We start from the raw sequence: 111,047 nt of genomic DNA, 5'->3' as shown, positions 1-111,047 counted from the left end.
GCCCGGCGGCCGGCAGGCCGATCAGCGGCAGGGCGGCCAGCAGCGGAATCCCTATCACCACTACGGTAAGCAGCCCGCCGACCGCGATCACGACCAGTGCGGTCACCAGCAGTGCCGGCGGCCCGCCCGGCACCCGGCCGGTGGCCAACGCGGCCAGGTCGGCGGCGAGCAGCCCGGCCACGGCGAGCGCGAGCAGGCTGACCGGCACACCCGGCAGCACCGAACGGACGAACCGGCGCAGGATGGCGCGTGCCGACGGCCAACCGCCGGTGCGCGTCCAGTAGTGCACCGCCGCGCTTGCGGTGCCGGCAGCCGCCGCCGCGGTGAGCAGCGGGGCTGCCGCCAGGGTCAACAGGATGCCGAGCAACGCCAGGTCGGCGGCGTCGCGGGTGACGTCGCGCCAGTCCCGCCGGCCGGTGGGGTCGGTCGTCGGTTCAGCCCTTGATGCCACTTGTGTTGATCCCCTCGACGAGCATCCGCTGGAACGCGACGAAGAACAGGAAGACCGGCAGCAGCGACAGCACCGACATGGCGAACATCGGCCCGACCGCGCTCTGGCTTGTCGAGTCGATGAACAGGGTCAGCGCGACCGGGACCGTGTAGTCCTGCAGTTGGGACAGGAAGACCAGTTGCCGGAAGAAGTCGTTCCAGGTCCAGATGAACGAGAAGATCGCCGTGGTGACCAGCGCGGGGCGGCTCAGCGGCAGGATGATGTGCCGGAAGATGCCGTACGGGCCGGCGCCGTCGATCCGCGCCGCCTCGTCCAGCTCGCGCGGGATGCCCCGCATGAACTGCACCATCAGGAAGACGAAGAACGCCTCGGTGGCCAGGAACTGCGGGACGAGCAGCGGCAGGTACGGCCATTCGCCGCCGACCAGCCCGAGCGTCCGGAACAGGATGTACTGCGGCACGATCAGGACGTGTTGCGGCAGCAGCAGCGTGCCGATCATGACGGCGAACCACACTCCGCGCAGCCGGAACCGCAGCCGGGCGAAGGCGTACGCGGCCAGTAGGCAGGAGAGCCCGTTGCCGACGACGGTGAGCAGGCTGACCATCGCGCTGTTGAGGAAGAACCGGCCGAAGCTGACGTCGAAGTTGGACCACCCTGCTGTGTAGTTGCCCGGGGTGAACCGCTCGGGCAGCAGCCCGAGGTTGTTGACGATCTCCTCCTGGGACTTCACCGAGGTGCCGACCATCCAGATCAGCGGGTAGAGCACCACGGCGACGATCGCGACCAGGATGAGCAGTCGCAGCAGCGGCCGGCCGCCAGGGCGTCGGCGTGGGCTCGGTAGCGCTACGGCCGTCGGGGTCAGCGTCACCGGTCCTCCTCGTCGGAGTAGTGCACCCAGAACCGTCCGGTGCTGAAGAAGATCGCGGTGATGACCGCGATGGCGAGCAGGAACACCCAGGCCATCGCCGAGGCGTAGCCCATGTCGAGTTCGGTGAAGCCGGTGATGTAGAGGTTCAGCGTGTACATCAGGGTGGAGTCGACCGGGCCGCCGGTGCCGTTGCTGAGCACGAACGCGGCGGTGAAGCCCTGGAACCCGTTGATCGTCTCCAGCACCAGGTTGAAGAAGATCACCGGGGAGAGCATCGGCAGTGTGACGTTGCGGAACTGGCGGAACCGGCCGGCGCCGTCGACGGCGGCGGCCTCGTACAGCTCGGTGGGCACCTGCTTGAGCCCGGCCAGGAAGATCACCATCGGTGCGCCGAACTGCCAGATGGCGAGCACCATAAGCGTTTCCAGGGCCCAGTCGGGGTCGTTGACCCACGGTTTGCCGGTGATGCCGAAGAGGCTCAGCAGCGAGTTGAACGCGCCGTCGCGGTTGAACATGTTGACCCAGACGATGGCCAGCGCGACGCTGCCGCCGAGCAGCGACGGCAGGTAGAACAGCCCACGGAACAACCCGACGCCGCGCCAGGCGCGGTTGAGCAGCAGTGCCACGCCGAGCGCCGCGACCAGCTTCAGCGGTACGGCGACAAGCGCGAAGGTCACTGTCACCCGCACCGCGTGCCAGTACGACGGGTCGGCGGTGAACATCCGTTCGTAGTTGGCGAGCCCCACCCACCGCACCTCGGAGAAGGGGGTGAGCACGTCGTAGTCGGTGAAGCTCAGGTAGAGCGACAGCAGCATGGGGATCGCCGTGACACCCATCAGGCCGATGAGCCACGGCGACAGGAAGACGTACCCCGCCAGACCTTCGGTGTGCCGGATGCGTCCGGGCCCACGCCGCTTGGGGTGGGCCCGGACGGATCCGGGGCCGCGTCGGGTCGGGTCGGGCGCCGTGGTCAACGCCACCTGCGGCTCCTCTCCTCGCCTGCTACGGCGGTCAGGCGATGGCGGACTTGCACGCCTCGACGAACTGGGTGGCGGCCTCGGCGGGGGTGGCCCGCCCGTACTGAGCGTTCTCGGCGGATTTGATCAGCTCGGACTTGACCTTGCTGTGTCCCTTGATCGGCACCTGCGGTGACGGGCCGAACTTCTGGGTCAGCTCGGCCTCGACGGCGATCGACTGCTTCATCGCCGGGTCTGTGGTGTCGTCGCTCACCACCCGGCGCAGGTCCAGGTTGGAGGGCAGGCCCCGGTCGGTGCCGAGCAGCTTGACCGCCGCCAGGTCGTTGTTCAGGAAGTTGATCACGTCGACTGCGACGTCCCTGTTCTTGCTGCCCTTGAACACCGACCAGTACATCGAGGCGCGGGCCCACTGCGCGCTGGGGTCACCGGGGTAGGCGATCACGCCCAGCTCGTCCTTCGTGTTCTTCTTCAGGTCGGGCATCTGGTTGGCCCACACCCACGAGGTCGCCGACTTGCCGGTGACCACCAGTTGCTTGGTGACGTCGCTGGAGTTGCCCTCGTGGATGACGTCCGCGGTCGGGGTGGCCCTGCGGTCGCGGGCGCCCTTCCACAGCTCGAACCACGTGGTGACGTCCTCGGCGGTGAAGCCCAACTCGGAGCCCTTGTAGAGATCCTTGCCCTGCTGGCGCAGCCAGACCCAGAGCGCCTTGTAGTCGGCGCTGGGGTCCTGGGTGCCGGGTACGCCGGTCTTCTTCGACACCTCCTCGGCCCAGGCGATGTGTTGCTCCCAGGTCATTCCGGTGGTGGGCTCGGGCAGGTTGTTCTTGGTCAGCAGCGTCTTGTTGTAGACCAGACCCTGGGTGTTCTCCCCGGCGGCCAGCCCGGCGAGTTTGCCGTCGACCACGCCGTACTGCCAGAGGCTCTCGGGGAACTTGAAGGTGTCCAGCTTGCCGGACTTCTGGTACGAGGTCAGGTCGAGCGTGGTGTTGCGGGCCGCGTACTCGGCCAGGTAGTTGTCGTCGATCTGGAACAGGTCCGGCGGGTTGCCGCCGGCCGTGAGCGTGGCCAGCTTGTCGAAGTAGCCCTGGTTGGCCTGCCAGGTCTTCTCGAATGTCACGTTCGGGTGCTTTTGGGTGTAGAGCGCCAGGGCGTCCTCGGTCAGTTTGGCGCGGGCGTCGCCGCCCCACCAGAAGATGGAGAGTTTGACCGGGGCGTTCGGGCCGGCGGCGCCGTCGTCGTCGCCGCAGGCGGCGGCCCCGAGCAGCAGCGGCGCGGCCACCGTCATGGCGAGCAGGCCGCGCAGCAGGCGCCGCCGAGGCAGCCGGGTACGGTCACTGCGCCCGACGGGCGCGTCAACTGTGGGAGGCGTTGCGGGGTGCATGTGCGCTCACTCCTCGGCATTAGGAGGCGACGGCGTCACCGGTGGCCGTGGTCGGGATGCCCGGGACCGCAGGGCGATGCGGGTCCGGGCCCTGCGGTGCGGCCAGGGGACGTGCCGGCCGGGCGTGCGGGCCCGGTCCGGTCGAGTCGCGGATGACCAGGTCGGTCTGCAGCATTACCTGTGCGGTGGTACGACGGACGCCGAGCGCCGTGCCGGCACCGGTTCCCCGCGCGCCGCGCGGTGACTCGATGTCCTGTTGCAGCAGCATGTCGACGGCCGTCCGGCCGGCGGCCCCGGTGGGGGTGGCCACCGTCGTCAGTTTGGGTCGGGTCAGTCGGCTGAGGGTGATGTCGTCGACCCCGACGACGCTCACCTCCTGCGGCACCCGGACCCCGAGCGCGTCCAGCCCTTCGATGAGGCCGATCGCCATCAGGTCGTTGTAGGCGAGCACTGCGGACACGCCGCTGCGGCGCACCTGCTCGGCGGCGGCGGCGCCGCCGCTCACGGTGGGCGCGTTCGGACCGAGCACTGTCAGCTCCGCGCCGCCGGCTCGGGCCGCCGTGCCGGCGGCGCGGCGCATCTCGCGGTTGGTCCACGAGCTGCGTGGGCCACCGAGCAGCGCGATGCCGCGGTGGCCCAGGCCGATGAGGTGCTCGACCGCCGAGCGGGCGCCCTGCCCGACGTCCATCAGCACGCAGGGCAGACCGGTCACCTGGCGGTTCACCACCACCAGCGGCACCTCGCGGCTGAGCTGCTCGATCAGGCTGTTGCTCATCCGCGGGCTGCACAGCAGCACCCCGTCGACCTGCTTGGCCAGCGCGTGGACCAGCTCCTCCTCGGCGGTGGGGTCCTCGTTGGTGTCGGCCACGAAGACGTGGTAGTCGCGGTGTCGGGCCTGGCTCTCCGCCGCCTTGATCAGCGGCGGGAAGAACGGGTTCGCGATGTCGGCGATGATCAGCCCGATGTTGTGCGTCCGCCCGGTGATCAGGGCCCGGGCGGCGCGGTTGGGGCGATAACCCAGATCCTCCGCGCAGGCCAGCACCCGGACCCGGGTGTCCGGGTTGACCAGGTGCGGGGCGGAGAAGGTGCGGGACACGGTGGAGATGTGCACACCGGACGCCCGGGCGACGTCCCGGATGGTGACTGGCACGGCTGACCCTTCGTCCGATGTGGCGGCGATCACGTGGGTGTGGCCCATTAATGCAAACGGTTGTGCCAGTGTCAACGGTCAATGGTTATGGCTGTGTTGCGTCCACCCTCCTCTCGGTGACATACAACCGCACAAAGACCAATAAATACCACCGCCTGCACCGCCATCGTTGACGTGATCGCATTGATCGTGATTACTTCATTGCAAACCTTTGCAGGATCACCCGGGAGGCGACCGCATGTCACCGAGAGCCGGCGGCCGGGTCCGGTACGCCGTGGTGGGCGCCGGCGCACGGGCGGAGATGTTCGTCCGGGCCCTGGTGCTCGACCACGCCGACACCGCCGAGCTGGTCGCCTTCGCCGACGTCAACCAGACCCGGATGGACACGCACAACCGCTGGCTGGCCGAGCTGGGCCACCGCCCGGTGCCGACCTACCGCGCCGCTGACTTCGCGGCCATGCTGGACTCCGAGCACGTCGACGTCGTGCTTGTCACAAGCGTGGACGTCAGCCATGACGCGTACGTGGTGGCCGCGCTGCACGCCGGCCGCGAGGTGGTCACCGAGAAACCGATGACAGTCGACGCGCCGCGCTGCCGGCGCATCCTGGACGCGGTCACCGAGACCGGCGGTCGGGTGACAGTCGCGTTCAACTACCGCTACAACCCCCTGCACGAGCAGGTCCGCCAACTACTCGCCGACGGCGCGGTCGGCGAGATCGGCTCGGTGCACTTCGAGTGGCTGCTCGACGTCCGCCACGGCGCCGACTACTTCCGCCGCTGGCACCGCGACAAGGCCACCTCCGGCGGGCTGATGGTGCACAAGGCCAGCCACCACTTCGACCTGGTCAACTGGTGGCTGGCCGCCACCCCCGTCGAGGTGTACGCCGCCGGCCGGCTCTTCTTCTACGGCGAGCAGGGCCGCCGGCACGGCTACGCCCGTGACTACGACCGGGCGTACGGCTCCCCCGCCGCCGCCGACGACCCGTTCGCGCTGCGACTCGACGCGCATCCCCGGTTACGCGAGCTGTACCTCGACGCCGAGGCCGAGGACGGCTACCAGCGTGACCGCAACGTCTTCGCCCCCGGGGTGAGCATCGAGGACGACATGGCGGTCCTCGCCCGCTACTCGACCGGTGCCACCATGACGTACCACCTCACCGCGTACGCGCCCTGGGAGGGCTACCGGGTGATGGTCAACGGCAGCCGCGGTCGGTTGGAGCTGGAGGTGACCGAGAACGACTTCGTCGACCGGGGCACCGCCGGCGCGGTCAAGGGCGCCGCCCTGCACGGCGCCGAGGCGCCGGCCGAGGGCGGTGGTGCGATGCTGACCCTGCGCCCGTTCTGGGCCCCGCCCCGGCAGATCCCGGTGCGGGGTCGCACCCGGCACGGTCACGGTGGCGCGGACGCCCGGATGACCGCCGTGCTCCTCGGTGGTCAACCCGACCCGATGGTCCGCGCCGCGACCGCCGAGGACGGCGCGTTGGCCCTGCTCACCGGCCTGGCCGCGAACCGGTCCTTCGAGACCGGCCAACCGGTCCGGGTCGCCGACCTGCTCACCCCCCACTGACCAGGAGACGAGGAGCCCATCCCCGTGCCGACGCTCGACCACACCGACCTGCTCCTGCCGCCCGAACCGGGCCAGCGCGCGCTGGCCCGGGAGCTGTACGCCCTCGCGGCGGAGCAACCGATCATCTCGCCGCACGGGCACGTCGACCCCGCCCTGCTCGCCGAGGACCAGCCCTTTCCGGACCCGGCGCGGCTGCTCATCGTGCCCGACCACTACCTGACCCGGATGCTGCTCAGCCAGGGCGTTCCCCCGGCGGAGCTGGGCGTGCCCACCCGCGACGGCAGCCCGGTGCAGACCGACGGCCGGGCGATCTGGCGACGCTTCGCCGCGCACTGGCACCTGTTCCGGGGCACCCCGTCACGGCTCTGGCTGGAACAGACCTTCCGCACCGTGTTCGGCGTGCACACCCCGCTCGGCCCGGCCACCGCCGACGCCCTCTACGACGAGATCGCGGCCCGGCTCGCCGAACCGGACTTCCGGCCCCGGGCGCTGTTCGAACGGTTCCACATCGAGGTTCTCGCGACCACCGAATCCCCCCTCGACGACCTGAGCCAGCACGCCAAGCTGGCCGCCGACGGTTGGGGCGGGCCGGGCGGCCGGGTGGTCACCACGTTCCGCCCGGACGACGTGGTGGACATGGAGTTCGACGGCTGGTCGACGAACGTGGCACGGCTCGGCGAACTGGCCGGCGAGGACACCGGCACCTACGCCGGCTACCTGGCCGCCCTGCGGGCCCGACGGGCCGCGTTCATCGCCGCCGGGGCGACCTCCAGCGACCACGGCCACCCCACCGCACGCACCCTGGACCTGAGCCCGGCCGAGGCCGAACGGCTCTACGACCGGGGCCTTCGTGGCGCTGCCGACGCCGCCGACGCGGAGGCGTTCCGGGCGCACATGCTCATGGAGTTCGCCCGGATGTCGCTCGACGACGGCCTGGTCATGCAGCTGCACCCCGGCGCGGTCCGCAACCACAACCGGTGGCTGCACGCCCGGCACGGCCGCGACGTCGGCGGCGACATCCCGCAGGCCACCGAGTACGTGCACGCCCTCGCCCCGCTGCTGGAGCGCCACGGCAACGACCCCCGGCTGCGGGTGGTGCTCTACACCCTCGACGAGGACACCTTCACCCGCGAGCTGGCACCCCTGGCCGGCGGGTACGCCGCGCTGCTGCTCGGCGCTCCCTGGTGGTTCCTGGACTCTCCCGAGGGGCTGCGCCGGTTCCGGGAGACGGTCACCGAGACCGCCGGCTTCTACAACACCACCGGGTTCGTCGACGACACCCGGGCGTTCTGCTCCATCCCGGTACGCCACGACGTGGCCCGCCGGGTGGACGCCGGCTTCCTGGCCCGGCTGGTCGCCGAGCACCGGCTGCCCATGGACGAGGCCGCCGAGACCATCGTCGACCTGGCGTACCGGCTGCCCAAACGGGCCTTCAACTTCGGGAAGGTGGACCGGTGACGGTGACCATCACCTCCGTCGAGGTGCACGACGTGCGGTTCCCGACCGCCGCGCGGGGCGACGGCTCCGACGCGGTCAACCGCGGCGACTACTCGGCGACGTACGTCGAGTTGGGCACCGACGCCGGGCCGAGCGGCGCGGGGTTCACCTTCACCAACGGCCGGGGCAACGAGATCACCTGCGCCGCGGTCCGCGCGCTGGCCCACCACGTCCACGGGCGCACGGTCGAGGAGATCGCTGCCGAGCCGGTGGCGTTCTGGCGTTCGCTGAGCGCCGACGTGCAGCTGCGCTGGCTGGGCCCCGAGAAGGGCGTCATCCACATGGCGACCGGGGCGCTCGTCAACGCGGTGTGGGACCTGCGGGCCACCCTCGCCGGCAAGCCGATGTGGCGGTTCCTCACCGAACTGTCCACCGACGACCTCGTCGCCAGCATCGACTTCAAGCACATCAGCGACGCGCTCACCCCCGACGAGGCGGCCACCATCCTCGACAAGGGACGGGACGGGCTGCCCGACCGGCTGGCGACGCTGCACCGCGACGGTTTTCCTTCGTACACCACCTCGGTGGGGTGGCTCGGCTACCCCGACGACAAGGTGCGGGCGCTGACCCGGCAGGCGTACGCCGACGGTTGGCGGGCGATGAAGATGAAGGTCGGCGGCCCGCTCGCCGACGACCTGCGCCGGGCCCGGATCATCCGGTCCGAGATCGGCCCGGACGCGCTGCTGATGATGGACGCCAACCAGGTCTGGGACGTCGACGAGGCGATCACCGCGATGGCCACGCTCGCCGAGGTCGACCCGTACTGGATCGAGGAACCGACCCACGCCGACGACATCCTGGGCCACGCCCGGATCGCGCGGGCGGTCGACGAGCTGACCGGCGGGCGGTGCCGGGTCGCCACCGGTGAGGTGGCGGCCAACCGGGTGATCTTCAAGCAGTTGTTGCAGGCCGAGGCGATCGGGGTGATGCAGGTCGACGCCTGCCGGGTCGGCGGCGTCAACGAGGTGCTCGCCGAACTGCTGCTGGCGGCGAAGTTCGGGGTGCCGGTCTGCCCGCACGCCGGTGGGGTCGGCCTCTGCGAGTACGTCCAACACCTGGCGATCTTCGACTACCTGCGGGTGGGCACCGCCCTCGACGGGCGGATGATCGAGTACGTCGACCACCTGCACGAACACTTCGTCGACCCGGTCCGCACCCGCGGCGGCCGCTACCTGCTTCCCGAACGACCCGGCTACAGCGCCACCCTGAAGCCGGCGTCGATCGCCGAGTTCCGCTTCCCGGACGGCCCGGCATGGCGGTGACCGTCGGCGCCTCCCGGCTCGGCCTGGGCGTGCTGCGCCGGCTACCCGCCGAGGCCCGTCCCCTCATCCGGCCGGGCACGGTGCCGACCGGCATCGTCCACCTGGGGCTCGGCGCGTTCCACCGGGCGCACCAGGCCGTCTTCACCGAGGCGGCGGTCGGCGCGGCCGGCGGCGACTGGGGCATCGTCGGCGTCGCCCCGCGCAGCACCGCGATCGTCGAGGCGCTCGCCGCCCAGGACAACCTGTTCAGTGTCAGCACCCTCTCCGCCGCCGGCAGCGGCACCCGGGTGGTGGGCGCCCTCAGCGGTGTGCGGCACGCGCCCCACGACCCGGACGCGGTGGTCGCGCTGCTCGCCGACCCGGCGGTGCGGGTGGTGACCCTGACCGTCACCGAGAAGGCGTACCAGCTCGACCCGGTGACCGGGCACCTGTCCCCGGACTCGGCGCTCGCCGCCGACCTGGCCGGCGGCCGGCCACCGACCACAGTGCCGGGGCTGCTGCTGCGCGGGCTGGCCGCGCGCGCCGCCGCGGACGCCGGACCGGTGGCCCTGGTCAGCTGCGACAACCTGCCCGCCAACGGCCGACGACTACGCGGCATGCTCGACCAGACGGTCGGGCGTGCCGCCGGGGTGCCCGCCGGGCTCGTCGACTGGGTGGCCGGCAACGTCACCTGCCCGGGCACCATGGTGGACCGGATCGTGCCGGCCAGCACCCCGGCGACGATCGAGGCGGCCCGCCGGGCGCTCGGCGTGACCGACCTGGCCGCGGTCGCCGCCGAACCGTACGCGCAGTGGGTGATCGAGGACGACTTCCCCGGCGGCCGGCCGGGCTGGGAGCACGCCGGCGCGGTGCTCACCGGCGACGCCGGCCCGTGGGAGCGGTTGAAGCTGCGTGCCCTCAACGGCGTGCACTCGGCAGTGGCGTACCTGGGCGCGCTGGCCGGGCGGGAGACGATCGCCGACGCGCTGGAGATCCCGCACCTGGCCGACGTGCTGCGCCGGCTGATCGCCGAGGATGTCGCGGCCAGCTTCACCCCGCCGGACGGGGTCCGGGTGGTCGACTACGGCGAGCAGGTCCTCGCCCGGTTCAGCAATCCGGCGATCCACCACCGCACCCTCCAGGTCGCGCTGGACGGCTCGCAGAAGCTGCCGCAACGCGTCCTGCACACCATCGTCGACCTGCGCGCGGCCGGCCGGTCCGCGCGCTGGGGCGCGCTGGTCGTGGCGTCCTGGTTGCGCTTCGCGCTGGGGTACGCCGACGACGGCCGGCCGCTGCCGTTGCAGGACCCCCTGGCCGGGCCGATCCGGGCCGCCCTGGACGCCGGCGGGCAGACCCCGACCGGCGCGGTGGACGCCGTCTTCGCGCTCCGCGAGATCATCCCGGCGGAGGTGGCCGCCGACGACGAGGTCCGCGCCGAGGTGATCGGCTGGCTGACCGCGCTGGGACGACACGGCGTCGAGGCCACCGTGGCGGGTGCCCGGTGAGCCGCCCGGCCGGTGACCGGTGAGCGGCGGGGCGACAGCGACGCCGCCCCGGGTGGCGGTGGTCGGGGCGAACGGGCACGGCCGCTGGCACCGGCGCGTGCTCGCGCCGCTGCACGCCGCCGGCCGGTTGCGGCTGGTCGCCCTTGTCGACGTCCAGCCGGTGCAGGACGATCCGGCGGCACCGGTGCCACCCGGGGTCGAGGTGTTCACCGGGCACCGGGCGATGCTCACCGCCACCCGACCGGAGGTGGTGGTGATCTGCACCCCGCCGCACACCCACCTGGCGATCGCCCGGGACGCCCTGGCCGCCGGTGCGGACCTGCTGCTGGAGAAGCCGCCGGTGCTGTCGCTCGCCGAGCACGAGGAGCTGACCTGGGCGCTCGCCGCCGCCGGCCGGGTGGCGCAGGTCGGCTTCCAGGCGCTCGGCTCGGCGGCGCTCACCGCGCTCACCGACGCGCTCGCCGCGGGCCGGCTGGGCACCGTCACCGGCATCTCCACGGTCGCCGCCTGGCAACGGCCGGACGCCTACTTCGTCCGCTCCCCGTGGGCCGGTCGACGCAGCCTGGACGGCCGGCCGGTGCTGGACGGCGCGCTTGTCAACCCGCTCGCGCACGCGGTGATGCAGTGCCTGGCGGTCGCCGAGGCGCTGGGCGGGGCGCCGCCCTGGCCGGTGGCGATCGAGGTGGAGCGCTACCGGGTCCGGCCGATCGAGGTGGAGGACACCGCGGTGCTGCGGATCCTGTTGCGCGCCGGCCCACCCGTGCTGGTGGCGGTGACCCTGGCCGCTGAGGAGTTCGTGCCGGGCGAGGTGACGGTGACCGGTACGGCGGGACAGGCGGTGCTTGAGTACCCGACGGACCGGCTGCGGCTGCCCGGGGACGTGGTGACCCGCCGGATCCCGGGGCGGCAGGGCTTGCTGGAGAACCTGCTCGCGCACCGGGACGACCCGTCGGGGGTGCCGCTCATCGCCCCGCTGGCACGTACCGCGCCGTTCACCGCCCTGCTGGACGCGTTGCGGGCCGCCCCCGAACCGCGACTGCTCGACGGCGACCTGGTGACGGACGTCGGGTCGGGCGCGCAGCGGGTCCGCCAACTGCGGGGCGTGATCGACGTGTTGCGTCGGGCGGCCGAGCGGGGGGCGCTGCCGAGCGAGCTGGCGGTGCCGTGGGCGACCGCCGGATACCGCGCGGACGTGACGAGATAGGCGGCCCGCCCCGACTCCGGCGGGCCTCATCGGACAGTTCGTCAGCACGTGAAGGGACAACAGCGATGCGTAGACCCCTCCTCGGCCTGCTGGTGCTCGCCCTCCTGCTCGTCGCCGCACCGGGCCCCGCCCGTGCCGACGTCCGGTCCACCGAGCGGCTCTCCTGGCTGGCCCGTCACCTCGGCCGACAGTCCCTGCCCGAACGCGACGGCTGGGCGGCCGAGGGTGCCGGCACCACCGGCGGCTCGGCGGCCAGCCCCGAACGGACCCGGGTGGTGCGTACCCGGGCCGAGCTGGTCGCCGCGCTTGGCGGTGACAACGCCAGCAACGCCACAGATGCCACAGCGAAACTCATCTACGTCGACGGCGCCATCGACGGCTTCGAGGGACCGGACGGTACGCCGCTGAGCTGCGCCGATCTGGCCGATCCGGGGTACCGGCTGGACACCTACCTGGCCACGTACGACCCGGCGGCGTGGGGTCGGGTGGCGCCGGCCGGGCCGGTGGAGGAGGCCCGGGTGCGCTCGGTGGCGAACCAGACCCGCCAGACCCAGATCAACGTCGGCCCCAACACGACGATCATCGGGCTGCGTGGCGCCCGGCTGACCGGGCTCACTCTCATGATCGACCGGGCGTCGAACGTCATCGTCCGGAACCTGACCTTCGTCGACGCCCGGGACTGCTTCCCCGCCTGGTCCCCGACCGACGGTGAGGCCGGCAACTGGAACAGCCAGTACGACCAGATCTCGGTCCGCCGCAGCGAGCACGTCTGGGTCGACCACAACAGCTTCACCGACGGTGCCAACCCGGACAGCGCCCAGCCGGTCTACTTCGGGCGGCCCTACCAGGTGCACGACGGGTCGTTGGACGTCACCCACACCGCCAGCCTGGTCACCGCGTCCTGGAACCGCTTCACCGGGCGGGACAAGCTGATGCTGATCGGCTCGTCGAACACCGTCGGCCCGGACGTGGACCGGCTGAAGGTCACAGTGCACCACAACCTCTTCGACGGTGTGCTGCAACGGCTGCCCCGGGTGCGCTTCGGTCAGGTCGACGTCTACAACAACCACTACCGGCTCGGCGGGGAGGGTTTCCAGTACGCCCTCGGCGTCGGGGTCCAGTCGGCGATCCACGCGGAGCACAACTTCTTCACACTGGACCCGACTGTCGACCCGGCGGACCTGCTCTACGACTGGGGTGGCACCGGGCTCACCGAGCGAGGGTCCTGGGTGCGCCAGGGCGCCGGACCGGCCCGGCCTGTCGACCTGCTGGCCGCGTACAACGCGAGCCACGATCCGGACCTGGCCGCCGACGCGGGCTGGACGCCCACCCTGCGCCACGATCCCGCGCTACCGGCGCCGCTGGTCCCACTCCTGGTGAATCCCCTCGCCGGGGCCGACCGGCTGCCGACCTGACCGCGCGACCGGGTCGGGCCCGCGGTCGGGTCGGCGACGTTTGGGCTCATCGATGTGGTGAAGATCGGCTATAAGTGACGCATGGACTTCCCGCCGCACCTGGGCAGCATGCCGATGCACGCGATCACCGAGATCCACGGCGAACCGGGCCTGCTGGAACGCTTCCGGTTGGAGGTCCAGCAGTTCGACGAGGCCGCCCGTGCGCGGCTGACCGCCGCGCTCGACCTCGCCGCCGAGTTGCACCGCGACGACCGGCGCGTCCGCGAGCCGTACCTCAACCACCTGCTGCGGGTGGCGATCCGGTTGATGCACCACTACCAGGTGCGCGACGTGGACGTGATCGTCGCCGGCCTGCTGCACGACGCGGTCGAGGACCACCCGGTCGAGCTGGCCGACGGTGCCGCCGGCACCGACCCGACCGCTGCCGCGCTGGCCGCGCTCGCCGCGCGGTTCGGCACGCGCGTCGCGACGCTCGTCGCCGCCGTCACCAACCCGGTGTACGACCCCGAGCGGGACCGCAACACGCAGTACCGCGAGCACCTGGCGGTCAGCCTGGACCGCGAGCCCTGGGCCCGGGTGATCAAGGTGTCGGACTTCACCGACAACGGCGTCGGGGTGATCCACACGGTTGGGCCGAAGGTCGTCTCGTCGGCCCGGAAGTACCGGCCGCTGGTGCCACTCTTCCGGGACCTGATCGGCCGGCCGGACACCCCGTTGTCGGCGGTGGTGAAGCGGCACATCTTCGGCCAGCTCGACCTCGCCGAGGAGCGGTTCAGCGCCATCCTGGACCAGCCCGCCCACCCCAACTGACCTGCGCAATCATCACTCGACCGGGTTTTGTGACAAGCTCTCGGATCTTTGCCCCCTGCTGCGGCATTACGGTGATTTTGCGTCAGTTGGGAGGCAGGAGTCCTCTCGATCGAAGTTCCGACGCGCCCCCGATCGAGAGGACTCGGACCATGCGCGACCTTTCTCGTCGCGACCTGCTCAAGGCAACGGCCGTCGGTGCCGGAGCGGTCGCCCTCCCGGGCATGATTGCCGGCAGTTCGGCGTTGGCCGCGGACGGCCCGTCCTTCGGTGACAAGTACCCGCCGGCCACGTTGACCGGCCGGATCGTTCATCCGCAGAGCCCCGACTACGCGCAGGCGAGCCTCGGCTGGGACGAACTGTTCGTGCGCTACCCGCTGGTGATCGTCTTCGCCCAGGAGACGCAGGACGTCGTCAACGCCCTCACCTGGGCCCGGCAGCACGACGTCGCGCTGCGGGTGCGCAGCGGCCGGCACAGCCTGGAGGGCTGGTCGAACGTCGACAACGGCCTCGTGATCGACGTCAGTGAGCTGAAGGACGTCCACATCGACACCGCCACGCGCACGGCGAAGCTCGGCGCCGGGCTCAACCAGTCCGAAGCGGTCACCGCACTCGGGGAGTACGACCTCGCGGCCACGACCGGAACGGAGGGGACCGTCGGCCTGTCCGGCGCGACCCTCGGTGGCGGCTTCGGGTTCCTCACCCGCTACCTCGGCATGGCCTGCGACAACCTGATCGGGGCGGAGATCGTCGTCGCGGCCGGGGCCGACGGCGCCAAGGTGCTCGAGGTGGACCCGTGGCAGCACGCGGACCTGCTCTGGGCGCTGCGCGGCGCCGGAAACGGCAACTTCGGCATCGTCACGTCACTCACCTACCAGGTGGCTCCCCTGGCGAGCGTCGCCTACCTGCAGGTGACCTGGCCGGGCCTCGACAATCTGCGCGAGGTCTTCGACACCTGGCAGCACACCGCACCGTTCAGCGATCCTCGGCTCGGCACTCAGGTCGAGGTCCACCCGGACTCGATCCTGCTGTTCGCGGTGCTCGCCGAGGGCTCGGAGGCGGAGGCGCGCAGGCTGCTGGAGCCGCTGCTCTCGATCGGCAATCCCAAGGTCAGCGTGCAGATCGGCGGCTGGAGCGAGACGTACGCCGGATTCCAGATCCCGAACGACGAAGAGCCGGCGAAGTGGAAGTTCTACTCACAGTTCACCAGGCAGCCCTTCCCGGCAGAGGCGATCAGCATCGTCCGCCAGTTCATGGAAAAGGCCCCGTCACCGGACAGCAACTTCTTCACCCAGGCCTTCGGCCGGGGCGCCCAACGGCAGGAGCCCTTCGGCGGGGCGGCGTTCCCGCACCGCGACGCGCTCTTCTACTCGGAGCCCGGCGTCGGCTGGGGCACGCGCGGCGAACCGGACAGCGACGACGCCATCACCCCGCTCGCCCAGGCCTGGATCGCCGAGTTCAGCCTGGCGCTGCGGCCCTACGTGGACGGCGCCTACGTCAACGTGCCGAACATCGGCATGGCGGAGTGGGAGGAGGCCTACTGGGGTCGCAACTTCCCGCGGCTGCGCAAGATCAAGGCGAAGTACGACCCGCACAACGTCTTCCAGTACGAGCAGAGCATCCCGCCCGCGACCCACTGACCTCGGTGGCCGGCGGCGCGGGTGACCCCACTCGCGCCGCCGGCCAGCGCCCGGCACGACACGGGCGGGCCGGCTTGCTCACGAGCGACACACCTCAGCGTCACATCTATGCCCATCGGACCGTGCGCCTCCGGACGCCGCAAGCAGCCGTGCGACGTCATCGGCCCCGGGGCTGGCGTACCGTCGTGGCGCGCGGGAGCGGTCAGCAGGGCGGGGCCTCCCGCAGGACCACGCGCAGCGGGTGGGGTGCGGAGCTGGCGAGGTCGCCGAGCACTGTGCACAGCAGGGCGTACTGATCGGCCGGCTCGTCGACAAACAGCTGACCGGCGTCGCTGACCAACAGGGTGAGCGGCCCGGCGGCCAACCGGTCCCGGAGCGCGTCGGCGAGGGCGTCCCAGGTGTGTCCGAGGTGGGTTGGCAGGGCCAGCGCGTCGGCCAGCGCGGCGAAGAGCGCGGGCCGGGTGCGGGTCGCCGCGCCGGCCAGCACCACCGCGCCCGGCGCTTCCTGCGCGTCGTCACGGCACACGGTCAACCAGTTCGGCGATCGTCCGTCGTCCTCGTCGGCCAGCACGTCTCTCCTGATCCGTCGGGCACCGAAACCACAGGGCCGGCCGGCGGCGAGACCGCTACCGACCGGCCCGGGACCGGTCAGAGCCGGTAGAAGTCGGTGTAGTGGTTGGGCGAGAACCAGGTGACCCCGGTGCTGCGGTTCACCACGATCCGGTACGCGTCCCGGGCGGCGCCCTGGGTGCGCGGGTAGACGTCGTACTCGTAGTAGGTGGCGTTGGTCGGCAGTTGACCCTCGTAGTTGTAGAAACGACCGCCGGCGAAATTGGACAGGCCGCCGCTCCACGAGTACCAGGCGCGGCTGGTCGGGAACCCCTTGGCGGCCCACCCGGAGCGGGCGGTGCGGGCGTCCGCGCAGCGACTGACAGTGCAGGAGCTGTAGACCGCCGCCGAGGCGGAGTCCGCCAACCGCGGGGCCACCACGGACGGGCCGACCAGCGCGGCGGCGACCATGGTGAGGAGCAGGGCGAGAGAGGTGGTACGCCGGCGGATCGCGCCGAGCGTGGCCAGCGGGGAAACGACTGTGGACACAGGCTGCCTCCAGACTCCGAGCCATCGATCCGCGCCACTGTCGGATCGGATCCCAGTCTCGCCGCTGCCTGTCGACATCGACAGCCCTCGTTGCCGCAACCCGGCCAGAATGCTCGGTGAATCCTCGGTGATCCGCCCTCCCCCGCGCAGCCGCCGCACCCACGCACTCATCATCAGCAAGCGACAGCGCGGTGTCGGACAGGTCCGACTCGTCCCCCATCGGCGTGGCGGCGGGCATACCGGTCACCGGTTGTTAGCGTGGATCGCGGATCCGTGACCGTGGAGGGGTACCCATGACGGATGCCCCCGATGGGAGGCCGAGGCCCGCGGACCAGTGGCGACATCGGGCCATCCGCGGGTTGACCGTGGCCCGCGACGTGAGTGTCCGCGGGTGGCGGTGGTGGGCGCGGACCTGGGATCGGCTCGTCGCCGCCCTCCAGGACGAGGCCCCCGTCGGCTCCGCTGCCGACCCGTCCCCCGCCGGCCCGCTCGTCGAACAACGCGACGCGCCCCGGCTGATCGCGGTGCCCGCGCGCGGCTACGTGTACTCCTTCCACATCCGCGCCACGTTCGCCTGGTCGTCGCCGGTGAGCCTCCGCGCCGAGGTGCTGAGCTGGTACGTGCGGTACTTCCAGCCCACCGCCGTGCAGCGACTGACCCGGATCGCCGCCGACGCCGCCCGGGACCTACCGCCGCATCGGGCCGCTGACCTGGAGGTGGCGCTGCAACAGGCGCTGGCCGACGAACCAGAGTGGACCTACCAGCGGGGTGACCTCGTCATCACCTGCCGCCCCGACGCCGCCGTCCGCCTCGACGAGCGGATCATGCCGGCCCTCCAACCGCACGTCGACCGGATGCTGAAGCTGGAATACCAGTTCGACGAGCAGCTACGCAAGGCCCGCTACGCCGAGGAACTCAGCCGCCAGTGGACCACGATCCTGAACGCCCACGCCGATGACCAGGACATCGCCGACGCCCGCGACCACCTGCTCAGCACCCAGCAGGCAGCCGCAAGATGGATCACCGATCTCCTCCACCACCACGCCGACCCCCCAACCACCCCACCCCCACCCCCACCCCCCACCCCGACCCCTACCGCGCCCCCCACCCCCACCTAACCCCACCCCACTCCGCCACCCTCCCTCCCCCCTTCCCCTCTCGCTCCCACCCACCGCATCTCATGATCAGATGATGAAAAGTAGGTCTGGAGCGCGTCTGGGACCTACTTTTCATCAACTGATCACAGGAAGCAGGAGCGTGCGGCGAGGATGGCGAGGGTCTCCCGGCGGACCTGGACCGGATCCGCGGTGAGCCGACGATGCGTGAATCGGACCACGAGGATGCCGATGGTCGCCAGAAGAGCGTCGCGGCGGAGGTCGATCTCCCGCTCGGCCGGATCGCCGTGGCTGGTGGCGCCGTCCAACTCGATGTCGACCCGCTCCGCTTCGGCGAACATGTCGAGATAGATGGTTCGGCCCCCGACCCGCACCCGCGCCTGCCGGGTGAACGTCGGCATACCAGGGCCGATGAAGACGTGATCGTGCCCCCAGATCTCCAGTGGGCTGCGGCAACCAGCGGCGAGCCGATCGAGCAAACGCCGCAACGTCACGCGGTCGTTCATCCTCGGCACCTCGGCAACAGCGGCGAAAAGGCGCTGCGGGGTGGTCAACCGGTCATTGACCGCACGGATGAGCGAGCCCGGTCGGTCAACCGGCTCGAGCAGCGGCCAACAGTCCACCAGAGTCCGGTCGAGCCGGGTAACCGGCACTCCCGCCCGGGTCACCACCTGCGGTGGCGCAATCGCGAAGTCGGAGCGATGGCGTACCACGAGATGTGGCTTCGTTCGCAGGCCTGACCCGTTGGGCAGGTCGAGATGAACCGGCTCCCCAGGTGGTTGGCGACGTAAGCCCCACACGTCGAGGGCGGTGAGGCGACTGAGCGCCGCCCGCCCACCGGCGTACGCCAGAGCCGCCCGACGGGCCAACGCGGGCTCAACACGGGCCAGGATTGCCAGGTCGGCGTCCCGGTCGCGAATCAGCGCGGGGTCGACGTAGACCCCGGGCAGCACCGGAACCAGTCGACCCGCGCGCCAGGCAGTCTGGATCGTCCAGGCCGGCGCTACACGCAGCACGTCCTGTCGGGTGACCAGGCCGTTCTGGCGTACGAGCAGAGCGTGCAGCCTCGGGTCCACGCGCCCACCCTGCCGTCGAGCCGTGTCCCGTTGGGGGTTGCTGTGGACAGGGAATGCGCCTGTGGACAGCCCTCCGAGCTGGCACCCACTGTGCTATAAGGCCGCCAGGACACGTGGCGCGGGGTCCGAGTCGCCTACCGGCACCGGGGTCCGCAGTCAGTTGCTGGGGAGGTATGTCACTCGAGCAGGTTCGGCGAGCACTGCCTGCGCTCCCGGGATGTCCGCCAGCCGAGCAGCCAATGTGGCGACGGCGAGGCGTTCCGGCAGCGCCGCACTGAACTTGAGGCCGGCGAGCGCCTTGTCCGAGACCTCCGGTAGACAGACTCGGTCAACCGCCTCTGCTATAGCCGCTCGGACCGTCCGGCCGTCAACATCCGTCCGCAGTCGTATCGACGCGTCGTCGTATCGCTGAGTCGGGTCGGCCAGCTCGCTCAGGGTGGCGATGAGGGTGGCGTTCGCCCGAAAACCAGCCCAGGTCCACCATCTCACCTCGTCATCGCCGGATCTGACGATCATGGTCCCCGCAGGGTGAACCAGAGGTGTCGCGTCGTCTCGTAGCTCGGCCAGCCTGGTCTTTGCTCGGCTGGTGAGGGTGCCGGGCGGTTCAGCACCGAGCAACACGTCACGCATTGCACGGACCACCTGGTATGACAATCCCTGCGGCGACCCGTCTGTCATCCACAGGGCTTTTCCGCCACCCTCGGCCGGCTCGACGAAGCATCGGCGACGTTTCCAGTCAATGTAGGTGACGCGCCAGCTTCGACCGCCGAGCAGCAGCAGACGGGGGCCGATCACCTTCGCCGTCAGCAGCGCGGGATCGGTTCGTCCGATCTCGGTTCGGCCGGATAGCACGGTGAACTGCGGTGGCGCCGTGAACACCGCCAACATGTCCATGAAGTGCCGGCGGCCGAAGCGCAGTTCCGCCTCCGGCCCAATGAAGAACATTCCGGAGTCAACATCAAGGTACCCATGCTCGACGAGGTGTCGCACAATCACTGCCGCGCTCTCGTCGAAAGGCGACAGCCCGTTCCACTCCTGCGACCAGAGGTTGTCGCCGACACGATGGTGCTGCAGGGAGAGCGCCAGCATCTGCTGCGCCACGATGTGCCGTGGTTCGGGCGGAGGTACGACTGCTTCGACCCAACCTTGTCCCCACAGGTTCAGCAGGCCGGCGGCGTGCAGAAGACCTTCCCCGTCCAACGCGAGGAAGAGACAGTTGCGGCTGCTGCCGGGACGCCGGCCCGTCCGGCCGATGCGTTGCAGGAACGCGGCGACGCTACGCGGGGCGTTGATCTGGATGACCCGGTCAAGGTCGCCTACGTCGATACCGAGCTCCAAAGTGCTGGTGGCGACGATGACGCAGTCGCCCTCCTGCGCAAATGCCTCCTCAGCCCGCCGTCGCTCGTCGACCGACAGAGACGCGTGGGACAGGAACGTCGTCACGTTGAGCGCCCGCAGACGTTGACCCAGATCTTCGACCAACGCTCGTGAGTCGCAGAACACCAACCGCTTCTGTCCCTGATGAAGGGCCGCGATGACCTTGGCCGCGTTGTGCACCGACCCGACGTAGTCCAGCTCGACGTCACTGGCGGGACGGGACGGGGGCGTCGCAGTTGCCGTTGTTGAAGGACGATCAGGCGCCACTACCCGTGCCTGCCGCTGGCCACGACCCGAGCCTTGCAGCCATGCCATCAGTTCGTCCGGGTTTCCGACCGTCGCCGAGAGGCCGATTCGCTGCACCGAGCGCCCGGCGACCCGACTGAGGCGTTCCAGAACGGCCAGCAGATGCCAGCCCCGATCGTCGCCAGCGAAAGCGTGCACCTCGTCGACGACGATCGTCTGAAGGTGGCCGAAGAACACATCGTGATCGACGGCGGTGCTGACCAGCATCGACTCCAGGGATTCCGGCGTGGTCAGCAGTATGTCCGGCTTCTCGCGGAGAATCGCACGACGTCGCCCCATCGTCACATCGCCGTGCCAGAGGGCCGTTCGACGCCCCAGCCACGCGGTATAGGTCTCCAGTCGGGGCAGGAGGTTGTTGAGCAGCGCCTTCAGCGGACAGACGTACAGAACCGAGGTGCCCGACCAGTTTTCCTGCGCCATGCGGGACAGCAGTGGGAACACCGCCGCCTCGGTCTTGCCACCGGCGGTGGGCGCGAGCAGGAGTGCGTCCTCGCCGGCCAGCAGCGGCTGGACGGCAGCTTCCTGCAACGGTCGCAGTGTTGGCCACTGCAACGAGTTGACGACGTGATGCAGTACAACTGGATGCAGCAGTTCGGCACCGCTCGTCATGATCCGGGCATCCCTCAGAGTTCGAGCGAGATCTCGTCGGCACTCGTAGCGTTCCGTTCCACGTCCGTCATCTCGGTCGCTGAAAGGGTGAGTGCATAGTGTCGCCGAGGGTCGAAATCTGGGAACTGGTCCACCCGATCGAGCACCTCTCCTACCAGCTTCTTCAGGAAGAGGCGAGGTGCCACCCCGACCTTGCCGCCAAGACCGCCGGCGACAGCCCGTGCCAGCTCACCGAGGTATCCGTTGTCGACCAGCGCGGACACCCGCCCCGGATCGGCAGACCCGTCGGCGTAGAGGTCCCGGACCCGTCCGCCGAGCTCGACAAGGGACTCGGCGGTGAAACCCGGCAGTCGAATCTGCACGGCACGCGGGTTGTCGAATCGTGGATCGGTGCTGAAGTCCACAGCTAGTCGCTGCGCCAACGGGGCGAGCCGCTGGACGCCCTGCGGGCCGTCGTAGAACGCTGGCGTGCCGGTAATGACCAGGTAGAGACCGGGGAACCGCCCGGAGTGCACCTCGTCGATGAGTTGCCGGAGGGCGTTGAGCGCCTTGTCCCGGGCATCCGACCTGACCCGTTGCAGGGTCTCCACCTCGTCGAGCACCAGAAGCAGACCCGGATGCCCACTGTCTCTCAACACCGCTAGCAGACCCTGCAGGAAACTGAGCGCCGCGAAATGATCCAGGTCGCCGCGTACACCGGCTGCCCGGCGAGCGGCGGCCGCGACGTGCGGCTGCCCACCGAGCCAGGCGAGCACCGCGTCCGCAGTTGCCGCGTCTCCGCTTGCCGCAGCCGCCCGATAGCCGCGCAAGGCCGCAGCGAAGGCAGGAGCGCTACGGCTCACCGTCGCCAGCCGCTGGTCGAGCAAACTCTCGACAGCACGGTCAAGACCGTCGGCGTCATCGCCGGCGACCAGTCCGGCCGCCAAAACGTCCTCCTCAAGGGCGTAGAACCAGCCGTCCACGATGGGGCGCAGAGCGCTGGGCGGGAACGTCGAGGTGGTGAGCCGTTCGGTGAGCCGGCGATAAACTGTCTCGAGCTTGTGCAGCGGTGTCTCGTTCTCCGACACCTGCACCTCGGCGACGGCGAGGTTCGCCTGCTTGGCCCGCTCAGCGATCCACCGAGCAAAAAAGGTCTTGCCGGAACCGTACTCACCGCGGACCGCCTTGAAGACGGACCCGCCCGAGGCGACGCCGTCCAGGTCGTCACCGATCGCGGCGCCGAAGCGGTCCAGTCCCACCGCGAACAGGTCCAGGCCCGCCGATGGCACCGCACCGCGCCGTAGCGCGTCGATGACCTCGCGGCGGCGGGCCGGGCTGACGGCCGTCACGCCAACCGCCCGGGCAGGCGGAACTGCTCCTGAAGCAGACGAAGGTCCAGCCGGACGGTCCGAGTGTTGTCCGTCAGCGACAACACCGGATAGTTGTCCACGTTGAAGATCCGTTGAAGGGTGGTGGCGAAGCCGACTGCCCGTACCGGCGCCTCGCCGGCTCGTTGAGCCAGGACCGCCACAGGTAGCACGCCTTTGGCATCGATAAGTGCGCTCATCGCTGCCTGGATCTTCTTCAGCTCAACCCGGCGCGGCGTCAGGCTGTGCTGCGCCTTGAACAGGTCAGTGGCCAACAGCGCGGTCACCAGGTCGCCTTCGCCTGCGGACGGCACAGTTTTCGCTTCCGGTACGTCGAAGAGCGCATCCTCGGCGATGGCGGGTGTCTTGCGGCGCGACTTCGGCGCGGACGTCGACTGCGCCGAAGGCAGCTGCTCCGGTTCGACTGCGCTCTTCTGCCACCACTCCGGTGCGCGCGCCTCGACGGGCGTCCAGCCACTCGGCGGGTCGATCACGTTGGGTAGCAGGTAGGCCAACAGTGGAATGGTCACCTCAGCCAGGGATGCGCCGCCATGGTAGCCCGCCCGGCTCGGACGGTGACGCAGCAGCGGATCCCACAGTGCGATGATGCGATTCCCGTCGGACACGACTCGCGGGCCGGCCAGTTCCACCTCCCCGGGTCCGGCCGGGCCGGCGCCGGTCCGGTGCCGAGCGGACGCGGCATCCGGGGTCTTGAGGTGCTGGCCGCCGCGCTCAAGCACGTGTCCGTGATCGCTGGTGATGATGACGGCTCGACCGGTGGACCGCGCCTGGTCGAGCAGGCTCCGCAGAAAGCCCAGATCGCCGAGCTGCCACCCGGCTTCGTCGCCCTCCCGACCGTGGGCCAACGAGTCGTCCACCGTGTTGATGACGACGGCGACCACAGGAGACCGGCTTGCCACCGCCTCGGTCAACTCGGCGGCGACCACCTCGCCCGCACCGCCACGCGCCGGACCCTTGTGGAAAATCCGTGAGTCTCGACCCCACCGCCCGTCGGCGAAAAGCCTCCGCTCAAGATCCTGATTGCCGGAACGTAGCGCCCCGGCGAACAGCGACGTGCGGGAGACCGCGGTGAGCGTAGGCAGCGCGGCGACAACTCCCCGGCGCCGGGCTGCGCCCGACCCTGCCAAGGGGTCGTACTCCACCCAGTGTGGGGCCAACTGGTCGGCGAGCTGCACCGCGACCGCCGCGCTCATACCGTCGAGCACGGCGAGCAGTACGGGGCGCCCGGCGCGAATCAGCGGATCGATCACGCGCGGCAGGAGGTTCTCGACAGTGAGCAGCTCGCCGTCGCCTCCTGGTCCGGCGGTGGCCCACGCCGCGAGCCGCCCCGCGAATGCGCCGTCGAGTTCACGTCGCCGCTGCTGCGCCAGTTCGTGGATGTCTCGGTACGCACGCTGCAGCTGAGGATGCGTTTCCTCCCCGGCCCAGACATGGTTGAGCGCCTGGTCCACCCATCCCCACTCGGCGATGTGGCGGTCCACGCCGTCCGCGACGCTCTGCGGGGGCACCACCGTCGTACCGAGCCAGCGCACGAGCCGTTGGGCCATCCGGGCTCGGCGTACCCGTTCTGCCTCGGCCTCCGCGAGCCGGTGCCCCGCAAGGTGTTCGACCGCCAGGTCCAGTGCCGGGTCCGTTGGGTTCCGCAGCCCAGCCAGTAGTGCTTCCGCAGCGGCACCGAGACGGTGGGTGAAACCGGTCCGCAGGATTGGGCTGTGGCCCGCGCTGTCGGCTGCGGAGAATTGGATGAGCAGCTGCTCTGCGCGGTCGAGGATGGCGTGCCCGTCTCGTCGAACCGCTGCGGCCGGCGCGTCCAGGAGCGCGGTGACCACCTGTACGGCCGCCGCCGCGAAGCCGCGCACTGTCGCATCGTCGTTGAGGTTGCCGAAGTACTGGTCGATGCGGCCCTGAGCGCGCACCGCGGCTGCACCGTCGGCGCTCCAGAGCGCGTCGCAGACCAGCCCCAGCGGCAGTGCCTCCGCACCGTGCCCCGCGTCCACCAGCGCGAAGAGGGCCTTTGCCGGTCGGCCGAACTGTTCCAACAGCCACCGAGAAAGCCCCACGCGCTCGGCTTCTCGCAACAGTCCGTAGGCTTCCACGGCGCCGGGCTCCGCGCTCCATCGCAGCAGGGCCGTCACATCCAGGTCATCCGGACCGAGGTCTTGACGGTCGAGACCGAGCCGCACCGCCGCGAGATGCCGCAGCGCCACGTCCCGGGTCAGCACCGACGTGGCCAGCCTCGGCCAGCCAGCCGGTGGCATAGCGTCGAGCAGTGCCTCCCCCGCCCACGCCTCGCGCTCCAGCGCTGCATCCGGCAGGTGCGCGCCGAACGCGTCGACGACCAGATCCCACGGTTGCACTGCGATGACGTGCTGACGAAAGATCCGACTGCGCACTCCGTGGTGCAGCACCGACTCCGGAACGTCGGTAAGCAGCACCAGCACCTCCTCGCCGCGGTCGGCGACGAGGTGCTCCCAGACGGCCAGCGGTGAGATACAGGGGACCACGCGGACCGGGCGTCCGTCGGGCAACAGTACCGTCGGGTCGTGCGGCCATGCCGGTTCGGCGCGCATCACGATCACGGGGTACGCGTCGCCGTTGCGATGTCGCTCAAGCTGTTGCGTCACCTTCTGGCGTAGCGCCACCGGACTGATCCGCAGTGCCTGAGCTGTGGCAGGTGCCTGAGTCACGTGACGATTCTCCAGGTCACCTCGATGGTCTTGTCCGGGTGGGCTGCCACGTACTGGCGAAGCTCGTTCACGGCGTCCTCGGTGAGCCCGGCCGAAACGACTGCTTTACCCGCGACCGGCGGAGACGGGGGCGGCGGGGGCGGCACAGGAGGCAGTGGCGGGGCTGGCGGCGAGGGCTTCTTGGTGGCACGCCGAATCAGTGCCAGCGCGTCGGACTGTGCCCGCCGGAGAGCCGGGCTCAGCGGCCCGGTCAGCTCGTCGGCCTGGGCGACGCGGCGCAGCTCGCCGAGGATCGCAGCGGCCTCGTGCGCGTACGGCTCATCGAGACCGGCAATGATCTCGAAGTTGTCCCACGCCGCACTGGCCAAGTCGGCAGACACCTGGGCCGCACTCTTGATGCTCTTTCCGGCTCGGTCGGCGGGGCCGGCGAGGTCCGCCTGCGCCAATCGCTCGATGGTCTCCACCGCGGTACGGCTGGTTGCCAACCGTTCCAACAGGTCGGCAGCCGCGCGAGCAGTGGCGAGTCGGCCTGACGGCGATGCCTGGTCGATGCCCAGCCATTTGGCGTGCTGCTCAAGCCGGGCGGTCAGGCCGTGCGCTGCTTCCCGGTAGCGCGCTGCCTCATTGCTGAGGTCGCGACCGAACATCGCGACCAGTCGCCCCCTACGCAGATTCAGAGCGTGCACACCGAAGATCGCCCCAGCTCGGGCGCGTGCCTCGGCCCAGTCCTCCTCGCCGGGCAGCCGTTCCTCCCGCAGGGCGTGATCGGCGGTGATCCGGCTGGGCTCGGGGGCGGGCGTGACGGCACTGCCGTGCAGGTAGAAGGCCCGGTCGGTCTGCTCGGCGAAGGCGGCCACGACAAGCTGCGCCACGATCGGGTCGAGGCCGCGAGAGCTGGGTTCGTCGATCCAGCGCAGCAGGTCAGCGACGCGTAGTTCACCCGTGATGCTCTCGGCGGCCGCTTTGTGGTGGAAATGCTGGGCCCACTGGCCTTCGATGACGAACGCCGCCTCGTGCATCGTGCCGAGCCCGAGCGGGTTGGCTATTCGACGCATGGTCTGCCGGTGCGTCCGCTCGACCTCGACCCGTCCCTCCGGCGACTCGACCGCCCGCCGGACGTGGTCGAGCACGACCTTCACCTCGGGCAGGCGCACGGGCTCGCCCTTGCGGTCCGGGTCGAAGTCAGGATGGGCGGGGAACTGCTGGCTGAGCATCTGGTCGCCGAGAGTGCGCAGTGCGTCAGCGAACGTGGCACCCATCGGCAGCTTCGGCTCCAAGGCACGGGTGAGCGCCTGCAGGTGGTCATCGAACCCGAGTTGCACATCCGAGGGCTGCTTGCTCGCCAACCCGTACGCCTGGCGCAGCACCGACTGCATCTTGTTCAGCAGCGCGGTGCGCTGGTTGGTCAGCGCCGCGTGTGCTCGGCGGCGGTCGTCGGGGTTCAGGTGCCCGGCGTGGCTGTCGAACCGCTGACCCTCGAGCAGCTTGTCGATGATCGCGAGCTTGCCCAGCTCATTACGACGCTCGATGGTAAGTGCGGCCGGGATCCAACAGACCGTGCGAGGGCTCATCCGGCCACTCAGCTCCTGGACCCGCTGCCGGTCGTCGGCTGGCCCGTGACTTCCGTCGTCGAACGGGTAATCGATGATCATTCGCCAGCAGGTCGGGTCGTTGGGCGGGAACGCCTCGTCCCGGATGTCGTGCGGGTCGCGGACGTTGCCGTACACCAGCTCGATCGTGCGACGGCTCCCCCGCCAGGTCAGCGCTGCCTCGGCAAAGAACGAGTCGCTCCACGGCACGCCTAGCTGCTTCCAGAGCAGTCGCTGGACGAGGTGTTTGCGGGCGCCCTCGTTGTCGTACTGCTTGGCGGTGGCGAGCACGCTGTCGACGTCGACGCCGACCAGTTCCAGTGACACGGTGGGATCGTCGCCCTCACCGATACGGATCTCGGCGAACCGGGGTGCCCAGTCGGCCAGCTTACGAGCGACCTGGGCGACCTCGCCTCCGGGAATCGGGCTGGTGATGCTCCCGTGATTGAGCGCCGAGAGTCGTCGAGCGGTGAGATTGCGCAGTGCGGGGACGCTGGGCGCCAGCGCGGCGAGCAGCAGGGTCTTGATCAGCCGGTCGTCTCCGGTGAAGGCCCGGATGCGTCCCGCCGTCTCGCCAGGTTGTGCGTCACCGCGGCGAGCCGCGTCCAAGTCGTCGTCGGTCAGGTCGTACTGGCTGAGCAGGTAGGGGCGCAGCTTCAGGTCGTAGAGCTTCTGAGCCATCTCGAACTCGGCCTTGAGCTTTTCGGTGAAGGGCTGGTCGCCGCCGGTGCTGATCACGTCGTAGAGGTCCCCGAGGGGCACCAACTGGCCGAGGCGCAGAGTGTCGCGACGGTCGACCAGCAGCTGACGCATCAGCTTCAGTGCGGTCCGAGAACGCTGCAGCGCGCTGGAGACATGCACCAGCGTGGAGAGGAACGCCGGGCTGAACGGATATGTCGAACGGAAGGCGTCGATGTCGGCGCCGCTGCCGGAGTCGGTGCCGAGCAGGGTGTCGAAGACCTCCCGGCGTACCTTCGTGGTGGCGTCGAACGCACGGGAGATGGCCTCGCCGGCTGTGGTGTCCCGGGGCTTGAGCAACCGGCGGCGGGCGATCTCCGGAAGGTTGCGATCCTCCAGCTTGATCACGTCGAACCTGCCGCTGGCCAGGTTGAGGGTGTCCTGGTAGCTCAGCTCGTTGGCACCGGTGACCTCCTCGCCGACCAGCTCGCGCAGGTCGCGCTGGCGGGCGATGAAGCTGACCACCGGGATCGGCCGGCGGGTGTCGCCGCCCTCGACGAAGTTGGTGATCTTCTGGATTTCCCGGGAGACGAACTGCTGGTCGCCGATCGAGTTGGCCAACCAGAGGATCAGCTCGTCGAGGAAGAGGATCAGCCCGTGGTAGCCAAGCTCCTTGGCGTGCCGGCTGATCTCGGTAAGCCCCCGGTCGAGCGAGACGAACGCCTCTGCGTCCTCCCGGGCGTTACTGAAGAAGCCGACGTTCCAACTGGTCAGCAGGTCGTTGACGAGCTTGCGGCGCAGTTCATCGGCGTACGCGCCGGCGAACGCTTCATCCAGGCGCTCCGGCGTCCAGAACGTCTCACTGTCGCCCCACTCGTCTTCGGCGTCACCACCGGGTAGGCCGTCGATGAACTGCTTGTCACCGATCTTCTCGCGCAGCGAGGTGGCCTGTTCGAGCAGTGCGTCGGTGCGGTGCACGGACGGAATCGGCGCGTCGGGGTGCAGCGCACGGACCCGGTCGACATAGCCGCCGAGCACCCGCTGCTCCAGCGAACGAGCGTCGAGCAGGTGGTACGGGATGAGCAGGAACTTGCGCCCGTCCAGCCAGACACTGTGCTTCGCCACCAGCGGGGCCAACTCATCGCGACCGCGAGCGGCGGATTCGCCGCGCAGCAGCGCATGCAGCACCGCCATGAAGTGCGACTTGCCGGAGCCGAAAGAGCCGTGCAGGTAGGCGGCCTTGGAGGCGTGCCCCTCGACGGCGGACCGGATCAGCCCGAGCGCTTCGTCGAAGTTTCCGAGCAGCCGCTCCGTGACGACGTAGTCGCGCAGGGTCGCGTCCGCGTCGGCAACGCTGTCAGCGAGCTTGAGCACGAAGTCACTCGTGCTCGTGCGCTCAGGGATGTCGATGAACTCCCGGAGCAGCGGCGCAGGGTTGGGCGAAGACATGGTGCATACCGTACCGACCAGCGCCGGCCCGTTCGGTCCAGGCGCGTTCGCGACTCCAGGAATGGCTTCCTGGCCGACACACGTCAGCCATATCCGTCACGCTTCTGGCACCGGTCACGAATCGAACAACCGATCATGGGCTGGACAGGCGTGCGCGCGCAGGGTAGGACTTCAGTCGAGCCACGCGCTCAGGCGCCCTGCTGTCTATCGTCGTGCGGCAGGCCGAGTGCGGGTCGTGATCGCTGCTCAGCTGGGTGGGCGACGGCTCGGCATTCCATAACCTTCGTGGGGATGAAGAGGTTGACTGATGCACGTCGACAGGATCGAGCGGTCCATCGGGAAACTGATCGACGAGATCTCAAGCGGCGAGATCCTGCTTCCTGAGATCCAGCGTGAATATGTCTGGAAGCCGACACAGGTTGCCAAGCTGATGGACTCCATCTATCGGGGCTATCCCTTCGGCTCGCTCCTGTTCTGGGAGACCGACGACGTCCCGGAAACCCGGGAGATGTTCGTCAGCGGGCCCGAACGAGCGCCGTCGAAGCCGCCGCTCTTCCTTCTCGACGGTCAGCAACGCCTGACGTCCCTGCACCGCGTGTTCACTGACCACCCTGAGGCACAGGTCGTCTTCCACGTGGAGAACCAGAAATTCCAGAACCAGAGCGCGGCCACCCGGCGCGACCCGAAATGGGTGAAGGTTGCGGACGTGCTCGACCCAGAGACGAGCATGCTGCGCCTGACTCAGCGGCTACTCGACGCGAACTCCACTCTTCAGGACCACGAGATCGAAAAACGCCTCGGCAAGATCAAAGAGCTGCGCAACCGGCGCTTCTTCATGGAGGTTCTCAAGGGTTCTCCGTACGAGGAGGTCGCCGAGATCTTCGTGCGGGTCAACAGCGGGGGTCGCCGTCTCGGCACCCTCGACCTGGCCATGGCGACCCTGTCCACGAGGTGGAAGGGTGTGCTGACCAAGCTGCAGCGCGAGTCGGAACACTGGCTCCATCACGGCTACGGGCACATCGACGTCAATTTCCTATCCCGGGCGCTGGCGGGCGTCGTTCTGGGGCGTGGTCTGTCGGTGTGGTCCCACAGCAAGCTTCGGCAGACTGGCGACACCGAACTCGAGCAGGGCTGGGAGATCGTCAAGCGCGGCCTTCGCCGGCTGGTTCCGCTGTTGCAGACACACCTCAAGCTGACCCGGTCGGACCCACTGCCTTCGATGATCGTACTGATTCCCCTGGTCGTGCTCCTCGGTGAGCGCACCGACGACGCGGTCGACGAGGAGACCTCGAACGGGATCATCTACTGGCTTCTGCTCGCCACCATCCGGACCCGATACAGCGGCTCCACCGACACCAGGTTGAGCCAGGACATCCGGGCCGCTCGGCAGCCAGATCCAGTCCGGGCGCTGCTCGAGGGCCTCAATGTCGAGAACTCTCGGGCGGAGGTCACCGAGCGAGCGTTGCGGGGCCGAACAAAGGAGAGTCCCTACTTCTTCCTCAGTCTGCTCGTGTCCTTGGCCGGAGGCGCCGTCGACTGGTGGTACGGCTCGGACATCCTTCCCGGCAAGGAAACCGCGCCCAGGCTGGAGCATCACCACGTCCACCCGCCGTCGACCCTCGACGATCGCCGCTTCGACAAGAGCATGGTCAACGATCTCGCCAACCTGGTGTTCATCTCCGCCCAGGCCAACAAAAAGATCAACGGTCGGAGCCCCGCCGAGTACTTCCCGAGTTTGGACGAGCACGAACTGCGGGCACACCTGGTGCCACTCGACGAGTCGCTACGGGACCCCGACGGCTACCAGCGGTTCGTCAGTGCGCGCCGCGCGCTCCTCGCAGAGGCCATGAACGGTCTCCTGGACCGATTCAGGCCGCCATTTCTCGATGAGGTGCCCGTTGAGAACGCTGATCCGAGCGCTGGGCTGTCGCTCGATTTGGCCCTCTACGGCAGCATCCGCGACGGCGGCCGGATTGTCTTCACAGCGTCCGGCGACGGTATCTCCTGGGTTGGCTCGGCCAGCATGAGCGAACTGGACAGCGCCATCGAATCGGCGCGCGTCGCGGGTATTGACAGTGACGTGACGATCTCTGGGGAGTCCATACCGGTCGAGATGATCGAGGATTCGTTACTGGTGCACATCGGACCTTTCCTTGTCACCGGCACACCGGAGGAGTGGCGCGGCGTCTTCGACCGGGAACTCGACACTTCCCAGCCGCTCTCCGCGCTCCCCCGCATCGAGGCGAAGCAGTGGGACGGTGAACCCACCAAGTTCCCGATCACCAGCACGGACTGACCGGCACCCACTCCCTTCGAAGGAGATCCGATGACGAAGGCATGGATCGTGCGGGCCGGTCGCGATGACAGCTACGACACCCTGGCTCTCGACAAGAATTTGATTGCAGTCGGCTGGTCCGGCGCGGGGGACCTGACGGCGGCCACAACCCACACCGAGATCTACGAACGGGTCCAGGCCGCCTATCCGGAGGTCGAGCGACGTTCAGTAGAGAACTACGCAATCCAACTGCTCGCGTTCCGGTCACGGATGTCCGAGGGTGACATCGTGCTGTACCTCCAGCGAACCAGCCCCGATGTTGCTGTTGGCAGGGTCGCCGGCCCCTACGACTACCGGTCCGACCTACCCTCGGGCATCTGCCACGTGCGGCCCGTGCACTGGGCCCGGACCGACATACCTCGGGCCCTAGTGGAGCAGGAGGTGCTTGCCCTTCCGTCGCTGACCACCGTCTACAGGATCAACCAGGCGGACAGCGTCAACCGGCTCGATCGGCTTCTCGGTCACACCACGCCGACGGCACCTCCCGAGGAACCCACCATCTCTGGTCCAACAGGGCAGGAGGACGACTCCAGTCCGTTCACGAACCTGCGCCGGAACCTCAACTACGCACGTAGTCTCGCCACCGCCGGCCAGCACCTGGATCAACTCAAGGTGGGCTCTTTCGAGGTCTCTGACGTGTTCCGGGCAGCCTGGGTGCAGAGCGTCGCCGCACTGGACCACTGGGTCCGTCAGGAGATCCGAAGCCGGATGCTCAAGCTGGTCGCACAGCCCACGGCCCAGCGGCCCAAGGGCTTCACCGCCTTCCAGATCTCGCTCGGCTTGGTCGAGCAGGTCCAGCTCGGCACGAAGACGCTCGTCGAAGCACTCGATCAGCAGCTACGCGATCAGGGCTACCTCACTTACCAGAATCCGGACAAGATTCGTGAGGGCTTCGGCCTTGTCCATGACGTCAGGGGCTTCTGGGACCGAGTGGCGCGGGTCCTCACGGAGCAAAGCGGAGACGGGGTCGTCTACACCGGCAAGGACATCCAGGAGCAACTCCGACAGGTCGTCCAGCGCCGCCACAAGATCGCCCACGAGTACGACGAGGATCCTGACGACACCCCTCGGAAGCGGCCTATCGACGGGCCTAGCACCACACAAACGATTGACTACATCGAGCAGGTGGCCGCCGCGATACTGGACGTCCTCAACTCGCCCGCGCCCGATGCTGGATGAATCCGTGCCACAGCGCCGATCCAGGTGGCAGGTCTCACGGAAGCGAGGCTTTTGGGGCATTCGAATCCGGCCCGCTTCCAGCGCTCAGACTCGCGGGTGTGCGTCCTCGATTCGTTCCGCTCCCAGGTACGCGAGGAAGTCATCCTGGTCGGCGCGACCCAGTGCCCCGAACGCAGCGTAGGCCCTGGTCCGTGCGTACGCGGTCTCCGCGGCCAGCAGGCCGGTGATTGCCGCCCAGGCGAGCGACACCAGGTGAAACAGACGGTCTTCGCGCAGGGCCGGTAGCCGACTCAGCTGATCGAGCCGGGTGGCCGCATCGTTGTCGGTGGGCGCTCGATCGATTAGCTCGAACACCGCCTTGCCCCGATACGGGTTCCTACTCGCGGCCAGATCTGTCAACTCCGCATTGGTCATCTGTCGCACCGGTGGAACCGGGAGTTGGGGCGGGGGCGGGGGCGGCGCGGTCATGGTTCAACTCCCAAAGATTCTCGAATGCTCTTCGCGTATCGCCTGGTGCAGGCGCTCGACGGACTCGTGATCACCGATCGACGTGGCGTAGTCGATCTCCGCCTGGTACGCCCGTACCTCGCCCTCATAACGCACTGTCAAGTCGCCGAACCAGCCTCTCATGCCTGCCCAGCCAGATGCCTGGTCGTCGCGCAGGTGCCGCATCTCGTGCAGCAGCGCCCCGTACGACGCGTCGGGATCAAGGACGAGCCGGCCGGGACGTCCCGGCTTGGGGCTCGGACCGTAGGCCAGCGCGTCCGAGCGGAAGATGATTTCGACATCCAAGTTGCGCGCCTCCTGGATGGCGGCCTCCCACTCCGCCGGGTGAGTCTCTCGCGCAGGACCCCACTTGCGAAGCGGATCGGCGTCGGCGTGAAACAGATGACGGCCAGGATCGTACGCATTCGGCGGCCCAGCCCCCTTGGGTGTGGCACCGCGAACAAGAGTGTTCAGATCCGCGATGAGCTGTTCGAGGCGGCGCAGCATGGGGGCCAACCGCCGCAGGCTCTCGATCAGTCCGTGCAGCAGGCGGGTGATCCGGGCTACCCACTTGCCGGCGAGAGTGGTCACCTGCGTGATGACCCAGGGGGTGGCCAGGCCCAGCGTCAGCCCTGCTTCGGCCAGCCACTCCCAGAGTCGCACCGCCAGCACCGACACGAACTCCGCGATGAGGTCACGGACCAGGCCGCGGACCATCGCGACGAGCAACCCGGCGCCAGTCGTGATCTCTGCCAGGGCGTCGGCGGCTTTGGCGAGAGCGGTCAGTGCGGCCACCTGTCCGGCGCTGTTCCGACGGTAGGCGTCGGCGGCGATGCCACCCCAGTCTCCCACCTGGCTGCCCACCAGCCCGCTGAAGGTGGTGCCTGCCTCGGCGGCCTCCTTCGCGACGTTGCGCCAGGTCTGTGCGTACGCGGTGATCTGATCCGGGTCGCCCGCCAACTCGTCCAGCGCGTCGGACAGGGGCTTGACGTGCTCGATCAGCCACCCCACCCCCCATGCGGCCAGTTGGCCGAGCGGATCCGTGGCGAAGGCGAGAGCGTCCATCGAGGTCGCGACGCCGCCGATTGCGACATCGATCCAACCGCCGGAGGCGTAACCCGCCATCAGGGCGTCGATGTCCTCCGCGATGAAGACGCCACTGAACGCGGTCGTGCTGTCCTGGCGGACGGCGATCAACGGTGATGGCTGGGTCACCAGGTGCCCCCATCGAACCGGGTGGCCGCGTGTTCGTCACCTCGCTCGTATCGGTCGGAGACCGTACGCAACCCGTCGGCCGCCTCCTGCAGCGACCGAACCGTTTCGCCGAAGCTGTCGACAGTAGCCTCGTGAATCGGGTGAAGCAGGCTGGGTATCAGCTGGCACAACCGACCGTACGCATCGCGGCCCAGCACAACCGACGACGCGGCGCGACGGCATTCGTCGACCGCGTCGGCGGTCTCGTCGACAGCATTGGCGTGGGCTCGCAGCGTTTGTGGGTCAACCTCGAAACCGTCGATCATCAGCGATCCTGTCGGCGCCCGATGCGATCATCATCCGATCTCTCGGGCGGCTCGGGAAAGCGCTCGATATAGCTGGCCACCACCGCGCGGCCTGTCTCCGAGTCCTCGCCGACCGTCCTGGCAGCCACGTCAGCCACATCGTCTGCGAGCCGGGCCTGCGCCCGCCGCATGGTAGTCATGATCTCTGCGGCGATCCGTTCAGCGGCCCAACCGTGCACCCGATCGTTCAACCGGAGATCAGTGACAACCCCGGATGCGGCCACTGTGACTTTGACCGCGCCGTTAGCGCTCGTTGCGGACGCGGTGAGGTCCGCGACGAGTCTCGACATCTCCTGGGCCTGGGCGGCGCGTTCGCTCACCGAGGCGGACCAGGAACGCACCCAATTCTCGGCGCCATCCGCATCCATCATCGCCACTCGTCCTCGCGGTCGTCGCCGCCCGTTGCGTGCTTCACGCCGACACGGAATCTGTCGGTTGGCGCATTGCGGGGATGCGTTGGCCAGCAGCACTTCGAGGGAGCAGGCGAAAGCCGAGGTGCTGCGCCAACGGAGCCCATCGGGCCGACCTCACCAACTGCTCGACGCTGTTGGACTTCCGTCCGTTGGCGAGCCGGGGGATGAGGACCGTGTCGAACGCCGAGGACTCGACCCAGTCGATGGTCCTGGTGAACCCGCACACCATGTCCGCCCCGGTCTGCTCCAGGATGTCGTGCAGGGCGGACTCAGGAACCCTGAGGATGGTGCCGCAGTCAAAGTAGAGCACTTTGCCGGCGCATCGCCCCTGTATCCAGCTCATCACCTCGGCGAGATCCAGTTCGTGCCGGTTGGAAAGGCGCAACGTACCTGGCGCTCCGTCGATGGCAAAGATGCCGACGCGATACGCGGTGTACTTGCGGGACAGCCACTGATCCAGATAGAAGCGCAGCTCGCCAGGTGTGGCCACGTCCCGGTGGATGAAGCGAATCCGCCGTAGCCGCTCCAGCAGCTCCAATGTCGGCAGCACCGACCCGCGCTCAGCCAGATCGTCGCCCCACTGGCCTTCGACACAGAAGACGCTGCCCGGTTTATCCACGTCGCATCCCCTCGCACGCCACGGAAGCATCACCCTACCGAACGTGACAGGTGCTCAGCTGCCCCGAGAGGGCGACTCGTTCGCCTCCGGTCAGGCGGCGACGGCAGGGAACACCACGAGCGATCCGTCGGTGCCTCGTTCGATCTCAATCGCCACGTCAGCCTGTTGGCTCCCGACGGCGAGCCCATCACCCCAGGCTCGCAGGCGATACGCGGCCTTGAGCAGCTCGTCGACCTCGCCCTGCGTGAACATGATGTTTCGGATACCGCTGTGACGCTTCAACTCCACCGACGACAGCCGAAGCAGAACCGAGTTGATGCCTGACTCCAACTCGTCGATGCGGCGCTCATCCTCCTGCAAGCTCACAATGAAGCTCTTGAATGGGTTGTCCGCACCCGCCAGCTGGGCATGCTCCACCGCTTGGAGCACGAGCACCCGGCGTTTGAGCGCGATGGCGAGTCGCGCCAGTTCCAGGTGGGCCCGGAACGCACCGCCTTCTTCGTTGATGCCTGGGAACGCCTTCGTCAACACGCCCAGCTCCATCGGGCCGTCGGGTAGCGCCGCAAGCGCCTGTTGCCACTTGGTGAGCCGACGTTTGGTTCCCTCGACCGCTGTGTTGATCGCGTACGACGAGGAATCCAACCCCAATGACAGGCCGACGCGGCCCTGGTCCAGAAGGACCGACGTCGCCTTGTCGATGGCGTCACGGCAACCGTCCAACGCGTTGCGTTCCCTCTCCAGGCTGTCTTCGTGCAACTGCTCCAGGAGGTCGGTGATTCGCTCGATAGCCTGCTGACGTTGGTGATCGGCGTAGGCGCTGACGCCGACCGCGACGGCCATCAACACGAGTGGCGCGGCCACCGTCAACGCTCCGGCACCGGCCGCTGCCACACCTGCGGTCGCGGCTGAGCCGGTCGCAGCCCCGGCAACAGCGGTCTTGCCGGCAACGGGCACAAAGGTGGCCTGAGCCGCGATGCCGGTGGAGTTGACCAGTGCGCTGTGAACGCCTCCCGCGGTTGCCCTCGATGCCATGGGTTTGACGAGCCCTTTACCGACCTGCGCGGCGACCTTCGCTGGCACCACCATGCGGTAGAGCACCTCACCTGAGGTGGCGACATTCACCGTCGAGGGCGCTGAGTTCGCGGTCTGAGTGACGAGGTGCGACAGCTGCTGCGCGAGCGGACTGGTCGCGTGCAGTGGAATCCCGCTGGTCCGGTCACGTCTGACCGATATCGGGTGCGCTTCCAGCGTGGCGATGGGGGCGCCTGCGAGTGTCGCCAGGACCGTTCTCAGCTCGGCTAGTCGGGCCGGCGTCATGCCATCCGCACCGAGCACGTCGGGCACACTCACCGCCTCCGTGGCGAGCGTCCACACCGGCACCTGCGTCGTGTCAACAGTGGTCACGTCTTGTTCCCTCCCCGAACTGACAACACCATCGCCGCAGTAGCGACACCGACGCAATCCTCAGGGCGCGGATCGCAGCCCGGTCGTCCAGTCCGCTATGCCCTCACCGTGGATCAGGACGACCTGGTTCTCAGCGCAGATGTCGAACCAGGCCTGGTCCGTGTATCTCGACACGACCAGCACAGGCGTCGCAACGACTCCCCGCGTCGCCAGACGGTGGCGGTATTCGAGGACCTGACCGAGGCCCAACCGCAGCTGCTCTACCTCGTTGCCCCCGACCACGCTCTTCACCTCGGCGATGAACTGTCGCCCATCGGCATCCCGCCACGCCAGGTCCACCGGTACGTCGTGCAGTCCCGCACCAGCCCGTATGCCCGCGGCGTCGAGGTGGTCGATCAACGCCCGGCACAGCCGATCGTGCTCATTCACCCCGGCCCGGTAGGCGTCCGCATCGAACGACCGCTGCGCCGGCAGGTCGACCGGCGCAGCCGACCCGGCGTACTCCCGGTCGAAGCCCCGCCCCCGTGCAACATCGGCGGGCGCCGCGCCGGAGATCAGGGCCTCGGCGGCCCGCCAGGCACGGCCGGCTACCTCGGGTCGATACCGGCTCTCGAACGAGAATGGGCCGGCAGCCACCCAGGCGTTGAGCATTCGGGCGGCGGCCATCACCGGTGGCTGCCGGAGCAGCCAGAGCGCCGTGTCGATGTCGGGGCAGGTGAACAGCAGCTTGTCCTTGGCGAGGGTCTTCGTTCGGTCCTCCCCCACGTCGATGCCGCGCCGTCCCCACTCCTCCAGGTCCGCCGTACCGGCGTCCATAGCCAGGCCGATCGGTGCCGCAGCCACCCGCAGCCACACCTCCTCGCCCGACTCGTACACGCCGAGGGTTTCCAGCACCCCGACGGTCAGCCGCAGCAGCGGGCCGTGGCCGTCGCTCACCCGCGACAGCAGCCAGTGCGTGCCGGCAGTCGGTGCCGCCTCGGGCACCGCCATCCGGGCCACCCATCCGGCCAAGGCCCATGCGGCGCGCTGCGGCTCGTCCAGCCCATCGGCCCAGTCAGTGTCGAAGGCAGCCGGCGGCGGCTCCAGCGGTGCCGGCTCCGGGTCGGCGAACACCCATGCCGCGAGGTCGGCCGGCTCGGTGAGCTGCCACAGGCGGGAACGGCGGGCCGCCAGGATCCCGGTCAGCTCCTCGACGTCGTCCGCCGACCACAAACCGATCGTCACCGACTCGGTCGTCATGCCTTGGCCTTGCGTCCGCGGGTGGCGTTCGCCGGTCGCCACGAGGTCAGTGCCTCGTCCGTGAGGTGCAGTCGGTTGGTGGTCTCGGCGAGGAAGCCGTCGTAGATGTCCGCTGGCGAGGCGCCCCACTCCGGGTCGAACTCGCCGTGCCACTGGCGTACCCAGGGAAGGATCTCGCGCAGCCCCGCGACCAGCGGCAACAGCCGGTCGGCGGCCCAGCCGTCCTCCTGCTCGCGGGCCACGATCAGGGTGGCCAGGGCCTGGGCCTGCTCGCGGTGGTCCCAGCCGGCCCAGCCGACCAGCAGCGACGGGTCACCGTCGCGGCTGGCACCGGGGTACGAGACGAACCGCTCCTTGGGTACGTCGAGCTTGCCCCGATGCTTCCAGAAGCTGCTCTTGAGGAAGTCCGCCGAGGTGTACTTCGGCGGCACCGGGATGCCCTTGCGGAACTCCCGCTTCGCCGCCTCGTCGGGCAGCGCGTCCTCCTGCCGTTGCAGGTCCCACACCTGCTCCCAGTCGGCGCGCTTGACCAGACCGGTGTCCTTGTAGCGCAGCGCGGCCAGGTGCGGCACATGCTCGTCGGCGACCAGGCCGGCGACCACCTTGCCGAGATCCTGACCGGGCGCGTAGAGATTGGCGACGGTGAGCACGTCGTCGTCGCGGCGCAACTCGTCGGCGAGCTGCGCGGTGGTCAGCGGGCGTGGCTGTTCGAGGCCGTCGACGTGCTGGTGCCACAACTCCCGCGCCTCACACCGGTCCAACAGCCAGTCGCGCAGCGCCTTCTGCTGCATGACATCCCAGCCCTCGCTGGCCCAGCGCCGCTTGCACTCCGGCCGCTCGATCAGCCCGATGTTGCGATTGCCCTCGATGACGGCGATCCGCCGCTCCACGACCGCCCGGTACTCGTCCGACCAGTGCTCCGGCAAGCCGATGCAGGTTTCGAAGCTGTGGCTCGGGTGCTTGAACCAAGCTGTCTCGACTCTCCCGGCCCTCACGTTGCGGGCGAGCAGGATCTCGAACGCCCGCTCCCCAGCCCTAAGCTCCGGCACCGAGCCGGCCGGCGCGATCAACTCCTCGTCCAGCAGCCCGTAGAGCGAGTAGACCTGCCAGTCCAACTCCTCCTGCAACGCGATCATCTGCGCCCGGATGGAGTGCCACTCGTCGCGGGCGGCGACCAGCCGCTCGCGGTTAGGAACTCCGGAGGCCGCGACCGCCGCCGGGATCACCCTGGCCAGCCGCTGCGCCAGCCCCTCGATCTCTCGGCTCAAGTCGACGGGGTACGCCGAAGGGAGCGGAAAATCTTGTAGCTTCGTGGCAGTGAATTCGTAGAAGGAGTACCAAGGCTCTGGGCTCCACCGGTTGCCACCGCCGCTTGAATTGTCCGCGCCGGTCTTCGCGTGGCTTACTTGCTTCAGCCAGAAGCAAGCAGTTGAGCTGTTTAACAGCCCAAGCAGCCTGAGGTGTTCATCTTCGGAAGCACCTTCTTGCAACTTGATGACCGGAGCAGACCGATTGAAGACTCGGCCACCCCTATCCAATACGAAATGGTTATGTGTTGCAACAAAAGCGAACGCGATCGAGAGCGGCGTCCGCAACTTTTCCCGATACAGCTCGCCGAATTCATACCATGCCAGGGATGGGATATTTTCAATGAGGGTGCCGAACCGCTTTCGGCGCTGAAGCACGCGACGATTGCTCCACAAATGTTGACAGATCTTTGGCAGCTCCGCCGATGCTCGTACACGGTGGTGCTGGTCATATGGCCACACCGTCACCGTCTCGGAGTCTGCCCCATAATCACGTACTACATCGCCTGTTACCATGGGTCGGAATTCCTCAAAATCGTTGCGCATTACTTGAGGCACGAAGAAGGCGTCGTCCTCACCGGTAATGGCAACGACACCACTCAACGAAGCAACCGATCCCAGAGCAACTTTTTTCGCGTCGTTAAGACCATCCATCAAGCGATCCGCGCCACCGCCTGTCAGGCTCCAAGGGAAGGTGGCCAAGTTCCTACGAGGGATGTCGGCGACGCTCACCCACTGACTCTCAGAGCCAGGCCGTTCTATCTGGTCTACGATCGCCCGCCAGACCGCACCCTCACTCGGATTCGCAACGGCGCCGGGCTCACCTCGAATACCCATAACGGCACGGATCGTGCCAGGACGATTCAAGTTGGTGTTGCGACCGATTAGGATGACCGTGGGCGTGCCATGACCTGGGATATATGCGCCCGAGGCGTCGATGACGCATGTAAGGCTTACTTGAGTGGCGAACAACTTCTCGATCATTTTCTTGCCAAACTCGCGTTTCATGAACGAGTTAGCGGTGATCTGGCCGACATGCCCAGCGCCGTCGCCGTTTAGGTCGGCGGTCTTGGCGAGATTGAAGAACCGCTGCGCGAACGGCACTGAGAGGGCGTACTTGCCGGAGCAGGTGTCATACATATCGCGGTAAGCCTCGTTCAGGCCCTTGTCCTTGACCGTGACGTACGGCGGGTTTCCAATGACGACGTGATACTGACCAACGCCAAGGATCCCCCGGTGTTCCTTAATGTCCTCCGTTGCGTAGGCGAATTCGACCATCGATTCGCCGTCGACGTCCGTCCCGGGAAGGGTGTCTTGCCTGGACTTGATGAGAGAGTCTCCGACTGCGAGATGCAGGGGAAAGGCGTGCCCAGCTGCACCGGAAAAGGTCTTGAAGTCAGCCGCCCGGAGAGCAGCAACCAACAGACGGAAGCGGGCGATGGCGACCGCGAAGGGGTTGATGTCGACGCCGTGGACGGCGTCGAGGGCGAGGCGCACCCTCTCGTGGGGGTCGCGGTTGTGGGCGTGCTGCTCCCACTCCTTTAGAAGGCGGTGGAAGGCACCGAGGACGAAGTGGCCGGAGCCGCAGGTGGGGTCGATTGTCTTGACCACGTCGTGGCCGAACTCATCGATCGCCGGGGTGAGCGTCAGGTCGAGGATGAACTCTTGGACGAAGTCCGGGGTCTGGAGCAGAGCGTAGGTCTTGCGGGCGGCCTCGGAGAGGTCCTGGTAGAGGTCGCCGAGGAAGCGGGTGTCCCACTCTGGGTCGGCGAAGTCGTGGGCCAGGCCGCCGGTCTCGCCGCGACGGCGCCAGAAGGCGATGAGGTTCTTTGCCTCGTCGTGGGAGAGCGGGATCTGGTAGAGCGGGTTGTGCCGCTTGTCGAAGAGTGACTCACCGGCCTGAGTGCTGGCTATAGCGTCGAAGCCCTGGCGCAGCCAGTGACGCAACGTCTTGTTGGGTTGGTCGCGGAAGAACTGCGCTTCGGCCTCCTCGGCCAGCACGAGACGGTCCCCCGGGCCAGCCAGGTAGGGGTCGGGCAGCAGCCCGTTGTCCTCACAGAAGCGTACGAAGACGGTGCCGAGCACCCAGGCGACGGCGGCCTGGGTGACACGCTCATCTCGCCAGGCTGTCCAGGTGGCGGCGGTGCGTCCAACCTTGAAGGCGTGGTCGTACTCGCCACGCAGGCGGAGGCGCACCTCCTCGACCGACTCTGCCTGCTCACGCAGGTCCTTTTCCAGGTTCTTGACCTGCTTCTGCAGGTCGGACAAGAGCAGTTTCCGGTCGATCACGCGCCGACTCTAGTCGTCCCGTCGACGGGACGGGGGTACCCAAAAGGCTCGGATAGCTAGCCGGGCCGCTACCTACGGCTCCCGCATCCAGGTCTTCGGGTCGGTCACGAAGACACCCTTGCCCTGCTGCCGCCGGATCACCCGCAGCGCTTCGAGTCGGACGTACGCCAACTGCACAGTCCCATAGCTGACGTCGTAGTCGGCGCGCGTCTCGGCGACCGACGGCAACCGCTCGCCGGGCTTCAACTTCCCCGACCTCACGTCCGCCATCACGTCATCGGCGATGCGTAGATATCCAGCTGATTCGGGCATGTCACTCCTCGCGTGGCAACCCGAATTCGATCACAGCTCGAATGCCTTAACAATGTTCTTTGACTTCCCTGTGTTCCCTAGTTATGTTGGGCGAGGTCGATCCTCGCGTGGCAACGAGTTCGGCTCATCCCCTGGTCGGGGCGGGTGCGTGTGCCCGTCCCGACCCACCGGACTGCTCTGCTGTCGTACCGCCGAATGGGGCTGCGTCAGCGGAGCGGGCGGGTCGCCCGCGGCCCCCGCGCGGACGGCCCGCCCTTCCAGACCCACCACACGGACCTTCTGCGCTTCCCCCTGCCCTCAGAAAGGATCGCCGTGGCTCAGGTGTATCGAGGTGGCCGTCCCTACCCCGCCGGATACCCGGGCCGGTTGACGCCGCACGAGGTGCGGACCCGCGAGTTCGCCGCGTGCCGGCGCGGCGTCGACCCCGATGAGGTACGCGAGTTCCAGGCCCGGGTCAGCGACGAGTTGGCCATGCTCAACGAGACGGTACGGCTGCTCAGCCAGGAGAACGACCGGATCAAGCGGGCGCTGCGCGACTGGCAGACCATGCACGCGCGGGATTGCTCGTCTGCTCAGGAGCACGGCCGCAACACCGGCCGCTGGTGACCGCGCGCCCGTCCCCCGGCGACCTGCTCGTCATCGACGGCCGAGCCTCGGTGCAGTTCTCCGGAGATCGCTCCCTGACCTTCCGCGTCGTCTCCGTGTCCGACCAGCCGACGTACCACGGCTGGGTCTGGTTGACCGGCTACGTCATCAACCGCCGAGGCAACGCGACCACCAAGCGCGAAATCTTTGTTCAACTCGCCGGCCTCTGACCCGCAACGACGCCCGCCTCGCCATCTCGGGGCGGCCGAAGTCTTCGGCCGCGGGCCCGCTCACTGAGCCATACGACCCCATCAATTCCCTTGATGCCACCGGAGGGCGTCACAGCGCAGGCTCAGGGCCCTTGCGCTGCCACCACGCCGTGAAGAGGGTGACCACCTGCGCCTTGACGTCCTCCGCAACGAGTCCGTGGGCGTCACCCATGAGCGGCACGACAGCGTGCTGGTAGACATCCCGGTGCCGTTCGACCGAAGGGCAGGCGAACACGGCCAGCATCCGAAGGACGCGCACGGTGTCGGCACCCAGGAGGGGAAAGTGGGCTTCGAGCAGCCGCGTCAGAGCCGCCCACACCTTGTCGACGACGATGTCGACGACCGCGTCCTTCACCATCTCGGAGATGCGGGACGTGAAGTGATTCGACAACGCCTTCTTGACGGCCTGCTTGGCCGCGTCAGTGAAAAGGCCGATGACCTTGTTGATTTTCTCGATCAACTGGATCAGTGCCATGAGCAGTCTGCACCAGCCGTGACTGGCCAGACCCTTCTTGACCTCCCGGGCGGTTGCCTCGTTCTGAACGAGGCTGTCGATGTCGCGCGATATCTCGTCCCAGGGGTCCACCATGAGCGCATCGGCGAGGATGTTCATCCGCCCGTTGTCGAACGACAGCGCCACCCTGTCGCCGATCTGGAAGTCACGTTCAAGCCTGCCCTCTGCCTTGGGACGCGGGTCCGTGGCCCACAGGTGCTCAACGATGCCCAGACGGGCAAGATCGAGGGACGCCTGACGGTTTCTCGCGTTGGACCTCAGCTCTCCGGCGCGGCCCTTCTGGATGTCGCCGTTGAGCGTGCGTCGCCGCTCGTCGCGTACGGCCGGGCGCTCGACGGCCAGCGTCGCCCACCCATCCCAGCCGTGTAGCGAGCCACCACAGCCGGAGCACTTGCAGCCCGGATTTTGAGCATTCGCGCAATTCGCTCGATGCGTGTTCACAGCCATCCGCAGTCCGCCGATCGGCTCGCCGTCGCTTGGGGTGAAGCATCGGTAACTTTAAGTACCTGACCGGTCGCTGCCAATCGGTCCTGCCGCTGAAGATCAGGCATTTTGCCGCTCCAGCGAGCTTGCTTGCCTGCCAGGTGCGCGCGCACCTTGCCCACATCATTGATGGTGTCGGATTTCCGATGGACGCGATCGAAACGATCTGCAGTCAGGACGGCCGGACGAACTGGCCATGCTCAACGAGACGTGCGGCTCCTAACTCGGGAGAATGACCGGCTCAGCTACGCTGCCAACCCGAGGTCGTCATGACCGAAAGTTGGCGACGTGTCACTGGTCAAGCCAGTGCGCAGCGCGAAGAATCGACCTCGTGACCGAGAAGTTGCACCAGTTGGCGGCATTGCTGCAGGCTCGGGACGACCTGGACGCCAGGATCGCGGCGCTCACCGGGCGGTCAGCCCGCCCAGGTGACATCGGCGAGTTCATCGCCGCGCAGGTGTTCGACATCGAGCTGGCGGGTACGGCGGTCCAGGCCGGCTACGACGGTGTCTTCCGGTCCGGTCCGCTCGCCGGTCGGACCGTCAACGTCAAGACCTACGGCGACGTGTTCACCGGAATCGACATCAGCCCACACCCCTGCGACGTCTACCTGATCTTCAGCGGTCCGACACGACCGCTCGGCGCAGTGCGGCACCACCGGTGGCAGATTGCCGCGGCGTACCTCTTCGACACGCCCCGCCTGCTCGAGACGTTGGTCAGTCGGGGCGTCAAGGTCGGCATCGCGACGAGCATTCGCCGGGCAGACCTCGACGGGGCTCGGATCTTCCCCGGCACCAACGGAACACCCCTGCTGCGCCTGACGCCCGAACAAACAGCCCTGCTGAACCTGTTCGGCGGACACGTCAGGTGATCCGTCGCGCATGGCGTCGCGAGAGACGAACGCCAGCTCCGCGCTCCCCGGTGACGCTCGGACAGCCGGTCGCTGCGTTATTCGCTAGGTCTAACCGCCGAAGCTCAGCGCCTGGCGCAGATCCACGTCCAGGCTCTCGTTGTACTGCGGATCGGGCTCAGCCCCGGCCGCGCTGAGGACGGTACTGAAGAAGCATCTGGCGCCAACGGCGAGGATCACGTGGAAGATGTCCGTGTCATCGAGACCGTGACCGCGCAGGTCCGCGACGTCGGCCTCGGTGACGGAGGTCGCATCGGTCGCGACCTTACCGGCGAAGTGAACGACTGCGACCTCCTGCGCCGAGAGACCGGCGCTGCCGTGGTCTGACGCGATGGCGGCGACGGTCGGCGCGTCGAAGAACTTGTCGCGTAGGACCTTTCCATGAGCCAGGCCGCAGTAGGAGGACTTCAGGGCCCGGGCTGCGGCGAGGGTCACCAACTCATAGCGGCGCAGCTCCATCTCGTCCTTCACCGCACCGTTGAGCTGCTGCCATGCCAGGTACACCGCCGGGCTGTGGGCGAACAACCTGGTGTAGTTGGGCAGGTAGCCCATCGCCTTCGTGTCGCTGTCGAACATCCGCTCGGTGTCCGGGGACTGCTCTGCCTGCCGCAGGAAACTCATCCGACTCCTCCCATAGGTGGACCCGGACGGTACGCCGTTGGGGCTGCGAACGCTGTCGGGAAATCGAGCGGTCAGCCCCAGAAGATCGCTGTCGGGTCCCGATCGAGTTCGTCGAGGAGTTCCCCCACGTTGGTTGTCGGCGGGACCAGGTCGTACCGACGGAACCGAAGGGTGCGCTCCCGGTAGTACAACGTCCAGGTGCCAGTGGTCCTGGTGTACTCGAGGCGCGCGACGGGAAGACGAGTCCACTCCGACCCCAACTCGGCCCGCCACGGGGCCCGACACTCGACGATCGTCAGGTGACGGGCCGCCTCCTCACACTCGATGCGTACCTGGTCACGGACCCGCTCGGGGACCCGCTGATCGCACCACCGGCGCACACGAGCCGTATCCGCTGCCGGTAACCCTTGAGGTGCCGCCACTGGGACCTCCCGCCACTCAAACGACAACTGGTCAGGAGGCTGCCACCGTGCTGCGGTGGGCGTTGACGACCCAGGCGTCCGGCAACGCGATCCACTCGTTGTCACCCACCCGCACCACTGCACCGTCCAGCTTGGGCAGCAGCGCCGGATCCTCCATCGGGCAAAGCAGCCAGACATCCCCCGCACCGCCGCGCGCCGCATCAGCCAGCTCGTGCAGCCGCTCCATCGCCCGGTACCGCGCCAGCACCGCCGCGTCGTGCAGCAACACCGGACCATCCGCGGCAGACAGCGAGGAACGCAGCGACGGCACGGTCAGCTGCCACGCCTGCTCGACGTACTCCCCCAGCTTGATCGCCGCCCGCGACCCCTCCTCGGCGACGTCCGCGCTGAGCACGGTCTCCCACGTCGGCTTCGGGCGGGCGTCGACCAGGGCGTGCAGGTGGTCCAGGAAGCGGGCCGCCACGTTGACCGGTCGGGCCTCGAAGCGCCGAGCCAGTTCCTCCCGGGCCAGGTGATAACGGTTGAGGCGTACCGTCAGCGCCCGGAACCCACCTGCGGACCGCGCCCCGGCAAGCCGCTCCTCGGCGCGCATCGCGGCCGCGAGCTCGGGCGACTCCGCCGTCCACCGGCTCGGCGCGGCCGTCACCGACGGACGCCGCTGAACGATCGACACCGAGGACGAGGCCGCACGCGGTGGCGGCGAGACGTAGCGGTCCCGGTCCCAGCGCAGCTCGAAGCCCGCCTCGGCGAGCAGCCGGTCCAGTTTGGGGTGACCCGGCAGCGGGTCCAGCTCCGGGAAGCGCGCGGTGACCCGGTCCGCGACGTGCGTCGGGGTCAGCCCACGCCGACCGTCGGAAGGGACCGTCGGCGGCACCACGCCAGCCTGAGCCAACCGCAGAGCCCGCACCGGTTCGAGGTCGCGCGGGTAGAGCTCCAACCGCGCGGTGGCGGCGGCCCGCTCCGAGGCTACCGCGGCGAGCAACACCCGTCGCCGTTCGTCGAACGCGTCGGCCGCGCCGCCGGGCGCGGTCACCGCCGCGAGGGTACGCAGCACTGTCGCCGGGCTGGGCAGCACCTCACTGGCGGCGAGTTTGTCGGCGGCCTTGCCGAGCGCGTCGGCGTAGTCGAGCAGCGCTGGCGCGGCCGGAGTGTCCGGCGCGTCGTCGTCGCTGACCTCGAGCGCCACCAGCAGCCGGTCGCCGCGAGGGTGGGGCTTGCCGTCGATGTCGGCGCGCGAGTGCCGGCGCAGCAGCAGGCGCGGCTCGTCGGCGAGCGCGTCGACCTCCACGGCGGCGCGCACCGCCGCGACGGCCACGGCGAGACGCAGCGAGTCTCCGGTGCGCACCGAGCCACGGCTGCTCAGCAGCGCCGCGGCCAGCTCGGCGACGCCCATCACCCGGCCGCCGTCCTGCAACAGCTCGACGATCTGGGTACGCACGCTGCCGACCACCGGGATGTCGTGCCAGCGTTTGCGCTGCTTACCGAGGATCTGCGCGACCCGGCCGGCGGTGACGCCCAGCGCGCTGGCGACCTGCGGCTGCTGCGGCCAGAGCTGCAAGGCTGGCAGCTCCCCCGACTCGTCAGGCAGGTGCAGCAGCAGCCGGGTGGCCTCGATCTCGGTGGCGTTGCGGCCGTTCTTGGCGGGAATGAGCAGCGTGGCGATGGCGTCCAGGCCGACGCGTACCAGATCGGCGTCGCCGTGGCCCGCGGTGGTCTCGGTGGCCGCCTCCTCGCTGGCCGCCTTGCGGGCGGCGGGCGTGGTGGGCAGCGTTTCCCGCTCGCCAAGCCGCTGGCGCCACTCCTTGACCCGGCGTTGCAGCTCCTGGCGGGTCTTTGCACCCAGACCGGGCAGGTGTGCGAGCTTGTTCGCGACCGTGAGCAGCTCGGCGACGGTGGTGGCCTCCAGGCGGTGCGCGGCCGAGACCGCCCTGGGGGTGAGACCTGCGGCCTCCAGCGTGGTGGCCCGGGTGGCCTTGTCGGCGGCCTCGTCGCGGGCCGCTGCGGCGACCTGCTCGTCCGGCTCGTCAACGTCTGGGTGTTCGCTGCCGACCGGGGTGCTCGCGTCGGAGCGGCGGAAGACGTCCTGCCAGGCGTCGCGCAGGTCCTTCAGCGACGCGTGACGCTGCCGGTGGTCACGGTGCAGCGCGCGCTGGAAGAACTCCACGAGCCCATCGCGGATGGCCGGGTCGAACGCCTCGGCGGCCAGCACCGGCGGGCCGTCGGTGAGCTGCGGTTCGGTGCCACCGTCGCCCCAGACCGGCAGCTCCCCGGATGCCATCTCGTGCAGGGTGACCGCGAGCGCGTACCACTCGGCGTGTTTGTCATAGACGGGGCGGTTGGCCGCGCCCAGGAACGGGTCCAGGTAGCGGGGAGTACCGGCGCTGATCTCCTTGACCGAGACGCCCGCGAGGGAGAAGTCGAACAGCACCAGTTGCCGGGTGCGATTGGGCCGGATCCGGATGGCGATGTTGTCCGGCTTGATGTCGCGGTGGTAGACGCCCTCGCCCTCCAGATAGTCGAGGGCGCCAAACAGGTAGTCGCTGTACGTCTCCAGCTCGTCGACGGTGAGCCGGCCGTCGTCGCGCAACTTTCGGGCCAGGGTGTGGTCGCCGGCGTGCTCCAGGACCACGACGGTGCGGTTGCCCAGCTGTAACGGCTCGGGTCGCGCCAACCGGATCACCCGGGAGTCGGTGAGCGGGCCCAGCACCCGGGCCTCGTGGGCCAGTCGGGCGCCCTTCTCGTCGGACAGCCCGACCTTGAGCACCTCTTCCCGGCGGGTGCGCTCGTTGAAGCCAAGGAACGCCCGGCAGGTCGAGCCGGTACCGAGGCGGCGGACGATCTTCCACTCGCCGACCCGGTCCCCGCCGCGCGCTTCCAGCGGATCGGCCTGCTCGGGTTCCGGATCCTCCGGGTGCACGGAAGCGGGGAGTGGGGTGGTCAACTCGTCCTCGACGCCTTGAAGCATCTCGACGAAGTCGGCAACGGTGGTAAGCCGCTGAGCAGGAACCGGTGCGGTGGCGGCCTGGATCAGCTCGTCGGCGAACTCACTGATGCCGTCGGCGACAGCGGCAGCCCGCAGACCGTTGTCGCGGGCCAACCGGGCGAGCAGTTCGGGACGTTTCGCGGCCGGCGGTTGACCGGTCAGGATCAGATACGCCAGCGCGCCGAGACCGAAGACGTCCATCGCGACCGCATCGGGTGTCGGCGCGGTCAACTCGGGTGCGAGGTACGCCTCCGCGGACCGCTCGATGTGCGCCGCCGCGTGCGAGGAGAGGGTCACCGGATCGCCGCTGCTGCCCCCGGCGCTGTCCGCGCCTCGGGTCGCCGCCTGCCAGTCGCTGATCTTCAGTTGCGGTGTGAGCCAGGCTTCGTCCTCGCTGCCACCGCGCCGCGTCCGACCGGGGTTGACCAGGATGCTGCGGGCGGACAGTGCCCGGTGGTGCAGACGCCGCCGATGCGAGTACGCCACCGTTTCGGCGAGCTGGCGAATCATCGCGAGCCGACTCAGCGCGTCCAGGCGGTCGCCGTACTGGGCCATGTAGTGGTCCAGTCGCACCGAGCGGGGGTCGTACCGGAAGATCAGTGCCGGGCCGGCCTCGTGCGACTCCATCGAGTCAACCTGCACGATCCCAGGGTGGTTGATGCCGTGCAGGGCGAGCATCTCCCGCTTGGCGGCACGCTCGATACTGGCCCGCTCGGTCTGTACGGCATTGCGCTCGACCAGGTAGATCCGCACCCGACGGCGCTCGCGATCCAGCTCGCGGTGCCGCGCCTGGTGGTCCTGCCAGGTGGGGCCGACATCAAACGGACGAGGTTCCAGCTCCCAGGCGCCGACCTGGTAGTGCCGCCGACTACGGGCGATGCCCACCGCGTCGAGCAGGTCGGGCAGTGCCGCAGACATCTCCTTGGTGACCCGCTGCCGTTCGTCCTGTGGTGGTCGCCGCAGCAGCGAGCTGATCGGTGGTAGCGGCCCGGGTTCATGACTCGCAGCCGGCTCCGGGCCAAAGATGCCGTGCAGGTGGTGCTCGGACAGCTCCACCCGCAGGCCAGGCTTGGACAGGAACACCGCCGCCTGCACAAAGGGGATCCTGACCTGCTGACCCTTACGTCGCGAGGCGGCTACCTGGAGTAGCGACTTGAGTTTCTTCGCCTTGCCGTCGGCCAGGTGCAGCGGGTTGTCGAAGGTACGGGTGCCGTTCGGGCCCTGGAGGATCCAGTTGGAGCCGCTGGACTTGAGCCGTCCGTTGAGGCCCTTGATCTCGATGAGGTAGAGGCCGCCGGGGGCGGCAACCAACAGGTCGACCTCGTAGGGATGCCCGGTCTGGGCAGTGAACGTGAAGTTTGACCAGGCACGGTAGGGCTCGCTGTCCGGCAGCAGCGCCTGGACGTGCGCCAGCGCCTCCCGCTCGTGCGCGAACTGCGACGGCGTGATCGTCGTCCACCGGCCCTCCTGCATTCCAGAGATCCTAGGGCGAGGTGGTTGACGAGGGCGGCCCGCCACCCGCTTCGAAGCGTTCCAGGTCCAACCTTCCGTCACGGTCCACCTGCTGGCGGTGCTGCGTGCCGACCGTTTCCGTTCTCGGAGGCATCAGGAGTCGGTGCCATTCCCTCTGTTTTTGAGGATGTCGTCGAGAAGCTTGATGGTCTCTGCCGCTTCGTGCGCTTCCAGGGGCTGCCCGACTCGGCCGCTACGGCGCAGCGCTTCCTCGATCTAGTGAAGAAGCCAGGTGCTCGGCGTTCGACCGCTCGTCCTTGAGGACGAATTCGTCGAGGACGTTGGCGAGGGTCCTGATCGGTGAGGCGGAGGGCTGAGGTTCGAGCCACCTGCATTTCGAAGATGAAGACGTGGCCACGAGCTGGCACGGTGACCGGCCCTGGGTGGCGGTGGCGTCCGGTGAGGTCGGGTGCCGGCGGTTGGTCCCAATATTCGAACGTCATTCGGAAACAGCGGTCAGCATCGGTCCGCGAATGCCAACCAACCCGGGTTCGCCGGCGACAGGTGCCAGCTCAATGTCCACCTCCCTCAAAGGCTGTTGACGGCCTGGGAGACGCGCAGCACGGCATCGGCGACGGCGGTCACCGTGCCGGCACCTGCCAGCAGCGCCGGTAGCAGGCTGCGGATGCCCTCCACGTTGGGCCGCGGCTCGGCGGCGTACGCCGCAGCCGTGCTTGCCAGTTGGGTCAGCCGTTCGGCCTCGCGAACCTCCGTCCGGTGCTTCGCGATCTCGTCGACCATTGCGGCGACGAGACCGGCGAGATCCGAGCCTCGACTGAAGTCGTTGCTCCGGTTGTGCACCTGCGCGTGGTCACCGAAGACGTTCGCCTCACCGGTGATGTCGCCGCCGAAGTTGAACTGACTCACTGACTCCTACTTCCTGGTCGCCGACCGGCCGGAGCCGCGGGCCACCAACCGATCAGGCCGCCTGGTCATCGCGATCGAAATTCGACACCCGTCCGTGGTTCCCGAAGATGTTGCCCCGGCCGGACACCTCCCCGATGTTGGTGATGTTGTTGATGATCCGCTGCTTTCCGGCGGCTATCTCGGACGTGTCGATCCCCTTGTCGGTCAGGAACGCGACCAGACAGTCGATCACTCCTCGCTGCATCCGTAACAGACAGTCACGCACATCCGCGATCTCGAAGTAGCTCTCGATGCTCGTGGTCGCGGCGAGCTCTCGCGCGCTGAAGGGCGCCCCGTAGTCGTAGCGTCGGCCCTCCTGGAGCGCCTCGTAGTGATGTTGCGTCCGATTCTCGTGCGCCTCGGCCAGATCGATGCCCCGGTCCGAGCGCCGGAACAGCTCGGCGACGTAGGTGCGCCACGCCGCGATGGTCAGTGCCCAGGTGGTCGAACGGCCATGAATAGGGCTGAGATCCTCCCCGAACAGACCGTAGAACCCGGTGGCGGGCGCGGAGTCGCGAAGGACGGGCGGCAGGACGAAGGCGGCGAACTCGCAGGACAGAATGCCCTGTTCGAGGGTGTAGCGGGCGAAGAGCGTGACGACGATCTGGCTACCCACGAGGCTCTTCGCCAGACACACGTACGTCCTGGCCTGCTCCCCCGGCGCGTCGCTGCCCAGATCCACCCAGGAGGTGTCCAGCCGGCACGGCGGGCGTACCTCGTCGGGATGGAACAGCCCCTCGCAGTCCGGCAGCACGTCCCCCCGCACGTAGATCCGTTTGGTGACCTCGATGTCGCTCAGCCCGAGCCGTGACCCGGCGAGCCGGATCAGATCGTCGTGCAGTTCTCGGATGGAGAAGGTCGCAGGTGGTCGCGTACCGTCTCGATTCTTTTCTCGACTGCGGCTGACGTCGATGGGTGGCAGTGCCCAGCGGCCGATCTCGGTGCCGCTGCCGACGAACGGGCTGTCCGCGTCAACCTCGAAGACGATCATGTTGGCGTCCTGCAGGGCGGCGAGTCCTTCCTCCAGGTCGGAGTCGAGCTCTGGCGCCTGGGTGGCCAGCGGCTTCTCCTCCGCCATGGTGTCGATCGCCGCCGCGCGGGTCTGCTGAAGACTGAGGAAGGTGGTGCGCCACCCGACTCCGCAGGCCACGACGATGAGCGGCAGCGCGAGCAGCGCCGTGACCACTCCGTCGCGCCAGAGGAGGAGGACGCCGAGCGCGACCAGGATGAGCAACGAATATCGCGTCAGCGCGACCGCGCCGTACAGCTCCCGCCACCGAGTGTCGGCCGCCCGGGCGTGCCGCACCAGCGCAACCGCGTCCACCCCGAACGGGGGGCACCACGCTTTCGGGTTGTCGATGCTGTAGTGCAGCAACACCTGCGCCGCCAACGGCGGGTGCAGGTGCATGGCACAGCACATCTGTCGACTGGCCAGGTCGTTCGGCACCGAGGGCAGCACCGAACCCCCGCCGGCTCGGCCGCTCACCGTGCCGGCAGCGTCTGTCGCACTGACACTTCTGGGAACCGACGGTGCCATGCCGGGACAGTAGTTACCGCGCCCGCAATCCGCTGTCCATGATCTTTCAGTGCCGGAAGCCGCGTCAGAAGGATGGCTGCCAGCGCCGGGCAAGCTCCGACTGTGACCCGCATCAGCGCGGCACTACCGCCCCGAGCGCCGCCACCGGCGGGCTCCCCGTCCAGGCCCACCTCGCCAGCGCCTCCCGGTCGACGAGCGTGAGGTTGAGCTGTCGGGCCATCCGGATGCCGTCGCCCGCGGTGAAGTAGCTGTTCGTCACGAGCAGGCAGATCTCGCCGCCGTGGATGTCCCGGCAGGTGCCGGCGAACCGCTGGATCGCGGCACTGCCCACCCGGTTGCCGACGCTCTGCCGCTTGCACTGCACCACGACGCGGCGGCCGTCGGGGGCGCTCGCCAACACGTCAGCTCCCCGGTCGCCCGAGCCGCCGCACACCGTCACGTTCCGAAACCCGGACGCCATCAGGATCCGGGCGAACCACTGCTCGAACTCCGGGCCACTCATGGTGTCGGTGACCGTGATCAACCTGTCCCGCTGGGCCTGCTCTACCCGTTCGCGGGCGCGCTGCCGCGACACGAGCAGTCCCACGGTGATCGCCCCGGCGACGATGAGGAGCACCAGGAACGCGGACCAGTAGGGGTGCCGCCGCACGACGTCGACGACCATGCCGAGGAGCACGAAGCCGATGACGGGGGCCAGCACCAGAAGCCAGCCGTTGGCCGGGCTGCCGCCACCGGAGAGGCGGCGGACCGTCGACCTTCGTCGAACGCGCCCGGAGCGCCGCCTGCGGTAGTGCGCCCGAACCCGCGCGCCGTTCCTCCTGGTGTGCGCTCTGACGAACGGCACGAGTCTCCTCCCCGGTCACGGAAATCCCAGTGTCGCGTCCCGGTTCAACAGTCGGTGTCCTCGTCAGCCGCCGTGCCACATGGGTGCGCTTCGGTGCAGCGTCAGTTCGAGGATGTCGGGTTCGGCGAGGACGGCTCCCAGCCGGCGCGACGCCACGACGGCGAGCGGACCCAGCGTCTGGTGCTCGATGAGCGCGTGGCACAGCTGGAGTCCCAGCTCGGCCAGCTCGCGTCGGCCGCACCTGCGACCGCCCGGGTGCGCACGGCGATCGGCCACCGCGGCCCGGATGCGGTTGTGCAGTTCGGCGCGTTCGTCGGTGTGCTGTCGCATCACCTCGACCGACCAACGCCAGCTTTCAACGAGCAGCAGCAGGTCGACCCGGTCGGGTGGCTGGTCGGCGAGCAGCAGCTCCTGGTGGCAGACGAACAGGGCGAGCGAGAGGAGGTTGTCGTCGACCAGCAGCGCGGCCAGCAGGCCCGCGCCGACGGGTACCGGTTCGCCGAGATCCTGGCCGACGTCGAGGAGCAGTTGGTCCAGACGGGCCTGCGCCGCGGCGGTGTCGCCGCTGAGGTGGTGCAGGACGGCCAGGAACTCCTCGATTCCCGGTGCCAGCCGGCCGGGCCCGGCGTCCGCTTCTGCCCGCCCGTGGTCGGCGGTCGCCGCGTCGCGTAGCTCCTCGGCCGCGCGGAGCAGCTGGGCCAGCGGGGCGCCGGCCGCGACCAGTCGGCTGACGCGGTGCCGCAGCACCGCCAGGGGTGTCGGCTCGGCCGGAGGTGGGATGAGGGCCAGCAGACTCGCCAGCTCGGTCCACTGCCCCGCCGCCGCGCCGGTCAGCAGGGCCCGGCGCAGTGCCGCCACCGTCAGGTCGTCGCCGTGCCCGATGTTCGCGGCTCGCACCCGGGTGACGTCGCCGAACACCCCGAGCGCCTCCGGCCAGTAGCCGGCCTGGGCGAGTTCGACGCCGAACTCCTCGCGTAGTCGGCTGCCCCGTCGCGCGCTCACCGACCCGCCGGCGAGTCGGCTCTGCAGACGGGCGTGCCGGAACCGGTAGGCTCCCGCGCCGTCGCGCAACAGGCCGACGGCCTCGGCGTACGCCAGAAAGGCGAGCAGCCGGTGCGGGGTGCGACCCCGGACGGCGAGGGCGGCACGGGTGAGCGCGAAGCGCATCCAGGCCCCACCGCCGCTTCGGAGCAGCCACCAGCCCAGCCCGAACCCGATACCGGCGTAGCTCAGCTCGGGCAGTGGCGGGACGGCCGACACCACCCCGGTCAGACGCAGGGCCGCGACGATGACGAGCAGCCGGACGACGCCGGTGGCGGCAGCGGCCAGCGCGGAGGCGACGCCGGCGGCCCGGTCGGCCCGGACGGTCTCGACCACGCTCGTCGCCTCCAACTCGGAGGCGGGCGCGGCGACATCCACCCGAAGTCCGGCCCGGACGGCCGCGTACGTCGTACCCAACAGCGCGAGCACCAGGGCGGCGCGGGCTGGATCGGACCACGGGGGTACCCCGGGCAGTCGGTCGAGCAGCGCGACCAGCTGCGGGGTGGGTGGGTAGGCCGTGAGGAAGGCGAGCGTGACACCGGCGATCGAGAGACCGACGAACAGCGCGCCGGGCAGCCCGTCGCGAAACGCCCGCACCCCGCCGACGAACGCCACCCGGCGGGGTCGTTCCCGACCGACCTGGCCCGAGCCTCGGATCAGCGCCACGACGAAGGCCAGCACGAACGCCGTCACAGTGAGGGCGCCGGTCTCCCGGACCAGCCTGTCGAGGACGTCCCTGGTCGGTGGGTGGGTGACAAGCGTCGCGGTCGTGGTGAGGGCGTCCGCGGCGAGCGTCAGCGTCAGCCACACCGCCGCCGCGGTCCGCACTCCGGCGGCGAGTGCCCAGAAGGGGCCGGGCTGGGCGGCGCCCAACTGCCACCAGCGGAACTCGCGCACGTCGAGCGACTCCAGGTGCGCGGCGAGGAAGGCCAGGTAGCGCCGGGCGGTGGCGGGTTCCCAGCGGCGCAGGCCCTGCGCGCCCCGACGCGAGCGCAGCGCGGCGTCCACGGCACGGGTCAGCAGGTCGTCCTCGACCGAGCGTTGGCCCCGCTCGCGTGCCAACGGCAGGAGGTCGCGCGGATCGGTGCCGGGTTGGTCGAAGGCGCTACGGGCCATCGCCACCATCAGCGGCGTGCTCAGCGCGGCGGTCAGCTGGGGGGCGGCGGTCAGCCCGGTCGCCACAGTGGTCCAGTTGTCCACCTGGTGCAGCGGCGCCGAGTCGACCAGGTAGTCGGCCACCTCGGCGGACGCGGATGGTTCGAGCATGACCACGGCGGTGCCGCGCAGCTTCTCGCCCTGGCTCAGGTATCGCTCGTAGACGGTGGTCCGGCAGGTGAGCACGAATCGTTGGGTCGGTAGCGCGTTGAGTTCGTCGAGGCAGGCGAGCAGTCGATCCTCGGGCACCTCGTCCAGTCCGTCGAGGACCGGCACGACCAGGTCGGTCTCGACGAGGTCACGCAGCACGGCGTCGCGGCGCGGATGGTCGGCGGCGAGCTGCGGGTAGCGCCGGGCGATCCGGTCGACCAGCCAGTCGTGGAAGGTCTCCCGGTCCGGGTCCCAGGAGTCGGCCGGCACCAGCACCGGCACGGGGGTGTCCGGGTCACGGAGTCGCGGCAGCTCCCGGGCCATCCGCAGCGCGAGGACCGACTTTCCGGAGCCGGCCGGGCCCAACAGCAGCAGCCGCCCGGAGGGCACCTTCCGGTAGCAGCTCCACAGTGTTCCGGCGCCGCCGCTGAGGTCCATCGGGGCGGCGTCGCTCGATCGGCCGATCGAGCGCCAGGAGGGCAGGAACCGCGCGGGCGCGGTGCGCCAGCGCACCGGCAGCGGATACGGCTCGTCGACGGTGCGCAGCAGCGCGTCGTCGGTCGGGTCGCGACGGATGAGTTCCACAAGTTCGTCGGCGGCGGCGCGCCGATGTGCAGCGGTCTCGGCGAAACCTGTCGTCCCGGGCCGGAAGACCTGGTCCAGCAGGACGTAGACGGCGATGACGCCGGCGACGACGCCCCAGCTCCAGTTGACCTTCTCGAAGTCGTACCGCAGCCACACCCAGGCGGTGCCGCCCACCGCCAGTGCGGCCACGGCCGTCAGCGATCCCCATTTCCATCCGCGACGACGCACCGCACGATTGTGGTCGAGCCGCGCTCGTCAGCACACCCCCCGCCGCCGGACGCCGGCACACCTCGACGCGGCACCGGGCGCACGGCCAGCGGCGGGGCTATGCGGCCTGGTCGGTGGCCGGGGCGTGCTCGCCGTACTCGCCCCGGATGGGCAGGTAGTAGGCGGGCAGGAAGCCGGCGATGATGGCGACTCCCGCGATCGGTACGAACGCGCCGGCGATGATGCCGGAGCCGATCCAGAGCAGCGCGAGCGCGAACCGGCGGCCGATGGTCCGGACGCCGAAGGCCCCGAGGGTGGCGGCCAGCAGGGCGGCGTGGCGCAGGTAGCGCCAGATGATGTTGAACAGGGCCGCTGCCATCCACAGTGTGCCGCCGTAGACGAGGACAGCGGTCCGCAGCCCCTGCTCCGCGCGCAGCGCCCCGGCGAGCAGCGACGTGGAGAACGGCAGGAACGCGATGACCATCAGCAGCACCGTGTTGAGGAACAGGACGCCCCGGTCGACGTGTCGGACGTAGTCGAACATGACGTGGTGGTTGACCCACACCTGCCCGATGAGCAGGAAGCTCAGCGCGTACGCCAGGTACGACGACCAGAGCGTGCCGAGGCCACGGAGGAGGTGCCCGAAGTCCGGTGGCGGTTGGATCTCCAGCACGAGCAGCGTCACGGCGATGGCGAAGACTCCGTCGCTGAAGGACACCAGCCGGCCCGGTTGACGGGTCAGTGGTGGCGCGACGCCCTGGGCATTCACCCTCTCATAATGCTCTATGCCCCGCTTTGTACCGGGCGATGTCGGTTCAGGCGGCCAGCGTGGCGTAGCGGCCGTTGCGGTCCAGCAGGCTGTCGTGGGTGCCGGCCTCGACGATCCGACCGTGGTCGAGCACCGCGATCTGGTCGGCGTGACGCACCGTGGACAGCCGGTGGGCGATGGTGATCGTGGTACGTCCCTCGGCGAGCACGTCGAAGGCCCGCTGCACCGCCCGCTCGGTCTCGGTGTCCAGCGCGCTGGTGGCCTCGTCGAGGACCAGGATGCGCGGGTCGCGCAGCAGCGTACGGGCGATGGCGAGCCGCTGCTTCTCACCGCCGGAGAAGCGGTGGCCGCGGGAGCCGACCACCGTGTCGTACCCGTCGGGCAGGCCGTCGATCAGGTCGTGGATCTGGGCGGCGCGAGCGGCGTCCTCGATCTCGGCGTCGGTGGCGTCCGGCCGCGCGTAGCGCAGGTTTTCCCGGACGGTGGTGTGCAGCAGGTACGTCTCCTGGCTGACCACGCCGACGATCGCGGCCAGGTCGACCAGGCGCAGGTCGCGCAGGTCGACACCGTCGACGGTGAGCCGACCGGCGGTCGGGTCGTGCAGGCGGCTGACCAGTCCGGCGAGGGTGCTCTTGCCGGAGCCGGTCTCGCCGACCAGGGCGAGGCTGGTGCCGGCGGGCACGTCGAGGGTGATGCCGGCGAGGGCGGCGGTGTCACTGCCCGGATAGCCGAAGGTGACGTCCTCCAGGCGCAGGTGGCCGCGGACCCGGGCGGGGTCGAGGCGGACCGGCTCGGCGGGGTCGGCCACGTCGACCGGCAGGTCGAGGTATTCGAAGATCCGGGCGAAGAGCGCCAGTGACGCGGTGAGCGAGACGCCCACGTTGAGCAGGCCCATCAGCGGCCGGAACAGGCCGCCCTGCAGGGCGGTGAACGCGACAAGGGTGCCGATGCTCAGGGTGCCGGCGGTGCCCGGCAGCCCGGCGGCGAGGTAGATGACCGCCGGTACGGCGGCGAAGATGACGCTCATCGAGGCCATCCGCCAGCGGCCGGCCAGCTCGCTGCGCAGTTCCAGGTCGACGAGCCGCGCCGAGGAGGCGGTGAACCGGTCGATGAGCGCGGGCCCGGTGCCGAGGGTCTTGGCGAGCTGCACGCCGCTCACCGACAGCCCCTCCTCGACTGTGACGTTGAGGTCGGCGAGTTCGCGCTGGCGCTGGTCGGTGATCTCGCGGCGCATCCGGGCGACCCGGCGGGTCAGCCAGATCGCCGGTGGCAGCACCACGAGCGAGACCAGGGAGAGCTGCCAGGAGAGCGCGACCATCGCCACGGCGGTGGCGACCACAGTGGTGAGGTTGGCCGCGACGGCGGTGGCGGTCGAGGTGACCACCGACTGCATGCCACCGATGTCGTTGGTGATCCGGGACTGCACCTCGCCGGTGCGGGTGCGGGTGAAGAAGCCCAACGACTGGCGTTGCAGGTGGCTGAAGACGTCGGTGCGCAGCCGGTGCATGACCCGCTGCCCGACCTCGGTGGAGATCCAGGTCTGCACGACGCCGAGGACGGAGGTCACGGCCGCGACGGCGACCATGCCCAGGACCAGCCAGACCAGCAGGGTCACGTCACCCTGCGGCAGGGCCCTGTCGATCACGGCGCGCAGCAAGAACGGGCTGGCCATCGCGATGATCGAGGAGAGCACGATGATCACGGTGACCACGGCCAGCGCGGGCCGGTGGGGGGTGAACAGCCGGCCGATGCGCCGCAGCGACACCTGGCGGGCCTGGGTCTTCTCTTCGGCGCTGACGGTGCGGTGGCCACGGTCGCGGCCCATGGGGGTGGGTTCCAAGGAGCACTGCCCTTCGATCGGAGAAATTACTGAGGTTACCTCAACATGAGGGAACAACCGTATCTGCTGCTACGGTATTCCCGTGACCGAGCACACCTCCACGAGCGCCGACGACGAGAGCCTGGCGGAGACGTTCTGGGCGGTGGCGTCCCGTCTGCGCCGACAGACCCGCGAGTCGTTGGCGCCCTGGGACATCACCCCCAGCCAGTCCCGGGCGCTCGGCGTGCTGGCTCGGCACGGCGAGGTACGCCCCGGCACGCTCGCCGAGCACCTGCGCATCGCACCCCGCTCGGCGACCGAGGTCGTCGACGACCTCCAGACCCGTGGGCTCGTCGAACGTCGACCCGATCCGGCCGACCGGCGGGCCACCCTCGTCGCGCTCACCGAGGAGGGCAGCCGGGTCAGCACCGCCATCCGGGCGGCCCGCCGGGCCGAGGCGGACCGCTTCTTCGGCCACCTCTCCGACGCCGACCGCGCCGAGCTGGTCCGCATCCTGCGCACCCTGCGCGGCTGAGCCACACACGCGGGATCACCTGCGCGTTTGCCCGCCCGCTGCCCGGGTAGCCAGCGGCCCCGTTCCCACCGCGGGCCCCGCCACCACCAGTCGGGGAGACCTGACAGGAGGGGCCATGTCTGCCCTGGACCAGCACCGCGCCGCCTGATGTGCGGGATCAGCGGGGAGGCCCGCTTCGACGGGCGGTCGCCGGACGCGGCGGCGGTCACCCGGATGACCGAGGCGATGCGCTCACGCGGCCCGGACGACGAGGGCCTGTACGCCGCCGGCTGGGTGACCCTCGGGCACCGCCGGCTGACCATCATCGACCTGTCCGACGCGGGCGGGCAGCCGATGGTCCGCGACGACCTCGGCCTGGCGCTGGTCTTCAACGGCTGTGTCTACAACTACCCGGAACTGCGCGAGGAGTTGCAGAACGCCGGGTACGCCTTCGGATCCACAAGTGACACCGAGGTGATCCTGGTCGCGTACGCGCACTGGGGTGAACGCTTCGTCGACCACCTGGTCGGCATGTTCGCGATCGGGCTTGTCGACCGGACGCGGCGGCGGCTGATCCTGGCCCGCGACCGGCTCGGCATCAAACCGCTCTATCTCGCCGAGTCACCGGGGCGGCTGCGGTTCGCCTCCACCCTGCCCGCGCTGTTACGGGCCGGCGACGTGGACACCGGTATCGATCCGGTGGCGCTGCACCACTACCTGTCCTGGCACTCCATCGTGCCCGCGCCCCGGACGGTGCTGCGCGGGGTGCGCAAACTGCCGCCGGCCACAGTGCGGGTGATCGAGGCGGACGGGCGCAGCCGCGAGGAGGTGTACTGGCGCCCCGACTACGTGCGGGAGCCCGCCGACGCGGGGATGGACGCCGCCGACTGGCGGGCCGCGATCGGGGACGCGCTGCGCACGGCGGTACGCCGACGGCTGGTCGCGGACGTACCGGTCGGGGTGCTGCTCTCCGGCGGCCTGGACTCCAGCCTCATCGTGGCGCTGCTCGCCGAAGCCGGCCAGCGGCAGCTGCGCACGTTCAGCATCGGCTTCGACAGCCGCGACGGCGAGTCCGGCGACGAGTTCCACTACTCCGACCTGGTGGCCCGCGCGTACGACACCGACCACCACCGGATCCGGCTGGCCGACGACGATCTGGTGCCGGCGGTACGACGTGCCGTGCACGCGATGACCGAACCGATGGGCAGCCACGACGTGGTCGCCTTCCATCTGCTCTCCGAGCAGGTGGCACGGCATGTGAAGGTGGCCCAGTCCGGGCAGGGCGCCGACGAGGTGTTCGCCGGCTACGGCTACCACCAGCCGCTCACCGAGGCGCCCCGGCACAGCGCCGCCGAGACGTTCGCCGCCGCCTTCTTCGACCGCGACCACGACGAGCTGCGCGCCATCGTCGGCCCGGCGTACGCGCTGGAGCACGACGCCAGCCGGGAGCTGCTCACCGGGCACCTCGCCGCGCCCGGGGCGCAGACCGCGTTGGACGCCGTGCTGCGGCTGGACACCCACCTGATGCTCCCCGACGACCCGGTCAAGCGGGTGGACAGCATGAGCATGGCGTGGGGCCTGGAGGTGCGTACGCCCTTCCTGGACCAGGACCTGGTCACCCTGGCCGCGCACTGCCCGCCGGCACACAAGGTCGGCCAGGGCGGCAAGGGCGTGCTGAAGGAGGTCGCCCGGGAAGTGCTGCCCGCCGAGGTGATCGACCGCCCCAAGGGCTACTTCCCGGTGCCGGCGCTGCGCAACGTGGACGGCCCGGTGCGCGAGCTGGTCGCCGAGGCGTTGCAGGCGCCCGCCGCGCGGGAGCGCGGGCTGTTCCGCCCGGAGTACGTGGCCCGCCTGCTCGCCGAGCCGGACCGGGCCGAGGCGGCGGCCGGCAGCAACAAGCTGTGGCAGCTCGGCCTGCTGGAGCTGTGGTTACAGACCCACGACATCCGGTGAACGCCGCCCGATCACCTGGCGGCCGTGCGAGCGGCCAGGTCGTCGAGGACGGCGCACAGGTCACCGGTACGCTCCAACACCCGGCGTTGCCGGGTCGCGCCGGTGCCGTCGCGGCGCAGCCGGGCCAGCTGCGCCAACACGTACCCCAGGTCGCCGTGGCGCAGCAGGGCCGGAGCGATCACCGCCATCAACTCGTCGACGAGCGCCCAGGCCGGCCGGGTCCCGCCGGCGCGCAGGTCGATCAACTCGCCGTCGAGACCGTGGTGGGCGGCCCGCCAGTGCGCGGCGGCGACCAGACAGTCGCGGGTGGGCGGCGCCGTCACCCCGGCGCGCACGTCGTCGGCGAGGGTGGCGACCAGGGACCGGACCAGCGCGGCGACCAGCACCGCGTCGTCCACGTCGGAGCAGACGTCACCCACCCGCACCTCCACCGTCGGGTAGGCCGACGACGGCCGGGCGTACCAGTAGACCATCGCGGCGTCGAGCATGATGCCGGCGGCGATCAGCTGGTCAACGGTCCGGTCGTAGTCGGCCGCGGAGTCGAAGTACGGTGTCGGACCGATGCTGGGCCAACGTTCCAGCTGCATCGACCGCCAACTGGCGTGGCCGGTGTCGTGCCCGTCGTGCAGCGGTGAGTTGGTGGTGATCGCCTGGATCACCGGCAGCCAGGTGCGGAGGTGGTTGCAGACCTGCACGGCCAGCTCCCGGTCGGGCAGCCCGACGTGCACGTGGCAGCCGCAGACCGCCGGGTCGTGCGCCACCGGGCCGTACCGGCGCGACATCGCGTGGTAGCGCGGCTCGTCGGGGACGGTCAGGTGCGGCTCGGCCACCGGGGTGGCGCCGACGGCCACCAGTCGGGCACCGGCCGCCGCGGCGGCCTCGGCGGCGAAGTGCCGCAGCGACACCAGGTGCCTGCGCAGCTCGTTGAGGTCGGCGCAGACCGGCGTGACCATCTCCACCATGCTGTGCCGGAACTCCTGGCGGCTCTGGTCCCGGGCGGGGCCGCGCAGCGCGGCCAGCACCTGGTCGGCCACCGGCAGGTTGCGCCCGCTGTCCGGATCGAGCAGCAGGAACTCCTCCTCCACGCCGAGTGTGAGGGTGGACAGGTCGGGCGCGGTGTCGACGGCGGTCGAACGGTACGCCATGACCCCTCCCCCATCCCCTGCGGCGGCCGGTGCCTCGGGTTCCCGACCACCCCTGCGGCAAACGCCCGGTCAGGGCGTCGCCAGGTCCGCCGCGCGCGCGGCGAGAAAGGCCCGTTCGGCCGCGTTGTCCGTCAGGGCGACGGCCGTCCGGTACGCCTCGACGGCCTCCCCGCCCCGACCGAGCCGGGCCAGCAGGTCGGCGCGGACCACGTGGTAGACGTGGAAGGCAACCAGGTCGAGGCGGTCCACCTCGGCCAGCGCGATCGCCGCACCGGACACCTCGGCGAGCGCGACGGCCCGGTTCAGCGCCACCACCGGGCTGGGGGCGACCACGCTCAGCTGGTCGTACAGCTGAAGGATCTGGGCCCAGTCGGTGTCGGCGGCGCTCCTCGCGACGCTGTGCACGGCGGCGATCGCGGACTGGATCTGGTACGGGCCGGGCCGGTCGCGGCGCAGGCAGCGGCGGACCAGCGCCTGGCCCTCGGCGATCAGCTCGGCGTCCCAGCGCCCTCGGTCCTGCCGGGGCAACGGCACCAGGTCGCCGACGGTGGTGGTTCGCGCGGCACGGCGGGACTCGGTGAGCAGCATCAGCGCGAGCAGGCCGACCGCCTCCGGCTCGTCCGGCATCAGCGCGACCAGCAACCGGGCCAGCCGGATCGCCTCGGCGCACAGCTCGACGCGGACCAGGTGCGGGCCGCCGCTGGCCGTGTACCCCTCATTGAAGATCAGGTAGAGGACCGCGAGGACGCCGGGCAGCCGGTCGGGCAGGTCGGCGTCGCGGGGCACCCGGTACGGGATCCCCGCGTTGCGGATCTTCGACTTGGCGCGGACCAGCCGCTGCGCCATCGTCGGCTCGGGCACCAGGAAGGCTCGGGCGATCTCGGCGGTGCTCAGGCCGCCGAGCAGCCGCAGGGTGAGGGCGACCCGGGCGCTCGGGGCGAGCGCCGGATGGCAGCAGGTGAAGATCAGCCGCAGCTGGTCGTCGTGCACAGGTCCCTCCTCGACGGGTGCGTCGGCGGCGAACAGCAGGGCCGCCTCGGCGTGCCGGCCGGCCCGGGACGCCTCCCGCCGCAGCCGGTCGATGGCCTGGTTGCGGGCGGTGGTGATGATCCAACCAGCCGGGCTGGGCGGCGGGCCGCTGCACGGCCAGCGCCGCACCGCGATGACGAATGCCTCCTGGACGGCCTCCTCGGCGAGGTCGATGTCGCCGAGGAGGCGCACCAGGACGGCGACCGCGCGGCCGTACTCCGCGCGGAACACCGCCTCCACGTCGGACACGCTCAGTCGCCGGCCCCGCCCTGGAAGGGGCGCACCTCGATCGGCAGGGTGGTGGCCAGCGCGTAACGGCGACCCCAGTGCAGGGCGACGTCCAGGTCCGGCACGTCGATGATGGTGATGCCGCCGAGGTATTCCTTGCCCTCCACGAACGGTCCGTCGGTGATCAGCACCTCACCGTCGCGGGGACGAAGCACGGTGGCGCTCTCCGGGCCGTGCAGGCCCTGCCCGAAGACCCACGACCCGGTCGACGCCAGCTCGTCGCGCAGCTCGCCGAGCTGACGCATCACCCCGGCCAGAAACTCCGGCTCCGGCAGCTCTCCCTCGGGCTGGTGCATGCTGAGCAGGTACAACGTCATCGTTCCTCCTCGCGGGGCGGCCGGCCGCTCGCCGACCTCTCATCCTCCATACGATCGGCCGCCGCCCCAATCGACAGGCCGGCAGAAGATTCTCGGCGCCCGACCCGACCCGGTGTTGACGAAGGACAGGGGTGGTGTCCGCCGGTGCCGGGACCGGAGCCGACAGCCATACCGGCGACGGTTGTGGGTAGAACCCGGTGTGGTCGACGGCTTCCGCGTGGTCGTGGTCGGCGCCGGCTTCTCCGGTCTGGCGGCCGCGCTGGCGCTCACCCGCGCCGGCGCCCAGGTGCGGGTGTTGGAGGCCCGCGACCGGGTGGGCGGGCGGGTGCTGACCCGGTGGCTGCCCGAGCTCACGCAACTGGACCTGGGCGCGCAGTGGATCGGCCCGACCCAGGACCGGATGTACGCGCTTGTCGCCGAACACGGGCTGGCCACCTTCGCCTCGGCCTCGGTAGGCGGGCCCACAGTGCTCTGGGCCGGTAAGCGCCGGGCCGAGCCGCCAGCGCAGGTCGGCCGGGTGCTCGGCCTGCTCGACGAGTACGCCGCGCGGGTGGACCCGGCCGAGCCCTGGGCGACGCCGGAGGCCGCCCGGTGGGACCGCACGACCCTCGGCGGGTGGCTCGCCACCACGGCCGGGGACGACGACACCGCCGACTACCTGGGGCGGCTGCTCGCCGGCGGGCTACTGGCCACCGGCGCGGACGAGGTGTCGTTGTTGCACCTGCTGTTCTACCTGCGCAGCGCCGGCGGGACGGGGCTCCTGCTGGGGATGGCCGGCGGCGCGCAGCAGGACCGGATCGTGGGCGGGCCGCCGGCGCTGGCCGAGCGGATGGCCGCCGCACTGCCGCCGGGGGCGCTGACCCTGGCCGCGCCGGTGCGGGCCGTGGAACAGAACGTCGACGGGGTGACCGCGTGGACCGACACCGGGCGGGTGAACGGCGACGCCCTGGTGGTCGCGCTGCCCCCGGCGCTGGCGGGTCGGATTCGGTACGACCCGCCACTGCCCGCAGCGCGCGACGGGTTGACCCAGCGCATGCCGATGGGTTCGGCGCTGAAGGTGCACGCCGTCTACCCGGAGCCGTTCTGGCGTGCCGACGGGCTCTCCGGGGTGTCCACAAGCACCACCGGTCCGCTCACCGAGACGGTCGACAACTCCACCCCGACCTCGCCCCTCGGGGTGTTGACCGGGTTCAGTTACGCCTCGGACGCCGCCGCGCTGCGCGGGATGTCGCCCGAGCGGCGGCGGCGGTGCCTGCTGGACGCGTTCGCCACGGTGGTCGGGCCGCGAGTCGGTGAGCCGGTGGACCTGATCGAGTACGACTGGTCGGCCGAGGAGTGGACGCGGGGCTGTTTCTCCGGTGCGCTCACCCCGGGCACGTGGCGGACGTACGGTCCGCACCTGCGTGCGCCGGTCGGGCGGGTGTACTGGGCGGGTACCGAGACGGCGACCCGGTGGAGCGGCTACCTGGAGGGCGCGGTGCGCGCCGGTGAGCGGGCGGCGGCCGAGGTACTTGCCACCGGTTGAGACCGCAACGACCGTGGCCGGCCCGGTCTCGGCGGGACCGGGCCGGCCTCGGCCCTGGGTGCGACCCGGCCGGCCCGGTCCGATGAGACGACCGGGTAGGCGCGGGCGCCCCGGTCAGGGGTAGGTGGTCAGGTACACCGTCTGGTTGGCCGCGTTCGCGGTGCCACCGGCGTTGTTGATCACCCGGTTGATGGTGCCGACGCCACCGAGCGAGACGGTGACCATGTTGGTGAAGCGCACGTTCGAATTGGTCGGCACCTCGAAGGACCGCTCCTCGACCACCGCTGGGTTGACGTTGAAGTAGCTGTAGCTGCCCAGCCCGAACGCCTGGTGACTGGTCACCGAGTCGGCGACCTTGTACGCGGCGTAACCCCGGGTCGACCCGTTCATCCAAGCCGCCTGGTTGGGCGGGTCGTACGGCAGCTCGTTCTGGTAGAAGTACGTCCGGCCGCCGTTGCCGTTCCAGACGGTCTGGTACTTCTGGTAGTGCTCGACGAAGAGGCCGTACATGGTGACGTTGTCGCCGTTGACGGTGAGCCCGGTGTCGGCGGTGTTCAGCGTCCACCCGGTCGGTACGCCGCTGGCGGCGTGGTCGGCCCGCCACAACCACATGTGGTCACCGATCACGTTGTCGCTGTTGACGGTAAGCGTGTTGGTGGCCTTGCCGACGTGTGGCCCGCCGATGCGGAAGAACACGTCGTGCAGCGAGGTCGGGTTGCTGGCGTGGCTCGCCGACGATCCGGACGGCCCCACCTCCATCAGCACCGGCGAGTTGGTAGTGCCGGCCTCGAACATCAGGCCGGCGACCTTGACACCGTCCACATCGGCCACCCGCATGGCGACGCTGCCGTTGTCGGCCTGGATGGTGGCCAGGCCGAGGCCGAGGACCACGGTGTCGGCCCGGTTGACCTGGATCGGCTCGGTGACGTGGTGCACGCCCGGGGTGAAGAGCAGGTGCTTGCCCTGGGCGAGGGCCGCGTTGATGGTGGCGGCGCTGGTGCCGGCCTGGACGACGAAGAACTGCGACAGCGAGATGGACGAGCCGGCCGGGGTCTTGTTGTACCAGCTGGTGCCTGTCGAGTTGGTACGCAGCGCCGGCACGAACACCCGGTACTCGCCGGTGCCGTCGACGTACAGGAACGGCTTCTCGCGGACCTGCGGGGTCTGCGCGATGACGGTGTGCGACGGGTTGGGGAAGCTCGGCGCGGGAGCACCGACGACGCCCTGGAAGACCATGTTCCACACCGAGCCGGTCCAACCGTTGCCGAACTCGCTGTTGCGGGAGTACCACTGCTGCTGCGAGCCGGAGACGACCAGGCCGTCGACGCGGGTGTCGGCCAGCAGGCCACCGCTCGACCAGCCGTCGCCGCCGTTCCAGAGCTGGATCTGGTTCTGCCCGCCGCGCAGGTGCATCCGCCGGTACGGCGCGGCCTGGGACACCGCCCACCGTTCCACTGTCTGCCCGGCGGGCAGGGTGACCGAGAGGTTCTCGGCGGCCCGCCAGAAGTTCTGGGTGGCGTTGCCCCCCATCCAGAACGCCTCGGTGCGGACGTGGCCGTTGAGGTTGACGTCGTCCGGGCTCATGCCGAGGCCGGCGACCTGGGTGAAGAAGCCGAGGTTCACGTCGGCGGTGTAGCTGCCGGGCTTGAACAGCACCGCGTAGCGCTGCGGGCCGAACTGGTTGGTCTCCTGCTGGGTGAAGAGGGTGTTCAGCCGGCTCTGGATTGTCGACGTCGGCGTACTCGGGTCGAAGACGAACGTGTTCGGCCCGAGGTTCGGGTTGCGCGGGTCGGTCCCGTCGACCGGCGGCTCGGTGGTCCCGCCGGTGGTGTGCACCGCCAACTCCCACAGCGAGTAGCCGTAGGCGGTGCCCCGCGTGGTGCCGTACATCCGCAGGTAGCGGCCGTTGCCGGTGACGGTCAGCGACTGGGTGCCGCCGGTGCCGGTGGTGGTCGAGTAGATGGTGCTCCAGGTGGCGCCGTCGGTCGAGGTCTGCAGTTGGAAGGCCCGCGCGTACGCCGCCTCCCAGGTGAGCACCACCCGGCAGATCGTGCGGGTGCTGCCCAGGTCGACGCGCAGCCACTGCGGGTCGCTGGCGGCGCTGGCCCACCGGGTGCCGGTGTTGCCGTCGACAGCGGCGCTGGCCGGGGTGCCGGCGTTCTCGGTGGACGAGGCGGTCGCCGGGCTGCCCTGCGCGACGTTGCTGCTGCCGCAGGTGGGCGTGCTGCCGCCGGTCTCGCCGTAGACCTGGAACTCCCAGAGCGAGTAGCCGTAGCCGGTGCCCCGGGCGGTGCCGTTCATACGGACGTAGCGGCCGGCGCCGGTGACCGTGAGGTTCTGGGTGCCGCCGGTGCCGGTGGTGGTCGAGTAGACAGTGGTCCAGGTGGCGCCGTCGTCGGAGGTCTGCAGCTGGAAGGCCCGCCCGTAGGCGCCCTCCCAGAGCAGGTTCACCTGGCTGATGGTGGCCCGGGCACCCAGGTCGACCTGGAGCCACTGCGGGTCGCTGAACGCGCTGGCCCAGCGGGTGCCGGTGTTGCCGTCCACAGCGGCGCTGGCGGGGGTGCCGGCGTTCTCGGTGGACGAGGCGGTGGCGGGACGGCCCTGGGAGAGCAGGGTGGGCGCGGCCTGCGCGGGGGTGCTGGCCCCGGTCGGCGTGAGCGCCGCGACCAGGGCCACGGTGAGCCCGACGAGCAGGTGTCGAACGACCCGGCGGGGACGCAGGCGTACGGATGTTGCATGAGATGTCATGACATCGCCTGTCGATAGGGGATTACGGAAGCCGTGAGGGTGGGATCGGGCTCGCCCCGTGGTGCCGTGGGTGGTGCCGCCGATGCGACGCCGCGGGTCGGAGAGCGCTCTCGTAGGAGTGTTGCGGCGAGATTGCGGCGGCGTCAAGACATCGATCTATAACTTCGTTATTTATCCCGATAATCGTTTTTGTGCGAGTTCCGCCCTCGCAACCCCGTCACCCCGCCACGCCGCCGCCCCTGACACTCGCCGAAGAACCTGCCCCGTGGGGCGCACCCCGGCCCGGCGACGCCGGCCGCTGACGCCAAGATCGCTCTGACCCCAAGATCGCGCTCGAACCAGAAAGAAGTACCCTCCCCCCGAACGGAGACCACTACAACCATGATCGAGCACGATCATGAGCGCACGACCGCCCGATCACGCCCGGACGGGGCGGGTCTGGTCGGGCGGGTCGGGGCGGGTCGGGTCGGGTCGGGCGGGTCGGGTTGGGCGGGTCGGGCTGGGCTGGCGATGTCGGCGGGGCGACCCGCGTTCGGCGGGGCGGTCAGCGTTCGGCGGGGCGGTCAGCGGCGGACGCCGCCCTCGGTGAGGAAGCGGGCGATCGGCAGCGTGGCCGCGCCGAGCGCCACCGCGTCGACGCCGAGGCGGCACAGCTCGATCGACGCCTGCTCGAACGGTTGGCGCAGCGCCTGCCGGCCGGCGGCCACGCGGACGGCCGGGAGCAGGTCGCCGAGCGCCATCGCCGCCCAGCCGCCGAGCACCACCCGCTCCGGGTTGAACAGGTTGATCAGGTTGGCCACGCCCGCGCCGAGGTAGCCGGCGGTCTCGTCAAGCACCCGCCGGGCGGTCGCCGAGGTGTCGGCGGCGGCGACCAGCGCGGCGAGCTGGGACTCCTCATCTTCGCCGGGCACCGGGCGACCTCGCCGTGCCTCCCGGTAGCGGTCGATGATCGCCTCCGCGCCCACGTACGCCTCCAGGCAGCCACGCGCGCCGCACCGGCAGGACCGGCCGCCGTACACCAGGATGGTGTGCCCCCACTCGCCCGCGCTGCTGGACGCGCCCCGGTAGGTGGCGCCGTTCGTCACCACGGACGCGCCCACCCCGGAGCCGACGAGCGCGAAGACGGCGTGCCGGGCGCCCCGGCCGGCGCCGAACCACATCTCGGCCTGGCCGAGGGTCTTGGCGCCGTTGTCGATGTGCAGCGGCAGGTTGGTGCCCGCACCGATCAGCCGCTCCAGCGGTACCCGGTCCCAGCCGAGGGCCTGGGCGTGCACGACGGCCTCGACGCCCTGCTCGACGACTCCCGAGACGCCGATGCCGACGCCGAGCACGTCGCCGGGGGCCACCTGCGCCGTACCGGTGACCGCGTCGATGCCGGCCAGCACGTGCCCGGCGACCAGGTCCGGCTCGGTCCGGGCTGGATCGAGTGGGTACTCGATGCTGGCCAGCAGGGTCATCGCGAAGTCGAACAGCTCCACCCGGACCCGGGTCTCGCCGACGTCCACGCCGACCACGAACGCGAAGCGGGGCGCGATCCGCAGCAGCATGCTGGGCCGGCCGCCGTCGGACTCGGCGGCCCCGGCCTCGGCGACCAGCCCCTCGTCGATCAGGTCGGCCACCACGTTGCTGACCGCCGGCTGGCTCAGCCCGGTGCTGCGCACCAGGTCCTGCCGGGTGAGCGGACCATCGAGGAAGAGCCTGGTCAGCAGGGCGGACCGGTTGCGCAGCCGCACGCTGCGGTTGGTGGCACGCGCCAGCTCCACTCGACACCTCGTTTTCCGTCGGCCGTTCGAGCGACTGTAACCGCCTCGTGCTTGACGACCCACCGGCCAGCAACTTTAATGACGACATAATTTAAGCCGTGATGTAACTCCCGGGAAACGCCGACGGACCCCGACGGCGCACCCCCGAACCCTGTCCGCAGCCGGCCACCCGTCGCCCTCCCCTATCGGCGACGACCACCGGCGGACCCCCACCACGCACCGGAAGGGCTGACCCGTGTCGAGACGACACCTCGGGATATTCACCGCCGCCGTACTGGCCGCCGCCTCGCTGACCGCCTGCGGCGGCGGCGACGACTCCGCCGCGTCGCCCAAGACGCTCACCTACTGGGCCAGCAACCAGGGCGCCAGCCTGGAGGCCGACAAGGCCACGCTCCAGCCGGAGCTGGACAAGTTCGAGAAGCAGACCGGGATCAAGGTCACCGTCGAGGTGGTCCCCTGGTCGGACCTGCTCAACCGGCTGCTCGCCGCCGCCACCTCGGGCAAGGGCCCGGACGTGGTGAACATCGGCAACACCTGGTCGGCGTCGTTGCAGGCCACCGGCGCGCTTGTCGAGTTCGACGACGCCACCCTGACCGCCGTCGGCGGCAAGGACCGGATCGTGCCCGCCGCGCTCGCCGCCGCCGGCGCCCCCGGCAAGCCGCCGGCCGCCGTGCCGCTCTACAGCATGGCCTACAGCCTGTACTACAACAAGAAGATGTTCGCCGACGCCGGCATCACCGCGCCGCCGACCACCTGGGAGCAGCTCGCCGAGGACGGCAAGAAGCTCAGCACCGGCGGCAAGTGGGGCCTGGCCATCGAGGGGGCCAACCCGTCGGAGAACGCCCACCACGCGTTCACCTTCAGCCAGCAGTACGGCGGCGAGTGGTTCGACTCGGCCGGCAAGCCGACCTTCGACACCCCGCAGAACGTCTCGGCGATCAAGCGCTACATCGACTTCATGGCCGCTGACAAGATCACCAACCCGAGCAATGCGGAGTACGCGCAGAACCAGTCGGTCTCGGACTTCGCCAACGGCAAGGCCGCCATGCTGCTGTGGCAGTCCGCCGGCTCGAACCTGAAGACGCAGAACATGGCGGCCGACGCGTACGGGGTGGCCCCGGTGCCGTTCCTGGCCAACCCGCCGGCCGGCGGCAAGAAGGTCAACAGCATGGTCGCCGGGATCAACATGGCGGTCTTCAAGCACACGAAGAACAAGGACGGCGCGCTGAGCTTCGTGAAGTTCATGACCAGCGACGAGGAGCAGACGATCCTCAACAAGACGTACGGCTCGCTGCCGGCGGTGAAGACCGCCGGTTCCGACCCGGCGTTCAGCGCCACCGAGCAGAAGACCATCCAGGAGACCCTGGTCACCACGGCGGCCCCGCTGCCGCAGGTGCCCGAGGAGAGCACCTTCGAGACCCTGGTCGGCACCGCGATGAAGGAGCTGTTCGCGGACGCGGCAAGCGGCAAGCCGGTCACCGAGGCGTCGGTGAAGGCGAAGCTGACCGACGCGCAGCAGAAGATGCGCTGACCCAGGCGGCATCGGTGGCCGTGGTCAGGTGCTGAGCCTGGCCACGGCCACCGCCTCCGAGAGGACCCCGATGGCAACCAGCACCACCGCGCCGGACGCCGACCGGCGCGAACCCCGGGCCGGGTCACCGGCCCGGGGGCCGGCCCGCCGGCCCCGCGGCCCGCGCCGCTCCCTCCTGCCGTATCTGCTGCTCGCCCCGGCCATCGTGCTGGAACTCGCCATCCACGTGATCCCGATGGTGGTCGGGGTCTGGATGAGCCTGCTGGAACTCACCCAGTTCCACATCCGCAACTGGTCCACCGCGCCCTTCGTGGGGTGGGAGAACTACCGGGCGACGCTCGACCTGAACAGCGCCGCCGGCAAGGAACTGCTGCACTCCTTCTGGGTCACCCTGGCCTACAGCCTGCTGTCGGTCGGGTTCGCCTGGCTGCTCGGCATCGCGGCGGCGGTCGTGCTGCAACGGCCGTTCCGGGGCCGGGCGATCCTGCGGGCACTGTTCCTCACCCCGTACGCCCTGCCGGTCTACGCCGCGGTGATCACCTGGAGCTTTCTGCTGCAACGCGACACCGGCCTGGTCAACCACGTCCTGGTCGACCAGCTCGGGCTGCTGGGCGAGCGGCCGTTCTGGCTGATCGGCGACAACAGCTTCGCCTCGCTGCTCGTGGTGTCGGTGTGGCGTAACTGGCCGTTCGCGTTCCTGTGCCTGATGGCCGGGCTGCAGAACGTGCCGGGCGAGCTGTACGAGGCCGCAGCGATCGACGGTGCCGGGTTCTGGCGGCGGCTGCGCTCGGTCACCCTGCCGATGCTGCGGCCGGTGAACCTGGTGCTGCTGCTTGTGCTGTTCCTGTGGACGTTCAACGACTTCAACACCCCGTTCGTGCTCTTCGGCGGCTCCGCCCCCGCGCAGGCCGACCTGATCTCCATCCACATCTACCGCAGTTCCTTCAAGACCTGGGACTTCGGCTCCGGCTCGGCCATGTCCGTGGCGCTGCTGCTGTTCCTGATGATCGTCTCGGCCGCCTACCTGCTGATCACCAACCGTCGGAGGGACGATCATGCGTGAGACCGCCGGTGAGCGCTGGGGCCGGCGCATCGTGCTGACCCTGCTCACCCTGTTCGTCGTCATCCCGCTCTACGTGATGGTCACCTCCGCCGCGAAGCCGTTGCAGGACGTGCAGAACGGCTTCACCTGGTGGCCCAGCCGGCCCACGCTGCAACCGTTCGTGGACATGTGGAGCACCGTGCCACTGGCGAAGTACCTGGTGAACAGCCTGGTGGTGTCGAGCATCGCGGCGGTCTGCTCGGTGGCGATCGCCATCTTCGCCGCGTTCGCGGTCAGCCGGTACCGGTTCCGGGGCCGGGGCGTCTTCACCGTGACGGTGCTGTCCACGCAGATGTTCCCCGGCATCCTGTTCCTGCTGCCGCTGTTCCTCATCTACGTCAACCTGGGCAACGCGACCGGCATCGAGCTGTACGCCAGCCGTACCGGCCTGGTGATCACGTACCTGACCTTCTCGTTGCCGTTCTCGATCTGGATGCTGGTCGGCTACTTCGACTCGATCCCCCGGGGTCTGGACGAGGCCGCGCAGGTCGACGGGGCCGGGCCGCTGCGTACCCTGTTCCAGGTCATCCTGCCGGCCGCCGTGCCCGGCGTCGTCGCGGTCACCGTGTACGCGTTCATGACCGCCTGGGGCGAGGTGCTCTTCGCGTCGGTGATGACCGACGAGGGCAGCCGCACCCTGGCCGTCGGCCTGCAGGGCTACTCCACCCAGTTCAACGTCTACTGGAACCAGATCATGGCCGCCTCGCTCGTGGTCAGCATCCCGGTCGTCGTCGGGTTCCTGGCCCTACAGCGGTACTTCGTCGCCGGCCTGACCGCCGGCGCGGTCAAGTGAGTACGTCAATCCCAGAGGAGAGCTGTCCCGTGCCCGACCTGTCCAAGCTGCCACCCGACTTCCTCTGGGGCGTCGCCACGGCGGCGTACCAGATCGAGGGGGCCGTCGACGTCGACGGCCGGGCACCGTCCATCTGGGACACCTTCTCGGCGACCCCCGGCACCGTCGACAACGGCGACACCGGCGCGGTGGCCTGCGACCACTACCGCCGGTGGCCGGAGGACCTGGCGCTGCTGCGCCGACTCGGCGTGGACGCGTACCGGTTCTCGGTGGCCTGGCCCCGGGTGATGCCCGACGGCGTCGGGCGGGTGAACCCCGCCGGGCTGGACTTCTACGACCGGCTCGTCGACACGCTGCTGACCGACGGGATCCGGCCGTTCGTCACGCTCTACCACTGGGACCTGCCGCAGGCGTTGCAGGACTCCGGTGGCTGGCCGGAGCGCGCCACCGCCGAGGCGTTCGCCGACTACGCGGCGGTGGTCGCCGCCCGCCTCGGTGACCGGGTGGCCGACTGGAACACGGTGAACGAGCCGCTCTGCGTGTGCTGGATCGGGCACCTGGAGGGCAAGATGGCCCCCGGCGAGCGGGACCTCACCCGCGCGGTGCACGCCTCGCACCACGTACTGCTCGGGCACGGGCTGGCCACCCAGGCGATCCGGGCCAACGCCGCCCGACCGGCGTCGGTCGGCCTGGTGCTCAACCTCAGCCCGATCGAGGCGGCCACCGACCGACCCGAGGACGTGGCGGCGGCCCGCCGGGCGGACGGGCACGTCAACAGGTGGTGGCTGGACCCGATCCACGGGCGCGGCTACCCCGCCGACATGATCGCCACCTACGGCGTCGAACCGCCGGTACGCGGCGACGACCTGACGGTGATCGCCACGCCGACGGACTTCCTCGGTGTGAACTACTACTTCCGGCAGTTGGTGGTCGACGACCCGACCGGCCCGGCACCGTACGCGAAGCAGGTGCCGGTGCCCGGTTCGGTGGAGACCGCGATGGGCTGGGAGGTGTACCCGGCGGGGCTGGAGCGGCTGCTCGTCGACGTGCACGAGGAGTACCGGCCGGGCCGGATCATCGTCACCGAGAGCGGCTCGGCGTGGCCGGACGAGGTCACCGCCGAGGGGACTGTCGAGGACAAGGAGCGCACCGACCACCTGGAGCAGCACCTGGCGGCCTGCGCGTCGGCGGTGGCCCGGGGCGTGCCGCTGGACGGCTACTTCGTCTGGTCGTTGCTCGACAACTTCGAGTGGGCGTACGGCTATGACAAGCGCTTCGGGCTGGTGCACGTGGACTACACCACCCAGCGACGGACGGTGAAGGCGAGCGGTCTGCGCTACGCCGAGATGATCCGCGCCCACCAGCGGCTCGCTCGGGCGGCGGGCACCGCGACGCCGGTGGCCTGACCGGCGGGCAGCGCGACGGCCGCCCGGGGTGCCCCTGGGCGGCCGTTCCTGTCCCGGTCGGGCGAAAGCGCCACCGGCCGCCGCGCCGAGTGGCTAGCCTGCGGCAATGTCCGCAGCGCCCGACGAGATCGAGCAGCCCGAGCCCACCGGGCGGATTTCCGGCACCGAGCGGATGGCGGCGTTCAGCGACGGTGTCTTCGCCATCGTCATCACGCTGCTCGTCATCGACCTGCGGGTGCCGGAGTACCACGAGGGTGAGCTGCTGACCGACCTGCTCGACGAGGGCCCCTCGTACCTCGCCTTCGTGGTGTCCTTCGTCTACATCGGGGTGCTCTGGCTCAACCACCACGCGTTGCTGCGCCTGATCCGCCGGACCACCCTCGCGCTGAGCTGGATCAACCTCGGCGTCCTCTTCGGCGCGGTGATCATTCCCTTCCCCACCGCCGTGCTGGCGTCGGCGTTCACCAGGGGCGACATCGACGACCAGCGCGCGGCGGTCGCCCTGTACGCGCTCTCCGCGGCGTTGATGTCGGCACCCTGGCTGGTGTTCTTCGGCTACCTGCACCGTCACCCGGCGCTGCTCGAACACCGGGTCAGCCCCGGGTACGTGCGGGCGCAACGGCTGCGACCGATCACCGGCCTCGTCCTGTACGGGCTCGGCGGCCTGCTCGGCTGGTTCGTCAACCCGCTGCTGGGCCTGATCGCCGTCATCGTCATGATCACTTATCACGCTGTGACGAGTGAGGGGCTGCCCCGCTGGCTCACCCGCCGCTGACCGGTCGCGGCAGGTCGGCGGCGGTCACCGGCCGCATCCCGATCCACGGCTTTGCGTTATTCGCCCTGAGCTGTACCGAAAAAGCTACTCTGGGCCGGTGCAGGGCGGACCCGCAAACGCGACGACTACCGACGACCGACACTCGTCCCGGGTGGCGTTCGAGGTCAACGGCTCGCCACACGAGGTGACGCTCGACAACCGCACCACCCTGCTGGACGCGCTGCGCGAACACCTCGGCCTGACCGGGGCGAAGAAGGGTTGCGACCACGGCCAGTGCGGCTCCTGCACGGTGCTGCTCGACGGTCGCCGGGTGAAGAGCTGTCTGATCTTCGCGGTCACCGTGGACGGCCGCTCGGTGCTCAGCGTCGAAGGGCTGGCCGGGCCGGACGAGCTGTCCCCGTTGCAGGCCGCGTTCATCGCGCACGACGCGTTCCAGTGCGGCTACTGCACGCCGGGGCAGCTCTGCTCCGCCCGGGGCATGCTCGACGAGGTCGCCCGGGGCTGGCCCAGCGCGGTCACCGACGACCTGAGCGCGAGTGTCGAGCTGTCCGACGCGGAGATCCGCGAGCGGATGGCCGGCAACCTGTGCCGCTGCGCCGCGTACCCGCACATCGTCGCGGCCGTGCGCGAGACGGCGGCGTCGTCGTGAAGGCGTTCCGCTACCACCGGCCGGCCGACGTGGCCGACGCCGTCGCCGTGCTCAGCGGGGAACCGCACGCCGCCTACCTGGGTGGCGGCACCAACCTGGTGGACCTGATGAAACTCGGGGTGCAGCGCCCCGACGTGCTGGTGGACGTGACCGGGCTCCCGCTGGACACCGTCGAGGAGCTGCCCGACGGGGGGCTGCGGATCGGCGCGACGGTCCGCAACAGCGACCTCGCGGCCCACCCGGTGGTGCGCCGGGACTACCCGGTGCTGGCCCGCGCCCTGCTCGCCGCCGCCTCCGGGCAGCTGCGCAACATGGCCACCACCGGCGGCAACCTGTTGCAGCGCACCCGCTGCGTCTACTTCCAGGACACCGGCAAGGCGTGCAACAAGCGGGAGCCGGGCAGCGGTTGCGCCGCCCGGCACGGCCAGAACCGCGACCTGGCGGTGTTTGACTGGTCCGAGCAGTGCGTCGCCACCCACCCGTCCGACCTGGCCGTCGCGCTGACCGCCCTCGATGCGGTGGTGCAGGTGTACGAGTCCGACGGGCCCCGCGACATCCCGATCACCGCCCTGTACCGCTCCCCCGGCACGCACCCGGAACGGGAGACCACACTGGCCCGGGGCGCGCTGATCACCGCCGTCCGGTTGCCGGCGCTGCCGGCCGCGCGCCGCTCGACGTACCTCAAGGTGCGCGACCGGGCCTCGTTCGCCTTCGCCGCCGGCTCGGTGGCCGCGGTGCTGGACCTCGACGGCGACACCGTCCGCGACGTGCGGTTGGCGTACGGGGCGGTGGCGCACCGGCCGTGGCGGGCGCACCGGGCCGAGCAGGAGCTGCGCGGCCGTCCGTTCAGCCCCGAGCTGGCCGCGCGAGCCGCCGACGCGGAGCTGGCCGAGGCCCGCCCGTTGCGACACAACGGCTTCAAGGTGCCACTCACCCGGGCCATCACGGTGCGGGCGCTCACCGAACTGGCCGCGTCGTGAGCGCGAGCGAGCCTCACAGCGGCGTGAGCACCGGGGCGGTCGGCCGCGCGTACCCCCGGTTAGAGGGTCGGGAGAAGGTCACCGGCACGGCCCGGTACGCGGTGGAGCACCCGGTGGACGGGATCACCTACGGCTGGGCGGTGCCGTCGGCGGTGGTCCGCGGCCGGATCACCCGGGTGGACACGACGGAGGCGCTGGCGTCGCCGGGTGTGTTGGCCGTGGTGCACCACGGCAACGCGCCCCGACTCGCGTCCGGTCCCGAGCGGGAGTTGTGGCTGTTGCAGGACCCGACTGTGCACTACCGGGGGCAGTACGTCGCCGTGGTGGTGGCCACCAGCCTGGAGGCGGCCCGCGAGGGCGCCCGGCTGGTCCGCATCGACTACGACGCCGGGCCGCACAGCACTGTGCTCACCGACGAGCACCCCGGCCTGTACAAGCCGGACCAGGTAAACCCCAGCTATCCGACCGACACCGTCGAGGGTGACTTCGACGCCGGGTACGCGGCGGCGCCGGTGCGGGTGGACGTCACGTACCGCACGCCTGCGTACCACAACAACCCGATGGAGCCGCACGCCACGACGGCACAGTGGCGCGACGGCCGGCTGCTGGTGCACGACTCCACCCAGGGCGCGTCGCCGGTCCGCGCCACCCTGGCCGAGCTGTTCGAGCTGCCCCCGGAGTCGATCCGGGTGGTCGCCGAGCACGTCGGTGGCGGCTTCGGCAGCAAGGGCTACACCAAGGCGCCGGTGGTGCTGGCCGCCCTCGCCGCCCGGCACGTGGACCGGCCGGTCAAGCTGGCGTTGACCCGGCAGCAACTGTTCGGCCCGGTCGGCTACCGCACCCCCACCATCCAGCGGGTCCGCCTCGCCGCCGACGCCGACGGGCGGCTCACCGCGATCTGCCACGACGCGATAAGCCAGACCTCGACCATCCGCGAGTTCGCCGAACAGACCGCCGTCTACACCCGCAGCATGTACGCCGCGCCGCACCGCCGCACCACGCACCGGCTGGCCCGCCTCGACGTGCCCACCCCGTTCTGGATGCGCGCCCCCGGCGAGTGCCCCGGCGCGTACGCGCTGGAGTCGGCGATGGACGAACTGGCCGTCGCCGTCGGCATCGACCCGGTGGAGCTGCGCATCCGCAACGACACAGATGTCGACCCCGACCAGGGGCTGCCGTTCACCAGCCGCAACCTGGTGACCTGCCTGCGCGAGGGGGCGCAGCGGTTCGGCTGGGCCGACCGGGACCCGACGCCCCGGGCCCGGCGCGACGGGCGCTGGTTGATCGGCACCGGGGTGGCCGGGTCGAGCTACCCGGCCCGGGCCCGGCCGTCGTCGGCCACCGCCACCGCCCGGCCGGACGGGGGTTTCCTGGTCCGAATTAACGCCACCGACATCGGCACCGGCGCCCGCACGGCGATCTGGCAGGTGGCCGCGGACGCCCTCGGGGTGCCGCCGGAGCGGGTGGCGATCCAGATCGGGGACAGTGAGCTGCCGAGCGCTCCGCTCGCCGGCGGCTCGATGGGCACCGCCAGTTGGAGCTGGGCGGTCATCCGCGCCTGCCAGGCCGTACGCGAGAAGGTGCGCGACCACCCCGGCGAGGTGACCGTCGAGGTGGACACGGCCGAGGAGGTGGGCGGGCAGCCGACCCGGCCCCGGTACGCGTACGGGGCGCAGTTCGTCGAGGTGCGGGTGGACGCCGACACCGGCGAGGTACGGCTGAACCGGATGCTCGGGGTCTTCGCGGCCGGTCGGGTGGTGAACCCGACGACGGCGCGTAGTCAGCTCATCGGCGGCATGACGATGGGGCTGTCGATGGCCCTGCACGAGGAGGGCCTGCTCGACGAGCGGTACGGCGACTGGGTCAACCACGACCTGGCGACCTATCACATCACCGGCTGCGCGGACGTGGAGTCCATCGAGGCGTACTGGCTCGACGAGCGCGACGACGAGCTGAACCCGGCCGGGGTGAAGGGCATCGGTGAGATCGGCATCGTCGGCGCGGCGGCGGCGGTCGCCAATGCGGTGCACCATGCCACCGGCGTGCGGATCCGGGACCTGCCGATCCGGCTGGACAAGCTGATCGGTTCATCACGCTTGGCTTAAATAAGCCGCTGCTGATATAAAGGGTTCGTGCACGCCTTCGACGTGCTGGGCGATCCGGTCCGGCGCCGCATCCTGGAACTGCTCGCCACCGGCGAACAGACCGCCGGCGCGGTCAGCGCGGTGATCCGCGACGAGTTCGGCATCTCCCAGCCCGCCGTGTCCCAGCACCTCAAGGTGTTGCGGGACAACGGTTTCGCCACCGTGCGCCCGGTGGGCGCCCGGCGGCTGTACGCGGTCGACCCACGACCGCTGCGCGAAGTCGACGGCTGGCTGGAGCACTTCCGCCGATTCTGGACCCCACCCCTGACGGCACTCGCCACCGAGCTGGCCCGAGGCCGACGCGAACGTCGACTGCGCGAGCCAACCGACCCACCCGACGAGAGGACCCCCTGATGTTCGACGCCACCGAGCAGATCAACGCCGTACAGCGCACCGTCGGCAGCCGTACCCTGGCAGCCGGTGAGGCCCGGGTCAGCACGATCAGCCAGACCTACCAGGCGACGGCCGAGGATCTCTGGGACGCCTGCACCAACGCCGAGCGCATCCCCCGCTGGTTCCTGCCGATCTCCGGCGACCTGCGGCTGCACGGCAAGTACCAACTCCAGGGCAACGCCCACGGCGTCATCGAGAGCTGCGAGCCGCCGCACCGCTTCACCGCCACCTGGGAAATGGGCGGCGAGGTGAGCTGGATCGAGGTGCGGGTCACCGCCGTCGACGACGAGCGGGCCCGCCTCGACCTGGACCACATCGCGCACGTCGACCAGGACCGGTGGGCCCAGTTCGGGCCGGGCGCGGTCGGCGTCGGCTGGGATCTGGGCCTGCTCGGTCTCGCCTCGCACCTGGCCGGCGACGGCAGCGGAATCACCCCGGAACAGGGCGCCGAGTGGACCGCCTCCGCCGAGGGCCGACGGGCCATCGAGCTGAGCAGCCGCCTGTGGGGTGCGGCGAGCATCGCCGCCGGCACCGACCCCGACGAGGCGAACGCCGCCGCCGCCCGTACCACCGCCTTCTACACCGGCACCCCGGAGGCCTGAGCGCGGCCCGCACGGCCCGAGCGACGGCCCGGCAGTCCGGGGAGTGCGCGGAGTAGCGTGCTGCGACATGACCGGCACGCCGCACTCGCACTGCTCCTCCTGTGGCGCCGCCTACCCGCCGGCCGCCGGCTGGCCCCGGGTCTGCGTGGCCTGCGGGGAGACCGTCTGGCGCAACCCGGTGCCCGTGGCGGTCGCGGTGCTGCCGGTCCGCACGGCCGGGGGCCTGGGCGTGGTGGTGGTCCGCCGGGACATCGAGCCGGCCCGCGGCCTGCTCGCGCTGCCCGGCGGCTTCATCGAGTACGGCGAGGAGTGGTCCGACGCGCTCGTCCGTGAGCTGCGGGAGGAGACCGGCCTGGTAGCGGCGGCCGAGGATGCCCGGCTGTTCGCGGTGCACGGCGCCCCTGCCGGCGGGACGATGATGATCTTCGGGGTGCTGCCCGAGCAGCACGCCGAGGACCTGCCAGCGTCGACGCCGACGGAGGAGGCGACCGAGTGGCTGGTGCTCACCGACCCTGTCGAGTTGGCGTTCTCCACCCACACGCGGGTCCTTGCCGAGTTCCTGACAGCCGCCTCCTGACGGCACCGGTCGCCGATCGCGGCGGGTGGCCCGACGGCCTCCGACCATGGCCTTTGCCGCCATCAGGCAGCAGGGACAAGGGTTTGGTCGATCCGCAGGACCATGCGGGTGCCGCCGCGCCGCTAGGCTACGGCCTCGACGTCGTATGGCTGGTAAGGGGAGACGGACATGTCGCAGGACCAAACTGAGCAGCCGGTGGGAGGTTCGGCCGCCAAACTGGACACGACGGTGCCGCACTCGGCACGGGTGTGGAACTACTGGCTCGGCGGTAAGGACAACTTCGCCCCGGATCGCGAGGTCGGCCAACAGGTACGGGCGGTCTTCCCGGAAATCGTCGAGGCGGCACGGCATTCGCGCGCGTTTCTCGGACGAGCGGTGACCTATCTCGCCGCGGAGGCGGGGATCCGCCAGTTCCTCGACATCGGCACCGGCCTACCCACCGCCGACAACACCCACGAGGTCGCCCAACGGATCACGCCGCAGGCGCGCGTCGTCTACGTCGACAACGACCCGATGGTGCTCGCGCACGCCCGGGTGTTGCTCACCAGCAGCGAGGAGGGTGCCACCCAGTATGTCGACGCCGACCTGCGCGACCGGGACAAGATCGTCCAGGGTGCCCGCGAGACACTGGACTTCGGTGAGCCGATCGCGCTGATGATGCTGGGCGTCATGGGTCACGTCGAGAAGCCGGCCGAGGCGCAGGCCATCGTCGACGCTCTGGTCTCGTCCCTGCCGTCGGGCAGCTTTCTGGCGATGTCCGACGGCACGGCCACCAGCGAGCGGGTCATCGAGTCGCACCGGCAGTACAACGAAAGCGGTGCGCTGCCGTACCACCTGCGCGAGGTGGCGGACTTCACGGCGTTCTTCGACGGCCTCGACCTCGTCGAGCCGGGTGTCGTGCCGCTGGGGCACTGGCGGACCGACAGCCGGCCCGCGACCGCCGTGGATGGCTACTGCGGGGTCGCCCGCGTGCGCTGACGCGGGGCCCCCCGGCCGGTTCGCACGGCATAGACTTCGCCGATGCTTGCGGTGTCGGGGGACTTCGAAATCCACATCACGGTCGAAGATCGCGAGGCGGAGGCGCTGTCCGCCTTCGCGGCCCGGCACGGGATGAAGTTCGTGCACATCGTGCTCGACCGGGGCACGTTCGCCTCCCAGCCGATGCTCACAGTGACCGGGCGAGGCACGCTGGACGAGCAGCGGGCCGCGGCGCTGCGCTGGGAACGCGAGGTGCGGGCCGCCGGTATGCACGTGCGCCGCACGAAGATCGAGGCGGCGCCGTGGTGTGTCGGTGTGCCGCAGTCGGACGAGCAGGCGGCGACGGAGCCGGAGGGCAGGTACTTCGAGCATCACCTCAAACTGCTGCTGACCGGCCCCGCGGTGGCACAGCTACTGGCGATCACCGATCTGGTCGAACCGCACGGGGCGCGGCTGTCCCGCAACGCCCGCCGGGAACGCGCTGATGGTGTGCAGGAGCGGTTCGTCAACCAGCGCTGCCACGGCGTCGGGCTCGACACCGCCACGCAACGCCTGGACGACCTCGTCGCGGCCCTGACCGCCGCCGGCCATCAGCCCGTTGCCGTCGAGCAGGAGTACGTCGTGTTCGACGGCAACCCGGCACACGACGAACGCTGGCTGAAGGTGCCCGAAAGCCGCGTGAACGAGTGGGCGGCGAAACGCGAGAACCTGATGAGGTCCGCGCCGGAGGGCTCGTCGGGCTTCCCGCCGACCTACCGGCCACTGCCCGGAGACGTGCCCGTCCGCCAGCGGGCGGCGTTCGACCCGGCACTGAGGCAGTATTCGAACGCGTACCGGGCCGGTGAGCCCGACTTCCTCGTGGCCGCCACCGGTGAGCGGTGGACCACCGCCCGGCGCGCCGCGATGCACCAGGTCCTGGCGGGCATCGCGGCGATCCCCGAGAGCCGCCATCTGATGCTGCGCGGCAGCGTCCTCATGCCCGCCCAGGTCGGTGCCGGCGCCCGTGAGCCGGGCGACCTCGACTTCGTCGTCGTCCCGCACACGATCACCAGCGACAGTGCTGACGCCCGTGCGCTACTCGACGCCGTCAAGGCCGTCATCCGGACCGTCCCGGATGCCGGTTTGCGACCGGACCGGATCAGCGAGGCCGCCATCTGGACGTACGAGCGAGCCGACGGCCGCCGCCTCGTCGTCCCGTTCAGCGTGGCCGGGGCGCCGGACGGCCACGTACAGATCGACATCGTCTTCGGCGAAGAGCTTCCTCTCCCACCGGAGACGGTCATGCTGCCGGGTATCGCGGAGCCGATGCTCGCCGCACCCGCCGCGCTGGCGCTGGCGTGGAAGCTGCTGTGGCTGGCCGCCGACTCCTATCCGCAGGGCAAGGATCTCCACGACGCGGTCCTCCTCGCCGAAACCACCACCGTCGACCTCGGCCTGGTCCGCCGGCTCATGCGACCGGATCTCGCCACCGAAGCCGACCACTTCGGCGCCGAGACCGTGCTGACCTGGGACGTCGACTGGGCCAACTTCACCGACGAGTACCCGGGTATCGGCGGCACCGTCGAGCAGTGGATACAGCGGCTGGCGATAGCCCTCGACCGCGCCTGGGCATAGCCGCCGCATCGGTCCGCGTCGGCCTCCTCGGTTGAGCGCCGCGCGACCCGGTCAGCGGGTGTCGGCGGGACTCCGTTCGTCGACCCCGGTCATCAGCTCGTCGTGACTAGGTGGCCGGCGCGTCGCCGGGCACCTCCGCCGCGCCCGCCGTGATCGGCAGCAGCACCCGGAACGTGGTCCGACCCGGCTCGGTCTCCACCCGGATGTCGCCGTGGTGCTTGTGCACCACGATCCGGTACGAGATGTCCAACCCCAGGCCGGTGCCCGCGCCCACCGGCTTGGTGGTGAAGAACGGCTCGAAGATGCGCGGACGCACCTCGGGCGGGATACCCGGGCCGGTGTCGGTGACCTCCACCGCCAGCAGGTCGCCAATCCGTCCGGTGTGGACGGTCAGCACCCCCTTCTCGCCCATCGCGCCCAACGCGTTGTCGATCAGGTTCGTCCACACCTGGTTCAGCTCGGCCGCGTACGCCGGGACCGGCGGGAGGCCGCGGTCGTACTCGCGGACCAGCTTGACCTCGGCGGGGATCTTGCCCTTGAACATCACCAGCGTGGCGTCGAGCAGGTCGTGCACGTCCACCACCCGGTGCGGCGCGCGGTCCAGCTGCGAGTACTGCTTGGCCGCGCCGACCAGGCCCGAGATCCGGGTGACCGAATCGCCGATCTCGCGCATCAGCAGCTCGGTGTCGACGGTGTAGGTGAGCCAGCGCACCGCCGCCTCCAGATCCGCCGCACCCACAGCGGCCTTCACCCGCGCCAACCAGGCCGCGTCCAGACCGCCACCCACCAGGATCGGCGCCAGGTCCCAGGCACCGTCAACCCCGTGCTCCTCCAGCCAGTCGGTGAGGGTGTCCTCGGCGTCGGCGGTGGCCACCGGGGTCAGCGTCGGCGCGTTGGCCACCCGGGCCACCGCCTCCTCCTGCAACGCGACGAGGCCGTGCAGGGCGGTGCCGTCGAGCCGACCATCGGCGATCATGGCGAGCTTGTGCCGCATCCCGGCGACCCGGTCGCGCAACACCGAGGTGGCGCGCACCGCCGCCGCGGCCGGGTTGTTCAACTCGTGGGTCAACCCCGCCGACAGTGAACCGAGCGCCAGCAGCCGCTCCCGTTCGCCGACGATCGTCTGCGAGTCCCGCATGCCGAAGAACAGCCCCTCCAACAGATGCATCGGCATCGGGAACCAGGACCGCAGGGCGTGCGCGAAGTCCTCCGCCGGCAGCACGAAGAAGTCCGCGTCGGTCACCGCCCGTAGGCTGTTGCGGTAGACCTGGTCGACCTGGTCACCCAGGTACGCCTGGACCGCACCGCCGTACACGCCGCGCTGGTCGGTCCGGCTGACCTCGACATCGTCGCCGCGCACCTGCCGGCTCAGCGCCACCGCACCGCGCACCAGCACGAAGAAACAGGTCGCGGGCTCACCCTCGCCGTACACGAGGGTGCCGCCGGCCCGCTGCTCGACGCGGCCACGCTCCGCCAGCCAGTCGAGCTGCCCGTCGTCGAGCGCCTCGAACAGAAACAGGGTACGCAACTGCGCGGGTGTCAGCCGATCAGACGCGGTGGTCACAGGATCTCCTTCGTTCGCGACTGCGGGGCTCGCAAACCCGGCTCACTCCTCACGCTCACCGGGTCTCCTTCGTTCGCGACTGCCAGCTCATTGGGCCTCCAGGTAGCGGTGTACGAGCGACACTGCCATCGCGCCCTCGCCGACGGCCGAGGCGACCCGCTTGACCGACTCGGCCCGCACGTCGCCGGCGGCGAACACCCCCGGCACGCTTGTCTCCAGGTGGTACGGATCGCGGGACAGGGACCAACCGGCGGGCCGGCGCCCACCCGCCAGCAGGTCCGGGCCGGTGACGATGAAGCCACGCTGATCGCGGACCAGCACCCCGTCCAACCAGTCGGTACGCGGCTCCGCACCGATGAAGATGAACAGCCACGAGGTGTCGACCGAACGGGCCTCCCCGGTACGGGTGTCGCAGAGGGTCAACTGTTGCAGGTGACCCTCCCCGGCCGCGCCGACAACGGCGGTGTGCGGGTGCACGGTGATCGAGTCGATCCGCTCCAACTGGTCGATCAGGTACCGCGACATCGAGGCGGTCAGGTCCGCGCCCCGGATCAGCAGGTGCACCCGCGACGCGTACCGGGAGAAGTGCACCGCCGCCTGCCCGGCGGAGTTGGCCCCGCCGACGATGTAGACGTCCTGCTCGACGCAGCTCGGCGCCTCCGTGGCCGCGGCACCGTAGAACACCCCCCGACCGGTGAAGTCGGCAAGCCCGGGGGCGTCGAGCACCCGGTACGACACCCCGGTCGCCAGCACCACGGTGTGCGCCGCGATCTCGGAGCCGTCGCCGAAGCGCAGCAGCCGGGCGCCGCCGGCCTCACTCAGACCGACCACCTCCCGGGCGCTGAGCAGCTCGGCACCGAACTTGACAGCCTGCCGCCGGGCCCGATCGGTCAACTGCGCGCCCGAGACGCCGTCGGGAAAGCCCAGGTAGTTCTCGATCCGGCTGCTCTGCCCGGCCTGCCCGCCGGTCGCCCGCCGCTCGACGAGCACGGTGCGCAGCCCCTCCGACGCGCCGTACACCGCCGAACCGAGGCCGGCCGGGCCGCCACCGATCACCACCAGGTCGTAGAAGTCCGACGCCGGCACCACAGTCAACCCGGCCAGCGCGGCCAACTCGGCCTCACTGGGGGCGACCAACGCCTTCCCGTCGGCCGTCACCACAAGCGGCACGTCCGCCTCGGTGGCCCCGGCCGCGTCGAGCAGGCGGGCGCCCTCCGGGTCGTCGGAGAGCATCCACCGGTACGGCACCAGGTTGCGCGCCAGGAAGTCACGAACCTTGAACGACGGCGCCGACCAGCGGTGCCCGACGACCCGGATCTCGGCGCTGGCCGCGTCCGGGGTGACCGACCACGCCTCCAACAGCCCGTCGACCACCGGGTACAGCTTCTCCTCCGGCGGATGCCAGGGCTTGAGCAGGTAGTGGTCCAGGTCCACCACGTTTATCGCCTCGATCGCGGCGTCGGTGTCCGCGTAGGCGGTGAGCAGCACCCGGCGGGCGGCCGGGAAGATGTCCATCGCCGCTTCCAGGAACTCCACCCCGGTCATCTCCGGCATCCGGTGGTCGGCCAGGAGCAACGCCACCTGTTCGCCGCGCAGCTTGACCTCCCGCAGCGCGTCAAGCGCCTCCGGGCCGGAGGAGGCCCGCAGCACCCGGTAGCGGTCGCCGTAGCGGCGGCGGATGTCCCGGGCCACCGCACGGGACACCACGGGGTCGTCGTCGACGGTCAGGATCACCGGATTCGCCATGGCGCCATGAAACCACCTGTCGTCTGTCGTGCGCACCACGGCCCGGCCGCGCCGGGACGGTTGACCGGGTACGGGATGGGTAAGCCGGGGAGCCGCGTGGGTGGTCGCACGTCGACGACGCGCCGGCTGCCGCGCACACCTCGGGGGGCCCATGGCGGACGTGTCGCCGACCGGACCGACCACGTCGGGCGGGATGGTGGAGCTGCGGGTGCACGGCGTCTCCGGCGCGGGGGCGGACCAGGTGCTGGGCCGGCCGTACGTGCACCAGGTCGCCGGGGACCGCAGTGGCGGGTTCTACCGACCGCGCCCCGGTTACCCGGACTCGACCGGGACGGACGGGGTGACGCTCGAGGCGTACCGGTGGAGCGACCTGCCCTCCGGCACGGCCGTGCGGACGCTGTCGCTGGTGTTCCTGTTGCCGTTCATGCTCTGCAACGTGGCGCTGTGGATGCGCCCGGCGAGCCCCGCTTCGAAGCTCGGCTTCATGGCGCTGTGCCGGGTGCTCGCCCTCACCCTCACCATGCTCTATGTGCTCTCCATCGTCGGGGCGGCGTTGGACCTGGTCGCCTGGCGCTGCATGGACACCCCGTCGTGCCTGGCCGGGCGGAGTTGGCTGTCCTGGCTCGGTGAACGCCCGCCGGGGCTGCGCCTGGGTGTGCTGTCGTTGGTGCCGGTCGCCGCCATCGGGCTGGTCTGGTGGTTGGGCGCCCGACCGGGCCACTCGTTCGACGCGTTCCGGAGCCCGTCGACCCCGACCTCGAAACACCAGCTCAGCGCGGTCGGCCAGTGGGACGGCGAGCCGCTGGTGGGTCGGTTGCGCTCGGTCCACGTCGCGGCGGCGTTCGCCACCCTTGACGGCAGCCTGCTGGCCGCCCGGGCCAGCCAGCACCGCTCCTGGGTGATGGTGATCCTGCTGGCGGCCACCGGCGGGCTGCTGCTGGCCTGCCTGGTCCTGCTCACCGTGGTGCCGAGCATCGACCGCACCGACCCGGCACCCCGGGTGGACGCCCTCTTCCGCGGGCTGCGCACGATCGCCTGCGGTGTGACGATGCTGGTGATCGTGCACATCGTCATCAGCCCGGCCCCGTGGCCACACGGCGTCGCGCTGCCCGGCTACGGGGCGATCGTGGCCTGGCTGTTCGTCAGCCAGATGATGCTGATCACCGCCCTGGCCGCGCTGGTGCTCCGGCGGCGGGGCGGCGGGCAGCACGGGGCGCCGCTGCGCGCGTTGGGAGCGCCGGTCTTCGTCACGATCGCCGCCGGCCTCGCCGTGGCGTTCTCCGCCGAGCTGGTCTACCGGGTGGCGGACCTGCTCGATCGCGAGGGGACGACCGCGGACGGCCTGGAGACCAGCCCGCCCCTGGCGTACAAGTGGGCGATCTTCGGGTTCTTTCTGGCGGTGCTGAGCGCCCTGCTGGTGGCGGCGGTGATGACCAGGCTGACCCGGCGCGGGCGGCGGCGGGCCGCGCGGGCGATCGTGGCCGCCGACTTCCCGCTCGCGCCCCCGTCGGCGGCGGACCGGCTGCGCCGGGTCGAACAGGCGATCGCCCGCGCCCGGTTCACCGAGCGGTTGGAACCGCTCTCCGTGGTGTACGCCGGGCTGGCGGCGCTCGGCCTGTCGACAAGCGTGCTCGGTCTGCTCCAGCTCCCGCCTGGCGAACTGGCGCAGCGCTACGTCGGAGTGCCCGAGAGCATGGTCAACTTCCTGATCGGGTCGGGCAGCTACGCGATCGCCGCGATCCTGCTCGGCCTGGTGGTGGGAGGCATCTTCGCGTACCGGACCGCGCAGTTCCGCAGGTACGTGGGTGTGCTCTGGGACCTGGGCACGTTCTGGCCCCGGGCGGCGCACCCGTTCGCGCCGCCCTGCTACGCCGAGCGGGCCGTGCCGGAGTTGGCCAAGCGGATCTCCTACCTGGTGGAACAGGGGCAGGGCGTGCTGCTGGCCGGGCACAGCCACGGCTCGGTGCTGCTCGCCGCCACGGTGCTGCAACTGCCCACCCGGATCACCGACCGGGTCGCCCTGCTGACCTACGGCTCGCCTCTGGGTCGGTTGTACTCGCGGCTGTTCCCGGCCTACGCCGACGAGCCGGCGCTGCGCGAGATCGGCGAGCGGGTCGGCTGGCGCTGGATCAACCTGTGGCGCGACACCGACCCGATCGGCGGTTGGATCTTCGCCGCCCACCGGCCCGGAAAGGCCGAAACGCTCACCGGGCCGGCGGCGATGGTGGACCGCCGACTTGTCGACCCGGAGGATGTGGTGCCGGCGCCCAGCGACAGCGTCCCCCCACCGATCCTGGGACACTGGCCGTGTGAGTCGCAGGACGAGTTCGCGGCGGCGGTACGGGAGTTGACCGGGCAGCTGCGCCGAGGGCGACCCGCGGCCGACGGAGCCGGGCGGGCCGGCTGAGGCGGCGGCCGGATATCGTCGCGGGGTGAGCCCGTCCAAGCAGCCCGAACGCCGGTTGATCGCGTCGAACAAGAAGGCCCGCCACGAGTACACGGTGCTGCGGACGTACGAGGCGGGCATCGTGCTGGTCGGCACCGAGGTGAAGTCGCTGCGCGAGGGGCGGGCCTCGCTGGTGGACGCGTTCGCGCACGAACGCGACGGTGAGATCGTGCTGTACGGCCTGCACATCGCCGAGTACGCCTACGGCACGTGGACCAACCACGCCCCGCGTCGCAACCGCAAGCTGCTGCTGCACCGGGCCGAGATCGACCGGATCCTGGACAAGGTCCGCGAGGGCGGGGTGACTCTGGTCCCGCTGTCGATGTACTTCGAGAACGGCTACGCCAAGGTCGAGTTGGCCCTGGCCAAGGGCAAGCGCTCCTACGACAAGCGGCAGACGCTTGCCGAGCGGGACGCCAACCGGGAGATCGCCCGCGAGCTGGGTCGGCACCTCAAGGGCCATCCCCGCCGACCCTGACCTGCTGTCATTCCCAAATTCCCCGGGCGGGTCGTGGCGCGCCACGCCCGCTGATCGTTGACGTCCGTCCGATGACGTGGTCTGCTCGGTCGACGCCGTTAATGAAAACGGTAATCATTAGCTGAAGCGGAGGAGAACCATGTCACTCACCGTCCCGCCCGCCCTGCTCGACGCCGCCGAACGCGGCCCCGTCGACGACGAGGCCTTCATCGCCTGCGTCCGCGACTCACTCCCGTACGCCTGGGCCACCGTCAGCCGGGTGGTGGCCGAACTGGCGGCCGGCGACGCCGACCTGGCCGACAACGTCGTCGCGCCGCCCACCGACGCCGATCGGGGACAGTTGCTGCGCGCGCTGGCGAGCGACGCGATCCGCGCCGGCCTGGAACGGCACTTCGGCGTACGCCTGGCCTTCCAGAACTGCCACCGCGTCGCCGCGTTCCGCCCGTCGGCTGTCGACGGGGAGCGCTACCGCCGCTTCGTGTCGACCCGTGGCCAACTGCTCAACCAGTCCCCCGAACTCCGCAACTGCTGAGCGGGTCGTCGGGGCGGGCGGAGCCGCCACGGCCCGCCCGCCCCGCGCCCCCGCGCCCCGCTGGGCGCGGGGCTCGCCTCGGATGGTCACGCTCGATCCGGGAAGTAGTGGCCTCACCGACATCCCGATGCCACTACTTCCTGGATCGAGCACGATCTTGCGCCGTGACCGGGGTCGATGGCCGCAACTGCCGGCATCGACGTCCTGTCGACGTGGGTGGATGCGGCCCGGATGGGCCTTTTGGGCTCGCAGGTGCGGGGGTTAAGGTGGGCCGGTGACGACGTACCGGATCGGAGAGGCCGCCGACCTGCTCGGCGTCAGCGCCGACACCATCCGCCGCTGGGTGGACGCCGGGCGACTCGCCGCCGGGCGCGACGAGCACGGTCATCGGATCATCGACGGCGTCGACCTGGCGGCTTTCGCCCGCGCCCAGGCCGCCGACCCGGACGCGGGCGCCGAGCTCTCCTCAGCCCGTAACCGGCTGCGCGGCATCGTTGTCGACGTCCGCAAGGACGCCGTCATGGCCCAGGTCGACATCCAGGCCGGCCCGTTCCGGGTCGTGTCGCTGATGAGCCGGGAGGCGGTCGACGAGTTGGATCTGCAGGTCGGGTCGGTGGCCGTCGCGGTGATCAAGTCGACGACCGTGGTGGTGGAGCGGGCCGCGCCCGGTCCGGCCCGGGGACGGGCGACCTGATGAGCGCGCGGGCGGTGCGCACGCCGGTTGCCGCACTCGTGGCGGCGGTGGCTGTCGCCGGCTGCGGGGCTGGCGGTGACCAGTCGTCCGGTGGGGCCGACGACGGTCGGGTCACCGGCACGGTGACGGTCTTCGCAGCCGCCTCGCTCACCGAGTCGTTCACCCGCATCGGCAAGGACTTCGAGGCCGCGCACCCGGGCAGCACCGTGACCCTCAACTTCGCCGGCAGCTCCGCGCTGGCCAACCAGATCAACCAGGGTGCCCCGGCGGACGTGTTCGCCTCGGCCTCCCCGACGAACATGACAACTGTCACCAAGGCCGGCGCCGCCGACGGCGCACCGAGCGTCTTCGCCCGCAACCAGTTGGTGATCGCGGTGCCCCGGGGCAACCCGGCAGCTGTGACCGGGCTGGCCGACCTGAGCCGGCCCGGCGTGAAGGTGGCGCTCTGCGCCAACCAGGTTCCCTGCGGGGCGGCCGCCCGCACCGCCCTGGACGCGGCCGGCGTCACGCTGACCCCGGTCACCCTGGAGCAGGACGTCAAGGGCGCGCTCGCCAAGGTGAAGCTCGGCGAGGTCGACGCCGCCCTGGTCTACCGCACCGACGCGCGGGCCGCGAGCGCCGACGTGACAGGCGTCGAGTTTCCCGAGTCGGCGCGGGCGATCAACGACTACCCGATCGTGGCGTTGCGGGACGCGCCCAATCCGGACGGCGCGCGGGCTTTCGTCGCGTACGTCACCTCGACGCCGGCGCGGGCCATCCTCGCCGAGGCGGGTTTCCAGGCGCCATGAGCGCCGTCCTCGAACACGCCACCTCGCGACGGCGCGGGCGGGTGCCGGTGGCGCTGGTGATCCCCGCCGGGCTGGGGCTGCTCTTCCTCGTCCTGCCACTCGTCGGTCTGGTCGTCCGGGCACCCTGGGCGACCCTGCCGCAGCGGCTCACCGCGCCGGGGGCGCTCACCGCGCTGCGACTGTCGGTGCAGACCGCGACCCTGGCCACAGTGCTCTGCCTGCTGCTCGGGGTGCCGCTGGCCTGGGTGCTGGCCCGGGTCGAGTTCCCCGGCCGCCGACTGGTCCGCGCGTTGGTCACCGTGCCACTGGTGCTGCCCCCGGTGGTCGGCGGGGTGGCGCTGTTGCTCGTCTTCGGGCGACGAGGGCTGCTCGGCGGTTGGCTGGACGCCACGTTCGGCGTCACCCTGCCCTTCACCACCACTGGCGTCGTGGTGGCCGCGTCGTTCGTCGCCATGCCGTTCCTGGTCATCGCCGTGGAGGGGGCGCTGCGCGCCGCGGACCACCGTTACGAGGAGGCCGCCGCCACGCTCGGCGCCGGGCGGTGGACCACCTTCACCCACGTCACGTTGCCGCTCGTGGCCCCCGGGCTGGCCGCCGGGGCGGTGCTCTGCTGGGCGCGGGCACTTGGCGAGTTCGGGGCGACAATCACCTTCGCCGGCAACTATCCCGGTCGCACCCAGACCATGCCGCTCGCCGTCTACCTGGCCCTGGAGACCGACCTGGAGTCCGCGATCGTGCTCAGCCTGGTGCTGCTCGTCGTGTCGGTGGGCATTCTGGTGGCCCTGCGGGAGCGCTGGATGACGAGCGCATGAGGTCCGCGCTGCTCGACGCCCGGCTCGTCGTCGACCGGGGTGCCTTCCGACTGGACGTCCCGCTGCGGGTGGCACCCGGCGAGGTGGTCGCGCTGCTCGGGCCGAACGGTGCCGGCAAGACCACCGCGTTGCGCGCACTGGCCGGGCTGCAGTCCCTCACGGCGGGGCACGTCACGCTCGACGGCGTCGACCTGGACCGGCCGGCGGAGCGGGGCTGGGTGCCCACCGAACGCCGACCGATCGGTGTGGTCTTCCAGGACTATCTGCTCTTTCCGCACCTCAGCGCCCTGGACAACGTGGCCTTCGGGCCGCGCCGGCACGGGGTGGACCGGCGGGCCGCCCGCGCCACCGCCCGGGACTGGCTGGGCCGGGTGGGGCTCGCCGCGCACGCGCACCGCCGCCCCCGGCAGCTCTCCGGCGGTCAGGCCCAGCGGGTGGCGCTGGCCCGCGCGCTGGCCGTGTCGCCGGCACTGTTGCTGCTTGACGAGCCGCTCGCCGCGCTGGACGCCCGCACCCGGCTGGACACCCGCGCGGAGCTGCACCGGCACCTGTCCGGGCACCCCGGCGCGACGGTGCTTGTCACCCACGACCCGCTGGACGCCCTGGCGTTGGCCGACCGGCTGGTCATCGTCGAGGGTGGCCGGGTGGTGCAGGAGGGCGACGGGCCGAGTGTCACCGCTCGTCCGCGCACCGACTACGTGGCCCGCCTGGTCGGGCTGAACCTCTACCGGGGCTCCGCCGAGGGGCACGGGGTACGCGTCGCGCCCGAGCTGACCCTCACCGTCGCCGACCGGTTGGACGGCGAGGCGTTCGTGGCGTTCCGCCCGGCGGCGGTGGCCCTGCACCCGTCCCGGCCGGAGGGCAGCCCGCGCAACACCTGGGCGGGCACGGTGGCCGGCGTCCAGCGGCACGGCGACAACCTGCGGGTGCAACTGGACGGCCCGATCGGGGTGGCCGCCGACGTCACGCCGGCCGCCGCCGCCCAACTGCGGCTGATCCCCGGGCAACGGGTCTGGGCGGCGGTCAAGGCGACCGACACGCACGCGTACCCGGCGGTCGGGTGACCGCCGGGCCACGGACCCGCCGGCCCGCGCGGGCGGCACAGCCGGCGCGCACGCGGTGAGCCGGCCCGACGCGGTCGGCGGACGAGCGGCCCGTGGATGCGGTCAGCCGGCGAGCAGGTCGTGGTGTGCCGCGCGCAGTCGGGCCAGCGTGGGGTCGCTGCCCGGGACGACCCGGCGATCCAGCTCGGCCCACGCCTCGGCCAGCGCGGTGCGGATCGCGGCCAGCTCGGCGGCGTGCCGTTGGGTGCTGCGGCGGTGCTGCTCGTCGAGCCGGCGCGCCCAGCCAGCGGTGACAGTGGCGAGCCGGTCGGCGTCGGCGCGGGCCTGGGCGCCGCTGCGGGCGGCCACGGCGGGAACGATCGCGGCGACCGGGCGGGGATCACCGTCGCGGGTGACGACGGTGACCGCGTCGGTCAGCTCGGCGAGCGCGACGAGCTGACCGAACCGGGTGCGCGCCTCACGCAGCGGCACGGAACGCGGCGGGTCGGGACGGGGGGTGAGCGCGGGGACGGCCATGGATGGATGGTGCCGCCGGGGTACGACAAAAGCGCCGTCGTCAGTGGACTGTCGGCTGCGAGGTGGCGGGCTGGGCCAGCCACTCGTCGGCGAGGACCGACCAGACCTCCAGGTCGATGCGTCCGCGCGGGCTCGGGTAGAGCTGGCGCAGGGTGCCGTCGTGGCGCAGGCCGAGGCGGCGGGCCAGGGCGATGCTGCGGGCGTTTGCGGCATTGGTCCGCCACTCGACCCGCTTGATGCCGCGCTCGCGGACCGCCCAGTCGACGATCCGGCGGATCGCCGGGGCGACAATGCCCCGTCCCTGTGCCGCCGGCTCCAGCCAGCAGCCGACCTCGCAGATGCCGAGCACGACGTCGAACGACACGAACATGACGCCGCCGACGAGCGTGCCGTGCCACCACAGCCCCCAGATGCCGCCGGTGTCGCTGGCCCACCGGTCGGCGTACCGCTGCAAGACCGCGCGGGCCGACGGCAGGTCGGTGGCGACGAACGACGGCGACACCCAGGGCTGGATGTGCTCCCGGGCCCGGTCCAGGTGGGCGAGGAACTCCTCGGCCCGCCACGGGTTCAGCGGGCGCAGCTCGACCCCCTCGGTCAGCGGCAGGGCGAACACCGGACCTCCACTCGGGTAGGGCGCCAGGGACGGGGAGCAGCCTCGCACAGGCTCGTCGCCGTGGTCCCCGCCGGGCCCCGGCTGTCCGCGCGCTCAGCCGGGCAGGTGGGTACGCAGTGCCGCGAACTGCGCCACTGTCAGGTACGACGGGTTGCCCGCCTGCGGTTGACGGAACACCTCCAGGGCGGCGAGCCGCTCGTCAGCGCGGAGTCGCCGCCGGGGCACCCGGTCCCGTTCGGCGAGGATGGGCAGGTCCAGCGGCACCGACCAGGGCTGCCCCGGCGGGCCTGGCTCGGCCGGCCCGGTGACCCGACCGATCCCCCACAACCCGTAGGGCAGTCGCGTGCGACTGCCGCTGGCCCAGAAGACGACAGGTTGTCCGGCGCCCATCAGCCGCGCCCGGTAGCCGGGGCGTACGCACCAACGTGTCACCTGCGGGTCCCGGGCGAACCGGGTGGTCAGGTCGACCAGGTCGGCGTTGCCCTTGATCAACCAGGCCCCGAGGTCGTCGAGGCGCACCAGCGGCTCGCTCACCCCCACCTTCTGCCCGGTCGACGGCCAGCCCAATCAGATGATCATGTGGGTCCAGTAGGTGAGCCAGAGCACGAACAACGCACCCTGCACCACGGCGAGGCTCGCGGTCAGCCACACGTCGATGCCGCCGTGGCGGGCCCACCGGGCCAACACCAGGGCCACCGGGAACGCGGCGAGCAGGTACCGCAGCAGGCTCCGGTACACCGCCGGGCCCATCGACAGCGGCACCAGCACCATGAGTACGCCGTACACCAGGTAGGCCAGTTCCCGGCGGCGGAACCCGGCGACCAGGACTGCCAACACGGCCACGGCGAAGAGGACCCGGGCGGCGTCGCGGGGCTCCCCGGCCAGCCCGTTCAGCAGCACCGGCAACGGGTTCTGCACCTCGATGCCCCATCCGGTCTGCTGGGCGTGCTGGTAGGCGAACCAGTCCCCGCCGCGCCAGCGGCAGAACGCCATGAAGGTGAACCAGCCGGCGGGCAGCAGCAGCAACGGCCAGCCGGTGCGTAGGTGGCCGAGCAGGGCGCGGGGGCCGAGCCGCCAGTCGTGCTGGCGCAGCAGGACCAGGGCCAGCGGCAGCGCGACGAGCAGGCCGACCGATCGGCTCATCGCCAGGAAGTAGCCCAGCACACCGACCAGCAGCCATTGGCGTCGCTCGGCGTGGTAGAACGCGGCCAACGCGAGACAGACGAAGAGCGACTCGGTCAGCGCCGCCTGGAACAGGAACGCGGTCGGCAGCAACACCAGGTACCTGGTGAACCGGCGGGCCGCGGGCGGGTCGCCGAGCAGCACCTCGGCCAGCCGGTAGCCGTACCAGAGCGCCAGCAGGAACGCGACGTTGCTGATCAACAGCAGGGCCAACGCGTTGTCGCCGCCGAGCAGCGCGCCGACCGGCCGGGCCAGGAACGGGTAGAGCAGCGGAAAGCCGAAGTCCCGCCACGGCCCGGTCAGGGGCAGCTCGCTCAGCCGCAGGTAGAGCAGCCCGTCCCAGGCGAACCAGAAGGAGATCCACCGGTGCCCGGAGATGTCGCGCTGCTGCGCCCACATCAGCGCCTCGTCCGGCGGCGGCGCCCCGGGCACGCCGTCCCACGAGTGCAGGACCAGGAGCCCGAGCAGGGTGAGCAGCAGCTTCGCGCCGAGGAACAGGCCGATCACGTACGGCCAGGGCGGCGGCACCCGGCGGGCCAGCCGCGCTCCGACCCGGCCTGCCGCGGCCACTCGGACGGCCAGCGTCGCCGCGCCGCTCCGCCACCGGTGCATCCGCCCCGCCCCCCGGTTCGCCGGTCCACCCGCCGCACAGGAGTGTGGGCCAACCCGTTGTACGCCGCCAGACGCCACTCCGGAGCGGAAACGATCGTTGACCGGGAGTGACATTCGGCGCAGAACGGGTAGGCGCGGCGCCTCCGACGATGACGCAGGACAGGGAGTGCGGCGGCATGGGCGAGCAGCACGGCACGGTGGTCATCGGCGCGGGACCGGCAGGGCTCACGGCGGCGTACGAACTGCTCCGGCACGGCCGGACGGTGCGGGTCTTCGAGGCCGACGAGGTGGTCGGCGGGATCAGCCGGACCGTGGAACGCGACGGGTGGCGGTTCGACATCGGCGGGCACCGGTTCTTCACGAAGGTGCCCCGGGTGGAGGCGTTCTGGCACGAGATCCTGCCCGACGAGGACTTCCTGACCCGGCCCCGGATGAGCCGGATCTTCTACCGGGGCGCCCTGTTCAACTACCCGCTCAGCGCCGGCAACGCCCTGCGCAACCTGGGGCTGTCGGAGGCGGCCCGCTGCCTCGGCTCGTACGCCCACGCCCGGCTCCGGCCGCCCCGGGACCAGTCGCACTTCGAGGGCTGGGTGTCGGCCCGGTTCGGCTGGCGGCTGTATTCGATCTTCTTCAAGACGTACACCGAGAAGGTCTGGGGGATGCCGGCGGACCGGTTGCAGGCGGACTGGGCCGCGCAGCGGATCAAGAACCTGTCACTGGCCACGGCGATCCGCAACGCGCTGCTGCCCAAGCGGTACCGCACTGACGTGACAAGCCTGATCGAGCAGTTCCAGTACCCGAAGTACGGGCCGGGGATGATGTGGGAGCGCTGCGCGGAGCAGGTGCGCCACCGTGGCGGGCACATCTCCACAGGCAGCTGGGTCACCGCCGTGCACCGCGACCCGGCACGCCGGCGAGCGATAAGCGTGACGGTGAACGGCACTGGCGGGCAACGCACCGAGGCGGCCGACCACGTGATCTCGTCGATGCCGATCTCGGAGCTGGTGTCCGCGCTTCACCCGCCGGCGCCGCCGGAGGTGCTGGCCTGCGCCGCCGACCTGCGCTACCGCGACTTCCTGACGGTCGCGCTGGTGGTGCCGGCGGAGTTCTCGTTCCCGGACAACTGGATCTACGTACACGATCCGGGGGTGCGGGTGGGCCGGATCCAGAACTTCGGCTCCTGGTCGCCGTACCTGGTCAAGGACGGCCGCACCTGCCTGGGCCTGGAGTACTTCGTGTTCGAGGACGACGAGATGTGGCGTACCCCGGATGCCGACCTCGTGACCCTGGCCACCGCGGAGCTGGAGCGGCTGGGGTTGGCGCGGCCCGGCGTGGTGGAGGCCGGCTACGTCGTGCGGATGCCGAAGGCCTACCCGGTGTACGACGAGCGCTACCAGCACAACGTGGACGTGATCCGGGGGTGGCTGGCCGAGGCGGTGCCGAACGTGCACCCGGTGGGGCGCAACGGCATGCACCGCTACAACAACCAGGACCACTCGATGCTCACCGCGATGCTCACCGCCGAGAACATCGCCACCGGCACTACGCATGACGTCTGGACGGTCAACGTCGAGCAGGACTACCACGAGCAGTCCTCCGGCGGCGACCGGCGCGGCACGGGCCGGGACGCGCCGGTGCTGCCCAGCCGGATCGTCGCCACCCCGATCGCCACTCCCGAGGGTGTGCGTGCCGCCGGGACCGCCGAGCGGCCGGCGCAGGTGCCGCTGGGCTGACACCGGCTCCTGGAGCGCGCCACCCACGATAGGTTGTGTGGCAATCTAGATTGCCATACTATCTATGCGTGACTCAGTGGCCCGCCGAATGGCTCAGAGGGGCACTCACTCTCTGCGTGCTCGGCGTGCTGGCCGACGGACCGGAGTACGGCTACGCCATCGCTCAACGACTGGACGATGCCGGGCTCGGCACCGTCAAGGGCGGGACTCTCTATCCGCTGCTCGCTCGGCTGGAGATGGACGGGCTCGTGCGTTCGACGTGGCAGACCGGGGCTGCGGGCCCGGGCCGCAAGTACTTCGCTCTCACCCCAGCAGGTCACCGTGACCTGGCGAACCGCTCCCGGGACTGGGACCGGTTCGTGGACGCGACCAAGCGCACGCTCACGACCTCCCAGGAGACGCCATGATTCATGCTCGTCAGGTGATGGACCCGTGGCGCGACACCCTCATCACCGAACTGCGGCTGCGGGAGGTGCCCGGCAACCGCATCGGTGAGGTGCTGGCCGAGGTGGACGCCTACTGCGCCGACAGCGGCCAGACGCCCACCGAAGAATTCGGCGACCCCATCACCTACGCCCAGTCACTGACAGACGTACACGCCCCGGGCCGACGCCCGGGGGATGCGGTACGCAAGATTCTGCTGCCCACCGCTCAGGCGTTCGCGACACTGACCGGAGTCTTCGCGCTTCTCGACGGGGTAGACGGGCTGGTGCACAGCGGGCCGGCCGAGGTGACCTTCGGGCAGGTGGCGGGTGTCGCTGTCGGCACCGCCGTGTTCCCGCTCGTCCTGGCAGTCGTGTTCCGTCCGGCGCTGTTCCGCCGTGGCCGGGCCCGGGCGATTCTCATGGCGGTCGTACCCATGGTGCCGGCGGCCCCGGTGGTGCTGTGGTCCACGCCGATCGCCCATGTCTCGGCGGTGACACTACTGACCGCAGGCCTGTTTCTGCTGGCCGCCGCATGGTGGCCGATCGCCTCGGATCGCATCTTCGCTGATCGGATCATCGACCCACGCACCGGTGCGGAGCCCTTCACCACCCCACCCATGCTGCTCGCGGTCGTCCGCTGGCTGCTGCCGGCCACGTTGCTGCTCGCGGTTGTGCTGATCGTCCTGATTCCCTGACTGCTCGGGTTCTCGCCTCGCGGGGCGCCGGAGGCGCTCGGGCGGATCACGTGGTTGGATCTGGACGTCGATCCGAAGGGGGCACTGTGGGGCGCAGGGCGATCATCTTCCACGGGACCGGCGGCAACCCGGACGTCGTCTGGTACCGCTGGCTGGCCAGGCGACTGGAGGCCCGGGGGTACGCGGTCGAGGTGCCGCACCACCCGGGCATCAACGTCGAGCCGATCGCCACCTTCCTGCCGAAGGTGCTCGACGGGCACCGCTTCGACGAGGACACCGTCCTGGTGGGCCACTCCGGCGGCGCGGCGCTCCTGCTGGCGCTCCTTGAGCACATCGACGCGACAGTCGCCCAGGCGATCCTGGTCGCCGGCTACTGCACCCCGCCCAACACCAGCGAGGAACCGGTCCTGCAGCAGAGCTACGACTGGGCCGCGATCCGGTCCCACGTGCGCGACATCTACTTCATCAACTCGACAAAGGACCCGTACGGCTGCGACGACCGCCAGGGGCGCGCCATGTTCGAGCGACTCGGCGGCACCCAGATCGTGCGCGACGACGGGCACTTCGGCGACTACGACCAGCCGTACGAGCGTTTCGAACTGCTCGACCGGCTCATCCCCTGACGCGCGGAAGCCGTCATTTGTGGGCCCGCTGGCGGGCCGACTCGTACAGGACGACCGATCCGGCCGTGGCGGCGTTCAGGGAGCTGGCCATGCCCACCATGGGGATCCGGATCAGGTGGTCGCAGGCGTCGCGCCACGCCGAACTCAGCCCGGCCGTCTCGTTGCCGACCACCAGCAGGGTCGGCCTGGTGAAGTCGTACTCCGCCGCCTCCACCGCACCACTCTCGTCGGTCCCCACCACCTGCACGTCGACGCCGTCGGCGCGGATCGCCTCGACCCAGTCGAGCACCGCCCGGTGCGAGGGCACCCGCACCGCGGGGACGGAGAAGAGCGAGCCCGTGCTGGCCCGGACCGACCTGGGGTCGTAGACGTCGGCGGCGTGGCCGGTGACGATGACGCCACCGGCGCCGAAGGCGTCCGCCGAGCGGACCAGCGTCCCGATGTTGCCGGGACTGGTGGGCCTGTCGAACACGACGGCGAGCAGGTCCGGACCGGCCGGGATGCGACCGAGGTCGTCATCGGGCAACGCCACGACGGCGAGCAACTCCGGGGCGGTGTCCGCCTTGCCGCCCAGCTCGACCATCAGCTCGCCGGCGACGGCGACCACTGTCGCACCGGCCGCGTCGAGGGTCTCGCGCGCCCAGGCGGACAGGTGCGCGTCCGCGTTGTAGAGGAGCTGGCGGACCTGCCACCCGAGTTGGATCGCCAGCGTGATGGGTCGGACGCCCTGAACGAGGAACTCGCCGCTGCGCTGACGCTTGGTGCGGTTGCCCAACAGCGCCTCCCACTGTTGGAACCGCGCATTGCGAGTTGTCACCCGTAGAACCGCCACCAACCCCGCCTCCGTCGCGTCTGGCGCACCAGAACCTACCGAGCGTACTGGGGTGGGTGGTTCCTGGTCCCGCGAGCCTGCTGATGGAGGGTCCTCAGCCCGACAGGTGCGGGCAGTACGCCACAGTGGCGTCGTCCGGTGCCTGACCATCGGGGCCGCCGCCGGCTTCGGCTTCGGCCTGCCGGACGCGACGGATGAGGCCGGCCGGGCCGTCGGCGGCGAGCAGGTCCAGCACACCTTGCCAGTCGGTCCGGCGGTACGGGTCGACGAGGCGGCTGGCGCCGTTGCTGAGCAGCGCGATGCCGTTCAGGTCGGCGAGGCGCCGGCTGCCGGTCACCGCCTCCCACGCCGCCCGGGGGTCGTCCTTGGCGATCCAGTAGCCGCCCGGCCGGTTCCGGCGGGCGCGCAGCGCCGTGGCGCAGGAGGCGCGGACGCTGTCGTACTCCGGTGTCCCCCGGGCGACACCGCTCAGCGGCACGGAACAGTCGCGCCGGGCGACCACCTCACGCTCGTCGGTGATCACCTGCGGGCCGCCGTCGGTCTGGTCGAGGACGAGGTAGGAGTCCGCGAGGAGCAGATAGTCCAGCCGGCCCCGGTGGGCGCGGGCCAGTACGACTGTCGCCTGCGGGCTACGGGGATCCACGATGTCGCAGGTGTGCCGGTGTGCGGCGGCGACCTCGTCGATGGCGGTGGCGAGGGCGGCCGCGAGGTCCCGTCCGTCGCCGGCCGACAGCAGGCCGAGCAGCGCGCCGCCGAGGCGGTGGGTGTACCAGGCGACCCCGTGCCGGCAGAGCGACTCCGCTCCCGGGATGCCGGCGCCGTCCAGCAGGACGACAGCGCCGGGCACCGCACCGACGAAGTCCTCGTTGCCCCGGTCGGTCCGGCCGGCGCTGGTGGCCAGGCTGACGTGCACTGTCGGCCTCCTGACTGCCCGGCCGCCGCCCGGGCGCACGGGTCGCCACCGAGACGGAATCGAGCGGGAGCGATATGGTGTGACGTCGACCCGTAGCCTGCCATCGGGGACGGGTCGGACGGTCGTCGACACTGCGGGAGGTGCGTGCGGTGGGCAGATGGTTCAACCGCAGCCGTAGACGCGACGACGCGCCACCCCGCGAATCGACGTCGTCCGGGCCGGTCATCGAGATAACCGTCACCCAGGACGGCCGTTCGGTTACCGAGACCATCGGTGGTCCGACGGCCTTCGGGCTGCAGTACCACGCCTATCACGACCAGTACGGCGCGACAGACGCCCGGACGTTGGAGGCGGGGTCGCGTTACGCACAGGAGTTGATGCGCACCAACGACATCGACGAAGCCGTGACCGTCTACCAGGAGATCGTCGGGTTGCGCAGCTCCGCACTGGGGCCGACACATCCGGACACCCTGCGCAACAAGCACAGCCTGGCCTTCGCGCTCTGGCAGCGCGGCTCGCACGCCGACGCGGAGCGGGTGCAACGAGACGTCTACCAGGCGCGGCGCCGGGTGCTCGGCGACGGGGACGCCGAGACGTTGCGCAGCGGAAACAACCTCGGCTGGGTGCTCATCGAGCTGGGTCGGTTCGACGAGGCCGAGCCGCTGCTGCGGCAGGTCGCCGACGGCATGGTGCGGACGTTGGGCAGGGACGACCCGGACACCCTGTCCTGCCAGATGAAGCTGGCCGGACTCCACCACCTGCAGGGGCGCAGCAAGCAGGCCGAGCGGGCCCTGCGCGACGTGGTCCGGCGGCTGACCAGGACGCTGGGCCCCACCAACCAGGTGACGCTCCAGGCCCGCAGCAACCTGCTTGTCGTCCTGCTCGACGCCGATCGGGCGGCCGAGGCGGTCGACGAGGCCCGAACGCTCGCGGACGACGCCGGGCGCGTGCTCGGCAACACCGATGGCGTACGCCTGCACGCCCGGCACTCGCTGGCCAGAGCGCTGGCCGGAGTGGGCCGGCGGGCCGAGGCGATCCGGTTGCTCGCCGACACCCTGCCGGACAGCGAACGGGGCCGGGGCGCGGACCATCCGGCGACCCTGGAGATGCGGACTCTCTTCGCGATGCTGCTGGTCGAGGCGGGTGACCGGCGGGCGGGCCAGGAGGCGCGGGCCGCGCTGGCCGGGTGCGAACGCGTGCACGGCCCGACCCATCCGCACACGGAGAAGGCCCGGGAACTGGTCCGGCTCACCCGCTGACCCCGACCGGGCGGCGACGCCGGCGGGCGACGGTCAGCCGCCGGTGTGGATGTGCGCCGCCCACAGCGTCGGTGCCACCGGGTAGCGGTCCCGTAGCGCCCGCACTGCCGAGTGCAGCGCGTACGCCGGGGCGCCGGTCGGGTCGCCGTGCGCGTAGAAGGCGGTGGTCAGGGCGAGGGAGACCGCGTCGTCGATCTCCCACAGGGTGCCGATGACGTGCCGGAACCCGGCGAGCTGGAAGGCACCGGTGATGTGCAGCGACTCGTCGACAAGGGTCAGCGGGGCCTGGGCGGTCGCGCAGGCCGCCAGGAAGGCGAACTCCGCGTCCAGGTCGAGCCGGGACACGTCAGCCACGGTGAGTGGGCTGTCCTGGTGGTCGTGCACCAGCAGCCGGCCCTGCGCCGGGTCGTGCGGATCGGCCACCGCGTGGCAGGCGAAGTGCGCGTACGCCGAGCCGGACAACCGGTCCAGGACCTGCTGCCGGGTGGCCGTCGTGTCCAGCCCGAGCCACGCTCCGGGTAGCGCTGCCGACGCCGACGCAGCCTCGCGTTCGGCGCTGGGCAGCGCTCCCGGGCCGCCGGGGGTGGCGCGCATCGCCACGACGCAGGAGCGGGCGTCGGGCCGGGACGGCCGCGGGTCGGTGGGTTTGCGGGCGAGCGCTGTCACCGTCGGCGTGTAGGAGGAGACCACCCGGTCGAGGGCGGACCGGCCGGCCCCGGCCTGGGCGGCGTGCAGGGGGAAGAACGCCAGCGGGCCGACCGGGCACCACCAGACGCGGGGCAACTCGCCGGCTGCCCCGGGCGCGTCGACCCGGTCCAGCACCGGCCCGACGAGGACCTGCCACAACCATTCCAGTACGCCGGTGAGCACCGACTGGGCGCGCAGTCGGCTGCGGGCGTCCGCCGCCGGGTCGGACGCGGTGGTGGTGGCCTCCTGGAGCAGCCGCAGGTGCGTCATCGCGTCGGCAAGCGACAGATCCGGTAGCGGCAGCACCGTCACGCGGTGCTCCCGCAGGATGAGCGCGTCGCAGCGCAACTCGCTCGCGATCGGCACGATCACGGTCCGGTCGACCTGGTCGAGCAGCTGCCGGGCGCTTGGTGGGCGCAGAAAACCACCGAGGCCGGGCAACTCCCGGATCGTTGCCAGCAGCACGTTCCACTCGGTCTCCCGGTCCCGGCCGAAGGTGGTGGGTCGGGGGGACTCGGGGACGGGCGCTTCGAAGTCCCGACGCATCCGCTGGAAGTCGGCCGCCAGACGCCCGTCGGCGCGTTGCAGTGCCGCCCACTCGCCGTCCGCCGTCAACCGCTGGTGCAGCAGCAGGCCCCGACCACGTTCCAGCAGCTCCAGAGCGCGCTCCGGCTGCCCGGCGCCGATCGCGCAGGAGGCGGCCGTCGCCGCCAACCCGGCCGTCGAGCCGAGGTCGGCGTACTGGTCGTGCCGGGTACGGCCCCGGGAGGCCAGCCGGGGCAGCAGCGTGATGGCCTCGTCGAAGGCATCCGTCGCTTCCTTCCATCGACCCAGCGCGGTAAGCGTGTAGGCCGCCTTGTCGAAGGCCTGGATCCGGACCGGCACCGCGCCGGAGTCGATGCGCCCGGCGGCGAGCGCCTGCTCGGTGGCCTCGGTCAGCAGGGCTTTCTCGCCGGTACGCAGGTAGGTGGCCCGCAACGCCTGGGCGATGGACAACCCGGTCTCGACACGCCGCGGATCGCGCGCGGGCAGCGCGTCCAGCGCTCCGCGCAGCAGGACGAGAGCCTCTTCCAGATAGGCGGGCTCCCCGGTGGCGTCGTAGAGCAGCCGGAGGCTGTAGCCCAACTGGTCCAGGTACAACGCATGGTTGGCCTCGCCGCGTACGGACAGCGCGAGCGCCCGGCGTAGCAGGCCGATCGCGACCTCCAGGGCAGAGACGTCACCCGTCAGCTGGTGCGTCTTCATGCCGACGGTGGAGAGGCTGGCGAGCGCCATCCGATGGTGCGGGTGCCGCTCTCCGACGGTGCTCAGCGCTGCGGCGAACTCCTCCCAGGCCTGGCCGAGCAACTCGGCGCGGCCGGTGCGGTCGACCAGGGTGAGCAACGTCTGCCCGAGCAGGAAACGCGGCTCGTAGCTCTGCGGGGTGTGTTCCCGCAGCAGCGCGACGGCCCGTTCGACATCGGCGGTGTGGGTGGTCCCGGTCGCCCTGGCCAGCAGGCACCTGGCTCGCAGCACGACGATCTGGTCCTGGTCGGGCCCGACGGTGTCCACCGGGGACAGCAGCTCCAGCGCCTCGTCGACGTAGTCCTCCACCCCGGTGAGCTGGTAGGCGCGCAACAGCGCCTCCGCGTGGATGCCTCGCAACGCGGGCCGCTGCTCCTCGCTGATCCACTGCTCGGCCATCGTGGCGATGGCCGTGAGCCGGTAGAGCGTGTCGACCGAGCCGTCGAAGTCGTGCCGGACCCGAAAGACCTGGCAGGTCTTGAGCATCAGCACCGCGCTGTTGCCGAGGTCGGCAGAGGTGTCCTCCGCGAACCGCAGATACTGCTCGGCGATGTCCAGCAGCTGGGGCTCACTCTCGATCCGGGCTCTGGCCAGCAGCACATCGGTGTACGTGGCCAGCGCGCGCAGACCGTGCGCCGTACCCAACTCCTCAGCCAGGAAGGAGTCGGCCATCGTGCGGATCGCGGCCTCCAGCACGACGGTGGCCTCGATCAGGCCCTCCCGCGCCCGGTCCGCGTCGTACCTGTCGAGCAGCGCGGCCCCCAGCTCCACCTGGGCCTCGGCCCACCGCCGGTCCCCGCGCCGCTGCCCGGCCGCGACACGACGCCAGTGGTCGACGGCGTCCCTCGCAAAGCGACTCACTGGCGCACCCTCCCCTCGCGGTTGCCCCCAGCCTGCCAGCCGCGCGCCGACATCGACAGGAGATAATCAACCGATGAGTCACTCGGTGCCGGACAGGCGACTCGACGACGACCGGGCGGCCCGGCTGGCCCGGATCTGCGCCGACATCGCGCAGGTGGGCGACCTGCTCGGGCCGGCACCGGCCCAGGCCCTGGCCCGACTGCGCGACCGTCAGCGGTCCGACCAGGGCGTGGACGCGGTGTTCGCCGAGGTGACCGAGTTGATGCGGGTCGGCGGGCTGGTCGGTGGTGACCCGATCGTCCGGGGACACCGCTACCTGCCCCTGGCCGGCATCCACGGCCGCCGCCCGGAGGTGGTCCAGGTGTGCCCCGGTGATCTGTGCGACCGGGTGGAGATCCCCCGGCCGGACGCCGACCCGCCGCGCTGCGCCGTGTGGGACTGCCCGCTGACGACGTTTCGGATGGACACGTGAACGCGGTGATCGCCTCGCTCGGCGGCAAGCTGGCGGAGCGGTGGCTCGCCGGGCTGGCGCTGCCCGGTGTGGTGTTCGTGGCGGTGTACGCCGCGGCGGTGCGGCTCGGCCACGCCCACTGGTGGGACCTGCGGCTGCTGCGGCAGGAGCTGGACCGGATCATCCTCGGGACGCCGACCCGGAGCACCGGCTCCGCGCTGCTGATCGTGCTCGGTGTCGTGCTGGCCAGCGTCGTCGCCGCGACGGCCGCGGAGAGCCTGCAACGCCTGGTCGTGACCCTGTGGACGCAGGACTGGGGCCGGGCCGGCGAGGTCGTGGCCCGTCGGCGGCGGCGCCGCTGGCACGCCGCCGTGGACCGCTACGAGCAGGCCCTGCGGGACAAGGCACGCCGGTTGCGGTCTGGCGACGGCGCCACCGGACCGCTGCCGGACACCCAGGCGCTCGCCCGCGCCTGCGACCGGATCGCGGTGACCGAGCCGGACCGGCCGACCTGGATCGGTGACCGCATGCTCGCCACGGCGGTACGGGTGCGGGCCTGCTACGGCCTGGACCTGGCCGCGGCCTGGCCCCGACTGTGGTTGCTGCTGCCCGAGGAGGCCCGGGACCCGCTCGCCCTGGCGCAGGCCGACTTCACCGCCGCCGCCCGACGGGTGGGCTGGGGGCTGCTGTACCTGACGCTCGGCCTGCTGTGGTGGCCTGCGCTGGTCATCGGCCTCGGCCTGTGCCTGGCGGGTTGGCGACAGGGCCGCGGCACCGTGTCGGTACTTGCCGACCTGGTGGAGGCGGTGGTCGACCTGCACGTGCGCGCCCTCGGCGCGGCGCTGGGACATCCCACCGAGGGCACCTTCGGCACGGCCGACGGCGCGGCGGTGACGGTCCTGCTCCGCAAGGACCGGTGATCCGGGCGACCGGTCCGCCGCGCCGGGTGGGTCACCCGACCCGGACGCCGTCGGCCGGCGGGACCGGCTCCGGGCTCGCCCACTGTGACCGCCGGGGCAGCAGCAGCGGGGTGGCGAGCAGGAGTACGCCGGCGACGGTGATCGCGGCCAGCGGGCTGGTGCCGGCGGCGAGCGCGCCCCAGCTCACCGTCAGGACGGCCTGCAGGAGTCTGCTGCTGGCGCTCCAGGTGCTCAGCACCCGGGCGGTGTGCGACACCGGGGTCCGTTGCAGGCGTTCGGTCGCGTGGACCGGGTTGAAGATGCCCATGCAGGTGATCAGCAGGCCCTCGACGATGATCACGGTGAGGAGCCCGGGGACGCCGGGACTGACGAACGCGAGACCGAGTGGGAACACCGATCGCAGCCACCCGGAGACGATCATGACCCGGTGCCGGCCGTACCGGTGCGCGAGCCGGGCGGACAGCCGGGCACCGACGAACCCGCCGAGCGCCGGGATGCCGAAGGCGAGACCGTACTGCCAGGCCGGGAGGTGGTACTCGCCGAGCAGGAGGACGGCCAGCAGCGGGGCGGTGGCCATGATGAGGCCGCCGACCAGCACCGAGTTGAGGAACAGGCCCCGCAGCACGCGGTCGCCGAGGATGAGTCGCCACCCGTGCGACAGGTCGGCGGGGCGCAGCCGGGTGACCCCGTCGCGGGGCGAGGCGACATCGCCGCCCCGGATACGCAGCACCGCGAACGCGGACAGCAGGTAGCTCAGCGCGTCGGCCAGGACCGTGACGACCGGGCCGAGCAACCCGACGAGCGCACCGCCGAGGGGCGGGCCGACCGCTGTCGCCGTCCAGGTCGTGCCCTCGAACCTTCCGTTCGCCACCAGCAGGTGCTCGCCTCGGACGAGATGCTTCAGGTACGCGCCGGACGCGGCGGTGAACGCGATGCTCGCCGTCCCGGAGACAACCGAGACAACCAGCAGTTGGCCGTAGGACAGCACGCCGAGGGCGTACGCGATCGGCACACTCACCATCGCGGCGAACCGGACCAGGTCCATCCCGATCATCACCGGGCGCTTGGCCCGGTGCTCGACCCACGGCCCGAGCGCGACGGCGACGATCGCCGCGACGGCCGGCCCGACCGCCTCCAGCAGCGACACGGCGAACGCCGACGAGTCCAGCACCCGCACCGCGAGCAGCGCAAACGCGCCGAAGGCGAGCCACGTGCCGTAGGCGCTGACCCCGTAGGCCGACCACAGCCGACCGAAATCCGGCCCCAACCGTGTAGGCATGCGCCTCCCCCTGACAGCCGACGTTGCGGTCGGGGCATCCCACCGCACGAGCCGCCGGAGGATCAAACAACGGGTATCCGGGCGAGTCACAACCACAGGTTGTGGCTGGGCATAATCCACAGGTGGATACCGAGGCGGTGCGGTCGTTCGTCCGGGCGGCGGAGCTGGGGCAGCTGCAACAGGCCGCCGACGAACTCGGCGTGACGCAACAGGCCGTGTCCAAGCGGATCGCGGCCCTCGAACGGGAACTCGACGTGCGGTTGTTCACCCGTACCGCCCGAGGGGTCGAGCTGACGCTCGACGGCCAGGCCCTCCTCCCGCACGCCCGGGGCGTCGTCGCCGGAGTCGACAGTGCCGTCGCCGCGATCAGACCGGGCTCGCGGGCCCTGCGGATCGACGTGCTGGGCCTGCGATCCGCGCAGGCCGTCGTCCTGCACGACTACTGGCTGTCGCATCCGGAAACCAACCTCGACGTGGTGACCCTGCGGGTCGACGATCCGCGCGAGGCCGCCGCGGCGATCCAGGCCGGCGACATCGACGCCTCGTTCCGCTCGGTCACCGACGTGGCCGCCCTGCCGCGCGGCTTGCGGATGATCCACGCGTTCGACTCCCCGCTGGAACTCCTCGTCGGCCCGCGGCACCCGCTGGCCGCCGCACGAGCACTGACCCCGGCGCGGCTGCGCGGCCATCGGATCTGGGTGCCGGGCATCAGGGCGCGCAGCGAGTGGGCGGACTTCTACGACCAGCTCGCCACCGACTTCGACCTCCGCATCGACGCGGCGGGGCCGCACTTCGGCGACGAGGTTCTGCTCGACGTCCTCGCGGACTCCGCCGACGTGGCCACCCTCGTCGGCTCGCGCGACAGGTACCTCTGGCCGGCGAACCACGACCTGCGCCGCATCCCGATCGGGCGTCCGACGCTCGCGTACCCGTTGTCGCTCATCCTGCCCCGGGCGAACCCGCACCCCGACCTGCGGGCGATCATCGACCACCTGGCGAGCCTGACCCCGCTCCCGGCGGAGACCTGGCGCCCGTCCTGGGCCCCGGCGGCTGTGGACGCGGCTCCGCCGGGCCGCGGCACCCTCGCCGAGCCGTTGTGATCCACTTGCCGGATGACCGGGCCCGCCCCCGCTCCGCCGAGCGACGTCGTCCTCCGCCTGTCGCGGGAGCGCAACGTCTGGCTCTGTACGGTGCGGCGCGACGGTTCCCCGCGCCTGACGCCGGTCTGGTTCGTCTACGCCACCGGGACCTGGTGGATCGGCTGCGACAGCCGCAGTGTCAAGGTCGGCAATATCCTGGCTGACCCCCGGGTGTCCCTGGCCCTGGAGGGCGGCGACGCGCCGGTCGTGGCCGAGGGCGTCGCCCAGGTGCACAGCGCGTTCCCGGACGCGATCGTCACCACGTTCGCGAGCAAGTACGGCGGGTGGGATGTCAGCCGGGGAGACGGCCGGGTGCTTCTGGAGATCCCCGTCCGGCGGTGGCTGCTTGCCGGCACGGCCCAGTAGGCGGGCCTTCGCGCACACGATCGTGGCGGTGCGGGTCCAGGCGTGGGCGGGAGATGGTGGACAGGTGGTGGGGGGGGGGGGGGGGCCGGGCCCCCCCCCCCCCCCGGGGGCCGGGGCCCCCCCCCCCCCCCGGCGGGGGGGGGGGGGGTTTGCGGGGTGGTAAGAGGGCTGGGGGGTTAAAGCGAGGTCGGACACACGG

The 111,047-nt window shown here is 70.6% G+C and carries 91 protein-coding genes and 1 pseudogene; 46 read left to right on the top strand and 46 right to left on the bottom strand.

Going from position 1 to position 111,047, the window contains the following annotated elements:
- The 5 genes and pseudogenes from AB0B85_RS20755 to AB0B85_RS20735 form a co-directional block, all read right to left on the bottom strand.
- Positions 1–451, bottom strand: a pseudogene (locus tag AB0B85_RS20755) (hypothetical protein); the annotation flags it as partial.
- Positions 435–1,196: a carbohydrate ABC transporter permease gene (locus AB0B85_RS20750; protein WP_357409620.1), complete on the bottom strand. Its 762-nt coding sequence runs from the start codon at positions 1,194–1,196 to the stop codon at positions 435–437. The gene AB0B85_RS20750 and the pseudogene AB0B85_RS20755, both read right to left, overlap by 17 nt.
- Positions 1,197–1,315: 119 nt before the next feature.
- Positions 1,316–2,299 carry a sugar ABC transporter permease gene (locus AB0B85_RS20745; protein WP_357409605.1) on the bottom strand — a complete coding sequence of 328 codons (984 nt, stop codon included), beginning with the start codon at positions 2,297–2,299 and terminating at the stop codon, positions 1,316–1,318.
- 31 nt (positions 2,300–2,330) lie between these two features.
- Entirely contained in the window at positions 2,331–3,677 is a 1,347-nt protein-coding gene (locus tag AB0B85_RS20740; RefSeq protein ID WP_357409603.1) for an extracellular solute-binding protein, read from the bottom strand.
- A gap of 19 nt (positions 3,678–3,696) precedes the next feature.
- Positions 3,697–4,827: a LacI family DNA-binding transcriptional regulator gene (locus AB0B85_RS20735; protein ID WP_357409601.1), complete on the bottom strand. Its 1,131-nt coding sequence runs from the start codon at positions 4,825–4,827 to the stop codon at positions 3,697–3,699.
- A 238-nt stretch (positions 4,828–5,065) separates the two neighbouring features.
- Here AB0B85_RS20735 and AB0B85_RS20730 point away from each other — a divergent pair, with 238 nt between their 5' ends.
- The 8 genes from AB0B85_RS20730 (at position 5,066) to AB0B85_RS20695 (ending at position 15,703) form a co-directional block, all read left to right on the top strand.
- Positions 5,066–6,394 (top strand): Gfo/Idh/MocA family oxidoreductase, encoded by a 1,329-nt coding sequence (locus AB0B85_RS20730; RefSeq protein ID WP_357409598.1) that lies wholly within the window; start codon positions 5,066–5,068, stop codon positions 6,392–6,394.
- A gap of 24 nt (positions 6,395–6,418) precedes the next feature.
- Entirely contained in the window at positions 6,419–7,852 is a 1,434-nt protein-coding gene (gene uxaC, locus AB0B85_RS20725) for a glucuronate isomerase (protein WP_357409597.1), read from the top strand.
- On the top strand, positions 7,849–9,153 hold the full coding sequence (locus tag AB0B85_RS20720; protein WP_357409595.1) for an enolase C-terminal domain-like protein: 1,305 nt from the start codon (positions 7,849–7,851) through the stop codon (positions 9,151–9,153). Before uxaC ends, AB0B85_RS20720 begins: the two co-directional genes overlap by 4 nt.
- Entirely contained in the window at positions 9,144–10,637 is a 1,494-nt protein-coding gene (locus AB0B85_RS20715; RefSeq protein WP_357409593.1) for a mannitol dehydrogenase family protein, read from the top strand. Before AB0B85_RS20720 ends, AB0B85_RS20715 begins: the two co-directional genes overlap by 10 nt.
- Before the next feature lie 19 nt (positions 10,638–10,656).
- Positions 10,657–11,841, top strand: coding sequence for a Gfo/Idh/MocA family oxidoreductase (locus AB0B85_RS20710; protein WP_357409591.1), 1,185 nt, complete (start codon positions 10,657–10,659; stop codon positions 11,839–11,841).
- Positions 11,842–11,906: 65 nt separating this feature from the next.
- A complete protein-coding gene (locus AB0B85_RS20705; protein WP_357409589.1) occupies positions 11,907–13,256 on the top strand; it encodes a polysaccharide lyase family 1 protein in 1,350 nt (449 codons plus the stop codon).
- A gap of 81 nt (positions 13,257–13,337) precedes the next feature.
- Positions 13,338–14,066: an HD domain-containing protein gene (locus tag AB0B85_RS20700; RefSeq protein WP_357409587.1), complete on the top strand. Its 729-nt coding sequence runs from the start codon at positions 13,338–13,340 to the stop codon at positions 14,064–14,066.
- Positions 14,067–14,215: 149 nt separating this feature from the next.
- Complete coding sequence (locus AB0B85_RS20695) at positions 14,216–15,703, top strand: FAD-binding oxidoreductase (protein WP_357409585.1); 1,488 nt, start codon at positions 14,216–14,218, stop codon at positions 15,701–15,703.
- Between the two features lie 202 nt (positions 15,704–15,905).
- Here the strand turns inward: AB0B85_RS20695 and AB0B85_RS20690 are convergent, their stop codons facing one another.
- Together AB0B85_RS20690 and AB0B85_RS20685 are read right to left on the bottom strand one after the other, a co-directional pair.
- Positions 15,906–16,274, bottom strand: a complete 369-nt coding sequence (locus tag AB0B85_RS20690) for a barstar family protein (protein ID WP_357409583.1) — start codon at positions 16,272–16,274, stop codon at positions 15,906–15,908.
- A 77-nt stretch (positions 16,275–16,351) separates the two neighbouring features.
- Complete coding sequence (locus AB0B85_RS20685; RefSeq protein ID WP_357409581.1) at positions 16,352–16,801, bottom strand: ribonuclease domain-containing protein; 450 nt, start codon at positions 16,799–16,801, stop codon at positions 16,352–16,354.
- A 377-nt stretch (positions 16,802–17,178) separates the two neighbouring features.
- Between AB0B85_RS20685 and AB0B85_RS20680 the strand changes: the two genes are divergently transcribed.
- Positions 17,179–17,919 carry a hypothetical protein gene (locus AB0B85_RS20680; RefSeq protein ID WP_357409579.1) on the top strand — a complete coding sequence of 247 codons (741 nt, stop codon included), beginning with the start codon at positions 17,179–17,181 and terminating at the stop codon, positions 17,917–17,919.
- Between the two features lie 122 nt (positions 17,920–18,041).
- Here AB0B85_RS20680 and AB0B85_RS20675 read toward each other — a convergent pair whose 3' ends face one another.
- The 5 genes from AB0B85_RS20675 to AB0B85_RS20655 all read right to left on the bottom strand — a co-directional run bounded on the left by AB0B85_RS20675 (position 18,042) and on the right by AB0B85_RS20655 (position 29,054).
- Positions 18,042–18,992 (bottom strand): DUF559 domain-containing protein, encoded by a 951-nt coding sequence (locus tag AB0B85_RS20675; RefSeq protein WP_357409577.1) that lies wholly within the window; start codon positions 18,990–18,992, stop codon positions 18,042–18,044.
- Positions 18,993–19,148: 156 nt separating this feature from the next.
- Positions 19,149–21,284: a DEAD/DEAH box helicase gene (locus AB0B85_RS20670; protein ID WP_357409575.1), complete on the bottom strand. Its 2,136-nt coding sequence runs from the start codon at positions 21,282–21,284 to the stop codon at positions 19,149–19,151.
- 14 nt (positions 21,285–21,298) lie between these two features.
- Entirely contained in the window at positions 21,299–22,612 is a 1,314-nt protein-coding gene (brxD, locus tag AB0B85_RS20665; RefSeq protein ID WP_357409573.1) for a BREX system ATP-binding protein BrxD, read from the bottom strand.
- A complete protein-coding gene (gene pglZ, locus AB0B85_RS20660; RefSeq protein ID WP_357409617.1) occupies positions 22,609–25,221 on the bottom strand; it encodes a BREX-2 system phosphatase PglZ in 2,613 nt (870 codons plus the stop codon). Before pglZ ends, brxD begins: the two co-directional genes overlap by 4 nt.
- 113 nt (positions 25,222–25,334) lie before the next feature.
- Positions 25,335–29,054: a hypothetical protein gene (locus tag AB0B85_RS20655; protein WP_357409571.1), complete on the bottom strand. Its 3,720-nt coding sequence runs from the start codon at positions 29,052–29,054 to the stop codon at positions 25,335–25,337.
- A 307-nt stretch (positions 29,055–29,361) separates the two neighbouring features.
- Between AB0B85_RS20655 and AB0B85_RS20650 the strand changes: the two genes are divergently transcribed.
- Together AB0B85_RS20650 and AB0B85_RS20645 are read left to right on the top strand one after the other, a co-directional pair.
- Positions 29,362–31,350, top strand: coding sequence for a DUF262 domain-containing protein (locus tag AB0B85_RS20650; RefSeq protein ID WP_357409569.1), 1,989 nt, complete (start codon positions 29,362–29,364; stop codon positions 31,348–31,350).
- 30 nt (positions 31,351–31,380) lie between these two features.
- On the top strand, positions 31,381–32,568 hold the full coding sequence (locus AB0B85_RS20645; protein ID WP_357409567.1) for a hypothetical protein: 1,188 nt from the start codon (positions 31,381–31,383) through the stop codon (positions 32,566–32,568).
- 84 nt (positions 32,569–32,652) lie between these two features.
- Here AB0B85_RS20645 and AB0B85_RS20640 read toward each other — a convergent pair whose 3' ends face one another.
- From AB0B85_RS20640 to AB0B85_RS20600, 9 genes are all read right to left on the bottom strand, one after another.
- Positions 32,653–32,982 carry a hypothetical protein gene (locus tag AB0B85_RS20640; RefSeq protein ID WP_357409565.1) on the bottom strand — a complete coding sequence of 110 codons (330 nt, stop codon included), beginning with the start codon at positions 32,980–32,982 and terminating at the stop codon, positions 32,653–32,655.
- 57 nt (positions 32,983–33,039) lie between these two features.
- Complete coding sequence (locus tag AB0B85_RS20635) at positions 33,040–34,251, bottom strand: hypothetical protein (protein WP_357409563.1); 1,212 nt, start codon at positions 34,249–34,251, stop codon at positions 33,040–33,042.
- A 14-nt stretch (positions 34,252–34,265) separates the two neighbouring features.
- Positions 34,266–34,574: a type VII secretion target gene (locus tag AB0B85_RS20630; RefSeq protein WP_357409561.1), complete on the bottom strand. Its 309-nt coding sequence runs from the start codon at positions 34,572–34,574 to the stop codon at positions 34,266–34,268.
- Positions 34,574–34,984, bottom strand: coding sequence for a YbaB/EbfC family nucleoid-associated protein (locus tag AB0B85_RS20625; RefSeq protein WP_357409615.1), 411 nt, complete (start codon positions 34,982–34,984; stop codon positions 34,574–34,576). The genes AB0B85_RS20630 and AB0B85_RS20625 overlap by 1 nt, the downstream gene beginning before the upstream one ends.
- A 40-nt stretch (positions 34,985–35,024) precedes the next feature.
- Positions 35,025–35,645 carry a hypothetical protein gene (locus AB0B85_RS20620; RefSeq protein WP_357409559.1) on the bottom strand — a complete coding sequence of 207 codons (621 nt, stop codon included), beginning with the start codon at positions 35,643–35,645 and terminating at the stop codon, positions 35,025–35,027.
- Positions 35,646–35,735: 90 nt separating this feature from the next.
- On the bottom strand, positions 35,736–37,049 hold the full coding sequence (locus tag AB0B85_RS20615) for a hypothetical protein (protein WP_357409557.1): 1,314 nt from the start codon (positions 37,047–37,049) through the stop codon (positions 35,736–35,738).
- 60 nt (positions 37,050–37,109) lie between these two features.
- Positions 37,110–38,288 carry a hypothetical protein gene (locus AB0B85_RS20610; protein ID WP_357409555.1) on the bottom strand — a complete coding sequence of 393 codons (1,179 nt, stop codon included), beginning with the start codon at positions 38,286–38,288 and terminating at the stop codon, positions 37,110–37,112.
- Positions 38,285–41,884 carry a BREX-2 system adenine-specific DNA-methyltransferase PglX gene (pglX, locus tag AB0B85_RS20605; RefSeq protein WP_357409553.1) on the bottom strand — a complete coding sequence of 1,200 codons (3,600 nt, stop codon included), beginning with the start codon at positions 41,882–41,884 and terminating at the stop codon, positions 38,285–38,287. Before pglX ends, AB0B85_RS20610 begins: the two co-directional genes overlap by 4 nt.
- 72 nt (positions 41,885–41,956) lie before the next feature.
- Entirely contained in the window at positions 41,957–42,196 is a 240-nt protein-coding gene (locus AB0B85_RS20600; RefSeq protein ID WP_357409552.1) for a winged helix-turn-helix domain-containing protein, read from the bottom strand.
- A gap of 366 nt (positions 42,197–42,562) precedes the next feature.
- Here AB0B85_RS20600 and AB0B85_RS20595 point away from each other — a divergent pair, with 366 nt between their 5' ends.
- Both AB0B85_RS20595 and AB0B85_RS20590 read left to right on the top strand, forming a co-directional pair.
- Positions 42,563–42,802: a DivIVA domain-containing protein gene (locus AB0B85_RS20595; RefSeq protein WP_357409550.1), complete on the top strand. Its 240-nt coding sequence runs from the start codon at positions 42,563–42,565 to the stop codon at positions 42,800–42,802.
- On the top strand, positions 42,796–43,011 hold the full coding sequence (locus AB0B85_RS20590; RefSeq protein WP_357409613.1) for a hypothetical protein: 216 nt from the start codon (positions 42,796–42,798) through the stop codon (positions 43,009–43,011). The genes AB0B85_RS20595 and AB0B85_RS20590 overlap by 7 nt, the downstream gene beginning before the upstream one ends.
- Before the next feature lie 109 nt (positions 43,012–43,120).
- Here AB0B85_RS20590 and AB0B85_RS20585 read toward each other — a convergent pair whose 3' ends face one another.
- A complete protein-coding gene (locus AB0B85_RS20585) occupies positions 43,121–44,011 on the bottom strand; it encodes a hypothetical protein (RefSeq protein ID WP_357409548.1) in 891 nt (296 codons plus the stop codon).
- Positions 44,012–44,378: 367 nt separating this feature from the next.
- On the opposite strand from AB0B85_RS20585, the gene AB0B85_RS20580 reads away from it, so the two are divergent.
- Complete coding sequence (locus AB0B85_RS20580) at positions 44,379–44,918, top strand: hypothetical protein (RefSeq protein ID WP_357409546.1); 540 nt, start codon at positions 44,379–44,381, stop codon at positions 44,916–44,918.
- Positions 44,919–45,008: 90 nt separating this feature from the next.
- On the opposite strand, the gene AB0B85_RS20575 is transcribed toward AB0B85_RS20580, so the two are convergent.
- The 9 genes from AB0B85_RS20575 to AB0B85_RS20535 form a co-directional block, all read right to left on the bottom strand.
- Positions 45,009–45,578: a peroxidase gene (locus AB0B85_RS20575; RefSeq protein ID WP_357409544.1), complete on the bottom strand. Its 570-nt coding sequence runs from the start codon at positions 45,576–45,578 to the stop codon at positions 45,009–45,011.
- A 71-nt stretch (positions 45,579–45,649) separates the two neighbouring features.
- The gene (locus tag AB0B85_RS20570) at positions 45,650–45,958 is read right to left on the bottom strand and encodes a DUF3024 domain-containing protein (RefSeq protein ID WP_357409542.1); all 309 of its coding nucleotides are present in this window, start codon (positions 45,956–45,958) and stop codon (positions 45,650–45,652) included.
- Positions 45,959–46,031: 73 nt separating this feature from the next.
- A complete protein-coding gene (gene pglW, locus AB0B85_RS20565; RefSeq protein ID WP_357409540.1) occupies positions 46,032–50,456 on the bottom strand; it encodes a BREX system serine/threonine kinase PglW in 4,425 nt (1,474 codons plus the stop codon).
- Positions 50,457–51,023: 567 nt separating this feature from the next.
- Entirely contained in the window at positions 51,024–51,362 is a 339-nt protein-coding gene (locus AB0B85_RS20560; protein ID WP_357409538.1) for a hypothetical protein, read from the bottom strand.
- A gap of 52 nt (positions 51,363–51,414) precedes the next feature.
- Positions 51,415–52,887: a hypothetical protein gene (locus tag AB0B85_RS20555; protein WP_357409536.1), complete on the bottom strand. Its 1,473-nt coding sequence runs from the start codon at positions 52,885–52,887 to the stop codon at positions 51,415–51,417.
- Between the two features lie 163 nt (positions 52,888–53,050).
- Positions 53,051–53,782, bottom strand: coding sequence for a restriction endonuclease (locus AB0B85_RS20550; RefSeq protein WP_357409534.1), 732 nt, complete (start codon positions 53,780–53,782; stop codon positions 53,051–53,053).
- A gap of 63 nt (positions 53,783–53,845) precedes the next feature.
- The gene (locus AB0B85_RS20545; protein WP_357409532.1) at positions 53,846–56,941 is read right to left on the bottom strand and encodes an NACHT domain-containing protein; all 3,096 of its coding nucleotides are present in this window, start codon (positions 56,939–56,941) and stop codon (positions 53,846–53,848) included.
- 97 nt (positions 56,942–57,038) lie between these two features.
- Complete coding sequence (locus tag AB0B85_RS20540; protein ID WP_357409530.1) at positions 57,039–57,689, bottom strand: TMEM175 family protein; 651 nt, start codon at positions 57,687–57,689, stop codon at positions 57,039–57,041.
- Positions 57,690–57,735: 46 nt separating this feature from the next.
- Positions 57,736–59,514, bottom strand: a complete 1,779-nt coding sequence (locus tag AB0B85_RS20535; RefSeq protein WP_357409611.1) for an ABC transporter ATP-binding protein — start codon at positions 59,512–59,514, stop codon at positions 57,736–57,738.
- Between the two features lie 97 nt (positions 59,515–59,611).
- Between AB0B85_RS20535 and AB0B85_RS20530 the strand changes: the two genes are divergently transcribed.
- Both AB0B85_RS20530 and AB0B85_RS20525 read left to right on the top strand, forming a co-directional pair.
- Entirely contained in the window at positions 59,612–60,043 is a 432-nt protein-coding gene (locus tag AB0B85_RS20530) for a MarR family winged helix-turn-helix transcriptional regulator (RefSeq protein ID WP_357409528.1), read from the top strand.
- A 147-nt stretch (positions 60,044–60,190) separates the two neighbouring features.
- Entirely contained in the window at positions 60,191–61,975 is a 1,785-nt protein-coding gene (locus tag AB0B85_RS20525) for an N-acetylglutaminylglutamine amidotransferase (protein ID WP_357409526.1), read from the top strand.
- 11 nt (positions 61,976–61,986) lie between these two features.
- On the opposite strand, the gene AB0B85_RS20520 is transcribed toward AB0B85_RS20525, so the two are convergent.
- The 3 genes from AB0B85_RS20520 to AB0B85_RS20510 form a co-directional block, all read right to left on the bottom strand.
- Positions 61,987–63,120, bottom strand: coding sequence for a glutamate--cysteine ligase (locus AB0B85_RS20520; protein ID WP_357409524.1), 1,134 nt, complete (start codon positions 63,118–63,120; stop codon positions 61,987–61,989).
- Between the two features lie 69 nt (positions 63,121–63,189).
- The gene (locus tag AB0B85_RS20515) at positions 63,190–64,398 is read right to left on the bottom strand and encodes an RNA polymerase sigma factor (protein ID WP_357409522.1); all 1,209 of its coding nucleotides are present in this window, start codon (positions 64,396–64,398) and stop codon (positions 63,190–63,192) included.
- Positions 64,399–64,400: 2 nt separating this feature from the next.
- A complete protein-coding gene (locus AB0B85_RS20510) occupies positions 64,401–64,754 on the bottom strand; it encodes a YciI family protein (protein ID WP_357409520.1) in 354 nt (117 codons plus the stop codon).
- Positions 64,755–64,935: 181 nt separating this feature from the next.
- On the opposite strand from AB0B85_RS20510, the gene AB0B85_RS20505 reads away from it, so the two are divergent.
- Positions 64,936–66,279, top strand: a complete 1,344-nt coding sequence (locus AB0B85_RS20505; protein ID WP_357409518.1) for an FAD-dependent oxidoreductase — start codon at positions 64,936–64,938, stop codon at positions 66,277–66,279.
- A gap of 114 nt (positions 66,280–66,393) precedes the next feature.
- Here AB0B85_RS20505 and AB0B85_RS20500 read toward each other — a convergent pair whose 3' ends face one another.
- Together AB0B85_RS20500 and AB0B85_RS20495 are read right to left on the bottom strand one after the other, a co-directional pair.
- Complete coding sequence (locus AB0B85_RS20500) at positions 66,394–69,027, bottom strand: discoidin domain-containing protein (protein ID WP_357409515.1); 2,634 nt, start codon at positions 69,025–69,027, stop codon at positions 66,394–66,396.
- Positions 69,028–69,590: 563 nt separating this feature from the next.
- Entirely contained in the window at positions 69,591–70,790 is a 1,200-nt protein-coding gene (locus AB0B85_RS20495) for an ROK family transcriptional regulator (protein WP_357409513.1), read from the bottom strand.
- Between the two features lie 235 nt (positions 70,791–71,025).
- Here AB0B85_RS20495 and AB0B85_RS20490 point away from each other — a divergent pair, with 235 nt between their 5' ends.
- From AB0B85_RS20490 to AB0B85_RS20430, 13 genes are all read left to right on the top strand, one after another.
- Positions 71,026–72,321 (top strand): sugar ABC transporter substrate-binding protein, encoded by a 1,296-nt coding sequence (locus AB0B85_RS20490; protein ID WP_357409511.1) that lies wholly within the window; start codon positions 71,026–71,028, stop codon positions 72,319–72,321.
- A 70-nt stretch (positions 72,322–72,391) separates the two neighbouring features.
- Positions 72,392–73,384 (top strand): sugar ABC transporter permease, encoded by a 993-nt coding sequence (locus AB0B85_RS20485; RefSeq protein ID WP_357409509.1) that lies wholly within the window; start codon positions 72,392–72,394, stop codon positions 73,382–73,384.
- The gene (locus AB0B85_RS20480; RefSeq protein ID WP_357409507.1) at positions 73,377–74,216 is read left to right on the top strand and encodes a carbohydrate ABC transporter permease; all 840 of its coding nucleotides are present in this window, start codon (positions 73,377–73,379) and stop codon (positions 74,214–74,216) included. Before AB0B85_RS20485 ends, AB0B85_RS20480 begins: the two co-directional genes overlap by 8 nt.
- 29 nt (positions 74,217–74,245) lie before the next feature.
- On the top strand, positions 74,246–75,622 hold the full coding sequence (locus tag AB0B85_RS20475) for a GH1 family beta-glucosidase (protein WP_357409505.1): 1,377 nt from the start codon (positions 74,246–74,248) through the stop codon (positions 75,620–75,622).
- Positions 75,623–75,728: 106 nt separating this feature from the next.
- Positions 75,729–76,397 carry a TMEM175 family protein gene (locus tag AB0B85_RS20470; RefSeq protein WP_357409503.1) on the top strand — a complete coding sequence of 223 codons (669 nt, stop codon included), beginning with the start codon at positions 75,729–75,731 and terminating at the stop codon, positions 76,395–76,397.
- A gap of 151 nt (positions 76,398–76,548) precedes the next feature.
- Positions 76,549–77,046: a 2Fe-2S iron-sulfur cluster-binding protein gene (locus tag AB0B85_RS20465; protein ID WP_357409609.1), complete on the top strand. Its 498-nt coding sequence runs from the start codon at positions 76,549–76,551 to the stop codon at positions 77,044–77,046.
- Positions 77,043–78,026, top strand: coding sequence for a xanthine dehydrogenase family protein subunit M (locus AB0B85_RS20460; protein WP_357409501.1), 984 nt, complete (start codon positions 77,043–77,045; stop codon positions 78,024–78,026). Before AB0B85_RS20465 ends, AB0B85_RS20460 begins: the two co-directional genes overlap by 4 nt.
- A 23-nt stretch (positions 78,027–78,049) precedes the next feature.
- Positions 78,050–80,131, top strand: a complete 2,082-nt coding sequence (locus AB0B85_RS20455) for a xanthine dehydrogenase family protein molybdopterin-binding subunit (protein ID WP_357409499.1) — start codon at positions 78,050–78,052, stop codon at positions 80,129–80,131.
- 27 nt (positions 80,132–80,158) lie between these two features.
- Positions 80,159–80,524 carry a metalloregulator ArsR/SmtB family transcription factor gene (locus AB0B85_RS20450; RefSeq protein WP_357409497.1) on the top strand — a complete coding sequence of 122 codons (366 nt, stop codon included), beginning with the start codon at positions 80,159–80,161 and terminating at the stop codon, positions 80,522–80,524.
- Positions 80,524–81,165, top strand: a complete 642-nt coding sequence (locus AB0B85_RS20445; RefSeq protein ID WP_357409494.1) for an SRPBCC family protein — start codon at positions 80,524–80,526, stop codon at positions 81,163–81,165. The genes AB0B85_RS20450 and AB0B85_RS20445 overlap by 1 nt, the downstream gene beginning before the upstream one ends.
- 67 nt (positions 81,166–81,232) lie before the next feature.
- On the top strand, positions 81,233–81,742 hold the full coding sequence (locus AB0B85_RS20440) for an NUDIX domain-containing protein (protein WP_357409493.1): 510 nt from the start codon (positions 81,233–81,235) through the stop codon (positions 81,740–81,742).
- Between the two features lie 168 nt (positions 81,743–81,910).
- Complete coding sequence (locus AB0B85_RS20435; RefSeq protein WP_357409491.1) at positions 81,911–82,720, top strand: SAM-dependent methyltransferase; 810 nt, start codon at positions 81,911–81,913, stop codon at positions 82,718–82,720.
- Positions 82,721–82,762: 42 nt separating this feature from the next.
- The gene (locus AB0B85_RS20430) at positions 82,763–84,334 is read left to right on the top strand and encodes a nucleotidyl transferase AbiEii/AbiGii toxin family protein (protein ID WP_357409489.1); all 1,572 of its coding nucleotides are present in this window, start codon (positions 82,763–82,765) and stop codon (positions 84,332–84,334) included.
- Positions 84,335–84,440: 106 nt separating this feature from the next.
- On the opposite strand, the gene AB0B85_RS20425 is transcribed toward AB0B85_RS20430, so the two are convergent.
- Both AB0B85_RS20425 and AB0B85_RS20420 read right to left on the bottom strand, forming a co-directional pair.
- The gene (locus AB0B85_RS20425) at positions 84,441–85,898 is read right to left on the bottom strand and encodes an ATP-binding protein (RefSeq protein ID WP_357409487.1); all 1,458 of its coding nucleotides are present in this window, start codon (positions 85,896–85,898) and stop codon (positions 84,441–84,443) included.
- Positions 85,899–85,985: 87 nt separating this feature from the next.
- The gene (locus AB0B85_RS20420) at positions 85,986–87,644 is read right to left on the bottom strand and encodes an FAD-dependent oxidoreductase (protein WP_357409485.1); all 1,659 of its coding nucleotides are present in this window, start codon (positions 87,642–87,644) and stop codon (positions 85,986–85,988) included.
- A gap of 151 nt (positions 87,645–87,795) precedes the next feature.
- On the opposite strand from AB0B85_RS20420, the gene AB0B85_RS20415 reads away from it, so the two are divergent.
- The 7 genes from AB0B85_RS20415 to AB0B85_RS20385 all read left to right on the top strand — a co-directional run bounded on the left by AB0B85_RS20415 (position 87,796) and on the right by AB0B85_RS20385 (position 94,458).
- Positions 87,796–90,051 carry a hypothetical protein gene (locus AB0B85_RS20415; RefSeq protein ID WP_357409483.1) on the top strand — a complete coding sequence of 752 codons (2,256 nt, stop codon included), beginning with the start codon at positions 87,796–87,798 and terminating at the stop codon, positions 90,049–90,051.
- A 25-nt stretch (positions 90,052–90,076) separates the two neighbouring features.
- Positions 90,077–90,568, top strand: a complete 492-nt coding sequence (smpB, locus tag AB0B85_RS20410) for an SsrA-binding protein SmpB (protein ID WP_355028660.1) — start codon at positions 90,077–90,079, stop codon at positions 90,566–90,568.
- Between the two features lie 139 nt (positions 90,569–90,707).
- Positions 90,708–91,100: an SCO5389 family protein gene (locus AB0B85_RS20405; protein WP_357409480.1), complete on the top strand. Its 393-nt coding sequence runs from the start codon at positions 90,708–90,710 to the stop codon at positions 91,098–91,100.
- Positions 91,101–91,374: 274 nt separating this feature from the next.
- Positions 91,375–91,794, top strand: a complete 420-nt coding sequence (locus AB0B85_RS20400; RefSeq protein ID WP_357409478.1) for a TOBE domain-containing protein — start codon at positions 91,375–91,377, stop codon at positions 91,792–91,794.
- The gene (modA, locus tag AB0B85_RS20395; protein ID WP_357409476.1) at positions 91,794–92,582 is read left to right on the top strand and encodes a molybdate ABC transporter substrate-binding protein; all 789 of its coding nucleotides are present in this window, start codon (positions 91,794–91,796) and stop codon (positions 92,580–92,582) included. Before AB0B85_RS20400 ends, modA begins: the two co-directional genes overlap by 1 nt.
- Entirely contained in the window at positions 92,579–93,394 is an 816-nt protein-coding gene (locus AB0B85_RS20390; RefSeq protein ID WP_357409474.1) for an ABC transporter permease, read from the top strand. The genes modA and AB0B85_RS20390 overlap by 4 nt, the downstream gene beginning before the upstream one ends.
- Positions 93,391–94,458, top strand: a complete 1,068-nt coding sequence (locus tag AB0B85_RS20385) for an ABC transporter ATP-binding protein (protein ID WP_357409472.1) — start codon at positions 93,391–93,393, stop codon at positions 94,456–94,458. Before AB0B85_RS20390 ends, AB0B85_RS20385 begins: the two co-directional genes overlap by 4 nt.
- Positions 94,459–94,560: 102 nt before the next feature.
- On the opposite strand, the gene AB0B85_RS20380 is transcribed toward AB0B85_RS20385, so the two are convergent.
- From AB0B85_RS20380 to AB0B85_RS20365, 4 genes are all read right to left on the bottom strand, one after another.
- The gene (locus tag AB0B85_RS20380; RefSeq protein ID WP_357409470.1) at positions 94,561–94,974 is read right to left on the bottom strand and encodes a type II toxin-antitoxin system Phd/YefM family antitoxin; all 414 of its coding nucleotides are present in this window, start codon (positions 94,972–94,974) and stop codon (positions 94,561–94,563) included.
- A gap of 40 nt (positions 94,975–95,014) precedes the next feature.
- Positions 95,015–95,587 carry a GNAT family protein gene (locus AB0B85_RS20375; RefSeq protein ID WP_357409468.1) on the bottom strand — a complete coding sequence of 191 codons (573 nt, stop codon included), beginning with the start codon at positions 95,585–95,587 and terminating at the stop codon, positions 95,015–95,017.
- Between the two features lie 93 nt (positions 95,588–95,680).
- Positions 95,681–96,121, bottom strand: a complete 441-nt coding sequence (locus AB0B85_RS20370) for a hypothetical protein (RefSeq protein WP_357409466.1) — start codon at positions 96,119–96,121, stop codon at positions 95,681–95,683.
- A gap of 33 nt (positions 96,122–96,154) precedes the next feature.
- Positions 96,155–97,381, bottom strand: coding sequence for a hypothetical protein (locus AB0B85_RS20365; protein ID WP_357409464.1), 1,227 nt, complete (start codon positions 97,379–97,381; stop codon positions 96,155–96,157).
- Between the two features lie 176 nt (positions 97,382–97,557).
- Between AB0B85_RS20365 and AB0B85_RS20360 the strand changes: the two genes are divergently transcribed.
- From AB0B85_RS20360 to AB0B85_RS20345, 4 genes are all read left to right on the top strand, one after another.
- Positions 97,558–99,114 (top strand): NAD(P)/FAD-dependent oxidoreductase, encoded by a 1,557-nt coding sequence (locus AB0B85_RS20360; RefSeq protein ID WP_357409607.1) that lies wholly within the window; start codon positions 97,558–97,560, stop codon positions 99,112–99,114.
- Positions 99,115–99,182: 68 nt separating this feature from the next.
- The gene (locus AB0B85_RS20355; RefSeq protein ID WP_357409462.1) at positions 99,183–99,521 is read left to right on the top strand and encodes a PadR family transcriptional regulator; all 339 of its coding nucleotides are present in this window, start codon (positions 99,183–99,185) and stop codon (positions 99,519–99,521) included.
- Entirely contained in the window at positions 99,518–100,234 is a 717-nt protein-coding gene (locus tag AB0B85_RS20350; protein WP_357409460.1) for a hypothetical protein, read from the top strand. Before AB0B85_RS20355 ends, AB0B85_RS20350 begins: the two co-directional genes overlap by 4 nt.
- Positions 100,235–100,320: 86 nt before the next feature.
- On the top strand, positions 100,321–100,857 hold the full coding sequence (locus AB0B85_RS20345) for an alpha/beta hydrolase (protein WP_357409458.1): 537 nt from the start codon (positions 100,321–100,323) through the stop codon (positions 100,855–100,857).
- 13 nt (positions 100,858–100,870) lie between these two features.
- On the opposite strand, the gene AB0B85_RS20340 is transcribed toward AB0B85_RS20345, so the two are convergent.
- The gene (locus tag AB0B85_RS20340; RefSeq protein WP_357409456.1) at positions 100,871–101,692 is read right to left on the bottom strand and encodes an RNA methyltransferase; all 822 of its coding nucleotides are present in this window, start codon (positions 101,690–101,692) and stop codon (positions 100,871–100,873) included.
- A 91-nt stretch (positions 101,693–101,783) separates the two neighbouring features.
- Positions 101,784–102,602, bottom strand: a complete 819-nt coding sequence (locus AB0B85_RS20335) for a hypothetical protein (protein WP_357409454.1) — start codon at positions 102,600–102,602, stop codon at positions 101,784–101,786.
- Positions 102,603–102,751: 149 nt separating this feature from the next.
- Here AB0B85_RS20335 and AB0B85_RS20330 point away from each other — a divergent pair, with 149 nt between their 5' ends.
- Positions 102,752–103,861, top strand: coding sequence for a tetratricopeptide repeat protein (locus AB0B85_RS20330; protein WP_357409452.1), 1,110 nt, complete (start codon positions 102,752–102,754; stop codon positions 103,859–103,861).
- Between the two features lie 33 nt (positions 103,862–103,894).
- Here the strand turns inward: AB0B85_RS20330 and AB0B85_RS20325 are convergent, their stop codons facing one another.
- Complete coding sequence (locus AB0B85_RS20325) at positions 103,895–106,693, bottom strand: CHAT domain-containing protein (protein WP_357409450.1); 2,799 nt, start codon at positions 106,691–106,693, stop codon at positions 103,895–103,897.
- 73 nt (positions 106,694–106,766) lie between these two features.
- Here AB0B85_RS20325 and AB0B85_RS20320 point away from each other — a divergent pair, with 73 nt between their 5' ends.
- Complete coding sequence (locus AB0B85_RS20320; RefSeq protein ID WP_357409448.1) at positions 106,767–107,165, top strand: hypothetical protein; 399 nt, start codon at positions 106,767–106,769, stop codon at positions 107,163–107,165.
- Positions 107,162–108,064, top strand: a complete 903-nt coding sequence (locus tag AB0B85_RS20315; protein ID WP_357409446.1) for a hypothetical protein — start codon at positions 107,162–107,164, stop codon at positions 108,062–108,064. Before AB0B85_RS20320 ends, AB0B85_RS20315 begins: the two co-directional genes overlap by 4 nt.
- 31 nt (positions 108,065–108,095) lie before the next feature.
- Here AB0B85_RS20315 and AB0B85_RS20310 read toward each other — a convergent pair whose 3' ends face one another.
- Positions 108,096–109,343 carry an MFS transporter gene (locus AB0B85_RS20310; RefSeq protein ID WP_357409444.1) on the bottom strand — a complete coding sequence of 416 codons (1,248 nt, stop codon included), beginning with the start codon at positions 109,341–109,343 and terminating at the stop codon, positions 108,096–108,098.
- 122 nt (positions 109,344–109,465) lie between these two features.
- Between AB0B85_RS20310 and AB0B85_RS20305 the strand changes: the two genes are divergently transcribed.
- Together AB0B85_RS20305 and AB0B85_RS20300 are read left to right on the top strand one after the other, a co-directional pair.
- On the top strand, positions 109,466–110,443 hold the full coding sequence (locus AB0B85_RS20305; protein ID WP_357409442.1) for a LysR family transcriptional regulator: 978 nt from the start codon (positions 109,466–109,468) through the stop codon (positions 110,441–110,443).
- Positions 110,444–110,455: 12 nt separating this feature from the next.
- Positions 110,456–110,848, top strand: coding sequence for a pyridoxamine 5'-phosphate oxidase family protein (locus AB0B85_RS20300; RefSeq protein WP_357409440.1), 393 nt, complete (start codon positions 110,456–110,458; stop codon positions 110,846–110,848).
- Positions 110,849–111,047 lie beyond the last annotated feature (199 nt).

This window comes from Micromonospora sp. NPDC049044, assembly GCF_040649215.1.
Lineage (GTDB): Bacteria > Actinomycetota > Actinomycetes > Mycobacteriales > Micromonosporaceae > Micromonospora.
The sequence above is the reverse complement of the archived record's forward strand: the minus strand, read 5'-3'. Positions and strand labels throughout refer to the sequence as shown.

What these genes read in the sequence shown, in the direction of transcription:
- AB0B85_RS20510 (WP_357409520.1), bottom strand. Translation starts at nt 64,754, where the DNA reads ATGACGTTGTACCTGCTCAGCATGCACCAGCCCGAGGGAGAGCTGCCG.
- modA (WP_357409476.1), top strand. Translation starts at nt 91,794, where the DNA reads ATGAGCGCGCGGGCGGTGCGCACGCCGGTTGCCGCACTCGTGGCGGCG.
- AB0B85_RS20730 (WP_357409598.1), top strand. Translation starts at nt 5,066, where the DNA reads ATGTCACCGAGAGCCGGCGGCCGGGTCCGGTACGCCGTGGTGGGCGCC.
- pglZ (WP_357409617.1), bottom strand. Translation starts at nt 25,221, where the DNA reads ATGCGCGCCGAACCGGCATGGCCGCACGACCCGACGGTACTGTTGCCC.
- AB0B85_RS20320 (WP_357409448.1), top strand. Translation starts at nt 106,767, where the DNA reads ATGAGTCACTCGGTGCCGGACAGGCGACTCGACGACGACCGGGCGGCC.
- AB0B85_RS20470 (WP_357409503.1), top strand. Translation starts at nt 75,729, where the DNA reads ATGTCCGCAGCGCCCGACGAGATCGAGCAGCCCGAGCCCACCGGGCGG.
- AB0B85_RS20350 (WP_357409460.1), top strand. Translation starts at nt 99,518, where the DNA reads ATGATTCATGCTCGTCAGGTGATGGACCCGTGGCGCGACACCCTCATC.
- AB0B85_RS20385 (WP_357409472.1), top strand. Translation starts at nt 93,391, where the DNA reads ATGAGGTCCGCGCTGCTCGACGCCCGGCTCGTCGTCGACCGGGGTGCC.
- AB0B85_RS20655 (WP_357409571.1), bottom strand. Translation starts at nt 29,054, where the DNA reads ATGTCTTCGCCCAACCCTGCGCCGCTGCTCCGGGAGTTCATCGACATC.
- AB0B85_RS20440 (WP_357409493.1), top strand. Translation starts at nt 81,233, where the DNA reads ATGACCGGCACGCCGCACTCGCACTGCTCCTCCTGTGGCGCCGCCTAC.
- AB0B85_RS20640 (WP_357409565.1), bottom strand. Translation starts at nt 32,982, where the DNA reads ATGACCAATGCGGAGTTGACAGATCTGGCCGCGAGTAGGAACCCGTAT.
- AB0B85_RS20420 (WP_357409485.1), bottom strand. Translation starts at nt 87,644, where the DNA reads ATGGCGAATCCGGTGATCCTGACCGTCGACGACGACCCCGTGGTGTCC.
- AB0B85_RS20750 (WP_357409620.1), bottom strand. Translation starts at nt 1,196, where the DNA reads ATGGTCGGCACCTCGGTGAAGTCCCAGGAGGAGATCGTCAACAACCTC.
- AB0B85_RS20310 (WP_357409444.1), bottom strand. Translation starts at nt 109,343, where the DNA reads ATGCCTACACGGTTGGGGCCGGATTTCGGTCGGCTGTGGTCGGCCTAC.
- AB0B85_RS20415 (WP_357409483.1), top strand. Translation starts at nt 87,796, where the DNA reads ATGGCGGACGTGTCGCCGACCGGACCGACCACGTCGGGCGGGATGGTG.
- AB0B85_RS20700 (WP_357409587.1), top strand. Translation starts at nt 13,338, where the DNA reads ATGGACTTCCCGCCGCACCTGGGCAGCATGCCGATGCACGCGATCACC.
- AB0B85_RS20585 (WP_357409548.1), bottom strand. Translation starts at nt 44,011, where the DNA reads ATGGCTGTGAACACGCATCGAGCGAATTGCGCGAATGCTCAAAATCCG.
- AB0B85_RS20430 (WP_357409489.1), top strand. Translation starts at nt 82,763, where the DNA reads ATGCTTGCGGTGTCGGGGGACTTCGAAATCCACATCACGGTCGAAGAT.
- AB0B85_RS20300 (WP_357409440.1), top strand. Translation starts at nt 110,456, where the DNA reads ATGACCGGGCCCGCCCCCGCTCCGCCGAGCGACGTCGTCCTCCGCCTG.
- AB0B85_RS20625 (WP_357409615.1), bottom strand. Translation starts at nt 34,984, where the DNA reads ATGATGGATGCGGATGGCGCCGAGAATTGGGTGCGTTCCTGGTCCGCC.
- AB0B85_RS20535 (WP_357409611.1), bottom strand. Translation starts at nt 59,514, where the DNA reads ATGGGCCGCGACCGTGGCCACCGCACCGTCAGCGCCGAAGAGAAGACC.
- AB0B85_RS20705 (WP_357409589.1), top strand. Translation starts at nt 11,907, where the DNA reads ATGCGTAGACCCCTCCTCGGCCTGCTGGTGCTCGCCCTCCTGCTCGTC.
- AB0B85_RS20445 (WP_357409494.1), top strand. Translation starts at nt 80,524, where the DNA reads ATGTTCGACGCCACCGAGCAGATCAACGCCGTACAGCGCACCGTCGGC.
- AB0B85_RS20435 (WP_357409491.1), top strand. Translation starts at nt 81,911, where the DNA reads ATGTCGCAGGACCAAACTGAGCAGCCGGTGGGAGGTTCGGCCGCCAAA.
- AB0B85_RS20525 (WP_357409526.1), top strand. Translation starts at nt 60,191, where the DNA reads ATGTGCGGGATCAGCGGGGAGGCCCGCTTCGACGGGCGGTCGCCGGAC.
- pglW (WP_357409540.1), bottom strand. Translation starts at nt 50,456, where the DNA reads ATGCAGGAGGGCCGGTGGACGACGATCACGCCGTCGCAGTTCGCGCAC.
- AB0B85_RS20740 (WP_357409603.1), bottom strand. Translation starts at nt 3,677, where the DNA reads ATGCACCCCGCAACGCCTCCCACAGTTGACGCGCCCGTCGGGCGCAGT.
- AB0B85_RS20645 (WP_357409567.1), top strand. Translation starts at nt 31,381, where the DNA reads ATGACGAAGGCATGGATCGTGCGGGCCGGTCGCGATGACAGCTACGAC.
- AB0B85_RS20520 (WP_357409524.1), bottom strand. Translation starts at nt 63,120, where the DNA reads ATGGCGTACCGTTCGACCGCCGTCGACACCGCGCCCGACCTGTCCACC.
- AB0B85_RS20670 (WP_357409575.1), bottom strand. Translation starts at nt 21,284, where the DNA reads ATGACGAGCGGTGCCGAACTGCTGCATCCAGTTGTACTGCATCACGTC.
- AB0B85_RS20405 (WP_357409480.1), top strand. Translation starts at nt 90,708, where the DNA reads ATGTCACTCACCGTCCCGCCCGCCCTGCTCGACGCCGCCGAACGCGGC.
- AB0B85_RS20610 (WP_357409555.1), bottom strand. Translation starts at nt 38,288, where the DNA reads ATGACGACCGAGTCGGTGACGATCGGTTTGTGGTCGGCGGACGACGTC.
- AB0B85_RS20600 (WP_357409552.1), bottom strand. Translation starts at nt 42,196, where the DNA reads ATGCCCGAATCAGCTGGATATCTACGCATCGCCGATGACGTGATGGCG.
- AB0B85_RS20485 (WP_357409509.1), top strand. Translation starts at nt 72,392, where the DNA reads ATGGCAACCAGCACCACCGCGCCGGACGCCGACCGGCGCGAACCCCGG.
- AB0B85_RS20650 (WP_357409569.1), top strand. Translation starts at nt 29,362, where the DNA reads ATGCACGTCGACAGGATCGAGCGGTCCATCGGGAAACTGATCGACGAG.
- AB0B85_RS20575 (WP_357409544.1), bottom strand. Translation starts at nt 45,578, where the DNA reads ATGAGTTTCCTGCGGCAGGCAGAGCAGTCCCCGGACACCGAGCGGATG.
- AB0B85_RS20380 (WP_357409470.1), bottom strand. Translation starts at nt 94,974, where the DNA reads ATGGCCGTCCCCGCGCTCACCCCCCGTCCCGACCCGCCGCGTTCCGTG.
- AB0B85_RS20695 (WP_357409585.1), top strand. Translation starts at nt 14,216, where the DNA reads ATGCGCGACCTTTCTCGTCGCGACCTGCTCAAGGCAACGGCCGTCGGT.
- AB0B85_RS20365 (WP_357409464.1), bottom strand. Translation starts at nt 97,381, where the DNA reads ATGCACCGGTGGCGGAGCGGCGCGGCGACGCTGGCCGTCCGAGTGGCC.
- AB0B85_RS20360 (WP_357409607.1), top strand. Translation starts at nt 97,558, where the DNA reads ATGGGCGAGCAGCACGGCACGGTGGTCATCGGCGCGGGACCGGCAGGG.
- AB0B85_RS20480 (WP_357409507.1), top strand. Translation starts at nt 73,377, where the DNA reads ATGCGTGAGACCGCCGGTGAGCGCTGGGGCCGGCGCATCGTGCTGACC.
- AB0B85_RS20630 (WP_357409561.1), bottom strand. Translation starts at nt 34,574, where the DNA reads ATGATCGACGGTTTCGAGGTTGACCCACAAACGCTGCGAGCCCACGCC.
- AB0B85_RS20715 (WP_357409593.1), top strand. Translation starts at nt 9,144, where the DNA reads ATGGCGGTGACCGTCGGCGCCTCCCGGCTCGGCCTGGGCGTGCTGCGC.
- AB0B85_RS20500 (WP_357409515.1), bottom strand. Translation starts at nt 69,027, where the DNA reads ATGACATCTCATGCAACATCCGTACGCCTGCGTCCCCGCCGGGTCGTT.
- AB0B85_RS20390 (WP_357409474.1), top strand. Translation starts at nt 92,579, where the DNA reads ATGAGCGCCGTCCTCGAACACGCCACCTCGCGACGGCGCGGGCGGGTG.